This is a genomic window from Undibacterium sp. Jales W-56 (genome assembly GCF_025548535.1).
In the GTDB taxonomy this organism is placed as follows: domain Bacteria; phylum Pseudomonadota; class Gammaproteobacteria; order Burkholderiales; family Burkholderiaceae_D; genus Undibacterium.
The window spans coordinates 461,371-569,399 of the sequence record NZ_JAJLQW010000003.1 but is presented as its reverse complement, the minus strand read 5'-3'; the positions used below and the strand labels follow the sequence as shown (position 1 = coordinate 569,399).

99 protein-coding genes and 1 tRNA gene (1 of these 100 running past the window's edge) are annotated in these 108,029 nt (G+C 53.9%); 30 read left to right on the top strand and 70 right to left on the bottom strand.

Annotated features, from left to right (window positions below; genetic code table 11):
• The first annotated feature begins 201 nt into the window (after positions 1 to 201).
• Positions 202 to 1,122, top strand: a complete 921-nt coding sequence (locus tag LPB67_RS11740) for a cation diffusion facilitator family transporter (RefSeq protein WP_262837394.1) — start codon at positions 202 to 204, stop codon at positions 1,120 to 1,122.
• Between the two features lie 192 nt (positions 1,123 to 1,314).
• Here the strand turns inward: LPB67_RS11740 and LPB67_RS11735 are convergent, their stop codons facing one another.
• The 5 genes from LPB67_RS11735 to LPB67_RS11715 form a co-directional block, all read right to left on the bottom strand.
• Positions 1,315 to 4,011 carry a DUF1631 domain-containing protein gene (locus LPB67_RS11735; protein ID WP_262837392.1) on the bottom strand — a complete coding sequence of 899 codons (2,697 nt, stop codon included), beginning with the start codon at positions 4,009 to 4,011 and terminating at the stop codon, positions 1,315 to 1,317.
• A gap of 120 nt (positions 4,012 to 4,131) precedes the next feature.
• A complete protein-coding gene (locus LPB67_RS11730; RefSeq protein WP_262837391.1) occupies positions 4,132 to 6,723 on the bottom strand; it encodes a DNA topoisomerase III in 2,592 nt (863 codons plus the stop codon).
• Between the two features lie 226 nt (positions 6,724 to 6,949).
• Positions 6,950 to 7,426, bottom strand: a complete 477-nt coding sequence (locus LPB67_RS11725) for a DUF494 family protein (protein ID WP_262837390.1) — start codon at positions 7,424 to 7,426, stop codon at positions 6,950 to 6,952.
• A 208-nt stretch (positions 7,427 to 7,634) separates the two neighbouring features.
• A complete protein-coding gene (gene dprA, locus LPB67_RS11720; protein ID WP_262837389.1) occupies positions 7,635 to 8,765 on the bottom strand; it encodes a DNA-processing protein DprA in 1,131 nt (376 codons plus the stop codon).
• Positions 8,766 to 8,777: 12 nt separating this feature from the next.
• A complete protein-coding gene (locus tag LPB67_RS11715; RefSeq protein ID WP_262837388.1) occupies positions 8,778 to 9,872 on the bottom strand; it encodes a LysM peptidoglycan-binding domain-containing protein in 1,095 nt (364 codons plus the stop codon).
• A 144-nt stretch (positions 9,873 to 10,016) separates the two neighbouring features.
• Here LPB67_RS11715 and def point away from each other — a divergent pair, with 144 nt between their 5' ends.
• The 7 genes from def (at position 10,017) to LPB67_RS11680 (ending at position 16,858) form a co-directional block, all read left to right on the top strand.
• Complete coding sequence (gene def / locus LPB67_RS11710) at positions 10,017 to 10,544, top strand: peptide deformylase (protein ID WP_262837387.1); 528 nt, start codon at positions 10,017 to 10,019, stop codon at positions 10,542 to 10,544.
• Positions 10,544 to 11,500 carry a methionyl-tRNA formyltransferase gene (gene fmt / locus LPB67_RS11705; protein ID WP_262837386.1) on the top strand — a complete coding sequence of 319 codons (957 nt, stop codon included), beginning with the start codon at positions 10,544 to 10,546 and terminating at the stop codon, positions 11,498 to 11,500. Before def ends, fmt begins: the two co-directional genes overlap by 1 nt.
• A gap of 481 nt (positions 11,501 to 11,981) precedes the next feature.
• Positions 11,982 to 13,169 (top strand): substrate-binding domain-containing protein, encoded by a 1,188-nt coding sequence (locus tag LPB67_RS11700; RefSeq protein ID WP_262837385.1) that lies wholly within the window; start codon positions 11,982 to 11,984, stop codon positions 13,167 to 13,169.
• 143 nt (positions 13,170 to 13,312) lie between these two features.
• Complete coding sequence (locus tag LPB67_RS11695) at positions 13,313 to 14,098, top strand: ABC transporter ATP-binding protein (RefSeq protein ID WP_262837384.1); 786 nt, start codon at positions 13,313 to 13,315, stop codon at positions 14,096 to 14,098.
• The gene (locus LPB67_RS11690) at positions 14,095 to 14,820 is read left to right on the top strand and encodes an ABC transporter ATP-binding protein (protein ID WP_262837383.1); all 726 of its coding nucleotides are present in this window, start codon (positions 14,095 to 14,097) and stop codon (positions 14,818 to 14,820) included. Before LPB67_RS11695 ends, LPB67_RS11690 begins: the two co-directional genes overlap by 4 nt.
• Positions 14,817 to 15,797: a branched-chain amino acid ABC transporter permease gene (locus LPB67_RS11685; RefSeq protein WP_262837382.1), complete on the top strand. Its 981-nt coding sequence runs from the start codon at positions 14,817 to 14,819 to the stop codon at positions 15,795 to 15,797. The genes LPB67_RS11690 and LPB67_RS11685 overlap by 4 nt, the downstream gene beginning before the upstream one ends.
• Positions 15,794 to 16,858, top strand: coding sequence for a branched-chain amino acid ABC transporter permease (locus LPB67_RS11680; protein ID WP_262837381.1), 1,065 nt, complete (start codon positions 15,794 to 15,796; stop codon positions 16,856 to 16,858). Before LPB67_RS11685 ends, LPB67_RS11680 begins: the two co-directional genes overlap by 4 nt.
• Before the next feature lie 165 nt (positions 16,859 to 17,023).
• Here the strand turns inward: LPB67_RS11680 and nhaR are convergent, their stop codons facing one another.
• Positions 17,024 to 17,938: a transcriptional activator NhaR gene (nhaR, locus tag LPB67_RS11675; RefSeq protein WP_262837379.1), complete on the bottom strand. Its 915-nt coding sequence runs from the start codon at positions 17,936 to 17,938 to the stop codon at positions 17,024 to 17,026.
• 180 nt (positions 17,939 to 18,118) lie between these two features.
• Between nhaR and LPB67_RS11670 the strand changes: the two genes are divergently transcribed.
• From LPB67_RS11670 to LPB67_RS11640, 7 genes are all read left to right on the top strand, one after another.
• On the top strand, positions 18,119 to 18,805 hold the full coding sequence (locus tag LPB67_RS11670; RefSeq protein ID WP_262837378.1) for a Bax inhibitor-1/YccA family protein: 687 nt from the start codon (positions 18,119 to 18,121) through the stop codon (positions 18,803 to 18,805).
• An 82-nt stretch (positions 18,806 to 18,887) separates the two neighbouring features.
• Positions 18,888 to 19,841, top strand: a complete 954-nt coding sequence (locus tag LPB67_RS11665; protein ID WP_262837376.1) for a TerC family protein — start codon at positions 18,888 to 18,890, stop codon at positions 19,839 to 19,841.
• A 531-nt stretch (positions 19,842 to 20,372) separates the two neighbouring features.
• Positions 20,373 to 24,122, top strand: a complete 3,750-nt coding sequence (gene metH, locus LPB67_RS11660) for a methionine synthase (protein WP_262837374.1) — start codon at positions 20,373 to 20,375, stop codon at positions 24,120 to 24,122.
• A complete protein-coding gene (locus LPB67_RS11655; protein WP_262837372.1) occupies positions 24,101 to 24,832 on the top strand; it encodes a hypothetical protein in 732 nt (243 codons plus the stop codon). Before metH ends, LPB67_RS11655 begins: the two co-directional genes overlap by 22 nt.
• Before the next feature lie 364 nt (positions 24,833 to 25,196).
• Entirely contained in the window at positions 25,197 to 25,487 is a 291-nt protein-coding gene (locus tag LPB67_RS11650; RefSeq protein WP_262837370.1) for a hypothetical protein, read from the top strand.
• A gap of 324 nt (positions 25,488 to 25,811) precedes the next feature.
• Positions 25,812 to 27,098 (top strand): HD-GYP domain-containing protein, encoded by a 1,287-nt coding sequence (locus LPB67_RS11645; RefSeq protein WP_262837368.1) that lies wholly within the window; start codon positions 25,812 to 25,814, stop codon positions 27,096 to 27,098.
• Complete coding sequence (locus LPB67_RS11640; RefSeq protein ID WP_262837367.1) at positions 27,095 to 29,521, top strand: bifunctional diguanylate cyclase/phosphodiesterase; 2,427 nt, start codon at positions 27,095 to 27,097, stop codon at positions 29,519 to 29,521. Before LPB67_RS11645 ends, LPB67_RS11640 begins: the two co-directional genes overlap by 4 nt.
• A 136-nt stretch (positions 29,522 to 29,657) precedes the next feature.
• Here the strand turns inward: LPB67_RS11640 and LPB67_RS11635 are convergent, their stop codons facing one another.
• The 5 genes from LPB67_RS11635 to LPB67_RS11615 all read right to left on the bottom strand — a co-directional run bounded on the left by LPB67_RS11635 (position 29,658) and on the right by LPB67_RS11615 (position 36,013).
• Positions 29,658 to 30,713 carry an OmpA family protein gene (locus tag LPB67_RS11635; protein ID WP_262837365.1) on the bottom strand — a complete coding sequence of 352 codons (1,056 nt, stop codon included), beginning with the start codon at positions 30,711 to 30,713 and terminating at the stop codon, positions 29,658 to 29,660.
• A gap of 327 nt (positions 30,714 to 31,040) precedes the next feature.
• Positions 31,041 to 31,571, bottom strand: a complete 531-nt coding sequence (locus tag LPB67_RS11630) for a GNAT family N-acetyltransferase (RefSeq protein WP_262837364.1) — start codon at positions 31,569 to 31,571, stop codon at positions 31,041 to 31,043.
• Between the two features lie 286 nt (positions 31,572 to 31,857).
• Positions 31,858 to 32,289, bottom strand: a complete 432-nt coding sequence (locus LPB67_RS11625; protein ID WP_262837363.1) for an ANTAR domain-containing response regulator — start codon at positions 32,287 to 32,289, stop codon at positions 31,858 to 31,860.
• A 236-nt stretch (positions 32,290 to 32,525) separates the two neighbouring features.
• A complete protein-coding gene (locus LPB67_RS11620; protein ID WP_262837362.1) occupies positions 32,526 to 35,045 on the bottom strand; it encodes an alpha/beta hydrolase family protein in 2,520 nt (839 codons plus the stop codon).
• Between the two features lie 293 nt (positions 35,046 to 35,338).
• On the bottom strand, positions 35,339 to 36,013 hold the full coding sequence (locus LPB67_RS11615) for a hypothetical protein (protein WP_262837361.1): 675 nt from the start codon (positions 36,011 to 36,013) through the stop codon (positions 35,339 to 35,341).
• Between the two features lie 310 nt (positions 36,014 to 36,323).
• Here LPB67_RS11615 and LPB67_RS11610 point away from each other — a divergent pair, with 310 nt between their 5' ends.
• Positions 36,324 to 37,850, top strand: a complete 1,527-nt coding sequence (locus LPB67_RS11610; protein WP_262837359.1) for a peptide MFS transporter — start codon at positions 36,324 to 36,326, stop codon at positions 37,848 to 37,850.
• 95 nt (positions 37,851 to 37,945) lie between these two features.
• Here LPB67_RS11610 and LPB67_RS11605 read toward each other — a convergent pair whose 3' ends face one another.
• A complete protein-coding gene (locus LPB67_RS11605; RefSeq protein ID WP_262837357.1) occupies positions 37,946 to 39,121 on the bottom strand; it encodes an acetyl-CoA C-acetyltransferase in 1,176 nt (391 codons plus the stop codon).
• A gap of 209 nt (positions 39,122 to 39,330) precedes the next feature.
• On the bottom strand, positions 39,331 to 39,891 hold the full coding sequence (locus LPB67_RS11600) for a phasin family protein (RefSeq protein WP_262837355.1): 561 nt from the start codon (positions 39,889 to 39,891) through the stop codon (positions 39,331 to 39,333).
• Between the two features lie 198 nt (positions 39,892 to 40,089).
• Here LPB67_RS11600 and LPB67_RS11595 point away from each other — a divergent pair, with 198 nt between their 5' ends.
• On the top strand, positions 40,090 to 40,563 hold the full coding sequence (locus LPB67_RS11595) for a 2,4'-dihydroxyacetophenone dioxygenase family protein (protein WP_262837354.1): 474 nt from the start codon (positions 40,090 to 40,092) through the stop codon (positions 40,561 to 40,563).
• Between the two features lie 18 nt (positions 40,564 to 40,581).
• Here LPB67_RS11595 and LPB67_RS11590 read toward each other — a convergent pair whose 3' ends face one another.
• The gene (locus tag LPB67_RS11590; RefSeq protein WP_262837353.1) at positions 40,582 to 41,772 is read right to left on the bottom strand and encodes a serine hydrolase domain-containing protein; all 1,191 of its coding nucleotides are present in this window, start codon (positions 41,770 to 41,772) and stop codon (positions 40,582 to 40,584) included.
• Between the two features lie 67 nt (positions 41,773 to 41,839).
• On the opposite strand from LPB67_RS11590, the gene LPB67_RS11585 reads away from it, so the two are divergent.
• Positions 41,840 to 43,117, top strand: coding sequence for a glycerate kinase (locus LPB67_RS11585; RefSeq protein WP_262837352.1), 1,278 nt, complete (start codon positions 41,840 to 41,842; stop codon positions 43,115 to 43,117).
• 33 nt (positions 43,118 to 43,150) lie between these two features.
• Here the strand turns inward: LPB67_RS11585 and LPB67_RS11580 are convergent, their stop codons facing one another.
• The 3 genes from LPB67_RS11580 to LPB67_RS11570 form a co-directional block, all read right to left on the bottom strand.
• Positions 43,151 to 44,233: a calcium:proton antiporter gene (locus tag LPB67_RS11580; protein ID WP_262837350.1), complete on the bottom strand. Its 1,083-nt coding sequence runs from the start codon at positions 44,231 to 44,233 to the stop codon at positions 43,151 to 43,153.
• Between the two features lie 52 nt (positions 44,234 to 44,285).
• On the bottom strand, positions 44,286 to 44,672 hold the full coding sequence (locus LPB67_RS11575) for a VOC family protein (RefSeq protein WP_262837432.1): 387 nt from the start codon (positions 44,670 to 44,672) through the stop codon (positions 44,286 to 44,288).
• Between the two features lie 141 nt (positions 44,673 to 44,813).
• Positions 44,814 to 45,371, bottom strand: coding sequence for a c-type cytochrome (locus LPB67_RS11570; RefSeq protein ID WP_262837349.1), 558 nt, complete (start codon positions 45,369 to 45,371; stop codon positions 44,814 to 44,816).
• A gap of 263 nt (positions 45,372 to 45,634) precedes the next feature.
• Here LPB67_RS11570 and LPB67_RS11565 point away from each other — a divergent pair.
• Both LPB67_RS11565 and LPB67_RS11560 read left to right on the top strand, forming a co-directional pair.
• Positions 45,635 to 45,711 (top strand) — tRNA-Arg (locus tag LPB67_RS11565).
• Between the two features lie 162 nt (positions 45,712 to 45,873).
• Complete coding sequence (locus tag LPB67_RS11560) at positions 45,874 to 48,642, top strand: M16 family metallopeptidase (RefSeq protein ID WP_262837347.1); 2,769 nt, start codon at positions 45,874 to 45,876, stop codon at positions 48,640 to 48,642.
• Positions 48,643 to 48,776: 134 nt separating this feature from the next.
• Here the strand turns inward: LPB67_RS11560 and dinB are convergent, their stop codons facing one another.
• Positions 48,777 to 49,859: a DNA polymerase IV gene (gene dinB, locus LPB67_RS11555; protein WP_262837346.1), complete on the bottom strand. Its 1,083-nt coding sequence runs from the start codon at positions 49,857 to 49,859 to the stop codon at positions 48,777 to 48,779.
• Between the two features lie 112 nt (positions 49,860 to 49,971).
• Complete coding sequence (locus LPB67_RS11550; RefSeq protein ID WP_262837344.1) at positions 49,972 to 50,283, bottom strand: hypothetical protein; 312 nt, start codon at positions 50,281 to 50,283, stop codon at positions 49,972 to 49,974.
• Positions 50,284 to 50,705: 422 nt separating this feature from the next.
• Here LPB67_RS11550 and LPB67_RS11545 point away from each other — a divergent pair, with 422 nt between their 5' ends.
• Positions 50,706 to 51,161: a thioredoxin family protein gene (locus LPB67_RS11545; protein ID WP_262837342.1), complete on the top strand. Its 456-nt coding sequence runs from the start codon at positions 50,706 to 50,708 to the stop codon at positions 51,159 to 51,161.
• 395 nt (positions 51,162 to 51,556) lie between these two features.
• Positions 51,557 to 52,342, top strand: coding sequence for a PEP-CTERM sorting domain-containing protein (locus LPB67_RS11540; RefSeq protein WP_262837341.1), 786 nt, complete (start codon positions 51,557 to 51,559; stop codon positions 52,340 to 52,342).
• Between the two features lie 77 nt (positions 52,343 to 52,419).
• Here LPB67_RS11540 and LPB67_RS11535 read toward each other — a convergent pair whose 3' ends face one another.
• Complete coding sequence (locus LPB67_RS11535) at positions 52,420 to 53,439, bottom strand: helix-turn-helix transcriptional regulator (protein ID WP_262837340.1); 1,020 nt, start codon at positions 53,437 to 53,439, stop codon at positions 52,420 to 52,422.
• Positions 53,440 to 53,641: 202 nt separating this feature from the next.
• On the opposite strand from LPB67_RS11535, the gene LPB67_RS11530 reads away from it, so the two are divergent.
• Both LPB67_RS11530 and LPB67_RS11525 read left to right on the top strand, forming a co-directional pair.
• Positions 53,642 to 55,249, top strand: coding sequence for a GMC family oxidoreductase (locus LPB67_RS11530; protein WP_262837339.1), 1,608 nt, complete (start codon positions 53,642 to 53,644; stop codon positions 55,247 to 55,249).
• Between the two features lie 209 nt (positions 55,250 to 55,458).
• Positions 55,459 to 56,193, top strand: a complete 735-nt coding sequence (locus tag LPB67_RS11525; protein ID WP_262837337.1) for a substrate-binding periplasmic protein — start codon at positions 55,459 to 55,461, stop codon at positions 56,191 to 56,193.
• A 207-nt stretch (positions 56,194 to 56,400) separates the two neighbouring features.
• Here the strand turns inward: LPB67_RS11525 and LPB67_RS11520 are convergent, their stop codons facing one another.
• Positions 56,401 to 57,219: a D-hexose-6-phosphate mutarotase gene (locus tag LPB67_RS11520; protein ID WP_262837335.1), complete on the bottom strand. Its 819-nt coding sequence runs from the start codon at positions 57,217 to 57,219 to the stop codon at positions 56,401 to 56,403.
• 414 nt (positions 57,220 to 57,633) lie between these two features.
• Here LPB67_RS11520 and LPB67_RS11515 point away from each other — a divergent pair, with 414 nt between their 5' ends.
• Entirely contained in the window at positions 57,634 to 58,866 is a 1,233-nt protein-coding gene (locus LPB67_RS11515) for a DUF2807 domain-containing protein (protein WP_262837333.1), read from the top strand.
• A gap of 142 nt (positions 58,867 to 59,008) precedes the next feature.
• On the opposite strand, the gene LPB67_RS11510 is transcribed toward LPB67_RS11515, so the two are convergent.
• A complete protein-coding gene (locus LPB67_RS11510; protein ID WP_262837332.1) occupies positions 59,009 to 59,422 on the bottom strand; it encodes a hypothetical protein in 414 nt (137 codons plus the stop codon).
• A 14-nt stretch (positions 59,423 to 59,436) separates the two neighbouring features.
• Positions 59,437 to 61,467, bottom strand: a complete 2,031-nt coding sequence (locus LPB67_RS11505; protein ID WP_262837330.1) for a UvrD-helicase domain-containing protein — start codon at positions 61,465 to 61,467, stop codon at positions 59,437 to 59,439.
• 277 nt (positions 61,468 to 61,744) lie between these two features.
• Between LPB67_RS11505 and LPB67_RS11500 the strand changes: the two genes are divergently transcribed.
• The gene (locus tag LPB67_RS11500) at positions 61,745 to 62,227 is read left to right on the top strand and encodes an SRPBCC family protein (protein ID WP_262837329.1); all 483 of its coding nucleotides are present in this window, start codon (positions 61,745 to 61,747) and stop codon (positions 62,225 to 62,227) included.
• Positions 62,228 to 62,263: 36 nt separating this feature from the next.
• Here LPB67_RS11500 and LPB67_RS11495 read toward each other — a convergent pair whose 3' ends face one another.
• The 11 genes from LPB67_RS11495 to LPB67_RS11445 all read right to left on the bottom strand — a co-directional run bounded on the left by LPB67_RS11495 (position 62,264) and on the right by LPB67_RS11445 (position 73,345).
• On the bottom strand, positions 62,264 to 62,749 hold the full coding sequence (locus LPB67_RS11495) for a DUF4405 domain-containing protein (protein ID WP_262837328.1): 486 nt from the start codon (positions 62,747 to 62,749) through the stop codon (positions 62,264 to 62,266).
• A 32-nt stretch (positions 62,750 to 62,781) separates the two neighbouring features.
• The gene (locus LPB67_RS11490; RefSeq protein WP_262837327.1) at positions 62,782 to 63,681 is read right to left on the bottom strand and encodes an FAD:protein FMN transferase; all 900 of its coding nucleotides are present in this window, start codon (positions 63,679 to 63,681) and stop codon (positions 62,782 to 62,784) included.
• Entirely contained in the window at positions 63,678 to 64,229 is a 552-nt protein-coding gene (locus LPB67_RS11485) for an FMN-binding protein (RefSeq protein ID WP_262837325.1), read from the bottom strand. The genes LPB67_RS11490 and LPB67_RS11485 overlap by 4 nt, the downstream gene beginning before the upstream one ends.
• Positions 64,230 to 64,265: 36 nt before the next feature.
• Entirely contained in the window at positions 64,266 to 65,603 is a 1,338-nt protein-coding gene (locus tag LPB67_RS11480; RefSeq protein WP_262837324.1) for an OprO/OprP family phosphate-selective porin, read from the bottom strand.
• Positions 65,604 to 65,676: 73 nt separating this feature from the next.
• On the bottom strand, positions 65,677 to 66,963 hold the full coding sequence (locus tag LPB67_RS11475) for a cytochrome-c peroxidase (protein ID WP_262837322.1): 1,287 nt from the start codon (positions 66,961 to 66,963) through the stop codon (positions 65,677 to 65,679).
• 428 nt (positions 66,964 to 67,391) lie between these two features.
• Positions 67,392 to 69,581, bottom strand: a complete 2,190-nt coding sequence (locus LPB67_RS11470) for a S46 family peptidase (RefSeq protein WP_262837321.1) — start codon at positions 69,579 to 69,581, stop codon at positions 67,392 to 67,394.
• Positions 69,582 to 69,996: 415 nt separating this feature from the next.
• Complete coding sequence (locus LPB67_RS11465; RefSeq protein ID WP_316685191.1) at positions 69,997 to 70,737, bottom strand: LytTR family DNA-binding domain-containing protein; 741 nt, start codon at positions 70,735 to 70,737, stop codon at positions 69,997 to 69,999.
• Positions 70,738 to 70,751: 14 nt separating this feature from the next.
• On the bottom strand, positions 70,752 to 71,852 hold the full coding sequence (locus LPB67_RS11460; protein ID WP_262837320.1) for a sensor histidine kinase: 1,101 nt from the start codon (positions 71,850 to 71,852) through the stop codon (positions 70,752 to 70,754).
• A 117-nt stretch (positions 71,853 to 71,969) separates the two neighbouring features.
• Positions 71,970 to 72,674, bottom strand: a complete 705-nt coding sequence (locus LPB67_RS11455) for a cell wall-active antibiotics response protein (RefSeq protein ID WP_262837319.1) — start codon at positions 72,672 to 72,674, stop codon at positions 71,970 to 71,972.
• Positions 72,671 to 73,111, bottom strand: coding sequence for a LiaI-LiaF-like domain-containing protein (locus LPB67_RS11450; RefSeq protein WP_262837318.1), 441 nt, complete (start codon positions 73,109 to 73,111; stop codon positions 72,671 to 72,673). Before LPB67_RS11450 ends, LPB67_RS11455 begins: the two co-directional genes overlap by 4 nt.
• A 99-nt stretch (positions 73,112 to 73,210) precedes the next feature.
• Positions 73,211 to 73,345, bottom strand: a complete 135-nt coding sequence (locus tag LPB67_RS11445; RefSeq protein WP_262837317.1) for a hypothetical protein — start codon at positions 73,343 to 73,345, stop codon at positions 73,211 to 73,213.
• Between the two features lie 109 nt (positions 73,346 to 73,454).
• Here LPB67_RS11445 and LPB67_RS11440 point away from each other — a divergent pair, with 109 nt between their 5' ends.
• On the top strand, positions 73,455 to 73,919 hold the full coding sequence (locus LPB67_RS11440) for a hypothetical protein (RefSeq protein WP_262837316.1): 465 nt from the start codon (positions 73,455 to 73,457) through the stop codon (positions 73,917 to 73,919).
• Between the two features lie 16 nt (positions 73,920 to 73,935).
• On the opposite strand, the gene LPB67_RS11435 is transcribed toward LPB67_RS11440, so the two are convergent.
• Positions 73,936 to 74,997, bottom strand: coding sequence for a hypothetical protein (locus LPB67_RS11435; protein ID WP_262837315.1), 1,062 nt, complete (start codon positions 74,995 to 74,997; stop codon positions 73,936 to 73,938).
• Positions 74,998 to 75,206: 209 nt separating this feature from the next.
• Here LPB67_RS11435 and LPB67_RS11430 point away from each other — a divergent pair, with 209 nt between their 5' ends.
• A complete protein-coding gene (locus tag LPB67_RS11430) occupies positions 75,207 to 75,509 on the top strand; it encodes a hypothetical protein (RefSeq protein WP_262837314.1) in 303 nt (100 codons plus the stop codon).
• A 139-nt stretch (positions 75,510 to 75,648) separates the two neighbouring features.
• On the top strand, positions 75,649 to 76,704 hold the full coding sequence (locus LPB67_RS11425; protein ID WP_262837313.1) for a hypothetical protein: 1,056 nt from the start codon (positions 75,649 to 75,651) through the stop codon (positions 76,702 to 76,704).
• Between the two features lie 293 nt (positions 76,705 to 76,997).
• On the opposite strand, the gene LPB67_RS11420 is transcribed toward LPB67_RS11425, so the two are convergent.
• The 30 genes from LPB67_RS11420 to LPB67_RS11275 form a co-directional block, all read right to left on the bottom strand.
• Positions 76,998 to 77,417 (bottom strand): DUF1801 domain-containing protein, encoded by a 420-nt coding sequence (locus LPB67_RS11420; protein WP_262837312.1) that lies wholly within the window; start codon positions 77,415 to 77,417, stop codon positions 76,998 to 77,000.
• A gap of 353 nt (positions 77,418 to 77,770) precedes the next feature.
• On the bottom strand, positions 77,771 to 78,325 hold the full coding sequence (locus tag LPB67_RS11415) for a hypothetical protein (protein ID WP_262837310.1): 555 nt from the start codon (positions 78,323 to 78,325) through the stop codon (positions 77,771 to 77,773).
• A 278-nt stretch (positions 78,326 to 78,603) separates the two neighbouring features.
• Positions 78,604 to 79,134: an REP-associated tyrosine transposase gene (locus tag LPB67_RS11410; RefSeq protein ID WP_262837309.1), complete on the bottom strand. Its 531-nt coding sequence runs from the start codon at positions 79,132 to 79,134 to the stop codon at positions 78,604 to 78,606.
• 309 nt (positions 79,135 to 79,443) lie between these two features.
• Positions 79,444 to 79,911, bottom strand: a complete 468-nt coding sequence (locus tag LPB67_RS11405) for a helix-turn-helix domain-containing protein (protein ID WP_262837308.1) — start codon at positions 79,909 to 79,911, stop codon at positions 79,444 to 79,446.
• 800 nt (positions 79,912 to 80,711) lie between these two features.
• The gene (locus LPB67_RS11400; protein WP_262837306.1) at positions 80,712 to 81,116 is read right to left on the bottom strand and encodes a VOC family protein; all 405 of its coding nucleotides are present in this window, start codon (positions 81,114 to 81,116) and stop codon (positions 80,712 to 80,714) included.
• A 112-nt stretch (positions 81,117 to 81,228) separates the two neighbouring features.
• Positions 81,229 to 81,705, bottom strand: coding sequence for a VOC family protein (locus LPB67_RS11395; RefSeq protein ID WP_262837305.1), 477 nt, complete (start codon positions 81,703 to 81,705; stop codon positions 81,229 to 81,231).
• Between the two features lie 96 nt (positions 81,706 to 81,801).
• A complete protein-coding gene (locus tag LPB67_RS11390; protein WP_262837304.1) occupies positions 81,802 to 82,212 on the bottom strand; it encodes a cupin domain-containing protein in 411 nt (136 codons plus the stop codon).
• Positions 82,213 to 82,227: 15 nt separating this feature from the next.
• Positions 82,228 to 82,641 carry a hypothetical protein gene (locus LPB67_RS11385; RefSeq protein ID WP_262837303.1) on the bottom strand — a complete coding sequence of 138 codons (414 nt, stop codon included), beginning with the start codon at positions 82,639 to 82,641 and terminating at the stop codon, positions 82,228 to 82,230.
• Between the two features lie 31 nt (positions 82,642 to 82,672).
• Positions 82,673 to 82,921, bottom strand: coding sequence for a DUF167 domain-containing protein (locus LPB67_RS11380; protein WP_262837301.1), 249 nt, complete (start codon positions 82,919 to 82,921; stop codon positions 82,673 to 82,675).
• Between the two features lie 205 nt (positions 82,922 to 83,126).
• Positions 83,127 to 85,178 carry a primosomal protein N' gene (locus LPB67_RS11375; RefSeq protein ID WP_262837300.1) on the bottom strand — a complete coding sequence of 684 codons (2,052 nt, stop codon included), beginning with the start codon at positions 85,176 to 85,178 and terminating at the stop codon, positions 83,127 to 83,129.
• A gap of 449 nt (positions 85,179 to 85,627) precedes the next feature.
• Entirely contained in the window at positions 85,628 to 86,719 is a 1,092-nt protein-coding gene (hemE, locus tag LPB67_RS11370; protein WP_262837299.1) for a uroporphyrinogen decarboxylase, read from the bottom strand.
• Positions 86,720 to 87,105: 386 nt separating this feature from the next.
• Positions 87,106 to 87,894 carry an SGNH/GDSL hydrolase family protein gene (locus LPB67_RS11365; RefSeq protein WP_262837298.1) on the bottom strand — a complete coding sequence of 263 codons (789 nt, stop codon included), beginning with the start codon at positions 87,892 to 87,894 and terminating at the stop codon, positions 87,106 to 87,108.
• Between the two features lie 2 nt (positions 87,895 to 87,896).
• Positions 87,897 to 88,721: a PPK2 family polyphosphate kinase gene (locus tag LPB67_RS11360; RefSeq protein WP_262837297.1), complete on the bottom strand. Its 825-nt coding sequence runs from the start codon at positions 88,719 to 88,721 to the stop codon at positions 87,897 to 87,899.
• A gap of 28 nt (positions 88,722 to 88,749) precedes the next feature.
• A complete protein-coding gene (locus LPB67_RS11355) occupies positions 88,750 to 89,169 on the bottom strand; it encodes a CoA-binding protein (RefSeq protein ID WP_262837296.1) in 420 nt (139 codons plus the stop codon).
• Between the two features lie 134 nt (positions 89,170 to 89,303).
• Entirely contained in the window at positions 89,304 to 89,726 is a 423-nt protein-coding gene (locus LPB67_RS11350; protein ID WP_262837295.1) for a F0F1 ATP synthase subunit epsilon, read from the bottom strand.
• Positions 89,727 to 89,810: 84 nt separating this feature from the next.
• On the bottom strand, positions 89,811 to 91,214 hold the full coding sequence (atpD, locus tag LPB67_RS11345; protein ID WP_262837294.1) for a F0F1 ATP synthase subunit beta: 1,404 nt from the start codon (positions 91,212 to 91,214) through the stop codon (positions 89,811 to 89,813).
• Between the two features lie 30 nt (positions 91,215 to 91,244).
• Positions 91,245 to 92,114 carry a F0F1 ATP synthase subunit gamma gene (gene atpG, locus LPB67_RS11340; protein WP_262837293.1) on the bottom strand — a complete coding sequence of 290 codons (870 nt, stop codon included), beginning with the start codon at positions 92,112 to 92,114 and terminating at the stop codon, positions 91,245 to 91,247.
• An 18-nt stretch (positions 92,115 to 92,132) separates the two neighbouring features.
• A complete protein-coding gene (gene atpA / locus LPB67_RS11335) occupies positions 92,133 to 93,674 on the bottom strand; it encodes a F0F1 ATP synthase subunit alpha (protein WP_262837292.1) in 1,542 nt (513 codons plus the stop codon).
• A 64-nt stretch (positions 93,675 to 93,738) separates the two neighbouring features.
• Positions 93,739 to 94,272 carry a F0F1 ATP synthase subunit delta gene (locus tag LPB67_RS11330; protein WP_262837291.1) on the bottom strand — a complete coding sequence of 178 codons (534 nt, stop codon included), beginning with the start codon at positions 94,270 to 94,272 and terminating at the stop codon, positions 93,739 to 93,741.
• Between the two features lie 2 nt (positions 94,273 to 94,274).
• Entirely contained in the window at positions 94,275 to 94,745 is a 471-nt protein-coding gene (locus tag LPB67_RS11325; protein WP_262837290.1) for a F0F1 ATP synthase subunit B, read from the bottom strand.
• A 64-nt stretch (positions 94,746 to 94,809) separates the two neighbouring features.
• Positions 94,810 to 95,052, bottom strand: a complete 243-nt coding sequence (gene atpE, locus LPB67_RS11320; protein ID WP_110254369.1) for a F0F1 ATP synthase subunit C — start codon at positions 95,050 to 95,052, stop codon at positions 94,810 to 94,812.
• Between the two features lie 80 nt (positions 95,053 to 95,132).
• Positions 95,133 to 95,963 (bottom strand): F0F1 ATP synthase subunit A, encoded by an 831-nt coding sequence (atpB, locus tag LPB67_RS11315; protein ID WP_262837289.1) that lies wholly within the window; start codon positions 95,961 to 95,963, stop codon positions 95,133 to 95,135.
• A 2-nt stretch (positions 95,964 to 95,965) separates the two neighbouring features.
• Entirely contained in the window at positions 95,966 to 96,304 is a 339-nt protein-coding gene (locus tag LPB67_RS11310) for an ATP synthase subunit I (protein ID WP_262837288.1), read from the bottom strand.
• Between the two features lie 168 nt (positions 96,305 to 96,472).
• The gene (locus LPB67_RS11305; protein WP_262837287.1) at positions 96,473 to 97,015 is read right to left on the bottom strand and encodes an RBBP9/YdeN family alpha/beta hydrolase; all 543 of its coding nucleotides are present in this window, start codon (positions 97,013 to 97,015) and stop codon (positions 96,473 to 96,475) included.
• An 11-nt stretch (positions 97,016 to 97,026) separates the two neighbouring features.
• The gene (locus LPB67_RS11300) at positions 97,027 to 97,920 is read right to left on the bottom strand and encodes a ParB/RepB/Spo0J family partition protein (RefSeq protein WP_262837285.1); all 894 of its coding nucleotides are present in this window, start codon (positions 97,918 to 97,920) and stop codon (positions 97,027 to 97,029) included.
• Complete coding sequence (locus LPB67_RS11295) at positions 97,920 to 98,711, bottom strand: ParA family protein (protein WP_262837284.1); 792 nt, start codon at positions 98,709 to 98,711, stop codon at positions 97,920 to 97,922. The genes LPB67_RS11300 and LPB67_RS11295 overlap by 1 nt, the downstream gene beginning before the upstream one ends.
• Before the next feature lie 39 nt (positions 98,712 to 98,750).
• Positions 98,751 to 99,401, bottom strand: a complete 651-nt coding sequence (gene rsmG, locus LPB67_RS11290) for a 16S rRNA (guanine(527)-N(7))-methyltransferase RsmG (RefSeq protein ID WP_262837283.1) — start codon at positions 99,399 to 99,401, stop codon at positions 98,751 to 98,753.
• A complete protein-coding gene (mnmG, locus tag LPB67_RS11285) occupies positions 99,398 to 101,341 on the bottom strand; it encodes a tRNA uridine-5-carboxymethylaminomethyl(34) synthesis enzyme MnmG (protein ID WP_262837282.1) in 1,944 nt (647 codons plus the stop codon). The genes rsmG and mnmG overlap by 4 nt, the downstream gene beginning before the upstream one ends.
• A 153-nt stretch (positions 101,342 to 101,494) precedes the next feature.
• Complete coding sequence (locus LPB67_RS11280; protein ID WP_262837281.1) at positions 101,495 to 102,346, bottom strand: hypothetical protein; 852 nt, start codon at positions 102,344 to 102,346, stop codon at positions 101,495 to 101,497.
• Between the two features lie 39 nt (positions 102,347 to 102,385).
• Positions 102,386 to 103,147, bottom strand: a complete 762-nt coding sequence (locus tag LPB67_RS11275; RefSeq protein WP_262837279.1) for a sulfite exporter TauE/SafE family protein — start codon at positions 103,145 to 103,147, stop codon at positions 102,386 to 102,388.
• A 131-nt stretch (positions 103,148 to 103,278) separates the two neighbouring features.
• On the opposite strand from LPB67_RS11275, the gene LPB67_RS11270 reads away from it, so the two are divergent.
• Positions 103,279 to 104,436 (top strand): iron-containing alcohol dehydrogenase, encoded by a 1,158-nt coding sequence (locus tag LPB67_RS11270; RefSeq protein ID WP_262837278.1) that lies wholly within the window; start codon positions 103,279 to 103,281, stop codon positions 104,434 to 104,436.
• A 163-nt stretch (positions 104,437 to 104,599) separates the two neighbouring features.
• On the opposite strand, the gene LPB67_RS11265 is transcribed toward LPB67_RS11270, so the two are convergent.
• From LPB67_RS11265 to LPB67_RS11245, 5 genes are all read right to left on the bottom strand, one after another.
• Positions 104,600 to 104,920, bottom strand: coding sequence for an AzlD domain-containing protein (locus LPB67_RS11265; protein ID WP_262837277.1), 321 nt, complete (start codon positions 104,918 to 104,920; stop codon positions 104,600 to 104,602).
• On the bottom strand, positions 104,917 to 105,654 hold the full coding sequence (locus tag LPB67_RS11260) for an AzlC family ABC transporter permease (protein WP_262837276.1): 738 nt from the start codon (positions 105,652 to 105,654) through the stop codon (positions 104,917 to 104,919). The genes LPB67_RS11265 and LPB67_RS11260 overlap by 4 nt, the downstream gene beginning before the upstream one ends.
• 143 nt (positions 105,655 to 105,797) lie before the next feature.
• Positions 105,798 to 106,778, bottom strand: coding sequence for a branched-chain amino acid ABC transporter permease (locus LPB67_RS11255; RefSeq protein WP_262837275.1), 981 nt, complete (start codon positions 106,776 to 106,778; stop codon positions 105,798 to 105,800).
• 11 nt (positions 106,779 to 106,789) lie between these two features.
• Positions 106,790 to 107,674, bottom strand: coding sequence for a branched-chain amino acid ABC transporter permease (locus LPB67_RS11250; protein WP_262837274.1), 885 nt, complete (start codon positions 107,672 to 107,674; stop codon positions 106,790 to 106,792).
• Positions 107,675 to 108,006: 332 nt separating this feature from the next.
• Positions 108,007 to 108,029, bottom strand: the end of a protein-coding gene (locus LPB67_RS11245) for an ABC transporter substrate-binding protein (protein WP_262837273.1). 1,189 nt of this gene lie beyond the right edge of the window; 23 of the gene's 1,212 nt are visible here — the last part of the coding sequence; its start codon lies off the right edge, out of view — the gene reads right to left on this strand; it ends in the stop codon at positions 108,007 to 108,009.

Genomic DNA, 108,029 nt, shown 5'->3' with positions numbered 1-108,029 from the left:
CCTGCATTTCTCTTCCTGCCCCCGCCGCTTCTTGCGGCCCTCTCGGACCGCTTCCGCTGCGGGAGCCGAACTATAGCAAAGTCTCCCTCTTCATGACAAGCCTTTTCTCGCCCTGCATATCATTTAGTCTGTTTCGCTGGTTGCGACCTGCTTAAGAAGCCGGTATGTTGTCAGCTTGTTTATTACTCTCCAACTTACCTTATGTCCTCTCATTCCGATGGCTCTACCAAGGCTATTTTTTACGCGTTAGGTGCTAACGGCGGCATTGCAATTTCAAAATTTGCCGCTGCCGCCTTTACCGGGTCCGGCGCCATGCTGGCAGAGGCAATTCACTCTCTGGCGGATTGTGTAAATCAGATATTTCTTTTGCTTGGGCTAAAAGAAGCTCAACGCCCCGTCGATGCATCCCATCCCATGGGCTATGGTCGTGTCGTGTATTTCTGGGCCATGATGGTGGCTTTGCTGTTGTTTTTTATGGGGGGCGCATTTTCAGTTCTTGAAGGCATCAAGCATCTGGACCATCCCGAACCCATCAAGAATCCGCTGGTTGCGATCGCCGTATTAGGCATTTCTGTTTTGCTTGAGGGATTTTCCCTGTATGGCGCGATGAAAGAAATCCGCAAAATCTCCGGGGGAAAATCCTTCTTCACATGGTTCCGCGAAACGCGTCAATCTGAATTGATGGTCGTTGCGGGTGAAGACATCGCTGCACTTGCCGGCTTGGCGATCGCGTTCTTTGCAGTGTCATTAAGTGTTGTGACAGGCAATCCGTTTTGGGATGCGGCAGGCTCTATCTTGGTGGGGATTTTATTAATGATCATCGCCTTTTTTGTCATCAGAGAAGTCAAGGCCATGATCACCGGTGAATCGGCAGCGCCCGAAGTCAACGCCGCGATCAAAGCGCATATAGAAAATCATCCGCAGGTCGACCATGTCATCAACCTGATTACCCTGCAATGGGGTGATCAATTAATGATTGCGGTGCAGGCCAAAATGCAGGCTCAGGCATCCGACGTGGCATTGATCGCCGCCATTAACGAAGTCGAAGAAAGTCTGCAAGAACAGTGGCCGCACGCGAAGTGGTGTTTTTTTGAACCCGACATTGACTCAAGTAAAGAGTAAAAATTACTGGCGCAATGATTGAATAGGACTTACGCAAAGACCAAAATCTCTCACCACAGAGACGCAGAAAAAAGGCAAGAGAGGAAAGGCATCATGGTGTTTGACATTAAAACTAACCCGCAGGCTGGATGCGCCTGTTGGCACGAAATGCCTCTGAAAGCCGCCTCCGGCCTGCGGGTTCAATGTAGGGAATCAGGCGCTCAGGGATTTATCCATCTGGTCTGCAGATAACAGCAAGGATTGCACAGCCCGCTCAAATAAAGGCTCTTTTTCCATAAAACGGACATGGCCATGGTTCATCATGCGCTGGAACATGCGTACGCTCACCATCGATGGCTCGTCTTGCCCTTCCAGGCTCAAAACCAGATTGCTCAAATTCGGGTTGACCCAATTTAAGCGTCCCAAGCTCGGCTTGCCGCCCACATTAATTTCCAAAGCAATGCCGCTGCGCAAACGCTCTTGAATAAGCGCCGGGGTTAGTTCTATCTGGCTGTCGCGCAGCAAAATATCCTTGCTCTCGTGCGGTAATTCCTGATCGAATACCTGATCCAGCATCTGCACTTTGAGATCAAGTTCTTTAATTGCCTGATCCAGGTACTGCTGATTTTTTGCCAGATCCTTGTACTCGTTTACCTCTTCCTCGGTTGCCTCAGGATTACTGACAAAATTATCAAAATGCTGGTGAATTGCAGACAAAGTCGGGACTTGCGCAACAGTCTGTGAATGAGAAGCTCTCAAGGCGCTGGTATGCGCATCGACTAACCAGTTCAACAATGTTTGCTGGGCGGCAGGATCCCATTTGATCAAGGCCAAACCCTCTCGCAAGGTAGTGAGGATGACGGGCAACAGGGCGAACAACTGGGTTTTGTCATCCTCTTTAAGTTTAGGAATAATGCTCCACAGCAGATCGGGAACCAGCAGGCGATAGCGACGGGCGCGCTTGGCATCCTTACGTTCCGCTTGTTCTATCGCATGCACCCAAGTGTTTTCTAAAAACGCCTTGAGGTAGCCATCAATCGTCAAACCCAGCAGCGCTTCCGCTAATTGTGCCGCTGTATGTACAAATCTCAATGTCCGGTTTTGCACCTGTTCGACGGCATCGATCGTGCGCTCAATATTTTTATCGCTCGCCCTCAATTCTTGCGCGATAAAAACATCAAATTCATCCAGCATTTTTGCGAACAGAACCACGCTCTCGCTCTCATCGTGCAATAGGACTTCAACGATGCGGCAGATCTCGGCAGTAATATGCGCGCCGGTAGGATCGAGCTGCTTCAAACCCAAGGAAATGGATCCAATACGGTTCACCAGCATGCGTGCCGGGTGCCCCTTTTGCGTCAGCAGGGAAGTGTCGCGTAACGCCAGCTTCAGCACCAAAAACTGCAAGCGCCCCAATTGCGCGCGAATTTCAGCAGGAACCTGGCTGTCGCGAAGAATGAACTCAAACAACATCGCCACGATGTCGATCGTCATCTGCTCATCGACATCTTTAGTCATCTCATTTAATGCCGATCTTTGCTCCAAGATCAGGTTGCGAACTTCGCCCCGTCCGTCCAGCATCTCCGTTGTGGCGGGAGTTTGCGCTCTTTGCATGCCTTGCAAGGACCGGGTAAGAGCAGAGCTATTCGTGGCGTCTCCGCTATCAGGGATGGCTTGGCCATTGTGAAGAGCGCTTTGATCAGCGGCTTGATTAGCAGGATGCGCCGCGTGGCCGGTGGAAGAATAATGACCCGATTGCGCAAAGTGATTGGCGGAAACGGACGTATCAGGCGCATGGCCGCTGGCGCTAGTTGGCTGCGGCCCATGCGTACCGCTATGACGAAATCCCGCCGCTGCGGCACGCTCCTCCGGTGAAGCTGATCCATTGGAAAAGAATTTTCTCAATACGCTGCCGACCGCCTGACCGCCGGAGAGCCAGCCAAATTTACTCTGCGACGTCGGTTCGGATGCAGACTCATGGTCGTGAGCATATCCCGCAGATCGTGGAACTGAGGATCCCTGGGTTGCCGCTGCATTACCGCCTGACAAACCCGATGCCATGCCGCGCACCGAATCAAACAGCTGTTCCATTCTGCGTTTGGGCGTATCCACCGACAACGCCCTTGCATCGACATTGTATTGTTTCCCGCCGATGTCATAAGTAGCCGCATTCATTCTTGCGCGGCCATGTTGAAAAATTTGCTCTTCGCTTTCCTCGCCTGAAGTCTCTTCGGGCAAAGCGTCTCCGGCAACCGAGGTTGGGGATTTTTTTATTTTAAACTGCAATTGCGCAGCAACACCGTTTTGCGCCAGATGGGTATTCACATCCTTGTAAATCCCGGCAACAAAGCTCGCAAAATTTGCTGCCAGTTGCTCCAGCAAGACCGCAGATAACTCCGGGCTTAAACCAAAACTTTCAATCGACGTTGCCGTACAACGCGAGAACAGGTAGGGGCGAAATGGGTTTTCTCTCTCTTTGATGGTGTCCTGCTCAAACAATAACGCGACCCGGATATTCAAATCACGCAACTGCTCTTCAGCCTCGCTGCGGAAACGCTTGGTAATATCATTGATCCTCAACTCGTCCTCAAACGCGGATGAGTCAATTAAAGACAGGTTATCCGCGTTGCCGTCTAAAGCAGACGAGGGCCGGAATGTGTTGTAAGTAGTCTGGAAGCTGCGATTGAGCAGATGTTCCATGCTATTGCCCATTTGCTGCACAAAAACTTCACCTTTGTCCTGCAGCACACTACGGGCGTTCAGGTAGCGGCCTTGTTCAGATGAGGAATGACTAAGATCTGCCTTACCGAATAGCTCTTCTATGCTACGCGGCAAAGTCTTTTGAACTGCGGCAATAAAGGCGCGCATGAATTCTGCGCGCGTCGTCGCCAATAAATCATTTGGATCCATATTCTTCCTTGGGTCTCAGCCAGGCGGCTTGCATGGAGAACAGTCCAAACTATAAACCAGATACTTGTCTTATGTATATGGCAATACGATATGCGAACAATAATTTTTGTTAAATATGCGTTAAGCAGCTTTTTTCTTGCTCGCTGTCGTTTTTTTAACGGCCTTTGCAACCGTCTTTACAGGTTTCGCCGCGACCTCGTCAGAGGCGGTGGCCGTCTTTGCTTTTGCCGGCGCTTTTGCTTTGCGCTCTTCAAACTCAAAACTCACTTTGCCATCTTTGCCGCGGACTAAAAACGCCTTGAACGGACGACGGGTACGTTGTGAGATAAAGCCTGGCAACAAATCGGTTTTACCTTCATTGAGCAATTTGCTCATTTGTTCAGGCAAGATTTCTTGTTGCAGGATAATGCGGCCGCTACGGAAATCACATGCCTTAGGCCTGGCAACGGTTTTTTCGCAGACATAGGTCAAACCCATTTCGTAGACGCCGTTGCCGCATTTCGGACATGGCCCCAATGAAGTGTGTTCCGTAAAATCCACCGGCTCGGCATCTTCATCATCCTGGTTCTGACCGAAATCGAACTCCAGCTTGAAATTATTATGCTCTTCATCGCGCACGATTTTAAGGATCGCCGCAAAAGGGCGGCCCATTTTTGAACGGAAGCCTTGTAGCGGGCCGATCTCGCGCTTGCTCAACACCTCTTCGACTTCGGCCACCTCAAATTGACGGCTGCCTGGTGTTTTGCTCATCGAAAACTCGCACTTGGTGCAGGCAAAACGACGATAGTTCTCTTTCACGACACCGCCGCAATTCGGGCAAGGCGTATGCAAGGTCGCATAATCGCCTGGTATCGTATCGTTATCGTATTCTTTGGCGCGCTTGACGATGATTTGCGTCATTTGGGCGATTTCGCGCATGAACTCTTCGCGACTGATCTTGCCGCGTTCCATTTGCGACAGCTTGTATTCCCATTCGCCGGTTAATTCCGGCGAAGTCAGTTCATCCACGCCGAGGCCGCGCAACAGTGTCATCAGCTGAAACGCTTTCGCGGTCGGCAATAACTCGCGGCCTTCACGCAACAGGTATTTTTCGTTGAGCAAGCCCTCGATGATGGCGGCCCGGGTCGCTGGCGTACCGAGACCTTTGCCAGCCATGGCTTCGCGTAAATCCTCATCATCCACCAACTTGCCCGCCCCTTCCATCGCAGACAATAAGGTGGCTTCAGAATAGCGTGCCGGTGGCTTGGTGACTAAAGCATTGGCGATAATTTTTTCCGTCTTGACTTTCTCACCCTTGGCGACGGCGACCAGATTACCCTTGTTTTCCGGATCATTGTCGTCCAGGATTTCTTTGCCATAAATCGCCAGCCAACCGGGATTGGTCATGACCTTGCCTTCGGTCTTGAACTGATGGCCGGAGACTTCGGTGATGCGGGTCGTGACCTGAAATTCCGCCGCCGGGAAAAACACCGACATGAAGCGACGCGTCACCAGGTCATACAGTTTTTGCTCGGGCTCGGACAAATTCTTTGGTGCCTGACCGGTAGGAATGATCGCAAAGTGATCGCTGATCTTGGCGTTGTCAAAAATCCGTTTATTCGGCTTGACCCAGTTATTGTTTAAAATCTGGGCGGCGAACTGGTAGTAATTATTGTTTTCCGAGACCGTTTCCAAGGTCTGCTTGACCGTTGCCAGATAATCTTCCGGCAGGTGGCGCGAATCGGTACGCGGGTAAGTCAGCACCTTGTGTTTCTCATACAAAGCCTGCGCCAGACCCAGGGTATTTTTGGCAGAAAAGCCGAAACGGGAATTGGCCTCGCGCTGCAAGCTCGTTAAATCGAACAAAGCCGGCGCCATCTGCGTCGCCGGTTTGGATTCTTCGCTGACATTACCCTGCTTGCCGCGGCAGGCCGCCACGATAGACTCCGCCGCCGCTTTGCTCCACAGGCGCTCGGCTTTTCTCTCGGTATCGTGCTCGTCTTTTTTGAACTGATGGTCTAACCAGCGACCTTCGTAAATCCCGGCGGCGCAGACGAATTCGGCGCGTACTTCCCAGAAATCGCGGGACACGAATTTTTTAATCTTCTCTTCGCGCTCGACCACGATCGACAGTGTTGGCGTCTGCACCCGACCTACCGTGGTCAGGTAAAAACCGCCTTCTTTGGAGTTGAAGGCCGTCATGGCGCGGGTGCCATTGATGCCGATCAGCCAGTCGGCCTCGGAACGGCAACGGGCGGCATCCGCCAGCGGCAGCATCGATTCATCGCTGCGCAATTTAGTGAAGCCTTCGCGGATTGCGGCGGGCGTCATTGACTGCAACCACAGGCGACTGACCGGCTGCTTGGCTTTCGCATGCTGCGCAATCAGGCGAAAAATCAATTCCCCTTCGCGGCCCGCGTCACAGGCGTTGATCAGGGCGGTCACGTCTTTACGTTTGATCAGCTTGTTCAGCACCTTCAAGCGCGATTCTGTCTTGGCAATCGGATTCAGCGCGAAATGCGGCGGGATCATCGGCAAATGCGTGAAGCTCCATTTGCCGCGTTTGACGTCGTATTCTTCGGGGACGGTGATTTCCAGCAGATGACCCACTGCGGAGGACAGCACATACTCGTCAGATTCAAAATAATCATCATGTTTAGTGAAGCCGCCCAGCGTTTTCGCTATGTCGTTCGCGACGGAAGGCTTCTCGGCAATGATGAGGGTTTTGGTCATGGTGTTGTTTCTCAGTCGTTTCTGTGTTGACTCTATATGGGAGGCGGACTCGATCGGGGCGAATAAGGCCAAACCAAGCAAGACTTGCCTAAATCAGGACTGCAGCAGGCGCACCAAGCATGTGCGTCAGCAGGTATATTAAAGGCGAATGATAAACGTGAACTACAAAAAACTGCAATCAGATGTTTTTTTTGCCACAAAACAGCGAATGGCGATCATTTTGTCTCTAATGCAGCAAACGGGGCTCGCTTTCTTCGTCCGACAACAAGAGTTCGTCGAACATCAGCATGTCGGGTTCCTTGCCCTGGCTCCACAGCATCATCAGCACGATGACCTTGAGTTTATCCAAAGGAACCGGGGAATCATGGATCGCGACAGCACGTTCAATCACAATCTCGCGCTGTTGTGAATTAATCAGCCCGGCAGATTCAAGGAAATGCAAGAAACCCATCGCGGGCGTGCCCAGCGCAGCAATTTCACGGGCGGCATAGACACGGAAACCCTTGGAAGCAAGGGCGTCTGGTTCCGGCAACTTGTCTAATTCATTGGTGGTGTCGGCCAGCACCGTGAGCCAATCCAGCGCTTCGGAAATTTCATCATCCTCAAAGCCGACGGCGGAGAGTTTTTTAGCTAACACCGCCGTATCCGGACAGGCATCTGGACGGTAATAGGTTTCGTAGAGGTATACAAGAATATCGAACATGTCGTTACTGTAGCCTCAAGGAGAATTCTAAACAAGCCCCGTTTGAACGGATTTCAGACAGAACTTGCTTGTTTATCGATACTACATCCCAGTATTTTAACAGCCGCTTACAAACCGTGCGGCTCAAGCCATTTTTTACCTATACTCCTGAAATATCAAACTTAGATAGCAGAATTACATGGCTCTGGGAAGATCTGGCTCAGTTGGCCTAGCCAAGACGCTTTACCATTGCCCCCGGCAATTGCTCTATATGGCCATCGAGCTCCAGCGTCAATAATAAGGCACTCAAGCCGGCAACCTCGATTCCCAGGCGCTCGACCAGATGATCAACATGCACCGGGTCATATCCTATCGCGTCCAGCAAACTTTGATCGGCACCAGTGATTGCAGGAGATGCGGCCTCACTCGATGCCATATCAGGTGGCTGGATCGCGGCTGGACTCATTGGCGGCAAAAACCGCAATTCATCCAAAATATCCTGCGCCGTATCGACCAGCTTGGCACCTTGCTTAATCAACTGGTGACACCCTTTGGCAAGGGGCGAATGGATGGATCCGGGGATTGCAAACACGTCGCGCCCCTGTTCCGCTGCCATCCGTGCCGTAATCAGCGACCCCGACTGCGCTGCCGCCTCGATCACCAACACCCCTTTTGCCAGGCCGGAAATCAAGCGATTGCGACGCGGGAAGTTAGATGCGATGGCCGGCATGCCTAGCGGGTACTCACTGACAATGCAACCGCCGTCAGCAATCAGGTGTGCCAGCGTCCGATTGCGGGCCGGATACACGATATCGGCACCGGTACCGATCACCGCCACGGTCGAACCGGCACCGCGCAAGGCACCGTAATGGGCGGCCGCATCAATGCCCGCCGCCATCCCGGAACTGATCGTCAGGCCGGCCTTGCTTAAGGCTTCCGAAAATTGCTCGGCATTACGGATACCCTGCGCAGTCGCGTTCCTGCTGCCGACCACGGCGACGGTCGGTGCATCAAGCAAAGCCAGGCGACCTTTAACATACAGCAGGACGGGAGGATCGGGAATATCGAGCAAGGCGCGCGGATAGTGCGCATCCGCCAAGGTCAACAGCTGGTTGCCCGCCTGGCCGCTCCAGGCTTGGGTCAACTCGATTTGCTGCTGCAGTTGCCCGGATACAGGCTGTAACAGGGCTCTAGCGATTTTGGCAGAGACGACCTGGCTGATAGCAGTAAATTCGGCCGCAAAAATGCGGGAAGGCAGGCCAAACGCCGCCAGCAGCTGGCGCGCCGTTTCGGGTCCGACCCCGGGCGTCTGTTCCAGCCGGAGCCAGTCCACCCAGTCGCTGTGTGGAATCACAGACACGCTGATTTCAGACTATTTATCGGGAGAGGTCGCCAGATCGCCGACGGCAACCGTATCATTCACCGTCATAATCAGACCGTAAGAAATATTCTCGAAAACGCGGAAAACAAACAAGTTACCGTAATGCTCATCCGGCAAACGAATCGGTTTTTTCCCATCCGTCTTGTCCTGAACAATCTTTCCGTAGCGTGACAATTCAAGCACCGTCCCGATGTTCAGACCGGCATTCGTACCTTTGTTGATGCTGACGACCTGATTCTGTCCAGCCTGGCTGACGCCGCCGTAAATCGACACGATGCGCGCCCGCACCTCCTGCTCCGGAGCATGCGGCACATAGTTCTGGATGGGGGTCGGAGGAACAGGCATCAGGCGATCGCCGACTGCCATCTCCTCTTTGGCGCTGGCCACAACAAAACTATCCACGCCGTCGACCGTTTTAGCGGTGCGCTCTAGTTTCAAGGTACCTAGATATACCGCCTCATAGCCAATCACTGCATTGTTTTCAGGATCTTTGAGCGGCACGCCAGGGCGGAATACCTGGAACGAGGTCCCGCCTTTCAGGTCCCCGCGCACATAGGCTTTGTCGTTCTTAGCCAGAATCACCCTGCCCTCCTGAGTCGCGACAATCCGCGGCGCAGTCAGCAAGGTATCTTTTTCTATGACCAGGGGTTGCGATAAAAACGGCTCAATCAGGTTGGACGGTATCGCTGTTATCGCGTTTCTTCCGGTATTTTCGGTACGAATCTGCGGCTGCAATCGGCCCGAATCGGTAATTGAGCCATCCCCCACATTGTTACCCAAACGCAAGCGGCCATTGATGCGGTCAAAGTAAACGATCTGATTAGGATAAATCCAGTGCGGGTTACGGATTTCATCGCGGTTCATGCCCCACACTTCAGGCCAGCACCATGGATTGCTCAGGAATTTCCCGGAAATTCCCCATAAAGTGTCGCCCTTTACGACCACATGCTTATCCGGTGCATCCGGTAAAAACGTGCATTTGCCGGCCTTGGCTGCACGAGCTGCTTCTTGCGCGGACGCCTGCGAACTCGCCACTACCGGGAAGGCGACAGCGATAAGTAAGGCGATTGTGCTAAACTTTTTCATGAATGTTGTCCGATGCATGCTGCTGGATGATGAAGCGAATGGGCAGGCACTAACTTGCCAAAGTGAATCAAATTTTGCCCATAAATCATTGAACTAGCAAGAAAAACCGCATCGCAACACCCTTTCGTTGTTGTGAAAAGCCTTATGTCTATACTAAATATCCTGCGTTACCCCGATCCACGTTTGCATAAAGTGGCTAAACCCGTCGCCGCTTTTGATGAACGCATCAAGAAACTTGCCGCCGATATGGCCGAAACCATGTACGACGCGCCCGGCGTCGGCCTGGCCGCTTCGCAGGTCGATGTGCACGAGCAACTGGTGGTCATTGATACCTCAGAAACCAATACCGAATTACGCGTGTTCATCAACCCGGAAATCACCTGGGCCAGTGAAGAAAAGAAAATCTATGACGAGGGCTGCCTGTCCGTTCCCGGCGTGTACGACGGAGTAGAACGTCCTGCCGAAGTCAAAGTGCGCGCCTTTGATGTCGATGGCCAGCCGTTCGAACTCCACGCCGACGGCTTGCTGGCGGTCTGTATCCAGCATGAAATGGATCATCTGAAAGGCAAGGTCTTCGTCGAATACCTGTCGCCCCTGAAGCGCAACCGCATCAAAACCAAGATGCTCAAAGAAGAACGCGAAGAGCAGCGCAGCAAGATGAAGGTGCGCTGATGCGCGTGATCTTCGCCGGCACCCCTGAATTCGCCGCGGTCGCTTTGCACGCGATCCATGCCGCGGGTTTCGAGATTCCGCTGGTGCTGACGCAGCCGGACCGGCCGGCCGGCCGGGGGATGCAATTGCACGCTTCGGCAGTCAAGCAATTCGCCTTGCAACACGGCATTCCGGTTGCGCAACCCGTCTCTTTAAAGCTGGACGGAAAATATCCTGAGATCGCACAAGAAGCGCATGAGGTGCTGCGCAGCACGCCGCATGATGTGATGGTGGTCGCGGCTTACGGACTGATCTTGCCGCGCTCGGCACTCGATATTCCGCCACTCGGCTGCATCAATATTCACGGCTCTCTGCTGCCACGCTGGCGTGGCGCTGCGCCTATCCATCGGGCGATCGAAAATGGCGACCGGCAGACCGGCATCACCATCATGCAAATGGAAGAAGGTCTGGACACCGGCCCTATGCTGCAGATGCAAAGCATCGCGATTGCCGGTGACGACACCACCGGCAGTCTGCACGACAAGCTGGCGCAACTCGGCGGCGCCATGATCGTGCAGACTTTGCGCCAGATGCAGCAGGGTCCGGTACCTGCCACGGTACAGCCAGAGCAAGGCGTTAGCTATGCCGCCAAAATCAGCAAAGACGAGGCGGCTCTGGATTTCAATGCAAGCGCCGAACAGCTCGCCAGAAAAATCCGCGCCTTCAATCCTTTCCCCGGCGCGCATGCGAATGTCGGCGGCACTACCGTCAAAATCTGGCATGCCCAGGCCCTCGACCTCAGCTCTGGCAAAGCACCCGGCAGCGTACTCAGCGCCAATGCGCAGGATGGCATCATCGTCGCCTGCGGCACTCACAGCCTGCGCCTGACGGAACTGCAAAAGCCAGGCGGCAAGCGTTTAGCCGTCGCCGAATTCCTCAAAGGCTTTGCGATAGAAGCCGGCCAAAACTTTAGCTGACATTAACTGCTTTTTGATTCATCCACTTGCATGAAAAATATACTACCTGGCAGTATATTTATCATCCGCTTATAGAATCTGCGGATAAAGCATGGTTTTTAAGCATACTCCCCAAGATACTCTTACTGCCTAAAATTCATCGAGCGCTGCATCCTGGCCATTCGAGCAGGACTTACGCTGCGCCCTCGTCCCATTGGCAAAAAACCGGCGATACAGGTATTTCTACTGTATTGTTTTTGCCAGTTGCCAAATATAGTATCGAAAACTACAAAACAAGCTAAGGAAATTCTGCGGCGCCTTTAGTGATTGGCAGAGTCTTCTTACAGATAAGAGCAACAGGAGACCGGGGATAAGCATCATCCCCCGCAACACGCGCTCATGACTGAACTGCGTCCAACCGCTACCCAGTCATGAGCGCGGAGTCTCCAGGTCGCCGTCGATGGTGATAACCACAAAAATTACTAGCCAAACAGGAGACTCCATGAAACGTTTTGCCCTTAGCGCGCTCACCCTGCTCACCCTGAGCGCCTCCGGCCTCCATGCACACGCCAAAGATATCAAGATTGCCCATGTGTATGACAAAACCGGTCCGCTCGAAGCCTATGCCAAACAAACCCAGATCGGCTTGATGATGGGCCTGGATTACGCGACCAAGGGCAGCATGATGGTCAATGGCAATAAGATCGTCGTGATTGAAAAAGACAGCCAGGGCAAACCCGACATGGGTAAATCGTTGCTGGCGCAGGCCTATGGCGATGACAAGGTCGATCTGGCGATCGGCCCCACCTCATCGGGCGTCGCACTGGCGATGCTGCCGATCGCCGAAGAGTACAAAAAATTGCTGATCGTCGAACCCGCCGTGGCCGACTCGATCACCGGCGACAAGTGGAATCGCTACATCTTCCGCACCGGTCGCAATTCATCGCAGGATGCGATTTCGAATGCGGTCGCGCTGGACAAGCCGGGCGTGGTGATTGCCACCTTGGCGCAGGATTATGCGTTTGGCCGCGATGGCGTCAAAGCCTTCAAACAATCGCTGTCAGGCAAAGGCGCAAAACTGGTACATGAAGAATACCTGCCGACCACCACCACCGATTTCACTGCGGGTGCGCAACGCCTGATCGATAAACTCAAAGACCAGCCGGGTCGCAAAGTCATTTTTGTACTCTGGGCAGGCGCAGGCAATCCTTTCAAAATCGCCGATCTGGATCTGAAGCGTTACGGCATAGAGATCGCTACCGGCGGCAATATCCTGCCAGCCATGGCGGCCTATAAAAACTTCCCCGGCATGGAAGGCGCGACGTATTACTACTTCGGCATTCCGAAAAATCCGGTCAACGAATGGCTGGTGGCGAATCACTACAAGCAGTACAAAACACCGCCTGATTTTTTCACCGCGGGCGGCATGACGGCAGGAATTGCAGCGGTGGAAGCCTTGACCAGAGCGGGCAAAGACACCGGCACCGAGAATCTGATCAAGACCATGGAAGGCATGGAATTCCAGACGCCGAAAGGCAAAATGATCTTCCGCAAAGAAGATCATCAGGCGCTGCAATCGATGTATCACTTCAAGATCAAAGTCGATCCTGCGTTTGCCTGGGGCGTGCCGGAACTGGTGCGTGAACTGAAGATAGAAGAGATGGCTGTTCCGATCAAGAACAAGCGTTGATCCATCGGCGAGCTGAACACACCGCGCTGCGCAGAGACCATCCGACGGCAATCTGGCAGCGCGTCATGTGGTACATCTGCAGCAGCCAGGCTTTCGCCAAGACGGTCAATTCGAGCCGATGTTGAATCCATCAAAAGGTCTCCATGAGCATTTCGCTAGAAACGCGCGCGCTGACGGTCAATTTCGGCGGGCATATCGCGGTCAACCAGGTATCCTGTGCCTTCTCGCCCGGCACCCTGACAGCCATCGTCGGACCGAACGGCGCCGGCAAAACTACCTATTTCAATCTGATCTCGGGCCAGTTGCCGATCACCGGTGGCCAGGTGCTGCTGCACGGTCAGGATCTGAGCAGACAAAATGCCGCCAGCCGCGCCCAGCGCGGCCTGGGGCGCGCCTTCCAGCTGACCAATTTATTCCCCCGGTTAACGGTCATGGAAAATGTCCGGCTGGCGATACAGGCACGCGTGCAAAGCCGAGAAAAATACGGACTGCAATTGCTCTCGACCTGGTTCTCGCACGCCGGCTGGATCCGGGAAGCCGACGAGATTCTGACCCGCATCGCACTGATTCAACGACGCGATATGCGTGCCGCCGAATTGCCCCACGGCGATCAGCGCAAACTGGAAGTCGGCCTGCTGCTGGCAATGCAACCCAGCGTATTCATGTTCGATGAACCGACCGCAGGCATGAGCCATGACGAAGCACCCGTGATCCTCGATCTGATCGCCGCTATCCAGCAACAACGCGATAAAACCATACTCCTGGTAGAACACAAAATGGACGTGGTAGAACGCCTGGCAGATCGCATCATCGTGCTGAACCAGGGACAACTGGTCGCTGACGGCAAACCTGCCGAGGTCATGCAATCGAAAGTAGTACAGGAAGCCTATCTCGGGGTAGCCGCCGAATCTGCGGAGGTCGCAGCATGAGCGATATCCTGTTGCAATTGAGCGGCGTGCACACCCATATCGGCCCGTATCACATTCTGCAAGGGGTTGATCTATCGGTACCGCGCGCTCAACTGACCATGCTGCTCGGACGCAACGGCGCGGGCAAGAGTACGACTTTGCGCACCATCATGGGCTTGTGGCGTGCCAGCGCCGGCAGCATCACCCTGGAGCAGACTGCGCTCACGCAACTTGCTACCGCCGACATCGCGCTGCGCGGGATAGCCTATGTGCCCGAGAATATGGGCATCTTCAGCGACCTGAGCGTGCGCGAAAACATGCTGCTGGCCGCCCGCTCCGGCCCCATCAATCAGCAGCGTCTCGACTGGATCTTTTCCCTGTTCCCGGCACTCCAGCAATTCTGGCAAAAACCTGCCGGCAAACTCTCCGGCGGCCAAAAACAAATGGTCGCCATCAGCCGCGCCATCATCGAGAAGCGCAAGCTCTATATGTTCGACGAACCATCGAAAGGATTGGCACCCGTGATGGTCAACAGCATGATCAGCGCTTTGCGCGAACTCAAGAAAGAAGGCGCGACGATTTTGCTGGTGGAACAAAATCTGGCGGTAGCGCAAGCGCTCGGCGACCGCGTCGCCGTGATGGATTCCGGCAAGATTATTCATCAGGGCAGCATGCAGGAATTCAGCGGCAACGCAGCACTGCAGCAGCAATTGCTGGGCCTGAATGTGGGAGCGCATGCATGAATTCGATGAATCAGAATTTACCTAAACTCCTGATCCCGGCAGTCATGCTCGGCTCGCTGGCATTACTGCCGAGCCTGCCGACCTGGATCACCTTGACGGTTGCGGGTCTCGCCATGGGCATGATGATCTTCATCATGGCCAGCGGCCTGACCCTGGTATTCGGCCTGATGGATGTGATGAACTTCGGGCATGGCGTATTCATCGCGATCGGGGCCTTTGTCGCTAGCAGCGTGCTGTTGCCGCTGGCGGGATGGATGCAGGCCGATAACGTCGCGCTGAACCTGCTGGCGATCGGCATGGCAATGGCAGCGGCGGCGATCGTTGCGGGCTTGCTGGGCTGGGGTTTTGAGCGCGTCATCATCCGTCCGGTGTACGGCATGCACCTGACCCAGATCCTGATCACGACGGGCGGCCTGATCATTGCAGAGCAATTGATTCATGTGATCTGGGGACCCGAGCAAATCCCGCTGACGCGTCCGGCGAGTTTGCGCGGCTCATGGATTTTCGGCGATGTCGCGATTGAAAAATTCCGCGTGATCGCGGTGCTGCTCGGCCTGCTGATTTTTATCTCGATGTGGCTGATCCTGAATCGCACCAAGCTCGGCCTGTTAATCCGCGCCGGGGTGGAAAATCCCGACATGGTGGAGACGCTGGGCTACAAGATCCGCCGCCTGTTTGTCGGTGTCTTTGTCGCCGGTTCGGCCTTGGCCGGCATCGGCGGCGTGTTATGGGGCTTGTATCAGGAGACCGTCACCGCCACCATGGGCGCGCAACTGATGGTGCTGATCTTCATCGTGATCATCATCGGCGGCCTGGGCTCGGTTGGCGGCTGTTTCGCGGGCGCTTTGCTGGTCGGTTTGCTGGCGAACTATGTCGGCTTCCTGGCACCTAAAGTTGCGCTGGGTGCGAATATTTTGCTGATGGTCTTGATCTTGTTATGGCGGCCCCAGGGTCTTTTTCCGGTGGCATCGCGATGAAATTGAATACTGCTTCCCTGCTGTCCGGCGATACCCCGAGAAGCCGCATCCTGGCGATCCTGATGCTCCTGCTGTTGCTGGGACTGTTGCTGGCACCGGCGATTTTTTCCGGAACCAGGGCGCTGAATGTGGCCGCCAAAATCTGCGTGTTTATTGTGCTCGCGAGCAGCTACGATTTATTGCTGGGCTATACCGGCATCGTGTCCTTTGCGCATACGATGTTTTTTGGCATCGGCGTGTACGGTGTCGGGATTGCCATGTCGCGCTTTGAAGTCAGCTGGCTGGCGTTATTCGCAGGCGCAGCCTGCGCCTTATTGTTGACCCTGGTATTGGCGCTGCTGCTGGGCATGTTATCGCTGCGCGTGAGGACGATATTTTTCGCCATGATGTCGCTGGCGCTGGCAAATTTCTTCGCGATTCTGGCCTCGCAGTTTTCGGATTTTACCGGCGGCGAAGATGGCCTGAATTTTAAGTTGCCGGAGCTGTTATCGCCCGCTACCCAGTTCTTTGACAACCCCATTTTCGGCATAGACTGGAATGGCAAAACCCTAAGCTATTACCTGGTGTATTTTTGCGCGTTGCTGCTATTTTTGTTTTGCCTGCGCATTGTCAATTCGCCTTTTGGCCGTGTGTTGCAGGCCGTGCGCGAAAATGATTTTCGGGTTGCTGCGATAGGATTTAATCCGGTGACATACCGGACTGTCGGCAATTGCCTGTCGGCGATGCTGGCGTGCTGTGCCGGCATCTTGTATGCGATCTGGCTGCGCTATGTCGGTCCGGATACCGCGTTGAGTTTCGACATCATGATCGATATTTTATTAATGGTGGTCATCGGCGGTATGGGCTCGATGTATGGTGCTGCCTTGGGCGCGGCGATCCTGGTGATCTCGCAAAATTATCTGCAGGATGGGATGAAGCTGCTGCACGACAGCCTGGAAAGCGCGCCGTTCATTGCCAATTTTTTCCATCCCGACCGCTGGCTGCTGTGGCTGGGCGTGCTGTTTGTGCTCTCGGTGTATTACCTGCCGCTGGGGATAGTGGGCAAGCTCAGGCAATCCTGAATTTCCGCTTGATTGCATAGAGCCATGACGCCAAATTCACGTTACCTCAGCTGCTACAAGCGCGAACTCCACGTCATGGAATGGAGAAGCGCTGGCTCGGCACCGAATGTTGCTGGGCAAATCGAGATCGTGACGCATTTCTTGCGATGATTTTCGCTCGAAACATCACCCAAGCCTGGCGCTGCCAAACAAATCCTGCTGTGCCGCGCGGCTGATTGCCAGCACCGCAGGATGCGTGAGTTTTCTCTGCACCGAGATCGCGTAAAACTGTTCTTGAATCTCATCGGTCTGCCCGACCTGCACCAGCTCATACTGGCGCATCAGCATATCGGCGATCGCCGATGGTGCCGCAAAAAATCCCGCTCCCGCCTGAGCGAATGCACTCATCAAGGCGCTATCGTCAAATTCGCCGGCAATCCGTGGATGCAGTTGCTGCGCATCGAGCCAATGCATGAGCTTGGATCGCAACGCGGCATCTTCACCGGGCAAGAGCAAAGGCGCGCCTTCCAGGCAGGCCGGAAAAGCCGCCGGATATTGCTGCTGCAAGGCGGCGGTTGCAAAGAAGCTGATACCGCATTGGCCCAGCAAATGATTGAAGCCGCGCACATTCACCGTGGGCGGCATAGGACTGTCGGACATGACCACGTCAATCTTGTGCATGGCCAGATCTGCCAGCAAGGAGTCGAGTTTGCCTTCGCGGCAATTGATGCGTAAAGTCTGCGGCAGCTTTAAAGCCGGTTCCAGCAAGCGATAGGCCAGGGCTTTTGGCAAGGCATCGGACACGCCCACCCGCAATTGCACCGTCCGTTCAGTCGGCCGGTGATGCAGCACTTCTTCGAGCTCTTGTCCCAGCGAAAAAATTTCTTCGGCATAACCCAAGACCAGCCGGCCGGCTTCGGTCAGCTCCAGATTGCGGCCATGTTTTTTGAACAGCTGCTCACCCTGCACTTGTTCGAACAAACTGATCTGGCCGCTGATGGTTTGCGGCGTCAGATGCAATTGCTCGCTGGCCCGCGCAATGCTGCCGGCCTTGGCGACGCTCCAGAAATAGTGCAAATGCTTGTAATTGAGATTGCTCATCGGGAAGAAAACGCCTATTCATCAGCAGAAACGATCAATACATCGCATAAATCGATTAATTTATCAATTATATTCGACTTTTATTGTGCATTAATCGACACTACACTATTGCTACCTTCTGTTGAGAAGGTGAAGGTTTGATCGCTGTCTTTCAGATCATCAACATTTCAGGAGAAAAGTATGAAAATTCTAGATCGTTCCGCCTTGCGCAATGCGCAGACCGTCGATTACATCGATACCAGCGCCGGTGCTGGCAACAAAGTGTTGCGCAACACCTATATGTTGCTGGCGATGACGCTGTTATTCAGCGCACTGACCGCAGCCGCCAGTGTCGCCTTCGTCTTGCCTGGCCCGGGCATTCTGATCACTCTGGTCGGTTACTTTGGCTTGCTGTTCCTGACCACTAAATTCCGCAACAGCGGACTCGGCCTGTTGTTCGTGTTTGCCCTGACCGGCTTCATGGGCCTGACCATCGGTCCGGTGATCAGCCATTATCTGGGTATGCCAGGCGGCAGCGCCATCGTGATGGGCGCAATGGGTCTGACCGGCCTGATTTTCCTGGCGTTGTCGGCTTACGTGTTAGTCAGCAAACGGGATTTCAGCTTCATGGGCGGTTTCCTGATGGTCGGTATGCTGGTGGCCTTGGTGGCGAGCCTGGGTGCGATTTTCTTCCAGATCCCTGCGCTCTCGTTAACCATCTCCGCGGTCATGGTACTGCTGATGTCCGGCATGATTTTGTTCGAAACCAGCAACATCATCCGCGGCGGCGAGACCAACTACATCATGGCCACAGTCAGCTTGTACATCACCATTTTTAACTTGTTCATGAGCCTGTTGCAATTGCTGGGTTTTGTGAACGAAGAATAAGTCAGGCTGGCAAACCAGAGCCTGTGATTGAGGATTCAATGCGCAATCACAGGCTTCTCATAAAAAATAATAGGATTTATGTATGTTACACAGCATCGCCCAGCCCTGGATGTGGGCGGTCTTCATTGCGTTTGTCCTCGGCATGCTGGCACTCGATGTGTTCGCCCTGGGCGGTTCACGTTCGCATAAAGTCAGCATCAAAGAAGCCGCCATCTGGTCCGGCACCTGGGTCAGCCTTGCCCTGCTGTTCGATTTCGGTCTGTGGAAGTATCTGAGCGACACCGCAGGTCGCACGGTGGCGGATGCAAAAGCGATGGAATTCCTGGCCGGCTATGTGATAGAAAAATCGCTGTCTGTCGATAATGTATTCGTCTTTTTACTGATCTTTGGCCATTTCTCGGTACCTTTGCAGTACCAGCGTAAAGTATTGCTGTACGGCGTGCTGGGCGCGATTGTCATGCGGATTGCGATGATATTGGCAGGTACCTGGGTCGTAACGCAATTCGCCTGGGTCTTGTATCTGTTCGGCATCTTCTTGTTGATTACAGGTTTTCGTATGCTGGTCGCAGCCGAGAAAGAACCAGATCTCGACGCTAATCCGGTTTTACGCTTTGCAAAAAAATGGCTGCCGTTCAGCAAAGAATTTCATGGCGAAAAATTCAGCGTCATGGAGCACGGCAAGCGTATCTATACACCGCTGCTGCTGGTATTAATTTTGATCGAACTATCCGACGTGATTTTTGCGGTCGATTCGATTCCGGCAATCTTTGCCGTGACGACCGATCCCTTCATCGTGTTTACCTCGAATATCTTCGCCATCATGGGATTGCGTGCGCTGTACTTCTTGCTGGCAGATATGGCGAACCGCTTCCATTTGCTCAAATTCGGCCTGGCCCTGGTGCTGATGTTCGTCGGCATCAAAATGCTGATCGTCGAATGGATGCATATCCCGACCGCCGTATCGCTGGCAGTTATCGGCAGCATCCTGCTTAGCGCTGTCATCGCGAGTCTGATCGCAACGCGCCAGAAAAAATAAGTTTAGTTTTTCTTTAGCAGGACTTACGCAGAAATTAACACCTCTCACCAACGAGACACAGAGAAAACGCAAAAGGAACGGGTTCGATGGCGTGTGAATATCAAAACGAACCCGCAAGCTGGGTGCGCCTGTTGGCACACAATGCCTCTGAAAGCCGCAGCCAGCCTGCGGGTTCAATATACATGGTAGCAAGCGGCTCTCTGTTTTGCATAAATCCTATTTAGTTCCCTTTTGGGCATGTGATCGAGGTTGATAGCATGCCCTTTTTTATTGTTTTTTGACTACTCACTGAACGTATCCGTATAAACAAATATGCATTAAGCTTATCAAGCGAACATCAAGAGCAAACTTGACCTCCTGGTAACGCGCCCGGCACGGCAGAAACGGTGGGCAAACTGGTATAATCCCGCTTCGACAGCGCCGATTTGAGATTCAGATTGCGGGCGCGTAATAAGTGCTGCTAAAAGGACGTCGCCCGATCCGCCAGCATGCATGAGCCGATCGGGTTTTTCGTTTTTGCGAGTAATCATCATGACCACCACCCCTGCCGTTTCCGCCACCGAAACCCGCCTGCGCGAGCTGTTGCAACAACGCATCCTGATCCTCGATGGCGCGATGGGTACCATGATCCAGCGTTATAAACTCAGCGAAGAAGATTATCGCGGCGAACGCTTCAAGAATTTTACCGGTCCCGAAGGTGTGCGCGAACTGTTCGTCAAAGGCAATAACGAATTGCTGTCATTGACGCAGCCGCAGGTAATTCAAGAGATTCATGAGCAATATCTGGCCGCCGGTGCCGACCTGATCGAAACCAATACCTTCGGCGCCACCACCGTAGCGCAGGACGATTACCACATGGCGCATCTGGCGTATGAGATGAACCTCGCCTCGGCCAGAATTGCGCGCGCCGCCTGCGATAAATATTCGACCGCCGCCAAGCCGCGCTATGTGGCCGGCGCACTGGGACCGACACCGAAGACCGCCTCGATTTCGCCCGATGTCAACGATCCGGCGGCACGTAACGTCACTTTCGATCAACTGGTCGCGGCTTACCATGAGCAGACCCGTGGCCTGGTCGAGGGCGGTGCCGATGTGCTGCTGGTCGAAACGATTTTCGACACGCTCAATTGCAAAGCGGCGTTATTCGCGATCGATCAGTATTTTGAAGCAACCGGAACGCGCTTGCCGATCATGATTTCCGGCACGGTCACCGATGCGTCCGGTCGTATCCTGTCCGGCCAGACCGTGCCTGCCTTCTGGAATTCGGTGCGTCATGCCAAACCCCTGACCGTCGGCCTCAACTGCGCACTCGGTGCCGCCTTGATGCGTCCGTATGCCGAAGAATTGTCGAAGATCGCAGATACCTTCGTCTGCATCTATCCGAATGCCGGCTTGCCTAATCCCATGAGCGACACCGGCTTCGATGAATTGCCTGCCGATACCTCGGCCTTGCTCAAGGAATTTGCCGAGGCCGGCTTCATCAATATCGCCGGCGGCTGCTGCGGCACCACGCCGGCGCATATCAAGGCGATTGCCGATATCTTGCAAACCCAGACGCCACGCGTGGTGCCGACAGTGGCACCGGCGATGCGCCTGTCCGGCCTGGAGCCTTTCACGATTGACGACAGCTCCTTGTTCGTGAATGTCGGCGAACGCACCAACGTCACCGGCTCCAAAGCCTTTGCCCGCCTGATCCTGAACGAGCAATACGACGAGGCCCTGGCAGTCGCGCGTCAGCAAGTCGAAAACGGTGCGCAAGTCATCGACATCAATATGGATGAAGCGATGCTGGATTCATTGGCCGCGATGACGCGCTTCCTGAACCTGATCGCCTCGGAACCCGATATCGCCCGCGTGCCTATCATGATCGACTCTTCCAAATGGAGCGTGATCGAAGCGGGCTTGAAATGCGTGCAAGGCAAAGCCATCGTCAACTCGATTTCGATGAAAGAAGGCGAAGCACAGTTTATCCAACAGGCCAAACTCTGCAAGCGTTACGGCGCTGCGGTCATCGTCATGGCCTTCGATGAAAAAGGCCAGGCCGACACCTACGAACGCAAGATAGAAATCTGCCAGCGCGCCTATAATTTGCTGGTGCATGAATGCGCGTTCGATCCTTACGACATCATCTTCGACCCGAATATTTTTGCGGTCGCCACCGGCATCGAAGAACACAATAACTACGCGGTCGATTTCATCGAAGCGACGCGCTGGATCCATCAACATCTGCCCGGCGCAAAAATCAGCGGCGGCGTATCGAACGTCAGCTTCTCCTTCCGCGGCAACGATCCTGCGCGCGAAGCGATTCACACCGTCTTCCTGTACCACGCGATCCAGGCCGGCATGACCATGGGTATCGTCAACGCCGGCATGGTCGGCGTGTACAGCGAACTCGATGCCGAATTGCGCGAACGCGTGGAAGACGTGGTCTTGAACCGCCGAGAAGACGCCACCGAGCGCATGATCGAATTCGCCGCCACGCTCAAAGCCGGTGGCAAGCGCGAAGAAGCGACTTTGGAATGGCGCAATGAATCGGTAGAAAAACGCCTGTCGCATGCGATGGTGCACGGCATCACCAACTGGATCGTCGAAGACACCGAAGAAGCCCGCCTGCAGGTATTGCGCAGCGGCGGTCGTCCGATCCATGTGATCGAAGGTCCGCTGATGGCCGGCATGAATATCGTCGGCGACCTGTTCGGCCAAGGCAAAATGTTCTTGCCGCAAGTCGTCAAATCAGCGCGCGTCATGAAGCAGGCCGTTGCCCACCTGGTACCGTATATCGAAGAAGAAAAACGTCTCAGCGGCGACAATAAACCCAAAGGCAAGATCGTCATCGCCACCGTCAAAGGCGACGTGCACGACATCGGTAAAAACATCGTCACCGTGGTCCTGCAATGTAATAATTTTGAAGTCGTCAACATGGGCGTGATGGTGCCCTGCTCCGAAATTCTGGCGAAAGCCAAAGCCGAGAATGCCGACATCATCGGCCTGTCCGGCCTGATCACACCGTCGCTGGAAGAGATGGCCTACGTCGCCAAAGAAATGCAGCGCGACCCGCATTTCCGCATGCTGAAGATTCCGCTGCTGATCGGCGGCGCGACCACCAGCCGCGCCCATACCGCGGTCAAGATTGCGCCGAATTACGAAGGTCCGGTGGTCTACGTCGCCGACGCCTCGCGCTCGGTATCGGTCGCGCAATCGCTGCTGACCCCAGAGAGCCGCGAGCAATATATCGATGAGCTGGCGACCGACTACGACCGCATCCGAACCCAGCATGCGAATAAAAAAGCCGTGCCTATGGTGACGCTGGCGCAAGCACGCGCCAACAAAATGCGCGTCGATTTCAGCGGAAAAAATACGCCGGTCAAACCGAAATTCATCGGCCGCCGCGTCTTTAAAAACGTCGACCTGGCAACCATCGCGCACTACATCGACTGGAGCCCATTCTTCCAGACCTGGGATCTGGCCGGTCCCTTCCCCGCGATTTTGACTGATGAAGTGGTCGGCGAGGCCGCCAGCAAAGTATTTGAAGAAGGCCAGGCGATGCTGAAAAAAATCATCGAAGGCCGCTGGCTGACCGCGAACGGCGTGGTCTCGCTGTTACCGGCGAATACCGTCAACCATGACGACATCGAGATCTACACCGACGACAGCCGCAGCGAAGTCGCCTTCACCTACTACGGCACACGCCAGCAAACCGAGAAACCTGTCATCGACGGTGTGCAAAGACCGAACCAATGCCTGAGCGACTTCATCGCGCCGAAAGACAGCGGCATCGCTGATTACATCGGCATGTTCGCCGTGACCGCCGGTCTGGGCATAGAAAAGCACGAAAAACGCTTCGAAGATGCGCACGACGACTACAGCAGCATCATGCTCAAATCGCTGGCCGACCGGCTGGCCGAAGCCTTCGCCGAATACCTGCACGAACGCATCCGCAAAGACCTGTGGGGCTATGCCGCGGATGAAGCGCTCAGCAACGAAGAATTGATCAAGGAATCCTACAAAGGCATACGCCCCGCCCCCGGCTACCCGGCCTGCCCGGAACATACGGTCAAGACCGACATGTTCCGGCAAATGCAATGCGAAGAAATCGATATGTACATCACCGAATCATGGGCCATGATACCGGGCGCGGCAGTATCGGGTTTCTACTTCGCGCATCCTGAGTCCAAGTATTTTAGCGTCGGAAAAATTGCGGATGATCAGGTGGTGGATATGGCGGCACGGCGTGGGGTGGCCAAGGATGAAGTTGAGCGGTGGTTGGCGCCGAATTTGTGATTGCTATATTCATGAAGAATTGTTGGATTTGTGGCGATTTAGCTGATTCCGCCGAACATATGATCAAAGCATCCAACATAAAAGCTATGTTTGGTAAGATTGATAACGGTCATCCTTTATTTCGTCGTATCGATGATGAAAAACATGAACGAATTGCGGGTATCAAATCCGAGAAGCTTAAATTTGAGAAAAGCTTGTGTTCTGGTTGCAATAATGCCCGGACTCAAAAGCATGATAAAGCTTGGGAAAAATTATCCAATTATTTGTTAGTGCGTAGTCCCAAAATTGACGTTGGCGAAAGAATCAGATTACGCCCTGTTTTTAACGATGGATTGCGTAAAGGAATGCTCGGAGTTCATCTCTATTTTCTAAAGCTATTTGGATGCCTAATTATTGAGAATGAGATCCCGTTAGATAGCCAAGAATTTGCAAATTGCATTTTGAATGATTATGCGCATCCCAATGTTTATTTATCTTTTCTCGTCGTAAAAAATCAGAATATTAAAAAGCAAGCTGCCATTTCACAAGTGACTTACATTCAAAAGGGTGAATTCGTATCTGCTCAATGGATGTATATAGTTGGCTCAATCGCAGTAAACGTGACTCTTGCTAGCTCTGTTCGACCAAATAAGCGCGAGGTACACCTTTGGCACCCAACCAGTTTTGATAAGCATATCGTTTTGGATCAATTGGGGAAGAGAGCCTATTAGCATTCGTATCAAGCACAGCTTGAGCATTTTTACTTTCGTAAGGTAATGAAATAACAAGCGTAGCGTGCATATTTCATAGCTTTGTAGGGTGCGCCATGCGCACCGATTGCTGGCGTTCAATAAGTCCTCATTTCCCTACCATCAAAATGGTATGCGAGAGCGCTGGGGATCAAACAATGCTCTGGCTATATTCCTTAGACTTCGGATCATCGACCGCCCTCACCCTCGGTCCCTCTCCCGCACGCGGGAGAGGGAGGAAATCCCAAACAACGCCCGCACATTCTCCCTAACCTCAGCAACCCAAAGCGCTACAATCCGATAAAACCGCCCCAGCGCAACAAAAAAACTCAACATCGGAGATTCCATGAGCACTCACAGCACACTCTATCTCTGGCTAAGTCGCCACGCGCTGCTCACCTTCATCCTGATGACCGTCAGCTTTTTACTGTTTGGTATTTTGACGCTGGATCTGGCGCGCGTCGTTACGCTCAATGCCGACTATATCGTCAGCAATGGCTGGATGGGTCTGATCGACGGCGGATTACGGCAATTCATCGAGTTGTGTCTGAGTGCAGCGGCGGCGATGGTTTTTTATTTGCTGTTCAAATTGTGTGAACAGGTGCTCACCCACCGGCTGGCACAGTCGCGCAGCTGAACGAAAGTCAACAGCAGCGAGACGATGATGCTGCGTTCAGATACGCATTGAATTATTAAATGGCTTAGCCTGCCCGCAATCTCCACGCGCCTTACCGGCCAAAATCATCTGAAAACTCGCATAAACATTAGGCGACCGTTTTCAAAAAAAACTCAAATGACTTTTTCAATTCGGGCTACCAACCGCATTCGGGTGCAGCGTCGTTTGCTTTCTCATTATTTCCCGACTGAAACGTTGAAATAGATGGATTTTTCAGAAGTGCCGTGTTAATAGTACAACTTGTCCAAAACAGCTCTTGAATCAAGGCATTCAGCGGCGAGCTCCATGACTGACATCTACACACAATTTATCGATATTTCGCAGCTCCGGATAGGGATGTTTATTTATCTCGATATGGGTTGGATGGACCATCCTTTTCCGGTAAACAGCTTTGAAATTCGCAATCAGGATCAGATTGCGACCATACATTCTCTGGGTCTGGAACGCATACGCTATGCGCCGGACAAAAGCTCGCCAGATCCCGGCGCAGCAGCCAGTGCCGCGCCGGATAGCGCATCGACCGCTGCAACGGCACGCCTGGCCGAATCGCCGAAAACCGTCGAGGCGCGCAAGCATCGCGAAATGCTGGCGAACCAGCAAGCCAGTTTGCTGGCCTGCGAACGCCAATTCAGCCAGGCCTCACAAACCTTCAAACATGTGACCGAGATGGTGCATGCGCAACCGCAAGTCGCGCGCGAGCAAGCCGAGAATTTGATACGCGGCTTTTTGGCCGACATGCTGGGCGAAGACGAGGCGGCGATCCGCCTGCTGTCCGAAAAAGCCGGCGAACGTACCTCGCTGCACTCGATCAATGTGACCGTCATCTCGCTGCTGCTGGGCAAGGCGATGGAGCTGAGCAAGATCGATATGCTGGAACTCGGTATCGGGGCTTTACTGCACGATATCGGCAAGATGGAATTACCTGACCGCTTGCGCTGGCTGGAGGATCATTTCACGCATGCCGAGCGGCAGCTGTATCAAAGTCATGTGATGCATGGCGTGACGCTGGCGCGCAAACTCGGTTTGTCGCCGAATGCGACCCTGCTGATCGCGCAACATCATGAGCACATCGATGGTTCCGGTTACCCGACGCATATCTTCGCGGACAAAATATCGCCGCTCGCCAGAATTGTGTCGCTGGTCAATCAATACGATAATTTATGCAACCCCGGCAATCCGGCGCTGGCGATCACACCACATGAAGCTTTGTCCCAATTGTTCACCCACTATAAAACCCAATTCCATGCACCGACCATGACGGCGTTTATCCGCATGATGGGAATTTACCCGCCGGGATCGGTGGTGCAGCTCACCGACGAACGGTATGCGCTGGTAGTGTCGGTCAATTCTTCCCGCCCGATCAAACCTCGCGTCATGATCCACAATCCCGAGGTGCCGCGCGACGATGCGCTGGTCATCAACCTGGAACACGAACAAAGTCTGGGCATCCACCGCAGCCTGAAACCCTTGCAATTGCCCAAGGCAGCCTACGACTATTTGTCACCGCGCAAACGCTTATGCTACTTCTTCGAACGCGGCCGCGAGATTGAGACCATCGGCGGTGCCGCATGAAGGCCCCACAATGGCAGGCACTGATCGAGGGCATGCTGGAAGCGGTATTGCTGGTCGATCCGATTCAGCTGATGGTGCTCGCGGCGAACCGTTCTGCGCATCAGTTGCTGCAACTGCCCAACGGCGCGCTGATTGGCAAGCCGGTGATTGAACTGGCCGCGGCGCCTGAAGATGTGTTTTTCTGGGAAGATGCGGCGGCGGGCTTATCCGATCATATTTTTTCAGAAACCGTCTTGCAACTCGCCGATGGCAGCCGGATCCAGGTTGAACGACGCGTCACGCTGGTGCGCATCGGCATGGATAGCACGATGTATGTGGTAGCGATCCGCGACCATACCAATCAGCGGCATGTCGAGAATGAACTCGAAAAACTCATCGCTGAATTACGTGCGACACTAGAATCGACCGCCGACGGCATTCTGGTCACGGACCTGGAAGGCGGCATACGCAGCTACAATCATCTGTTCGCTAAATTGTGGACCTTGCCGGACGAATTGCTGACCCAAAGAGATGACCCGGCGATCTATGCCTGGATGGACAAGTGCATGGTGGATGCCAGTCATTACAGCGAACGGCTAGGCGCGATCAACCGTTCGCCTTTGATGGAAGCCACCGATGTGCTGGTGCTGCGTTCCGGCAAAATTCTGGAGCGCGTGACCTTGCCGCAATATGCGCGCGGCCGTGCCATCGGCCGAGTCTATTCGTATCGCGACATCACGCAGCGACTGGCGGACGAAGCGCGCCTGCAACTGGCCGCCAAGGTATTTGAATCGAGCACCGATGCGATCTTCATCACCGATGCCGAGCAAAAAATCATCACCACCAATCCCAGCTTTGAAAAACTGACCAGCTATACCGAGCAGGAAATGATCGGCAAGTCGCCCAGCGATTTTTTTTCTGAAGAAAGCAATACGCTCTTGGTGCAGCAACTGCTAGAGAATCTGGACATCAAAGGCTTTTGGGAAGGCGAACTCTGGAATCGCCGTAAAAATGGCCATGCCTATCTATGCATGATTTCGCTGGTCAGGGTCCAGGATGAAGCTGGCAAGACCATCCATTACATCGGCTTCTTCAAGGACAGAACCGAGACCCATGCCGCCAAACAAAAGATAGAAGAGCTGGCATTCTCCGACATATTGACGGGACTGCCGAATCGCTTGCTGCTGGCGGAACGGATCAAGCAATCGATCACGGTCGCCAGCCGCAACAACGGCGGCTTCGCGCTGTTATTCCTAGATCTCGATCACTTTAAGCAGATCAATGATTCGCTCGGCCATCCGTTCGGCGACCGGGTCCTGGTCGATGTGACCGAACGGCTGAAAAAATGCATACGCCAGGTCGATACCGCATCGCGCCTGGGCGGCGATGAATTTGTGCTGCTCTTGCATCAGGCAGATGCCAACGGCGCTGAAATTTGTGCGCGGCGGGTGTTGGAAGAACTCAGTGCGCCGTTCACGCTCGACGGCATGAGCTTCTCCGTCAGTTGCAGCATTGGTGTCGCGCTGTATCCGGCCGACGGCAACAATATGGACGACCTGATCAAAAACGCCGACAGCGCGATGTACCACGTCAAGGAAAGAGGCCGCTCGGATTTCCGTTTTTATCAACGCCAGATGAATGTCGGCCTGCTGTCTCGCATGAAGCTCGATCATGCGATGCGCCAGGCCCTTGAGCATGATGGCTTCCGTCTGCATTATCAGCCGCTGGTGAACATCGATAGCGGTGAGGTGTTCGGTGCCGAAGCCTTGATACGCTGGTATGACAAGGATCTGGGCGAAGTCAGTCCGGCCCAGTTTATTCCTATCGCGGAAGAAACCGGCGTGATTGTCGCGATCGGCAACTGGGTCATGAACACCGCCATCAGACAGGCGGCTTTGTGGAACCTGGATAGGAAATTACGCATCTCCGTGAATGTCTCGGCGCTGCAATTCCAGCAAAGCGATTTTGTGGAAAACGTCGCGAAAGCACTGGCCGCAGCCGATTTGCCGGCCGATTGCATAGAACTGGAACTGACCGAATCGATCCTGATCCGCGATGTCGATGAAGCGCTGCTGAAACTCGAATCACTAGCCGCACTCGGCGTCAAATTAGCGATTGACGATTTCGGCACGGGCTATTCCAGCCTCAGTTACCTGAAACGCTTCCCTATCGATAAACTGAAAATCGACCGTTCGTTTGTCATGCATCTGCCGGATGACGACAGCGATGTGGCGATCGTGACAGCCATCATCAGCCTGGCGCACGCGCTGAAACTCGGCGTGATTGCAGAAGGGGTAGAGACCGAGGCGCAGCGCGCCTTGCTGAAAACCCTGGGCTGCGATGAATTGCAGGGCTATCTGTATTCACCGGCCTTGTCGGTCCATGATTTTGAAGCGTGGTACCGTAACGCCACGCCCGCGCTGCCGGTACGGCAACAGCATTGATCTGGCAGTCTGACGCCGATCAAATTGCGTCAAACTGCATCAATCAAATAAGGGCCAAACAAAATAAAAATGGCGCTGTCTCGATATCGAAAGGCAGCGCCATTTTTTAATCATCGAAGTTCATTGGGATTTCAAATCAGGATTTGACCAATTCCACCCGGCGGTTCTTGGCGCGGCCGTTTTCTGTTGAATTATCTGTCAAAGGATGCTCTGCTCCCATTCCGGCAGCAGTCAGGCGGGATTCTTCTATTTTTTGTGCGGTGATTGCCTTGACCACAGATTGCGCTCGTGCCAGCGACAAAGTCTTGTTATGCGCTGCATCGCCCACGTTATCGGTGTGGCCTTGGACTTTCAGTTTCAATGTACTGTCTGCGCGTAGCAATTTCACGATTTCGTCAACAACCGGCGCACTGTCTGGGCGGATCACGTCGCTGTCCGTATCGAATGACAGATACAGGGCGATATGGCCTTGCTGTTGCAGGCTAGATGCCATCGTATCAGCCTTGATCAGACCGACATTTTGCTCCAGTGCTTTTTCTTCTATCACCAGCAGACTAGTGTTGATGCCATCGTCAAACGTCGCAACGGCAATCCAGATGCTGGTTTTATCTGTGCGTATCAGATAAACGTCATACGAGGTAACGCCACCGCCCTGGAAATTGGTACCGGCATAACCCAGCCGCAATTTTTTAAAGACAGCTTCGATATCACCCCCCTGCTGTTTCACAAACGCATCGTCAGACGGTTGGAATTTGTTCACCTTTACCCCACCGATCGATTTGATCATGTCTTCGTAGTTGCGTTGCGATGCCAAAGCAGACATGTTCAAGGTGTTGTGAGGAAATGTGCGGAGAGAAACCCTGCCTTCAACCGCACGCATTTCATTCCCCGCAATGATGTATGCCTTATCGAATTGCGTATCGGTAACGTTATGGTGATAACTTTCGTCAAGCTTGGCCGGGTAATCCACATAAGGAAAAGCCGGTAAAGCAGCGGTCGTGCGCGGAACGGATTGCAGATCAAAAGAATTATTGGCTGCGGTGGATACTGTTGAATTGGTATTTTTTTCCACCATGTCCTGGGTGGGAATGCTGGCTTTGGCGGGTGCTTCAGCATTTTTTGCTTTGCAAGCATTTAGTGCCAGCACAACACAAAAGAACGTTCCGTACAGCAATTTTTTAGAGGTAATCATAAATAAGCGTTAGTAATTAAAAACATGGGTAATAAGGCTTGTCTTATTAGACAAATCTGGAAGTCAAGGCAAGAAGATCAAAGTAGCTTCAGTTCAATTTTGTTGCATAACAGCAAAATATTAATGAATGAATTCAATAGTTTATAATTTTACAATGAATCAAATCCATTTAAGGGATAAAAATTTACCGGTAAAAAATCGGCTTTTGAGTTAACAGAACAATCAGTTCTAGAATAAAAAAATGAAAACGTCGCAAAACGTTTTCATTTTTTTATTTGTGCTTCTGCCTATAACACGAAAATTTACAACGTCAGCACTGCAAGGTCATCAAGCTGTTGAGCGGGCGCGCCAATCGACCTGCGTCATCTCATACACCGCAGTGTCCATGTCGTACCAGCGCTCGATGCCGCGATACTGCATGCCCAGCTTCTTCATCACATGGGCCGAGCCTTGATTGTCCTGATGACAGACGGCGCAGAGCAGCTCGCCTTGTAGGGTATCGAATGCAAAGCCCGCCATTGCCTGCGCCGCCTCCGAGGCAAAACCCTGGCCCCATTTGTCCCGGCGCAGGCGCCAGCCGATTTCCAGAGGATTGGCCGGATCTCTGCCCAGATGCTGAATGCAGCCGGCACCGATGATCTGGTTGGTCTCCGATTCAAAAAAACTCCACCACGAAAATCCGAATTCTATCCAGCGCGCCTTGACGCGTTCTATCATGGCGAACGTGTCATCGCGCGTATCTGCCTTGCCGGTGATATAGCGCATCACTTCGGGGTCGCTGTTCATCGCGTACAGTCCGTCGAAATGTGTATCCGTGATCGGTTCCAGCCGTAGTCTTGGGGTGGTGAGTATGCTCATGTCAAGTCGATTCTGTTGAATTATTGGGATTTACGGAAAAACCAAAACCTCTCACCGCAGAGACTCAGAGAAAAGGCGAGGGGCACCGGTTCTAAGGAATGCCAATATCAAAAATGAACCCGCAAGCTGGGCGCGCCTGTTGGCACGAAATGCCTCTGAAAGCCGCATCCAGTCTACGGGTTCAATGTACATTGTGGTAAGCAGCTTGTCATTTTGCGTAAGTCCTGATTATTTTAAGTCAGCGATAAGATGCCGCTGCGCAAAACATGGACGAACGCGGGGATATTTATTCTGCGGCAGGACTGTCGCCCGGGTTCAGCACCCCTTCGGCAGACTTGGCGCTTTGTTGCCTGGCAAGCCGGATGATGGTGTTGCGGATCGAGGCCAGCACCGCCACCGAATTGAACGGTTTCACGATGAATCCCTGCACGCCGCGCTGCTTGGCCGCTGCCAGCGTTTCAGCATCGATTTTTGCGGACACCAGGAAGATCAGGGCCTTGGGTATTTCTGCGCGGATCGTCTCGAGCACGCCCAGGCCGTCCTGATCGGTTTCGCCGATATCCACGCAAATCACCTGCGGCCTGAGTTTGACCATGCGCGCCAGCGAAGCCGGACTGACATTGCCGTCACCCACGACTTCATGGCCGCCATTGGTCAATACCGAACTCAGCAGATTACGCGCAACGGCTTGGTTATCGAGTATGACCGCTTTCAGCATGGCAGATAGAAGTTGGTGGTGTCAGAAACATCATAAAGGAAAAGCGCCTGCTTGTGCCAAGCGCGTGGCTTTTCCACATACTGGCGTAGTGTATCTGCAATAATATACCGGTTTCGCTTATCAATATTGCGGAAACGCTTGAAAAATCAGGATACTCCCCTAGTTCCCTGTTTGCAGCGGCGTTGCTTGGTGCGCTCAACCCGGCCTTGCGTATCTATTCCGTATCTATCCCGTATCTATTTTGCGCCCTCAGCTTGCGGTGCCGGGTTTTTCAGATGCTGTTCCAGCCACTGATCCTGCTCCCACAGCATCTGCAAAATCGATTCGCGGGCGCGATAGGCATGGCTCTCATTGGGCAGCATGACCAGCCTGGCCACCGCGCCCAAACCTTGCAAGGCCTGATACATGCGCTCGCTCTGGATGGGGAAAGTGCCGGGATTATTGTCCTGTTCGCCGTGGATAAACAAGATCGGATCCTTGATCTGATGCGCAAAATTGAATGGCGCCATGACTTGATACACGTCTTTGGCTTCCCAAAAATTGCGGTCCTCGGATTGGAAACCGAATGGCGTCAGGCTGCGGTTATAGGCCCCCGAGCGCGCAATCCCGGCGCGGAACAGCCGTGTATGCGCCAGCAGATTCGCGGTCATAAATGCGCCATAGCTATGGCCGCCGATTGCGATCCTGTTACGCTCCGCCACGCCCAGCCGCACCACCTCGTCGACGGCCGCTTCGGCATCCATTTTCAGCTGCGGCAGATAGCTGTCGTTCGGTTCCTGTTTGCCCTCGCCGACGATCGGCATGGCCGGATGGTCCAGCACCGTATACCCGCGCGCCAGCATGACCTGCGGCCCCCAATAACTGATGCGATTGAATTTGTACGGCGAATCCTTGACCTGGCCTGCTGCCTCAGCGGATTTGAATTCTTCAGGATAAGCCCACATCAGCATCGGTCTGGGACCATCGCGCCTGGGCTCGTAATCCGGCGGCAGGTATAAGGTTGCCGACAGCGCGACACCGTCAGCACGGTGGTAATTGATCTGCTGTTTTTGGACGCCCTTGAATTGCGGTGTCGGGTGCGGGAATTGCGTCAGGGCACGCGGCGCGGCCTGGCCGCTCAGATCGCGCAGGTAAAAATTAGGCCGTTCATCGCTGGCTTCGCGGCTGGTGATGACTTGCCGGCCGGCGTCATCCAAGAGCGCCACTACCTGTTCGTAGTACGGCGCAGCCGAGCGCCACAAACGCGTGCTTTGCCTGGACCTGGTATTGAAAGCATCGAAGAAAGGCCGATCGCCTTCGGCACTCGCGCCATCGCCGGTCAGGAACAAGGTGCTGCCGTCGGCAGCGGTCCGCAGCACCGCGCGGCCGAATTCATTGATGCGCTTGGACGGACTGCCCGGATTGGCATAGCGATCTTCGGATTTATACGAGAACAAAAGTTCAGGCGCAACCGGCGGTTTAGCTGACGGTCCTGGCGGCCCCGGCTGTATCAGCCAGGTGCGTACCTCGCGGGTCTTCCACCAGTATTCGGTCACGAGGGCAAGATCGTCGCGCCCCCATTCAACATCGGCAAAGCGCGTTGCCAGGTCTTGTAATTTTTGTGCAGCGGCATCGAACGGTGCGGCTTGCTGGAACAGGCTGTCGCGTACTTTGGCGTCGACATTCGGATCGCCGCCGTCCTGCGCCTCGACCCAATACAAGGTCGCCGGCTGATCGCTGCGCCAGCCGTAATTGCGCGGTCCGGTCTGCACCGCATCATTGCCCGGCGGCAGGCGATCGCGCAAGGGACGCTCGGTCATGGTCTTGAGTTTTTTGCCTTGCATATCCCACATCTCCACCAGCTGCGGAAAGCGCGCAATCGGCAACATGTTCGAATACGGACGGCGCAAATGCGTCGCCAGGATGTATTGGCCGTCCGGCGAAGCCTGCGCTGCCAATAGGGTCGCGGCCTGGCCTATGCGCTGCACCTCGCCCCTGGTCGTCACGACTGCCAGCTGGCTTTGCAATTGCCAGTCCAGCAGGTCGGCATCGGCCGGTGATTTCAGCATGTCGGGGTAGGTCCGGTTTTGCGTGACTTTACCGCCCAGGCTCTGCTGGATGTTTGGCCCTGCCGGTGCGGCCGGCGTCACCGGTGCCGCAGCCTGTCTGAGCGGCTTCAGACGCACCAGCAATTTTTTCGGCGCATCCTTTGCAGAACCGTCGCTCAAGCCGCTCAGCCAGTTAAAACCGGTACCGGCAACCGCATTCAAAGGCTCCTTGATGAGACGCCGGGCGCTGGCTTGCTCGACGTCCAGCAACCACAGTTCAACACCGGTAGCGCTCCAGCGGCTAAAGGCAATCCAGCGCTCGTCGGCCGACCAGGCGGTGTCGGCAATGCGCGGATTGGCGGGCAGGCCGGTGACCTTGCGGATCTGGCCCGACGCGATATCCAGCAAAGACATGCCGTCGCCGAACTCAAAACGGCTGGCGGCGCGTAATTTGCTATTAATACGCAAACCCGCCAGCTTCAACTCCGGTTGCGCCACATCGGCAATCGCCGGCAAACCGGGCAAATTCACCAGCAAAGCCTGCCTGCGTTGCGGGCCGATCTGGAAAATAGGGCCACGCGGCGCATCGACCACGGCTTGCAATTCGGCGGCGGGGATTTGATAACTTGTATTCACGGCAGGACTTTCGGCAAAGCTGAGCACCGCGGATAAAGCCAGGCTCACGCCGGTCAACAACGGTGTAAATATTTTGAGGGATGTGGGATACATGATGCCTTGAAAAGAAAAAATTTGTCACCGCAAAAACGCCAATGACGCAAAGAAAACCCTCGTTTATTTATTCATAAGACTGACGCATAACGGAAACTGTCTATCAATTCTCACATTGAACCCGCAGGCTGGCTGCGGCTTTCGGAGACATTTCCTGCCAGCAGGCCCGCCCAGCTTGCGGGTTCGTACCACATGTCATGGCGCTGGTCCTGTCGATTTTCTCCATGTCTCGGTGGCGAAGAGTTTTAGTTTTCACGGAAGTCTTAATTTTGTATCCGCTTCGTTGACGGACCCTAATCTTCGGTCATCCAAAAAAATACCGTCGTCAAGCGTTTGCTTTGTTCGTCGTGACCAAAATAGCGGGTCGCGCTGTGCACCAGATTGGCTTTGTAAACGATTAACCGGTTGTAAACATTCCTGACGCGCAAATCCTCTTTCCAGGCTTGCGGCGGCAGGAAACGCAGCTTGAGGGCGTCGACTAAATTCCGGTGCGGCGCCGGGCACAGATTGCCGCTCAGCGTGCCATCGGGATAGCGCAACCGGAAAATGCTGGTGCCGGCATCTGCCGGTGCATCGGGGTTGAGGTAGATGACCGCGGCATAGCGGCAAAAGACCCGGCTATCGGTATGCGGTCGCGCGACACTCTCGGTCTCGCCAACCATCTGGGCGACATTGTGATCGAGCTTGACGCCGTTCGGGGCGGTGGTAACCCACAGCTTCTGTTTACCGATCGCGGCTTTGACCCAGTCTTCCAGCGGTGCGATCTCGTCGGGAGTCAGTGCTTCATGCACGCGTTTTCCCGGCCAGGTCTCTTGCGCGTACGGCAAACCCAGTTGCCAGTCCGTGCGCCCCAGAATACGGGCCCTGACTGCATCGGGATCGGTCAGGGCATTGTCCAATATCCAGTAATCCGTCCCCTCTTGTAGCTGGACATAGGGTAAGGAGGGGCGTGGGGGCAAAGAACTCATGTGCAGCTGCCTTGCAGGTTAAAAGTGAAACGAGGTTAAGTCGACGATTATTTCAGAGCAGTAATTAAATGGCAATGCTTATCTTTATTCCCTTGGTGGCGGTTGAGCCACGTTACCTGCATTTTGGCAACAATTCGCCACTTTTATTCGCCATATTTGTTGCGACGCAACACATCTAGTTTCAGCGGCTTTTACCGGCATGTTAAGCTACGCGCCGAATTGACTCAATTCATATCATTTAACAGCTTTTATTGAAAATAATTTTGCGAACAACGCAATTTTTATCCAAAAATACATCACGGAGAGCACTTTGAACAAAATTCAAACGCCAGGTGCACATACTATCCTGGGGCATCCAGATAGTCTGTTTGTGCTGTTTTTCACAGAAATGTGGGAACGGTTTTCTTATTACGGTATGCGCGCTTTGCTCGTATTGTTTCTGATCACGGAAGCGGTAAAAGGCGGCTGGGGCTGGACACGCGCCGATGCCACGGCTTTATACGGCTGGTATACCGGTCTGGTCTATCTGACCCCGATCCTGGGCGGCTATATTGCCGATAGAATCCTCGGTAGCCGCAGGGCCGTGGTGTTGGGCGGCTTCGTGATCGCGGCCGGTCATGCGTGTTTATTGTTCGATACGCCGGCCATGTTTTATACGGGCCTGGGTCTGGTGGTGGCCGGCACCGGATTGTTTAAACCGAATATCTCGGCGATAGTCGGTCAGCTGTACACCAAGGACAACGAAGGCGGTCGTGACGGCGGCTACACCCTGTTCTACATGGGCGTGAACTCGGGTGCTTTCTTCGGCATCTTGTTGTGCGGCTACATTGGCGAAAAAATTTCCTGGCCGTTCGGCTTTGCCTTGGCCGGTGCTTTCATGTTGCTGGGCGCGGTGCAATTCTATTTTGCCCAAGGTATTTTTGGTCAGATCGGCTTAGCCAAATCCCAAAAAACGGTTGAAGTCGTGCATGAAGAAGCCGAACCGCATATCGTTGCGGATCGCCTGAAAGCCATTTGCGTGTTCTCTTTCTTCACGATTTTCTTCTGGTTTGCGTTTGAGCAATCCGGCGGTTCCATGACGATTTTCGCAGCGGACTATACCGACCGCGCCCTGGTCGGCACCAGCGGCATGAGCTTCAAAATCATCAATAGCCTGATCACCGTTATCCCGACCATGATCCTGTCCTGGTTGCTGGTGAAATTGTTCGGCGGTACGGCGAAGAAATATCTGATGTCGAATATGCTGCTGGTGGTCTGCATGGGCCTGATCTGGTCACTGGTGATCTGGATGCTGTCGCGCGAATTCTCACTCGATCAATCGAGCGTGCCGGCGACCTGGTTCGGCGTCCTGAACTCGTTCTTCATCGTGATTCTGGCACCGATGTTTTCCAAGATCTGGGAAAAATACTGGAGTCCTAGCGGCCCGGTGAAATTCGGTACCGGCCTGATTTTGCTGGGACTGGGTTTCGCGGCCTTGTCTTACGGCTCCGCCAGCATCCCGGCGGGTGCGAAAACCGCGTCTGTCAGCATGGTTTTCCTGATTGTTGCCTACCTGTTCCATACCATGGGCGAATTGTGCATCTCACCGGTCGGTCTGTCCTACATCAGCAAGCTGGCGCCGCCGCGCTTGCTCGGTCTGATGTTCGGCGTCTGGTATGTGAACACCGCGATTGCCAACAAACTCGCGGGCTTTACCGGTAGCTACATCGATCACATCTCTGAAACCTATTCCTTGTCGACGTTCTTCCTGATTTTTACCATCATCCCGATTACCGCGGGTCTGGTATTCATGATGTTGAATAAGTGGATGCAGAAAAAAATGCACGGCATCCATTAAACATTGCGCCAGTTTCAGCAAAAAAATCCCCGTCACAAAAACGGGGATTTTTTTTTGCTCAATTCAAACTAAACGACACTAAGCGACACCGAAGATCAACGTTCAATCGCCAGCGCCACGCCCATGCCGCCGCCGATACACAGGCTTGCCAGACCTTTTTTGGCATCGCGACGTATCATTTCGTGGATCAGGCTGACCAGAATACGGGCACCCGATGCGCCGATAGGATGACCGATTGCAATCGCGCCGCCGTTCACGTTGATCTTGCCGGTGTCCCAGCCCATTTCTTTATTCACACCGATCGCTTGTGCGGCAAAGGCTTCGTTGATTTCCATCAAGTCGAGGTCCTGATGGTTCCAGCCGGCTTTACGCAAACACAGTTGCGCCGCAGGCACCGGGCCCATGCCCATGATGGTCGGGTCCACACCGGCGGAGGAATACGCCTTGATGCGCGCCAATACCGGCAAACCTAATTCTTCGGCCTTGCGGGCGCTCATCATGATGACTGCCGCCGCACCATCGTTCAGGCCGGAGGCATTCCCCGCTGTAACTGTGCCGTCTTTAGTGAAAGCCGGACGCAGGCTGGCGAGCGAATCGAGTGTGGTGCCATGCTTGATGAACTCATCGCTGTCGAATACGGTCGTGCCTTTTTTGCCGGCGATTTCCAGCGGAATAATTTCATCGACAAACTTGCCGGCCTTTTGCGCGGCTTCGGCTTTATTTTGCGATGCCACGGCAAACAGATCTTGTTCTTCACGGGTGACGCCATATTTCTTGGCGACGTTCTCTGCCGTGATGCCCATGTGATATTGATTGTATACATCCCACAAGCCGTCGACGATCATGGTATCCACCAACTTGGCGTCGCCCATGCGGAAACCGTCGCGCGAGCCGTTCAGCACATGCGGTGATGCGCTCATGTTTTCCTGGCCGCCGGCGATGATGATGTCGGCGTCACCGACCTTGATCGACTGTGCCGCCAGATGGGTCGCTTTGAGGCCGCTGCCGCAGACTTTGTTGAGCGTGAATGCCGGCACCATGTTCGGCAGACCGGCTTTGATGACGGCCTGGCGGGCGGCATTTTGTCCTACGCCTGCGGTCAGAACCTGACCCAGGATCACTTCATTAATCAGATCAGCGCTCAAACCCGTCCTGGCCAGCAAGCCTTTGATGACGTGCGCGCCCAAATCGGACGCGGCGATTTTTGCCAGTGAACCACCAAATTTGCCTACTGCGGTGCGGCCTGCCGCAACGATGACGACGTCTTGCATTTGATTCTCCTAGTTGAAATGCTCTGTATAGAGCCTGATGTGTGACGGTATTTTAATACCAGCGCGTGTCAAGCGCCCATGACAGCGGAATTTTGGGCAAAAAAACAGGCCCGACGTTGCCGTGGGCCTGTTTTTTACGATGACGATGCAGGATGTCTAGACAGCTGCGCTGATGGACTCAGCGCGCGACATCCAGTATCTGCAGCGAATTACTTCTTGCTGCGAGTGGTTTTTTCAGCAGCCTGGGTAAATTGCTGAGTTGCTTTCGCCAGGTTGTCTTCCAGAGTCTGTACCGCTTGCTTGCTGGTTTTTGACAATTGCTCGTAGCCTGCATTGATGTTGCCTACGACGGCTTTCAATGCGGTGACTGCCTGCTCGGAACCGGCTGGTGCATTTTTAGTCACTTCATCGATCAACGCCACGACTTTGGTGTTGGTTTCAGCGATGTGCGCTTCCACTGCTTTGGTGAACTCAGCTTGGGTAGCCGATGTGATCGATGCCAGGTGACGGCCGTAAGCCAAGGCTTTTTCTGCACTTGGTTGGGCTTGCGCTGCGGTCAAAGAAAAGAATTCTTTTGGATCTTTCGCGTTGACCAGTTGCTTGGCAGCGGCAGTACCCTCTTCGATACTCGCTTTTGCGGCACTAACGTTCAAAGCAACGAGTTGCTCCAGACCTTCGAATGCTTTTTTGTTTAATGCGGTCAAAGAAGCGAATTGTGCTTCCAGGCTGGATTTAGTAGCCGCGATAAATTGTTCAGGTGTTGTAAACATGGTGTTCTCCTAGAGAGGAATGAAAAAAATGAGGATTTTGACAGCGCTTTCCATCTCATTTATCCAAATGGTGCACCGCAACAATTGTTATTCTACACGCTTATTTTTGACGGTCAAGTATTTTTTTGTGCGCTGCACCAAAATAATTGTAACAAGGTCTTTTTGGCATAAGATCCAGGGTCTATGAGAAAATATTGTATGAATACAAATACCTTAACTTACTCCGTTCACTCCGGGCAAAACACCTCCGCCCCAGCCAGCACCTTATTCTCCGCCCACTGTGCCGACTTGCCCTGGGTACGCTGGGCGATGCCCGGCGCGCAATTCAAATTACTCAGCGCCGACCCGCAGAGCGGTCGTTTTTCACTGATGATCAAAGTCGAAAAAGACAGCCTGGCACCGTTGCACCGCCATGTCGGCGCGGTCGAAGGCTATATTCTCGAAGGCGGTTTCCATTACCATGATGAGCCGGCAAGTCGCTTTGTCGCCGGTGATTATTTGCTGGAAAAAGACGGTGCGCTACATAGGCCGATCAGTCCTGAAGGCGCAGTCATGTTTGCGGTTTTTCATGGACCGGTAGAAGGCATCGACGAGGCGGGACAGGTCACCGGCAGAATTGATTGCCAGTGGCACATCCGCGCATGGCAAGCGGCTCTCGGCAAAATCAAATGAACTTGCCATGCCGTCGGTTCACCCCGCATCCAAGGCCTGATAAGCCAGACGTTTGAACTCGAATGAAAACGGATGCCAGAAACTCATCTGGCGCTGCGTCATCAGCAAACCGGCAATCTGATGACGCGGCGAGATCCACCAATGCGTGCCCGCGATGCCGCCCCACTCGAATTCTCCAACAGAGCCAGCCGGATCTATCGAAGACGATACCAGGGTCACTGCACCGCCAAGGCCGAAGCCCTTTCCCGGCACATTGCCGACGCCGGGAAAAGCGATGCCGCTGCCTTGCGGCAAATGATTCTGCATCATCAGGACGATCGTATCTTCCCGCAAAACGCGCTTGCCGCCGTTCAGCAAGCTGCGCATCAGGGCGACCATATCGTGCAGGCTGGAGACCAGCCCGCCGCCACCCGACAGACGCGGCACAGGCGTCACGAAGGCACCGGGATACGGGGATTTGTCGAGACGTTTTAAACCGCGCTGTAAAATGTTGCCGGGATCGCTGCCGGCGTAATACGCGGCCAGCCGGTCCAGCTTATCCGCGGGCACCACAAAGCCGGTATCCTGCATGCCCAGCGGATCGAAGATATGCGCTTGCAGATAGGCATCAAAGCGCATCCCGCTAACCACCTCGACCAGACGCGACAAGACATCGGTGGCAATCGAATATTCCCAACGGCTACCGGGATGGAAAGTCAGCGGCAATTCTTCCAGCACATCGATCATCGAAGACAGCGGTGTCATCGCGTTCATGACCTTGCGTTCGATATAGGCTTTATAGATCGTGCTGCCATGGTCGAGCAGGCCATAGCTCAGGCCGGACGTATGGCTTAACAGCTGATGTATCGTGATCGACGATCTGGCTGCTTCGGTATCGTCAATCCGGGTGGCGCCCGGACGCAAGACCTGGCGTTGAGCTAATTGCGGCAGGTAATGTTCGATAGCATCGTCGAGTTGCAGTTTTCCCGCTTCCATCAATTGCAGTACCGCTATCGATGTCACCAGTTTGCTGTTTGAAAATACCCTGAATAAATGATCGTCGCGCAGGGCAATCCGGTTTTCTTTATCGGCCCATCCTGCGCAGTGCACATCGACCAGCTCTTGCCCGGCCAATAGTGCGGTAGAAACGCCGGCCAGTATGTCTTTATCGACATAACGCTGCATCGCCTGGTGCACAGTACTAAAATCATGCTTAGTTTGGTTTATCATGTTTTGCCTTAATCTCACTCTTAAGTCCACTCTTAATCCCGCTATCCTACCCTGACCAAAGCCCGCGATGACCATTCCCGACCCAGAATCCTTTCTACGTTCTTTGTACAAAACCGCGGTAGATGCCGTCAGTGCAGAAAAATGCCTGCCGGCTTTTTTGCCTGCCGCCCCGAGCAAAGGACGCACACTGGTAATCGGCGCCGGCAAAGGCGCTGCCGCCATGGCGCAGGTAGTCGAGCAGCATTGGCAAGGCCCGCGATCGCATCTGTCGGGCCTGGTCGTCACGCGCTATGGACATGGCGCGGATTGCCAGTTGATCGAAGTCATCGAGGCAGCGCATCCGGTCCCGGACGCCGCAGGCCAGCAGGCGGCGGCGCGTATTTTACAACTGGTCCAGGGCTTGACGGCAGACGATCTGGTGCTGTGCCTGATCTCGGGCGGCGGCTCCGCCCTGCTGGCTCTGCCCGCCGCAGGGATCACCCTGGAGCAGAAGCAGCAGATCAACAAGGCCTTGCTGAAAAGCGGTGCCAGCATCGGTGAAATGAATTGTGTGCGCAAGCATCTGTCGGCCATCAAAGGCGGCAAGCTGGCACTGGCATGCGGCGCCGCCAGAGTCGTGACCTTGCTGATCTCCGATGTGCCGGGTGACGAGGCCGGTGTGATCGCGAGTGGCCCGACCCTGCCGGATGCGACGACTTGCGCGCAGGCGCTGGCGATCTTGCACAAATATGCGATCGCTATCCCCGCAGCGGTGGAGCAGCATTTGCGCTCCGGTGCAGGCGAAACGCCCAAGCCCGATCACCCGCTATTCGCACAACATCAGCACCACATCATCGCCACCGCACAGGACGCACTCGATGCGGCGGCATCGGCAGCGCGGGCTGCCGGGATCCAGGCGTATATATTGTCGGACGGGATCGAGGGCGAGGCGCGCGATGTCGGCATGCTACATGCTGCGCTGGCGAAACAAATTGCCGATAAAAACCAGCCCTTCAGCAAACCCTGCGTGGTCTTATCCGGCGGCGAAACGACGGTCACCGTGCGCGGCAAAGGGCGCGGCGGCCGCAATGCCGAATTTTTACTGAGCCTGGCAAAAACCCTGGGCGGTCATCCAGGTATTTATGCGCTGGCCTGCGACACGGATGGCATCGATGGTTCGGAAGACAATGCCGGCGCAATCTGCGCGCCGGATACGCTGGAGCGCGCAGCCAGCCTGGGTTTGCTACCTGCGGCCATGCTCGACAATAATGACGGCTACAGTTTTTTTGCCGCGCTTGACGATCTGATCGTCAGCGGGCCGACGCTGACCAATGTGAATGACTTCCGGGCGATGCTGATTGTTTGATCATGCCGGCTCGGATTGACCGTATTGACCGTCTCAGGGCACGATGGTGGTGAACAGATACACCGCAAAGATCACCAGGTGGATCGTACCCTGCATGATGGTCGTTCGGCCGGTCCCGAGTGAAATCGTGGTAATCATCAGCGACAACAACAACAGCACCGTCGATTTCGCATCGATCCCGAGAGACAGCGACCAGCCGGTCACCAGTGAAATCACCGCCACCACGGGTATCGTCAAACCGATACTGGCCAGGGCGGAACCCAGCGCCAGGTTAATACTGGTCTGCAAGCGATTGGCGCGCGCCGCCCGGAACGCCGCAACCGCTTCCGGCAGCAAAACCACCATGGCGATGATGATACCGACCAGTGCTTTCGGTGCGCCGGCGACGGCTACCGCATGCTCCAGCGTAGGCGCCAACGCCTTTGCCAATAAGACTACCGCACCGAGACACAATAACAAAAGAACCGTGCTCATCCACGCCATCTTGTCCGATGGCAAAGGCGCATGAACATCCTCATCGCTGACGGCAATTTCCGGTAAAAAATAATCGCGGTGGCGTACCGTTTGCACCAGCACAAACGTGCCGTACAAGACCAGCGAAATCACCGCAATAAAACCTAACTGGCTAGCGCTGTAATACGGACCGACCACCGTCGATGTAAAGTTCGGCAACACCAGCGTCAGGATAGCCAGCGCCGCCAACGTCGCCAGCGAGGTGCTGGCCCCTTGCAAACCGAAACTCTGCTCCTTGTGCAGACTGGCTCCCGCTAACAGGCACAGGCCGATAATGCCGTTCAATATCACCATGATCGCGGCGAATACCGTATCGCGCGCCAGACCCGCCGTCACCTCGCCGCCGGCCAGCATCAGCGAAACGATCAAGGCCACCTCGATCAGGGTCACCGCCAATGCCAGCAATAATGTGCCGAACGGTTCGCCGATTCTATGGGCGACAATCTCGGCATGATAGACCGCAGTCAGCACTCCGCCGAGCAAGGCCAGCGTTAAAAAGATCGCATAAAATGCGCCAGGATCCAGCAGGCTGCCCGCTAAAAATAACCAGGCAGCGATCGGTGTGGCGATCGACCAGAGCGGCAAATTGGGAGGAATTTTCATGCGTGATCCTTAAGTGATTTCATGGCATAGCGCTTGACAGGGCGGGGGGTAGTCAGGCAGAGGCATACAATTCCAGCGGCAAGCCATCGGGGTCGGCAAAAAATACAAACTGCCGCTGGGTATATTCATCGATCCTGATGGCTTCGACCGCGATCCCGAGATGTTCCAGTCTGGCCTTCCAGTCCTGCACGCTATCGACTTCAAAAGCCAGGTGCCGTAATCCCTGCGCCTCAGGATATGACGGTCGCGGCGGCGCCTCGGGGAAAGAAAACAATTCGAGTTGCGCGCCGTCCGGCAAGGCCAGATCGAGTTTATAAGAATCGCGTTCAATCCGGTAATGCTCGGCCAGCACGGTCAAGCCAAGAATCTCGGTATAAAAATACTTCGACCTTTGATAATCGGCGCAAATGATGGCGACGTGGTGTATGCGTTTCAGGATCATCGTATCAACCGGTTTCTCAGAACTTATGCAAATTTATTTTCAGACGCAAACACCTTCTTGATTTTAACTTAACCTCCCCGGAAACAAAAACGCCAGTCAAATCGACTGGCGTTCTATCAATTCAGCAAGGTACTTTAATTATTTAGCAGAAGCCTCGGCAGAAGCGGCTGCCGGAGCCGCCTTGACTTCCGGTTCTTTAAACTTGGCACCGCCGGCATTGGCCATATGCACTACCGCACGTGCGACTTCGATATCGTCGAGATCAGGGTTGCCGCCTTTAGCTGGCATGGCGCGCAAGCCGCCGATTGCATGCTCAACCACTTTGTCGTAACCTTGTGCGATCCGTGCCGACCAGGCACCCGCATCGCCGAATTTAGGAGCGCCAGCCGCGCCGGTATCATGGCAAGCGGCGCAAATCGCTTTGTACACGGCTTCGCCGGATTGCAATTGCTTAGGACCGCTAGCGTCTTTGAAGGTAAAGCCGTCGTCCGCTACCGGATGGATACGCGCGGCAATCGCTTCTGGTGTCAATGCATCAGAACCGGCACCGACTTTACTGTCACTGGAAACAAATTTCACCAGCAATACGATGATAATGATCGGTACGATAAAGCCGGCCGCAATCGCAAGGATGAGTTGTTTCGGCGTTTTAATCGGCGTATCGTGATCGTCGTGTGAATCGTGTGCGTTGCTCATGGAGTCCTCGTGTAGCAATTTATAGTAACTGGCTGCGGGCTGAAGCAGTGCTGGTCAGCCGATAAAGCTTGCAATTATAGTGGCAAAAGCTGCCGTTTGGAATGAAAAACCCGCGCTTTCACCACAAGAATGCCGTGACAATCGTCGAAATCCCGACAATTTTCATGCAATTGCAGAAAAGCCGGGCATCATTATGAGGTAAAATGCAGCCCTGCTTGCGGTGCCCTATCCCGGTCACTGCCAGACATCGCCATATATTCATGGCGCCAGTAGCTCAGATGGATAGAGTACAGCCCTCCGAAGGCTGGGGTCGCACGTTCGAATCGTGTCTGGCGCACCAAATTTTTCTGCAACACGTCCCCCCGTCCTGAAGTTATCCCGTCTTCCGCTGCTGTCACGTTCTGTGCACTGGATCGGCGTCGCCGCAACAAATTGTTTTTGTCTCTCTGCTAATATCTAGGCTTAATTCCTTACCGACCGTCCACATAGGCCAGATCATCATATGACACCGTCACGCTTGCAGTTATCCGCCCTGAGTTTTTCCATTGCTGTGGCATTCATGAGTGCCGGTCCGGCGGTCATGGCCGTTGAGTCTGCGGCTCCGGCAGTTGCCAAGTCCGCCAATGTGCCTGCGGGTCTGAGCCTGGTGCACGAGGTCGAAGGTATCAAGGAATACCTGATGCCTAACGGTCTGCGTGTATTGCTGGTACCGGACGCCAGCAAGCCGACCACCACGGTGAACATCACTTATCGGGTCGGCTCGCGGCATGAGAATTACGGCGAAACCGGCATGGCGCATCTGCTGGAGCATCTGATGTTCAAGGGCAGCAAGGCGCATCCGCGCTTGTGGGAGGAACTGGCGCAGCGCGGTGTGAATTTTAACGGCACGACCTGGCTGGACCGCACCAATTATTACGAAACTTTTGCCGCCAAACCCGAAACGCTGGCCTGGGCGATTGCGATGGAAGCCGACCGCATGGTGAATTCGCGGATCTCCGGTGCTGATCTGAAAACCGAATTCTCGGTGGTGCGCAATGAGATGGAAAAAAACGAAAACTCGCCGACCTCGGTACTGATGCAAAGAGTCCTGTCCGCTGCCCATCAATGGCATAACTACGGTAAAGATACGATAGGCGCACGCAGCGATGTCGAGAATGTCAGCATCCCGCATTTGCAAGCCTTCTGGCGCAAATACTATCAGCCGGACAATGCGGTCCTGATCGTCGCAGGCGCATTTGATCATCAGGCTACCCTCAAATTGATCAGCCAGCATTTTGGCAAAATCCCGAAACCTACGCGCGTGATCGAGCCGACCTACACGCTGGATCCGGCGCAAGACGGCGAACGCGACGTGGTGGTGCGCCGGACCGGCGAATCGCCGTCCGTGATCGCCTTGTATCACACCATGCCGGCAGCCCATCCCGATTATGCCGCGACCGAGGCGCTGGCCGTGATCCTGGGCGACTCGCCGAATGGCCGTCTGTATAAAACCCTGGTGGAGAGCAAAAAAGCCGCGGAAGTGTTCCCCTGGGCAGCCAATCTGGAAGAGCCCGGATTCATGCTGCTGGGTGCGAATTTACGCAGCGAACAAAATCTCGATGAAGCCAAGAAAATTTTGATCGAGACCATAGAAGGCGTCGCTCAAGATCCGGTGACGGCGGATGAATTAAAACGTGCCAAAGCGAATCTGGAAAACAATCTGGCGCAAGTCTTCAACGATCCCGAAAAATTCGCCGTGTCATTGTCGGACAGCATAGGCAATGGCGACTGGCGTCTATTCTTTTTGTACCGCGACCGCATGCGCGCGCTGACGCTGGACGATGTGCAGCGCGTTGCCACGACCTGGCTCAAGCCCAGCAACCGCACCACCGGCCGCTTCATCCCGGAAGCGCAAGCGGTGCGGGCACCGGCGCCGGCCAAGGTCGTATTGGCGGAGCAGATCAACACCTTCAAACCCGGCGTCGCCATGGCACAGGCAGAGAATTTTGTCAGCACGCCGGACAACATCGACAAACGCACCCAGAACGGTGCATTGAGCAACGGCTTGAAGTACGCATTGCTGCCAAAAACCACGCGCGGCAATACCGTGGTGCTGAATATGGAAATCAACCTGGGCGATGAAAGCAGCTTGCAAGGCAAGGCCAATGATGCCAGTCTGGCGTGTGCCATGCTGAGCCGCGGCACCGAGACTTTAAGCCACCGGCAATTCTCCGAGCAACTCGACCAGCTGAAAGCCAAGCTGCAAATTTCCGGCACGGTAAGCGCCGCGACCATCACTTTAGAAACCACCCGGGAGAACCTGGCACGGGCACTCGAACTGGTGCGCGATGCCCTGCGCAAACCCGCATTTGGCGAAGCGGAATTTACCCAATTGATCACGGCACAGTTAGCGCAGCTCGAAGAATCGCGCAAAGATCCGCAGGCGATTGCGATTGACATGGCGCGCAAAGCGACCAATACCTGGCCTGCCGGGGATGCCCGTTATTACCGTAGTATCGAAGAAAAAATCGCCCAGCTCAAGGCAGCGAAACTGGCCGATGCCAAAGCCTTCTGGCAGGCATTTTATGGCGCAAACCATGCGCAGCTCGCGATCGTCGGCGACTTCGATGCGACCGCGATCAAGGCGCAGTTGCAGCGTGATTTCGGCGACTGGCAAGCAAAGCAACCATTCACCCGGCTGACAAAACCGTTTGTCGCAGTGCAACCTGCGGCCCTGAGCCAGATTACGCCGGACAAGGCGAATGCGTTTTTCTTCGGTACCCTGAATCTGCCGGTCAGCGATCGGCATCCTGATTATGCGGCGCTGACTTTGGGCAATTATCTGCTCGGCGGCAGCGCGAACTCACGCATCCTCGAGCGCATCCGTCAAAAAGACGGGATCAGTTATGGCGGCGGTTCCTTCATCGATGTCTCGCCTATCGATGAAGCGGGCAGCTTCGCCGTCGGTGCCATCTTTGCGCCGCAAAACCGGGCCAAGCTCGAGACCGGCTTGCGCGAAGAAATCGCCCGTGTCCTGAAAGACGGATTCAGCACAGCGGAATTAGCAGAAGGTAAAAAGAGCCTGATCCAGCAAGCACAATTGAATCGCAGTCAGGATGCAGGATTGGCGCAGACACTGGCATACAACCTGTACCTGGGACGCACTATGCAATTCGACGCCACGCTGGAGAAAAAAATCATGGCGCTGACCAATGCCGACGTCAAAGCCGTGCTGAATAAGTATCTGGGGTACGACAAAATGCTGACCGTAGTTGCCGGTGATTTTAAGTAATCCGCTATACAGTAGAACCGTGACAACCGGCTAATCTGTATCGGGCCATAACAGATACTCCCCCGTACACCAATAAAAATCAGGCTTGATCCGCTTTATTTACTTGCGGATTAAAAATATACTAGATTGGAGTATCAATAATCGGTCGTTGCAAATAAAGACATCTGCTCAGCGCGGGGATCCGCAGAAACGGTCCCTAAACCGATTCCCAGACCGAGCAAACGTACCGGCAAATTGCGACGACAATATCCGGTTTCCATGAGCTGACAAAATAGCTTCTCATCGAGATGCGCGCTGCGGCATTCGACCGTCGTCTGCCGAAAATCGCTGAAGCGAATTTTGATGTTGAGTTTTTGTACTGCCTCTTCCGGCTGGACCCGCTGCACCCGGGCCACCAGCGCTGCGTACAGCGCCGGCAGCTCCGCCATACATGCCGCCAGATCGGGCAAATCGGTCGCATAGGTTTCTTCCACGCTGATCGATTTACGTTCGGAATGCGCCACCACGGCGCGCCGGTCTATGCCGCGACACAGCAGGTACAGGCTGTTGCCGAGTTTGCCGAATTGCTGCATCAACTCCGGCAAAGACCAGGCACGCAAATCGCGGCACTCCTGGATGCCGAGCGCATGCAATTTGGCCGCCGTGACTTTACCGACGCCGAACAGGCGCGCCACCGGCAAGGCGGCGACGAAATCCTCGACCTGCTCCGGCAGAATCACAAACAAGCCATCGGGCTTGTTCCAGTCGCTGGCGACTTTAGCGAGGAATTTATTATTCGCGACCCCCGCCGAGGCTGTGATGCCGACCGTTGCGGCAATGCGCGCCCGGATCTCTTGCGCGATCAGGGTGGCGCTGCCTTTGTGCTGGCGACAGTCGCTGACATCGAGATAAGCTTCGTCGAGCGACAAAGGTTCGACCAGATCGGTGTAATCACGATAAATCGACAAAATGGCTTTGGAGGCGACCCGGTATTTTTCCATGGTCGGCGGCATCACGACCAGATCGGGACAGCGGCGCAGTGCCAGCGAAGTCGGCATGGCAGAGCGCACGCCATAGCGTCTGGCTTCGTAATTGCAGGTCGCCACCACGCCGCGCTGGTCGGCGCGACCACCGACTGCCAGCGGCTTATCGCGCAAACGCGGATCGTCCCGCATCTCGATGGCTGCGTAAAAGCAATCACAATCGCAGTGAATAATTTTTCGGGAAACAAGAGGCACGGTATTGGCACGCTAAACGATGCGGGACAAATCGTATTTTACCTCATCAACTGTATATATAATCAGTTAATGCGCAAGCCAGGCATCCGGTCTCGCGTCTTCCCTCTATCTGTTAAAGCGGTGCCGCACTTGCCGGTTTCGGTTTGAAATGCTGCGGACTGATACGGAATTTGGTGCGCCGGTCGCCCATAAACGCGCGTAAATCTTTGATGCTGTATTCCGATATCTCATGCATACGGATCAGCAACGAGGCGCCAACCGATAAGCGACGATGACGGATTTTGCTGATCACCGGCGGCGCCACTTCTAATGCCCTGGATAGTGCCGCATCGTTCTTGAAATGCAAGTGATGAATTAAGGTATCCAGTAAATTATCCGGATCGTATTGAAATTCTCTGGTTTGAAGTTCTAGCAAATTTGCCATGATTTCCTCTGATTCAATTGTTTGCTTGCGCAAGTACATCGTTAAGCTGTGTCATGCCACAGGAGGTAGTGGTTCTGCCGGAGCATAGAGGTGACCGGCTTGGTCGCGTTATCTCAAGCCATTATTGCTAAAAAAATACTTGACCATAAGTCACTTTATAAACCGCAATTCAGTCACGCTCTGTGCGGTTAACCACATAAGGCATCGAAGCAAGATGAAATAGTCAGTTGCTCAAATCGATACCCGTCAGAAAGTCAGCAGGCCAGAGTACAGCGTGCTCTGCAGGTCACGACACCTCATGACAAATCAGTGCATTTGCGTCATCATGTAAAAACCGGAGAACGTCATCGCTCCGATATTTTTCCACCTATGCGGCTGCCGGATCAGACGGGCGGCCAGCCAATCACCCGAAGAGAACTTTCATGAAAAAATTAATCGCTATTTGCCTCAGTCTTTTTTTCAGCGCGGCACTCGCCAATCCGCCCCAGCCGTATGATGAAACTGCCGATGCCCAGGCAGAACTGAATAAAGCGCTGGCAGCAGCACAGGCTGCCAACAAAAAAGTCCTGGTGATCTTCGGTGCCAACTGGTGCAAAGATTGCCTGGAACTCGATAAATCGATCAAAGGCCAGAGCGCTGCGCTGATTGCCAGCAAATTCGTGGTGGTCAAAATCGATGTCGGCCAATTCGACCGCAATCTCGGTATCGCGAACCGCTATGAGAACCCGATCAAAAAGGGCATTCCGGCCGCCGTCGTATTGAAGCCGGACAACACCTTGCTGTATGCCACCAAGGCCGGTGAATTGTCGAATGCGCGCAAGATGAGCGATCAGGGTATTTATGATTTTTTCAGCCAGGTAGCTAGCCAGCATCCTTAAATTTTTTAACAGTACTCTCCAACGCCACGGCCTCGACGGCACCAACACCGCATTGGCCTCGGGTGCAGATTGCCGGAAACGATCGGAAACAGCCTGTGGCGCTGGACTTGGCGATGTTTGTCTCTCAGCTTCTTTCTTTTACTATGTCCTCTCGGTATGAGGGACATCCGCGTAAAAATGTCTTGCTCCCTGTCATTTCAGGTTTTTTACAATTGTCGATTCTATTTACAATAAGTTATCTATATTTTTATAAGTATATGATAAATAACAAAGTATTTTCTGGTATGGGATGTGCTTATGATAAGCATCGTTGATGATTGTCTGTATAAAACGACATCGAAATCAGCGAAGCTTTTTTGCCAATGGTGCATTGATTCACATCCAGGAGTGTCAATATGAATATCAAAAAATTAATTACTATCATGGCCGCCGCCGCAGTGATGCTGCCGGTAGCCTCCCATGCAGCGCCTGTTGTTTATGATTTGGCGCTGCCCAATATCAGTACTTTCGATAATACAATTACCGGCACCGGCTCGACAGTCCAAGTGGTGCAAGTGGTTGACGGCTCGGCTATTTATAATTATCTGGACAGCAATAACGTCATGCAAACATTGACCGTCACTCGTGCTAATGGCAGCCCAGCCATTGCATCTGGTGGTTACACGAGCGGCAGTCACTCTTTGAGCGGCTCTGTGTATAACATTAATCCAAGCAATAATGGTACTGACGCCATCCCCGGTCAAAGCAGCGGTTTGCACTTTGCGTTCTCCAGCGCCGTCAACGCGTTTGGTTTCGAAATTGGCGACTGGGCAACATGCTGCACTAGCAGCGGACCACGTCCTACACCGGGCGTGCCTTTATATGGTTCGGGTCTGTGGATTGCATTTAACGGCGGCGCTGCAACCTTGCCGGCAAATGCTTTATCTGCCAACGACAATCCTGGCTATGCACTGGATGGCAGCTTCACCAACTTCATCGGTGCAATTGACTCCTCCGGCACGTTTAATTCACTCGATTTCTGGGGCGACGGTTTTGGAGAGTTTTTGGTAGCAGGCGGTTCATTCCGTTTTGCATCAGTACCACTGGGTTCAGTTGGAGTTCCAGAACCAGGCAGCCTGGCATTACTGGGCCTGGGCATCGCTGGTCTGGCATCGTTGCGCAAACGCAAAAACGCTGCATAAACAAAACCGGATTACTCTCGACAGGAAGAACCCGGCATCGCAAGATGTCGGGTTTTTTCTTTGTGCCCCACCGATTGTTACCGGCTGAACCTGAACTCTGAGGGGGTAAGCGTAGTCCAGCGCTTGAAGGCCCGGCGGAAGCTGCGCGCATCCGAATAACCGAGCTCTTCCGCGATGTCCTCGACACTCAGCGCGGTACTGAGCAAGCGCTTTGCACGCTCGATCCTGACGCTCTCGGTAATGTGCTGATACGAAGTGCCCTCGCGCGCTAACAGGCGGTGTAAAGAGCGCGGACTCAGTTCCAGGGCCGCTGCCATATCCTGCACATTAAAAAATTCACACTGCATGGCAACCAGCTTGCGCACCAGGCTTTGCTTGCCCAGTACACCGATAGCCGCCAATTCCGTGTCGCACGCCGCGCGAGCTGTCTGCGCACTGGCGCCGGTACCGGATAAGGGCATCTCCAGCAGGGAATGCGCAAACAGCATGCGACTGGCATCGGCGCCCAGGATTACCGGGCAGGCGAAAAAATCCTCCAGCATAGAGCGGCTCGCCTGCAGATTGCCGCGCAATTCGATACGGGCTATGGGCAGCTCATTACAAGGCAATTGACGCGCGGCGTTGAGCGCTGTCGCCAGGTGATCGACATCCAGAAAATCCTGCAATTCCTGATCCTCAAACAAGGCATGCGATACCAAAGCCGCTTGCTGGCTATCCGTCTCCAGGCTGAGTTGCAACATGGAGCCGGCGATCAATTGGTATTCCAGGCCGAAAGCCAGTGCACGTCCCAGAGTCGGCTGAGCCAGCATGCCCGCGCTCATCCCGCCTAAATCAGCCAACGATTTACGACTGCCGGATAGCAGCGCGACATCCGCTCCGCCGCGCTGCCTTGCCTGCAACAAGCCTGCGCGTGCCTGTACATAACTGATTCTGGCAGCGGCTTGCAGCGGTCCGTCGCCATCGGCAAAAAACGCGGGAAACATGTCGTGCAAACGCCACTGTTGTTCGCGGCCAATCGCAAACAGGCCGGCAAAAGGATGCGCGGGGAAAATCGCATCCTGCACGGACAACAGCGGTGACGCAGTGAGCAAAGACAAACTGTCTCCCCCGGAATATCGATGAATATTGTAGAAATTGGCAGTAAATGTCCTTACTCCCAACAGCGCTAAAGGCTAAGATCAGTTGCAACGTACACGGGTTTGCCTGAATCATCAATACTGCGATGCAGCAAGCCCATTGCCGAAAAATGCGCCGTAGACGCCATCAATTTATAGACACCGATCCAGAGGACGAGACCATATGAGTACAGCAACAGCGGATTACATCGTAGTCGGTGGGGGCGCGGGCGGTTGCGCCGTCGCGGGCAGACTCACGGAAGATCCCGATACCTCGGTCACGGTGCTGGAGGCCGGCGGCGACGGCGATAGCTGGGTCGTGAAAACGCCATTCGCGGTAGTCGCCATGCTGCCGACCAAACTGAATAACTGGGCATTTGAAACCGTCCCTCAGCCCGGCCTGAATCATCGGCGCGGCTATCAACCACGTGGCAAAGCCCTCGGCGGCTCGTCCGCCATCAACGCCATGGTGTATATCCGCGGACATCGCTGGGACTACGATCACTGGGCATCGCTGGGCAATACCGGCTGGTCGTTCGATGAGGTGCTGCCTTACTTCAAGCGTTCCGAAAACAATGCGAGTTTAGGCGGCGCATTGCACGGTCAATCAGGCCCGCTGCACGTCAGCGATCTGCGTTCGGATAATCCGTTTCAACAACGCTATCTGGAAGCGGCAAGACAGGCCGGCTTCAACATCAATCACGATTTCAACGGAGAAGATCAGGAAGGCATCGGGATTTATCAGGTCACTCAACATCAGGGCGAACGCTGGAGCGCCGCCCGCGGCTATCTGCATCCGCACATCGGTAAACGTCCCAACCTGAGCGTGCAAACCGGCTGCCATGTAACGCGTATTCTGTTTGAAGGAAAACGTGCCGTCGGCGTCGAATTTATTCAACATGGCCAGCAGCGCAGCCTGCGCGCCAGGCGCGAGATTTTGCTGGCGGCAGGCGCTTTGCAAACCCCGCAAATCCTGCTGTTGTCCGGTATCGGCGACGGCCAGGCCTTGCAGGCGCTGGGGATTCCCGTGGTGCATCACCTGCCCGGAGTCGGACGCAACCTGCAGGACCATCCTGATTTTGTATTTAAGTATCGCTCCAAGAGCACGGACCTGGTCGGCATTTCACTCGGCGGTTCGGCGCATCTAGCCAAACAAGCCTGGCGCTATAAGAATGAACGGCGCGGCATGATTACCTCGAACGCGGCCGAAGGCGGCGGCTTTCTGAAAACAGATCCCGGCCTGCCCGCACCCGATGTGCAATTGCATTTTGTGATGGCGATGATTGATGACCATGCGCGCAAACTGCATCTGGGGCATGGCTATTCATGCCACGTCTGCCTGTTACGTCCCAAGAGCGTAGGGGAACTGACTCTTGCCAATGCCGATCCCTTGGCAGCGCCGTTGATCAACCCGCGCTTCCTGGAGCACCCGGACGATATCGAGACCTTGCTGAAGGGCTTTAAACTCACGCGCAAACTCATGGATGCACCGGCACTTGCCAGCATGCGCAGCAGCGACTATCAGACCGCCAATGTCAAAACCGATGACGACATCCGCGCCGCGTTGCGCCAATATAGCGACACCGTCTATCATCCGGTCGGCACCTGCAAAATGGGGATAGATGAGATGGCCGTGGTCGATCCCGAATTGCGGGTGCATGGACTGCTGGGCCTGCGCGTAGTCGATGCGTCCATCATGCCGACGCTGATTGGCGGGAATACCAATGCCCCGACCATGATGATAGGTGAAAAAGCCGCCGACTTTTTACGCAAGCAAGTTCAACAGGGCTGACGCAAAAACCGCAATCTCTCACCGCCGAAACTTGGAGACCCGCAGGCCAGGTGCGCCTGTTAGCACGAAATGTCTCTGGAAACCGCATCCAGCCTGCGGCTTCAATGTGATGCATTGATGTCATGAATTGCGTTTAGAGTTGCGTTCTTTCTATACGCGGACTAAAGTGTTTCTATCCATCCTCTCCCGACTATCGTCCCGGAGCAAGTATGTTGCGTCACCTCACGCTGGTCTGCCTGCTGTCAGTCGCGTCGATCTGCTTTGCTGCAGAGCCTGTGCGCAGTCCCACCTTAAACCTGACTACCGAAGACTACCCGCCCTTCAATATGATCGCCCCGAAGACAGGGGTAATCAGCGGCATCTCAACGGAAAAAGTCGTCGAATTAATGCGCCGTGCCGGGGAAACATATGTGATCGCCGGCTATCCCTGGGCGCGCGCGTTTCAGATGGGACTAAAGGAAGAAAATACCTGTGTTTTTTCGACCACCAGAACACCGGAAAGAGAAGCCAAATTCAAATGGGTCGGCCCCTTAGTCAAAAATAATTGGTTTATCTTTGCCAGGGCAAACGATCCGAGAGCACCCAAAACGCTGGAAGAATTGCGCCCTTATATTGTAGGCGGTTATCGTAATGATGCGGTGGCCGAATTCCTGGCGGCCCGTGGATTTAAAATCGAACTGGCGAATAAAGATAGCGATAATCCGCGCAAGCTATTGCATAACCGTTTCGACTTTTGGGCAACCGGTGAATTACTGGGGATCGCGATCTTAAAACAACAGGGTCTGTCAGAACAAATCGTTCCCTTATTTGAATTTCATCAAACGGAACTGTACCTTGCCTGCAATCTAGGCATGGAGCAAAGCCGTATCGATCGCTTCAGCCAGATCTTGCGTGAAATGGAAAAAGACGGCACCGCCGCAGCGATAGAGCATAAGTATAAGTAAACGGGATTGCTTAAAAGCGATCAAAGAAAGAAATTTACGAGACACGGAGAAATTACGCCGTCAATTTTTCGCCCAACGAGTCGATCAACATCAGTTTAAACAGATGTGGCTTCCAATACGAACAACTTCATACAAACAAAAAGAGGGTCGCAGACGATACCGGGACACTCTTTTTGATTAGCCATTACCTCACCGGTGCGGCTCGTTTTATGTACGCTTAACGGTCAGCGATTGATTTCCGGACCAGGATGCGCCGGGTGCCAGTACCACGGGCTGCATAATCGCCGCCGCCTCGATACACAGCATGCGCTCATAACCGCCAGGCTCCAGATCGGCCAGCGTGGCGGCCTTCTCAGGACCGGGATTCCAGACGACTGCATCGGCAAATCCGCTCTGCTGTATCAAGGTGGTTTGTCTGGGCTGGCACAACAGCAGGCGCGGGGCATTGGCATAGATGCGGTCGATTTCACCGCTAATCCGCAACATCGGATCATGATCTATGCAGCCGCTGACGCCGCTGACCGAGTCGCGATAAGGCAAACCCGCCAGGCCATGCACGGTCACATCAGCAATCTGCCCGACGGCAAAATACGTATGCAGTGCTGCGGTAAAACTCAATCCGGTGTCTCCGGTATTTTGTACCGACAGGCGAATATCCAGGCTGGAGCCGACCACGGTCACCGTCAGTTCGGCATGGAATACATAAGGCCAGACCTGCAGGCTGGCGATGTTCTCGTTTAATTCAAACTCGGCCCGTGCTGCACCGCTGGCGGTCTGGCCGGCGCGCAGCAGACGCCACATCGCAGTACGCGCGAAACCATGCTTGGGCAAAGCGCCCAGGCCAGCGAATTGCGGAAAGATCACCGGCACGCCGCCACGCATTGCCACGCCCTCGCGGATCTCCGAGGTCTTGCTGAAGAACAGCTGCTCGTCACCACCGGCCGGTATCCAGGAACAGATGTGCGCACCATACGCGGTGATGGCAGCTTGGGCGCCATCCTGGGCTTGCAAGATTATTGGGTTCATCGGACTCAACGCGACTCGGTTAACTAACTTACGAAAAAACGTCTAGCAGTATAGGGGATTGTGCAATAGCCGGTAAAAATTTCATACCAGGACTTACAAAAAACCAAAACCTCTCACCACCGAGACACCGAGAAAAACAAGAGGAAAGGCTCCATGAGGTGTGGATATCAAAACGCCTCCGCAGGCTGGATGCGGCTTTCAGCGACATTTCGTGCCAACTGGCGCACCTGGCTTGCGGGTTCAATGTGAACGGTAGTAAGCAGCTTGCTGTTTTGCGTAAGTCCTCACCATATATCGCGATGATCCGCGTTTTAGTCCCCGCGTTTTGCGGTCTGTCGCATCAGGGTTCCATTTGACAGAATGCTAACGTATGCTGGCGGCATGCTTCAAATTCGAATTTGAAAAAGGAAAATCATGTTAAAACACAGCAGCCTTATTCTGTTACTTGCTCTCGCTGCCTGCAACGTCGAATTCCATGACGGCGATGCCACAGCAAATTTCGGTCCGCTGATCCAGGAAAAACGCGAGGTCGCCGAATTTACTGAAATCGACATGACCGGTCCCTACGACGTGGTGGTGACCGGCGAAGGCGGCCCGGCGCTGGAGGTGGTCGGTAATGAAAAACTGGTCAAGGAAGTCGAGACCGTGGTCACCGGCAATACCCTGCATATACGTTCAAAAAGCAAGACGATTATCCATCTCTCCACCAATTTCAATGCGCGCCAGCTCACGGTCAAAGTCGCTGCCAGCATGCTCAATCGCATCAATATCAACGGTTCCGGCGATCTGGAACTGAATAAGTTCAAAGGCGACCGGCTCGAATTGTCGGTCAACGGTTCCGGCGATGTGCATGCGAATGGCGTGACCAAAGAACTGCAAACCAATGTCAATGGCAGCGGCGACATGGACCTGAGCCAATGGCAAACCGCCAAAGCCACGGTCCAGATTAACGGATCAGGCAATCTGAATCTGGGCAGTGTCAGCGACAGCCTGGATAGCGATATCAACGGCTCCGGCGATCTGAGCGTCAAAGAACTCAAAGCAGCGCAAGTCAAAACCACGATACGCGGCTCTGGCAATGTCAAACTGGCCGGCGAGATCAGACAGTTGACCGCACAACTCGATGCCTCCGGCGACATGCAGGTACGCGGCCTGAAAGCCAGCAGCACCAGCGTGCGCATGAACGGCAGCGGCGACCTGAGCCTGACCGGCGAGACCGCCGAACTCGATGTCCAGGTCAATGGTTCCGGCGACTTTGATGGCAAGAGCTTGCAAGCAGGCAAGGCGCAATTTAAAACACATGGCACGGGCGTGATCAACAGCCCCACGATCCGCGACAAACTCAGCATAGAGTTGCATGGCTCCGGCGACATGCAAGCGAACGATATCCAAAGCCCGCAAATCGATGTGCTGATCACCGGCACAGCCAATCTGGACCTGTCAGGCAAAGGTCAATTGCTGGTCGCCAAGCTCAGCGGCAGCGGCGACCTGAATGCCAGCGGACTGTTAGTGGAGCGCGCCAAAGTCAATGCGACCGGCACCGGAGTGGCAGAAGTCAATGTCAAACAAAATCCCGGTGCCGGCAGCAAGACCGCCGACGGCGGTTCGCGTATCGTCAAGATCGACAGGAATGGTTTACTCAATTAAACCGAGAATTCCCATGAAGATTTAAGATGATGACGGCTGCATTGGTCGAGGTAGTTTTGACCTGAACGAGGCTTCTGGAGAGCCATGAGCAACGAAGAACGTCAAAAATGACCGGCAATGCGCCGTCCGTACGCAACCATCACTACTTCATCCTGAAGCGATGTCCCAACACCAGCCAACTCGATGCGATCAGGCTATTCAAACCCAAAATCAATTGCGTCAGGACATGCGCAGGCAAGATCCAGACTTGCCCACGCGGCACATCAGCCTGCGTCACCGCGCTGATCACAGGAATCGCCCAGGCAGCCTCCGGCGTCACATCCAGCAAGACCTCGCCATCCGAATTGGTATGTATAAATAATTCGCCGCCCAAGGCCAGACGAAATGCGATGCCCTGCCCTAAGCTTTGTCCGTATTGCTGGCTATTGCCGGGCAATTTGGTGATGGCTTCCTGCAACTCACGGTTTTGCAAATCCATCCAGCCTTCGACATCTTGCGGGGTTTCCAGCGAAACCCAGGGATGGTCGGGGAAATCGGGGATTGAGTCGGTAGTCATTTTAGCTATTTTGATTATTCTTTAGGTCGGCTTAACAAGGCCTTCAAATTCGCCAGTCGATTCTGTGGCGTGATGGCTTCTTCTTCGGTCGGCAGCGCCGTCCCTTCATCGAGTTTCATCTCTTTGATAAAGCGCGAGACATCGCAATGCACCGGTGCGCCGGCGCGTTTGCGTTTTTTGCACCAGGTGATGTGCAGGCTGCGTTGGGCGCGGGTGATGCCGACGTACATCAGGCGGCGCTCTTCCTCAATCCGGGCAGCGATGGTCTCGACCGGGGCATCGGGATCGCCTTTGTGCGGCAGGATGCCCTCTTCCACCCCGACCAGAAATACGTGGGGAAATTCCAGTCCTTTGGACGCGTGCAAAGTCGACATGCGGACCGCATCGGGTTCTTCGTCCTTGCCCTCCATCATGGTCATCAGCGCGACCATCTGGGTCAGATCGAGCAGGCTGCGATGATCGTCGGTGCCTTCTTTACCGCCGCTGCCTTTTTCTTTCAGCCAGTTGGTAAAGTCCAGCACGTTTTGCCATTTGGCCTGTGCCGCACGATCGTCGAAACTGTCGTACAGATAACCTTCGTAATTGATCTCTTTCATCAGATCGTCGAGCAGGGAACTGGCATGACCTTCGCGGTGCGCATGCGCCTCGACCTGGTTGATGAAGTTGCAGAAACCGCGCAAAGGCGTGAGCTGGCGATCGGTGAGTTTGGCTTCGATGCCGCCTTTGAACACCGCTTCAAACAAGGAACACTGCCATTGTCCGGCGAAGGCGCCCAGCACTTCGAGCGTGGCCTGGCCGACCCCGCGCTTGGGCGTGGTGATCGCGCGGATGAACGCCGGGTCGTCGTCTTCATTGGCAATCAGGCGCAGATACGAAATGATGTCCTTGATCTCGGCCTTATCGAAAAAACTCTGGCCGCCGGAAATCGTATAAGGGATGCGTTCTTTGCGCAGCGCCTTTTCGATCACCCGGGCCTGATGGTTGCCGCGATACAGGATCGCGTAATCCGACCACTTGGCGCGGCGCTCGAAGCGATGCGCCGAGATCATGATCGCGACCTGATCGGCCTCTTGCTCATCGTCCTGCATGCCCAGCACCTTGACCGGATCGCCGAGTCCATGCTCTGACCACAGTAATTTTTCAAACAACTTGGGGTTGTTGCCGATCACCGCATTGGCGGCCTGCAGGATGCGGGTGCTGGAACGGTAATTCTGTTCCAGCTTGATCAGCTTTAAATCGGGAAAATCGATGCCGAGGGTTTTCAGGTTCTCGATGGTCGCGCCGCGCCAGGCGTAGATCGCCTGATCGTCGTCGCCCACCGCAGTAAACATCGGTTTCTTGCCGATCCCCGTGACCAGCAGCTTCACCAGTTCGTACTGGCAGGTATTGGTGTCCTGATATTCGTCGACCAGCAAATAGCGCAGACGGCGCTGCCACTTGTCGCGCACCGCTTCGTTGCTGCGAAACAGTTCGACCGGCAAGCGGATCAAGTCGTCGAAATCGACCGCCTGATAGGCCGACAAGGTCGCTACATAGCTGCGATAAATGCGCGCTGCCGTCGCCTCTTCTTCATCGCCGGCTTGCTGGATCGCAGTCTCTGGATCGATCAGGCCGTTCTTCCACAAGGACATGGCGGTCTGGATGCGCCGTATCAATTGCTTGTCGGTGGTGATCGCCAGATCCTGCACCAGCGAAAAACAATCGTCGCTGTCCATGATGGAAAAGCGATCCTTCAAGCCTAGCGCCTGCGCTTCCTGGCGCAGGATTTTGACGCCGAGCGAATGAAAGGTCGAGACCGTCAACTGCTTGGCTTTTTTAGGTTCTTGCAAGAGTTTGGCAATCCGCTCCTGCATCTCCAGCGCCGCCTTGTTGGTAAAAGTCAGCGCAGCGATATGCTTGGCGTCGTAGCCGTGCTTCTCGATCAGATTCGCAATCTTTTGGGTAATCACCCGCGTCTTGCCCGACCCCGCACCGGCCAGCACCAGACAAGGGCCGTCCATGTAATTCACTGCATCGCGTTGAGGTTGGTTCAGACCGTGGGACATGATTGAAGCGTAAGGGGATAAAAAGCGGAGGAGCAGAAGTATCAGCAGGCGCTATTGTAGCCGCAATCGGTCTGGCAACCGCTTTTGTCGCCGTTCTCTGCTAAGAATGGGGAAGACCGATGCCAGCGCGCACTATCCATGGGGCTTTTCAGACCATGGCCTGGAGAACCGCATCAATGCTGGCGTGCAGAGACGATGTTTTTTAAGTTCTCTGCCGCGGCTTGGTAATTGCGTCAGAAGCGGAGTAAACTAAGCGCCATCTGATAGGAATTAACGTATGAAATTTGAACACTTGATTGAAATCAACGACCTGACCAATCCATTGAATGACTTCATCACGCGCGAGCAACTCTGGCGCGGCTTGGTGATGCGGGCCGAATTGCCGAAACTCTTCGTGCCCTATCTGGATGAATGCAGCATCACTGAACGCACCGAGGCGAGCATGGCGCGCACTTTGCGTTATGGCGATCTGGTGATTAATGATCAGGTAAATTTTGTACACCTTCAACAAATTCATTACGATGTGGCGGCGCAAAAAGATATTCCGCAATCCTCATTGCGCATGACGATAGAAGAACCCGTGCCGGATGCATTTTTTGTGCGCTTTGTGTACGACGACGGTCATAGTGCGGCGGAAGATGCGGAAAACGAGATGTATAACGAATATCGCCGTTCGGCGTATCAGGAATCGGATATCGACACCATCCGCATCATCCGCGAGATGGCCGAAGCAGGCCGGCTGAATGCCTTGCCTTCGTAACAATACGCGTCGCTTTTTATCCCTATTGATTACAACTCAAGCCAAGGATTTGCGGCCCAGCACGATGTGCAATATCAGCAATAGCGGCAACGCCAGGCCAAGACTCCAGTGCGCGACGGACCAGATCATCCGGTTCTCGTCACTGGCCAGGTAGTACAAGGCATAACCGCTCAGCGTCAGCCAGGCGAGTGCGGCGATCATGCTCCAGCCGCTCCAGCGATTGCGCTGCGCCCGGTGCGCACGGCGTATATGCAAATGCAACAGCGTACCGATGGCAAAGCAGCTCAGCATGGCGAGCGCACCATGGACTTGCATGGCGGGATGCTCAAGCGGATGCACACTGTCGCCGAACTCGCTGCGGTGTTGCAATAGAAAATGCGCGATCAGCCAGACCAGGCCCGAAGCCGTCAACACGCTTCCCAGAACATACAGGGCAATGCGATGCCAGCGCTCCAGCCGAAAATACTGGTGGCGATTTTTTGGCAATGCGGGATGGTGCAGGCTGTGTTTGTGGGTGCGCATAGAAGAAGATCGTCGGATTTAATTGCGACGAATTAAATGTCAATTATAAAAGCATTCGCGGCAAATTCGGCTAAACACGGATGCTGCGCATTGCCGCTCGCGGCGACCACCTTGGTCAGACCGTCAGCCCAAAGGCATTCGGCAGCCCTAACCGATACGCTGCCCAGATCCGTTAAGGCGGCACCGCTGATGCCGTGGACTAAGGCGCTGACGGTCTGGTCGCGGGCGATACTTGCTGGCGCGCCAGTGTACTCAATCGCTTGTTCCCTTGTTGGCATCTTTAGCTGGCGTTGGGAAAAATAAGTCGCCGAAGTTGCCATCGCGGCATTCTGCAAACTCACGGTATGAGCGCTGCGCGTCGGGTCAGCAGGATGGCGCAGACCGATCGCCACAGGACGATCACCGATCACGCGCAAGTCGCCGCCGGCATTGACGCAGGCGTCACGAATTCCGCATTCTTGCAGCGCGGCGATGGCCTGATCCACCGCATAACCCTTGGCAACGCCGCCCAGGTCCAGCCAATCCTGGCGTAATTTTTTCAACCTGTGGTCTGGCAATAGCTCATACGCCACGGCTTGCGGCTGATAAGGCAACAGCGACCGTGCTGCCTCATCCATGCGCGGTAACAAATCCCATGCCATCAAGCGGCTGGCGATGCGGATATCAAACAAGCCTTTGCTGGCCTGCGTTAAACGCTGCGCCGCACTTAACACCGTATAGGTATGCGGATGGATGCTGAGCAGGCTGCCTGGCTCTGCGCGATTGATGCGTGTCAGTTCGCTGTCCGGCGCATGAAAGCTCATCAACTGGTGGATCAGGGCGATACGCTGAAAAGCGGCGCCAAAAGCGGCCTGCAAACGCATCTCGTCCAGAGTATCCGCGATGCCGATATCGACCAGCGTCCCCAACCAGGGTTGGGCGCGGCGTTTCATTTTTTTGCGGGAAGAATGGCGACTTGCGCGATCGCTGCGATGCGCCGCACACCGTCGGTGACGTGACTGCAAGACAAGGTGGCGCCGCTGATATTGGCAATCCCGTCGCCCGGGGCAAGATTGCTGCTAGCGGTCTTGCCGACGAATTGCTTGCGCCAATTGGCGTTCTTGATTTCCATGCCATGGCTTTCGCGGTAAGTCATGATCTCGACCTGGCGGATGCTGGCATCAAGGTGCAAGCCCACCGCATACGAGATCAGCTCAAACTTGCCGATCACCTCATCGAAAACGATATGGCCCAGCAATTTATCGTCCTTATACGCAGCGACCACCCGCCATGCGACAGAACGTGCCGGCAAACCGGATAGCTTCTCGACCTGGCGCATTTGCTCCAGGCTGAGTTGCAGATTGACCGGCTTAAAACTATTCGCTTCGGGGAAGATCGTTTGTTGCGCCTGCTCGGCTGTCAGGTATTGTGTGGCGAATGCCGTGCTGCTGACGCCGGCAAGCGCGCTCAGGATGAGTGGGGCAAAGGTGTTCTGGTTCATAGCGTGATTTTATCCTAGCCCCTTCCTGCTTTCTTATCAGAACGAATAACCGACGCCGAGGTTCAGGCGGTCGCGATTGTTATCGAGCTTGAATTTCTGGTAATCCGCCTTCAATACTACGCCTTCACCGATCTTGAAGCTGGTACCCAGGGTCGTGACTTTCTCGGTACCTGCGGCGGCGACGCCCAGACCTTGCGGTATCGGTGCATAGCTATTTGCTGTATTGAATTGCTCGTAGCGCAGGAAAGGCGTGAGGCTGTAGTCATTCGATTTCCACAATTGATAGGCGGCCTGGGTATACCAGCCGAAGAACGAAGACGGTACCGGTGTCGGCTGGCCGACAAAGGTCAGGTTAAGCGCTTCGGTATTGCTGATGGTGCCGCGGCTGTACAGCGCGGATAGATCCCAGCGACCAGGCGTGAAGCGGGTATGCACGTCCCACAACGTGACACGCGCATCATTGCCGGCGAAATTAGTCGTGCCATGACCGGCCTTGCCAGTGAAGACCGAACCGCCCACCAGCAGACCCGGGATGCCGCGCCAGTTCAGGGCGGCATGCAAACTCAGGTCACGCGACTTGGCGAGCTGGCCTTCCTGATGGATGCTGCGTAAAGGTGAGTCGCTACCGTCGCTGCTGGTCGCACTCCATTTGCTCAGATCAAAACCGGTGGTCAGGCCTGCATCCCAGCTCACGCCATTGTCATAGGAACCGGACAAGCCGGCACCGACTTCGCGCCAGGTAGTCGGAATGATCGCCGTCTCGACAAAATTGCGCTGTACACCGTAGTAGGCGGTCGGTTCATGCGTGGTGTTCAGCAAACCCACCGGCATCAGGAACAAACCTGCCTTGGCGCGCAGGTTATTGTTCAACTCGTGCTCGACATACAATTGCTCGACTTCGGTCTCGCCCTTGTCGCCGGAAGAAGCAATCGCATGCTCCCATTCAAACTCAGCCACCATTTTGGTTTTTTCATCGAAGCGATGGGTGATGCCGATCACCGCACGGCCGACATCCGTCTGCGCCTGGTTGGTGGCCTTGGTCGGACGTGAATAGCTGATTTCTCCGTAGCTGCTGATCACGGTCTTTTGCATCATGTTGCTGGCTGCGGACGCCATGCTGGCATTGCCTGCACTGACGGTTGTTGCATTGTTGGCGACCGTGGTGTTGACGGTATTTGCCAGCACCTCCTGTTTTTTCTCGACGATCGCTGCCTGCTTACGCGTAGCGACCAGTTCCGCTTTGATGGCGTCGAGTTCGGCCGCCAGTTTTTCTATCTTTTGCAATAATTCAGCTTCGCTTGCATGTACAGGCAGCGCAACCGCACTGCTGACAAATGCGATGCACAGCGCTTGGGCTAACAGGGTCTTTTTCATCTTGGTCTTTCGTTTTAATTAATGTTGGTATTCTTTAAAATCGGCTGGGTCATAGGCAGTAATCTGATGCTGATCAGGGTTTGTAGCCATCGTTCAAGGTGCCGAGGAATTTGACCACGTCGTCGATTTCGGCAGAGGTCAGTGCGGCAGGCATGCCGCGCTTGCGGTTGTAAGGAACTTCGGTGATATTCACATTGCCGACATACGCCGCAGGTAAATCGTCAAATTTCAACACGCTGCCATCGGCTGCCGTTGGGTACCATTCTTCCGGATTGGTATCGCGACGCACATAGAAGCCGAGCGCATCGCGTAAATTTTTAAAACGGCCGTTGTGGAAAAATACCTTGCGGGTGGCGACATTGCGTAATGTCGGAACCTTGAAGGCACCGCACAGATTGCTGCGTTCGGTTAAGTCGCTGCGATCCGGTCCGCACAGGCCGAGGTCAAAATAGCTTGCGTCGGCGCTGGCCGGAATCGCGTAATTGCGCGGCACACCGATATTGTCGTAACTAAAATCCGTGAACAAAGGCGAAGCGCCGTTCGACCCTTTGCTGCTGATATGGCAGGCCGCACAATTGCCCTTGGTCGGATTGTTGAACAAGGCCAATCCGCGCAACTCGGCAGCGTCGAGTTTTACACGGCCCGCCAGAAACTGATCGTATTTGGAATCATACGGATGAAACTCCTCATCTTCCTTTTGATACTGTTGCAAGGCGAACTGGATGCGGTCAAACGCCAGGTCGGCATTATCGAAAATGCCAGCGCCAAAAGCCTGTTTAAATTCGGAAGCGTACGCGGCACGTTGCAGCTTGGCGACGACATCGGCCTTGCTGGCATTGGCCATTTCATGCGGCGCCAGGAAAGGGCGCTCCGCCTGGGCAGACAAGCTTGCAGCGCGGCCATCGCGGTCAAAACCACCGCTTGGCTTACCATCCGCACCAAAGGAAAAAGCCGGTGTCAGGTTCAGGTAACGCAAGGAAGGCACGGCCCGAAAACCCGGCACATCCATATTCGGGCCGCCCAATTGCACGCTGAGATCATTGCTCTGTGCATGGGCGTTATCTGGATTATGGCAAGTCGCGCAAGACTGTTTGCCAGATGCCGACAGGCTGACGTCCTTAAAAATCTTTTCCCCCATAGTGGCAGGCGCACTCATGCCTGCACCGGCAGCTGGTGCAGACGAAGATGGATTGCCAGCAGAACCGCCACCGCAAGCGCTCAAACTCAATACCGTGCCGACCACGATGCTGAACAGACTCGTCTTGATGAAAAAATGGGAAGATGGATGTACTGCACTGAGCGCCGTTTGTTGTGCAATATCTTGCCGGCCTGTCGCAAACTTGCTGGAATTGAACTGCATTATTGTTTCCGTTGGATCGATACGGTAAGGCTACACTCGAAATCGATAATGTAAATGAGAATGATTCCAATTATAACTATATCGATGCCCAAGCACAAGGATGCGAGATCAGAAGTTCTCTGCCTCTGTAGTTTTATTAAGAAAAATCCATCCTTAAAAATCCATCCAGCCATAAGAATGGCATGTCGCCCCGTCAGAAGCAGGTCGCCAAGACTGTGTTTTCCGCACCACTCTCCCTGGTGCAGACCGAACTTACCGGTTGGTCTCGCACGGCATAGTTGTCAAGCATCGGGGCGTACCTGAGCGGCACGGCGATCCCTGTTCGAGGCCGATTTGATTGTAGGAGGATAAGAATGGAGGTGGAATTCGACCAGGCTGAAACAAAAATGGACACCTCGGTGTCCATTTTTGAGCATCAGGAAACGGGTTTATTCGACATGCATTTCTTTCAGCAAGTTGTTTGCTTTGTCGACATTCGTCATTTCCCACAAGATGTAACGCAGATCAACCTGGATGTCGCGCGTATTTGCATCATTGAAATCCCAATCGGAGATGATGGAATCGAGCGTGCCGTCAAATGCCAGCCCCACCAGTTCGCCTTTGGCGTTCAATGCTGCAGAACCTGAATTACCGCCCGTGATATCCAAGGTCGCCAGGAAATTCACCGGTACCGATTTCAGCTTGGCATCGTAGTACTTGCTGTCAGCACCGAAGTTGCTGATTTTGATCGCATCGAGTTGGTTTTGCGGTGCATTGAACTCACCGCTACCGGTGGCTTTCTTGGCGATGCCATGCAAGGAGGTGAAGGCAGTCCAGCTGGTACCGTCAGCACCGTTTGGACGACCGGCAATTTTGCCGAAAGTCACGCGCAGCGTGCTGTTCGCATCGGGGTATACCGCCTGGCCTTTACTATTCATGAAGGCGATTTTTGCTTTCATGTAGTTGGCATAGGCTTGCTGGATTTTACCGCCCATCTCTTCGTCACGCGCTTCGCGCTTCAGGCTCTCGTCATACATTGCCACTGCGGCTTTGATGAAACTGTCGTTGCTGGCTTTGAAGTCCTCAGGCTTGCGTTCCAGCCAGGGTGCGCGCTCTTCTTTGTTACCGAGCTTGCTGCCTGCATACAGCGTATCGAGCAGTGCTTTGATATCGGCTTCTTTCATACCGTCCTTGATACCCATCGCCGCATCGAAATTCGCATTGCGTTCTTTACTTGCCTGCGCCGCATACTTGGTCATGAAGTTCAGCACCAGAGCCTTATCGACGGCTTCGTCATAGCTACGCTCAACCGCAGCAATGCCGGCTTTAAAGCGCGGCAAGTCACGTGTCTGGTAACCGGATTTGCGCTCGGCGTCCGGCTTGGTCGATTCGTTCGCCAGACGATACAAGCTACGCGCTGAATTCAGCAAACGCGGCGAAGAGTAAGTCAGCAAGAAATCGCGGCGATTTTCTGCATCGCGCTCGGCGATCAGTTTTTCGATCGCGTCGATGTCGGCCGCATACATCTGTTTACGGCCTGCATCGGCATTCACCCAGGATTTCAGCTCAGCGTGTTCTTTTTGCTTACGCGCCAGGAAGTCGCTGCCGGCATAGCTGTCCAGCATGCCTTGACGGTTTTTGTAGTAGTTGTTGACGCCCGCGACCATGCCTGCGTACTTGAGTTTTTTGTCTTCATTGCCTTTGGTCTCACGCTCGATGATCGCAAGTTGTTCGCCTGCGGCTTTGACATACGCCGGATAATTCCAGTCGAAGGTATTTGATACTTCGGACGGCAAACGGTGACGGTTGGTGCGGCCTGGATAACCGGTCACCATCACGAAATCACCTTCTTTGACGCCGTCTTTCGCCAGACGCAGGTAATGCTTTGGCTTATAAGGCACATTGTCCTTGCTGAAGTCGGCGGACTTGCCATCCTTGCTGACATAGGCGCGCAAGAAGCTGTAGTCGCCGGTGTGGCGCGGCCACATCCAGTTATCGGTGTCGCCGCCAAATTTGCCTACGCCTTCAGCAGGCGCATGTACCAGGCGCACGTCCTTGATCTCCAATTGCTTGATCAGGTAATACTCCAGACCGCCGTAGTAAGGATAGACATTACAGCGGTGGCCGGCGTCTTTTTCGCATTCGGCGACCAGCGTTTTTTCATTTTTTTCGATGGCATCGACGCGCGCTTTGCCTGCCAGTTTGGCGACATCGGCTGTGATGATCTGGCCGCTGACATTATTCACATCGGTGGTGACAAACACACGGCTGCCTGGTGAGGCGGGCAATTCTTCTGCCATCGTCTTGGCGAGGAAGCCATTGGCCAGGTAATTTTTTTCCGGCGTTGAATTATGCGCAATGCTGCCATACGCGCAATGATGATTGGTGATGACCAGACCCTGATCCGACACGAAGGACGCGGAGCAACCGCCCAGACTGACAATTGCGCCCATAGGGAATTCAGTCAATTTCGTCAGCGTTTTTGGATCAAGCTTCAAGCCGGCGGCTTTCAATTGCGCAGCGACTGCCGGCAACTGTTGCGGCATCCACATGCCTTCGTTCGCGTAAGCGACGCTCATGGCGCTGCTTAATGCGGTCAGCGTAGTAACCGCGGTCATTAATACGAGTGATTTTTTCATCGGGGTCTCGAAATCTTTATGGGATTTATTGTTAAACAGGAGATGTGAAAATGAAGGTCTCAAATTCATAACATCGCAGTATCAGTTCGCCAAACCATGAAGTCAATACAATTGCTGACATATGATTTACCCGATTTTCCATGCCGAAGCGGGACAAAAAGCGGGACAAGCAGGGGACTGCTTTGGAATAGTCGGCGGCGTCGCGAAAAAATCGGTTTTTTTCGGGTTTTTCAACAAACTTTTTGAACTATTTAAAAAATACCTGCTCTCAGGCGCTCGCCGCATATCGGGGTCAAAGCGAGCAGATCGCGCTCAGTGGCATCCCGGCGTTTTTTGTCGACTCACCGCGGATCATGCGCAACTGGCGTTTGATTTACGCAACAGTCGCTGGCCGGTTTTTAGCTGCCGGCATCGTTTACATGATGTCTTTCATCCGCTCATAGCCGGTCCGGCTGATCGGAATCTGCTTGCCGGAACGCATCAGCGCGACATGGCTGTCCTTGCTGTAGCGTTCTACGCTTTGTAGGCGTTCGATATTGATCAGGTACGAGCGATGCACGCGCACGAATTTTTTGGGGTCGAGCTGCGCTTCGAGTTCGGATAAGGACTGGGTTTTCAGGTAAGACTTGCCCTCACTGACGATGCTGATGTAATCGTCCTGTGCTTCGACATAATCCAGCTTGTCGACCGGGATCACATGGACCTGGCCGCGGTCGCGGATCAAGATGCGCTCCAGTTGCTTGCTGGTATCCGTCAGCAATTGCTGGATCGCGATGCTTTGCGGAGTCGCGGTCTGGCCGAGCGACTTGCGCGCCTGTGCCAGCGCTTCGTCAAAGCGGCTTTGCGAAAATGGTTTCAGCAAATAATCAATCGCATGCAGATCGAATGCCTTCAACGCATATTGATCGTAGGCCGTGGTGAAAATCACGCCCGACCGGCGACCCGTCAGCTCCAGCACCTCTAGTCCTGTCAGCTTGGGCATCTGGATATCTAAAAACACCAGATCCGGATTCAACGCATTGATCTGTTTTACCGCATCGAGGCCATGCTCCGCCTCGCCAACAATCACGAGGTCCGTGTGCGTGCCCAGGTACTCGCGCACAAGGCGGCGCGCCAGCTCTTCGTCATCGACAATCATTACTTGTATAGGCTGCATATTTTTTGTCTCGATCAGATCGCAGAATCTTGCGGTATTGCGATCTCTACCAGGAAAGTGTCGCTGCTGCGGGTCCAGCTAATGCGGGCTTTGTCGCCGTACATCGACTGTAAACGCAGGCGGCTGTTTTTTAGTCCATGCCCATTGCCGACGGTATCGCCGGGCGCGGGATCGATGGGATTTTGTATCGTGATATGCAACCAGTCGCCCCTGCTCAGAGCGCGTACCACGATGGTGCCGCCTTCGGTCAAATCGCGGATCCCATGCTTGATCGCGTTCTCTATGCAAGGCTGCAATAGCATCGGCGGAAGCAAGGCGGTTTGCGCCGTATCGGCAATCTGGATATCGCTTTGCAGCTTGTGGCCGAAGCGGATTTTTTCTATGGCTAAAAAATGTTCGCACAAACGTATTTCTTCGGCGAGGGGAATCCGCTCTTTCTCGGAGGAAGCCAGGGTCTGGCGAAAGAACTGCGCCAGCTCCAGCGTCATACTGCGTGCCGCTGCCGGATCGATCGAGGTCAAGGCGCTAATGGAATTGAGGCTATTGAATAAAAAATGCGGATTGATCTGGGTGCGCAAGACCTGCAACTCAGCGTCTCTGGCCTGGACCCGCGATTCTGCAGCGCGACGATCTGCCAGACGCACATTCTCAAACGCGATCAACACATCATGCGCAAATATCGACAACAAATATAAACAGCTGCCGGCAGCAAACAACATCACCGACATCTGTGGCGTGATCGCAATCAAACTACCCGGCAGCGTGGTACCGCCTACCGTACCGCCAACGGCGCCAAAGCCGATGAGCTGACGTAAGGTGTAGGCCAGATAATTCCAGGCATAGCACAGCGCTAGCCACATCAGGCCGGAGATCAGGGATGCGCCGCCGAAGATCGCCAGCGTCAAAAAAAACTGCCGCTTCGCCATCGGCAATGAGCGGCAGACATAGTAAGCAGAAGCAGCCACAAAGCCGTAAATCAAACTCACCGGTATCGCAAACCCGAGGCCGGCTTGCCAACTGGTGCCGGCAGTCGTCACCAACAGCGCTGCGATCACCACACCCGCCAATAGCCATGCCATCAGATACCACATCAGCTTACGCATATTGGAAGTCATCGGTTTCATCGCTTGAGTGCTCTAAGAGTTACGTCATCAACACCGGGGCGTAGATAGCACAATGTATCCTTTGCGCTATCTACGCCTCTGCGGCTAATTTTTTGTGTGCATCCCAAATTAATTCTTGATTTCAACCCCGCCCATAATCACGTAACCTTCGATCACCAAGCGTTTGACCGGTGCCATCGGCGGTACGGTTTTATCGTCAATCCCGCCCATGATAGGGATGCCATTGCTGACCACGGTCCAATCCGCTGGGACTTTTAGCACGATCCCGCCCCACATCGCAAACACCTGCAATACCGCTTCGGATTGTATCGATGCCTGGCGCAAGTCGATCTCGATGCCACCCATCACTGCAGTCGCTTCGCCGCCGCGAAAATCTTGCGATACCACGCTCATGTTGTTGCCGCTCATGAAGGCCACTGCATCGATGGTGGTATCGGCCATTGCGCTCATGCCGGACAAACCGGGGCTCTTGCTGGCATTTTCCTTCTCCCTACGCACCCCTTTGAAGACGACCGCCAGTCCCGCCATGATGATGAACATCGGCCACCAGTCCCGCATGCGGAAATACACGATGCCCATGTTCGATAAAGTCATCAGCACGCCTGCCGCAACCAATGCGCCGCCGATGATGTAGCCAGAACCATGGCGGGTTTGCGCCATTTTTAAACCGCCGAAAGCGATGAATACCATGGGCCAGAACTGGAGGTAGTCGCGGGCATTAAACCAGTGCAGATTATCGACCAGCGCCAGTACCCCGAAGATCACGACGATGGCGCCGAACAGGACGCGACGCTGATTATGTGAGTGATTCATGATTGAGACTCCTTGTCAGAATTTTTATTCGATTTGCTGGTCAGGTTATAGGCACCTCTGATCAAGGTGGCGGCACCAAAAGCGATCAGGATGACCGGCCAACTGGTTCTGAATGTCCAGCCCCATAATTCGGTCAGGCATACATACAGCCACAAACCGATGATCACTTGCATCGTCCCTTTGATCATTTGCTCAAAGACGGTGGCGCTCAAGGCCTTGACCAGGCCGATCAGGGCGATGAGCAAAGGCCAGCAATACCACCAGCGAATTTTTTCGCCGATGTAGGGGCGTAAATCGACAAAGCCCCATTGTTCCAAAAGAAATATGCAGCCGACCGCGATCAGCACAATCCCCCAGAGCACCGACTCGCGTTGCCGCTCTTTTCTGGCGTCGCTTACCGCTTGTTGCAGCTTGTCTTGCGTTATATCAGAACACATCATGATTCCTTCCTTTATTCATTTGCGGATCGCGGTTGGCAACTGTCCGCAGAATTTAGCCGATTACCGGGCTGACGTCCGTCATTAATTTTGAGTCACTCATTGCGTCGACAGGCTCAAGATAATCGCTCCGTCATCCAATGTCTCGCGGATTTCGGCGAACGCCGGCCTGGCTTCGGTAAGCGGCGAAAAACCGGTGAATGACGCGCCGCGACAGGCCAATACCCGGCGCATCACGCTTCTGCTCCATTGACAGTAATGGACAGCAATGGATAGCAACGGATAGACAAGCAAATCATCTTTACGTAAGCTATGGACACTCCGGCTTCCACCCTCACGCCCCATGATAGAAAACATCCTGCCATTTTTAAATGTGATCTCGACCGCGGCGAAAGCCATGCAATGGTTTCGCGACGTCAGCGCCAAGAACAAAGGCGACGTGCGCGCCTTGATCGAAGAGATCAAAGAAAACTCGCGCTTATGTTTTCGCGTGGTGCAGGACAAGGTAGCGCCTGCCGATGTGATCCCGGCATTTTCTACGGCGGTATTTGATCGCCTGAATGCGAGCGGCTTTGATTTTGATTCAGTCCGGCGCGACACCATTCCCGGCTACGAAGGAATAGAAAAAAGCGATCTGGCGAGCTGGGCGGGCAAACCCACCGGCAAACTGATTGAAAACATCTACGACAAGATCAAGGACCTGCGTTCCCTGCATGCGTTTAAAACGCCGGAAAATTATTTATGGAACCGCCGCATCGAGAATATCCATAAACGGATTTTGCTCTTGCTGCGTCATGTCCGTACCTGATGCCGTACTGACTGCATTAAGTGATCCAGGCCCCGTCGCGATAGACCACTTCATCGTCGAGCAATACCGCCTCGGTCACGGCAAATACATCGACATGGAAACGGCAATCCTTGCGCTTGAGCTGCGGCTTGGTATACACGCCATGCTTGGCGCCCAGCGAGAGATGGATGCCGCACATGCGCTCATAAGTTCCGATGTCGCACACGGTGCGCTGCGCCGAGAAGGCGCGGTTCAGACCGAATCCTAATTCACGCAACCAGACTTCGCCTTCCACGGCACGGATATTGGTCAGCACCTGATCGAATTCCGGCGTGGAATCGACGACGCCGCTGACGCGGCCTTTTTCCACGATCAGGGTAATCGGCCTGGCAGGTTGATTGACTAAGAAGCTGGTATCGCCGAACACAAAAATCCGCACACGTCCGCTGACCGCTTCCAGATCCTGCGCCTCGGTGAACACTTCGCCAATCGGGAACTGGCCGCCGACATTCGTCATGCCGGTGTAATCGCCGATGTTCAGCTTGGCGGATTCCAGGGGTGAAGCAAACACCAGGCGCGCGCCCTCGCCGCTCTCCACTACGGCGCTCTGCGCGCGATCGATCTTGTGCTTGAGGGCGCGACCGACGCCGCGATAATACGCAGGATCGTAAGCCAGGCTATCGATATAAATCAGCGCCTCTGTCTGGGTCAGGCGCGACAGGTGCAAATGCTCAATCACTTTCAGGCCGCGCTTGAACAGCTCTACCCTTACCCGGTAGGCATCGAGGCGGAAACTGGTGGTCTGCACCAGCACCACCAGGTCGGATGCTGCCATGACGTCAAAAATCGCATGGATTTCATCCGGGCTGACCTGATCGAAATCGACATATTGCGCGTCCGGCAGGCAGCGGCGATAGGCTGCGCTCAATGCCAGCGTCAGACCGCAGCCGGTATCCGCCACGATCAGCGCCTTATGGGAGGGCCCATGCTCGATCGCCAATGCCAGAATGTCGGCAATATGGCGGGTCGCGGTCGCAATTGCCTGTTCTGGCAAGCTGCCGTGGATATCGGCGGGAAGGTCTGGAAGGTGCATGGTCATGATGAAATTCGTTACAAAATTCGCTAGCGCATTGTAATCGACAATCGGAACTGCAGCGCTCCGGCCTGCTGACTAACTCTAGCAAAATCGCCGGTTTTTGTTAGAAAAACCAGCTAATTTCGGGCTTATTTGGGTATTTCTACTAAAAGCCAATTCAAGTTACGGCTAAATCTGCCGTTACCGATTGATGCATCTTTAAGCAAACCAGCATGAAACTTTTTCCCTTCACCCGTGTTACCCAGGTTCTGCCAGCGGATCAGCGCACCGCCGGCGGTGCAGCTGCGTCGCCGCAATCAGGCGAAGCACAGAGCAAAACTGCCGAGGCCAATGAAGTCGTGCGCAGCTTACGCAGCGGCGACGATCGGCGTCAGGGCGGGGACCGCCGTCGCAACGACAGAGCGCCGTCATCGGTGGCGGTGATGTTCGACACCCGCGCAAAAACCGCCCGGCGCAGAGCCGCAAGGCGCAGCGAAGATGACGAGCAGCTGCGCCATTTTTCGATCAAGATTTAATCGCTCACGCTAAAACACCCGCCGCATTACTGCGCTACGGCCCATTTAGCCGTAGCATCGATCCCGAACCATCACGAAACTTCCCAAGTTCTGCACGCTGCGGGGATAATAGCGACTTCATTGCCTTTCGAAAGCCGCTATGTCCAAGCTGATCGCCCCTATCCCTTTCCAATCCAAACGCCTGAAGCGCAAGCAATTCGCCAGCACCGGCGACGTGCACATCCAGGGCGACCTGACGATCGCTACCCAATTGCTGGTCGGCGGCGACTTGCTGGTCGATGGCGATCTGGCAGCAGAAGAAGTCTTTTGCCTCGGCAAACTCACCGTCACTGGCGACATCCGCGTGCAATCGCTGTACGTCGGTCAGGCGCTCGATTGCGGCGGCGATATCGAAGTCGAGTTTTTATTGAAAACCGGCTGCAGCGCCGAGTGGATGGCACGCATGCTGGAACTCGATCAGGCCAAAACCGCTAAAGACGGCAGCAGCTACCTGGATCAATTTGTGCATCCGGCGATCCTGCAACGCGACGCGCATCAAGAGATGTTTGGCGGCTTCGGCGACATCCAGGCGCTCGGCTACCTGGCCTGCGATGTGCTCGACTGTCACGGCAGCGTGCAGCTCGACGACGTGTTCGATGTGATCGAAGTCCAATACATCGGCGGTCATCTGAGTGCCAGCGAAATCCTGATTGCCGGCGACGGCAATTGCAAAGGCGAAGTCTTTAGCGAAACCGATATCACCGTCACCGGCAGCCTGTTCGCCGGCAGCCTGACCTGCCAGGGCAATCTGGAAACCGGCGCGCTGATCAGCCAGAGCGACATCAGCACCTGGGGCAGCTTGCGCGCCACCGGCGAGATCAGCAGCCTGAATGGCGAAATCCACGTCGGTCGCTGGATCGCCACCAAAGCAACGATCTACGCAGCACGCTACATCAAGGCCGGCGAATCGGTGGTCGCGGAACAAGGCGTCAGCAGCGGCGACGATTTCGGCATTCTGGCAGGCACGACACTGCGCCGCTCGCTATGGGCAAGCAACGGCTTCGTCTCGGCACCAAGCAAGCCGCGTCATATTTTGTCCGGCAAATTTATCGAAGACAAAAAACTCAAGCACATCGACGCTTTAGAAAAAAAACGCGAGGTCGAACTGGATTGGGAAGTGGTACGCCGGCTCAAGCGCGAATCCGAACTCGCGTGATCGATCCTCGCTATCCAGCCGCCTACTGTGCGGCGGGTCGGTATCGCTGACCGCGATTGATATTTTCGGGGGGTGCTTTCGCAGGCTATGCCGCCAGTCGCCTGATCAAAGATGACAAGGCCAGGCGACATCGGCAAAACCATATACTCCCCACAATGCACCAATAAATATGCCTTAATCCGCATTGTTTTAAGCGCATTTAAAAAAATACATGGTAGGAGTATATGTTTACCTTGCGCTAATCATACCTGCGCAGGCTGATCCGATGTCGACCCTGTTCAAGGTCGGAATCCCTAGGACTTCGCTTTCTTCGCAGGCTTGGCCTTGCCGGCACTGTTGAGGGCAACCGCTGCGCGAATCAGCGCCTTGAAGGCGGACTCGTCCACTTCTTCTCCTTCATGGATGTCGATCGCGCGGCGTGCGTTGCCGTCGAGGCTGGCGTTGAACAACCCCGCCGGATCTTTCAGGGACGCCCCCTTGAGGAAGGTCAGCTTGATCTTGTCTTTGTAGGATTCGCCGGTACAAATAATGCCGTGGTGCGACCAGACCGGCGTGCCCATCCACTTCCACTCCTCGACCACATCAGGGTCCGCTGCCTGGATCAGCTGACGCATTTTGCTGAGGGTTTCCCCGCGCCAGCCCCCGAGTTCGGCGATTCTGTTCGAGATCAGCTCCGATGCCGGCTGACCCTGGTTCGCTTCTGATTTTTTCATGTTTGCATCCTGGAAGTTTCAGATGGTTTTTATTTACAAGACGGTCAAGTTATATCGGGCTTTGGAATGGCGCCGCCTAACGTTTGACATGAGGGGCGGCCGACAGCAGGCGAAGCCTGATGTTGGACGTCCCCTCGATGGAAGGGTTAGGTTTCTCGCTCAATCCCACAGAACCTCGTATACGTTCTGACTTCTGGTGAGATTCGGAATCTTGCACCTAGTAGCTTCTTCTGCTTCGACTACTCCATCAGCGCCCATGCGTTCGGCGAATGGAGCAAATGCCTCTGTGCCGGCACTGGATACGATGACAACAGACGCAACGGCAAGCTCCTCGTCTTCAGTTCCGGAGCGGACTAGCAGGACGTGTGTGACATGGGGCATGGCGCGCAACGCAAATAGTTCCCGGCTAATTCTGTGAGAGTTATGCGTACTTCGAGGTTCGGCGCAAATGCACCCTCGGCGTCGGGGTGGGCAAGAAACTCCTCAATGGTCATTGGTGGCGTACCTAGCGTTCCTGGCGTACCCCACCGGTCAATCATGCCGTGAATGAGCTGCGAAATTCGACCCGACCAACCTTTAGCGAGGTCGGTCATGTCGAGGACGAAAGACTCACCTTGAACTGTTGAGATCTTGGATTTCCTGTTGCCGTCTCCGTGCTTGGTTGAACAAGCAGAGACTTCACTCCACACGATGCGAAAGTGACCTGTGGGGCTGGAAACGTACAGGGCGTCTTTGGTGAAGTAGTACTTGAACTTGTAGATGGCATACACCAACTCGCCAGACCCCAAATTGAAGGGGACGGACGAGGTTCCCTCTGGGAAGATCTGACAATGCGCACCTCGCCCTTCGTTCACCTCCATTTGAAACATCCGGGCGATGAAGGCCTTGGGATCGTCAACGAGCGCCATAGAGAAACCTAACGTGATTTAATTTTCACTTTGCAAAATTAACCGGGTAAGAAAATCGCTCAAAACCCAGTATTGATGCGGCTTGGCAGCCATTAAGCAAAACCTGAAATGAGGCAGAATTTCAACCATGCCAGCTTACGGAAAAATGGCATTCTTGTCCACCCGGCAAATGTGCAAACCGGTTATGTGCAGCGAACTGGATTCCCGTCTGCAAAAAACCGCAGGCAGAGGCTGGGCCATTACGTAGGTGCGATTAGCGCAGCGTAATCGCACGCATGTCAATCGTCACCAGGCGCCCCGGTCGATTCATCTCCACACCAATCCACAGGATAAATCCCCGCCGCTACCGCCCGATGAAAAGTCGAATACGGCCAGTCCGCAACACGCTGCACCAGGCCATGTTTCAGCGGATTGACATGCACGTAATCCACATGGCGCTGATAATCCTCTTCGTCGCGAATCAGGTGTTCCCAATAATGCCGTTGCCACATACCCCGCTCACCCGCCGCCTGTCGCACGGCGGACAAGGATTCGGTTTTGGGTAAGGCGCGCGAAAAGCCGCTCTTGATTAAACGCCAGCGTAAGCTGAAGTCGCTGTCGCCGGGCGGTAGGGTGAAAACGCAATGCATATGCTCAGGCAATACCACCCAGGCATCAATGTGAAACGGGTAGCGCTGACGGACACGCTTTACCACCTGCCGCAACAATGCGATCTCGCGTACCAGTAAATCATTGCGGTGTCGCTCAAGTAAATTCACAGTAAAGAACCAGGTGCCTCCGGGTAGGAATGCGCGGCGATAATTGGACATGGGTCAGGTGGTCGTTTAAGTGATTCGGACTTTCAACCTACGTACGATTACGCTGCGCTAATCGTACCTACGCGGGCTGAGACTCTATCTCTGCAGAATCCATATTAATCATCTGACATCCAATTGCGACAAATACACATGCAATCACGATTGGCAGTAGGACTTTGATCTTGCTTAGTTCAATTATTTTTTCTTCAGTGACGATCATTCATCTCCCCTTATGCCTAACGTAGAGGTCTCGGGATCGCCGCCACCAGAAAGTTAAAAAAAAGAGGAATCGTCATTGGCGATTCCCCGACGACCGTCTTGTTATGTGTTTTTTGCTTCTGGCGATTCATACCAAATACCATATTTATCCCCTTGCCAAACCAGAAGATAAAATAAATAGGCGTTTGTAAGCATAATTAAACCACCAGCCAACGCGACCTGATTTACTAGGCCTAGAGCACAAAATAAAAACCCACTAATATGCGACAAAATTTCCACCCTTTTAGCAATGCTTCTGGTGGGTTGAGCAATTAGAAGGTTCATGGAAAAGCAACATTTAAGCCAAAATGGAAGGTTTTGCCAATTAGCTGTGTTTTTGTCAATCATAAATATCTCCTGGTTTAAGGTTGAAACATCAACTTCAAGCACAGACGCAAGACATTTAAGAGACTCTAAACTAGGTTTTTGACCGCTTTCTATTCTCTGAATAGTTCTAACATTTAAACCAGACATCAAAGCTAATTGCTCTTGAGAGAGTTGGCGGCTGATACGTAACTGTTTAAGAATCATTTAAATACTCCAACGTAAGTGAACCATGAGTATTCATAGATTCTTACTTTGTCGGTTACGAATTTCGCCCGACAATTAGCCGACAGAGCCATTTTTCGAGCTATATTCACATAACGCCGCGCTAACAGGCGAGCAACATGGGCCGCGAAGCGGCAAGCTCTCTGTTGCTTGTCCTGGTTCAGCAACGAGTTATACGACATATGTCCCCAGCTCCTTCCGCGAAATTTGAATCACGTACTCAAGTAACTCCAGAGGCAAATCTGAAACGAACTGAGTCACAAGATACTGCTGCAGAGCATCGCTGCGAAAAACCTCTAATACCAATTATTTATTGCCATCACTGTGGCGATAACACTCCAAGCCAAGACCATCTCTTTGGACGTCGCTAGCAGCTAAAAAACTGTAGTCAATGCCTGCAATGTTCATGAGGTATAACGTGATTTAATTTTCATTTTGCAAAATTAACCGGGTAAGAAAATCGCTCAAAACCCAGTATTGATGCGGCTTGGCAGTCATTAAGCAAAACATGGAATGAGGCAAAATTTCAACCATGCCAGCTTACGGAAAAATGGCATTCTTGTCCATCCGGCAAATGTGCAAACCGGTTATGTGCAGCGAACTGGATTCCCGTCTGCAAAAAACCGCAGGCAGAGGCTGGGCCATTACGTAGGTGCGATTAGCGCAGCGTAATCGCACGCATGTCAATCGTCGCCAGACACCTCCGGGTAGGAATGCGCGGCGATAATTGGACATGGGTCAGGTGGTCGTTTAAGTGATTCGGACTTTCAACCTACGTACGATTACGCTGCGCTAATCGTACCTACGCGGATTAAGGCCTCGGGTTCGTGGCAAACCGCTTCGATGTTGTGCCCGTCCGGTCCTATGACGAAAGCGGCATAGTAGTTCGCGTGGTAGCGCGGGCGCAGACCAGGCGCACCATTGTCTTCGCCACCCGCCTCCAGCGCCGCGCGATAGAAAGCGTCGACTTGCCGGCGATTCTCAGCCACGAATGCGAGGTGAAGGTGGGCCGGCTTCTCCTCGGTTTGGTGCAGGCACAATGAGACCTTGCCCTGTGGCTGGCTAAGCTCGACGCCGTTCGGCGGCCACTCCGTGACAACCGTTACGCCGAGCGGTTCGAGTGCCTTGAGGAAAAACGTTTTGCTCGCTGCATAGTCGCTGACGCCGAATTTGACGTGATCAAACATGAATTCTCCTAAAGTGTGTGGTCTGTGCGAGACCTAACGTAGAAGTGAGCGGCCTGCGCGGCTTTTCGCGCAGGCCGCTCGATTGCCGGATTAGACGCCACTTCTTTAGTTCTCAACGGTTACGTCCTATGGGATTCTCTCGGGAAGTCTGCTGCCCGAGCTGTTCGGCGAGCCCGATGAGAATTCCTTCGGGACCACGGATATAGCAGAGCCGATACATGTTTTCATACTGGACCACTTCCCCGACGAGCTTCGCGCCGCGTTTGCCGAGCCGGACGAGCGTATCGTCGATGTCCTCCACGGTGAACATGACGCGTAGGTAACCAAGAGCGTTCACTGGGGCGACGCGGTGATCGGCGACAACGGGCGGCACGAGGAAGCGGGACAACTCGAGCCGGCTGTGGCCGTCCGGAGTACGCATCATGGCAATCTCGACGCGCATGCCGTGCAATCCGGTGACGCCATCTGCCCAGTCTCCTTCAACTGGGGCACGCCCCTCGAGATCGAGACCAAGTTCGGTGAAGAACTCAATGGCGGCATTAATGTCTTCCACCACGATGCCGACGTTGTCCATACGCTTAACTGTCATGATGTCTCCTTGGCGTCTAACGTGATTTAATTTTCATTTTGCAAAATTAACCGGGGTTGAAAATCGCTCAAAACCCAGTAACGAGGATTAGTTCCCTCACTCCAGCGGGTCGAGAAACGGCGTGCCCGGCTCACTGACGTAGAAAATCACCAGGCGCAATGCCTCCGTGGCGCTCTTGTTGTATCCGGTCATTCTGACATTGGCCGGTTCTACAAACGCTTGCCCGGCCTTCACCACAACCGGTGCGCGACCTTCAAGCTCCAGAGTGAATGTGCCTTCCAGGATATACACGGTCACCGGCGAGCGGTGCGTGTGAAAGACCGTCTTGTCGCCCGGTTTGAAGCTTGCCGTGAAGACCCGCACCGCCTGGTTCTCTCCACGCGGCATGCCTGCGACAAGCTCGCTAAAAACGAGATCCGGCTTGGCGGTGCCGTGCGCTTGGACTGCCAGCGGCGAGCCTAGCAACAGAGCCGTCAGGCCGTGGGCGATCAGCTTCAGTGTTTTCAAGGCGTTCTCCCTAAATTATTGTTTCATCGCTGCGCCGCATTTTGAGCAAAACTTAGGTAAAGAAAAGGGACTTTGACTGCGCTCTGTCCGGCCGCAAGCGTCGCAAAAGCGGATGGTGCGTATATTAAGAAAGGTGATGAGGGTGACCATGGGAACTGCGAGGTATAGAGACTCCGTTGACGCGTCTGTATAGAATATGAAGCCAAGAAAGAGTAGCCCGGCCAGCACCACGAAAAATGGAAGCACCTTCCGTTTCAATGCGGCGTTTCGGTTGAAGAAAAAAAATGCCGCACCGCTGCCGCCAAGAAGCGCCCAAATTACAAGGAACACGGGAAATACTTGCTGTACGCTATTTTGGTTCATCATTTTAAGGCTAAGGCTTTTTAATTTGCGAAATCCGAAGTTAACAGAAAAATGCAATTTCAGCAACGCATTCTGTTAACCCGAAAGCGATGCGGACTCAGTTGTTGTCGATACGGACCAGCTTCATGCGGCCCGAAGCGCCGCTCTTGATGGACACCGCAGACTTGCGGCAGGCGAAGCGTCTGGCGACCAGTGCAATGAGTTCTTCGTTGGCCTTGCCATCTACCGGCGGCGACTTGAGTTGGGCCAGCCACACGCCCGTGCCGGTTTCTTCCAGGGTGCTGACGCGGGCGTTCGGCTTGACTTTGACCTGGATGACGGTGACTGCGTTCGCCGCTGTGTTCAATATATCCTCTGCTGAAAAATGGGTAATACAGCGATTTTATGCACCCTGATTAGACAGATCCGTCGCCGTGACGGCGTAAACGGATTGTGACATGTTTCTATTCACGCCATTGCTAGCCGGATCCGCCCTATCCATGCGCTTCTTCAGGCACATGCCGCAAGACCCGCATGGATAGGGCGGGTCCGGCTAGGTGTTTTTGATCGCCTTAAATATCAACGGGATCAATCTCGACCGACCACTTGACCCGCGACTTCAGGGCGCGCAGATCGCTGATCCAGTTTTTGACGAAGTATTGCAAGGCTGGCCGGGAGGTGGATTCGACCAATAGCTGGGCGCGGTCGACGTTGGCGACGCGGGTCATGGTCATGGGAATCGGGTCGTTGACCGTGATGCCGGGATCGGTGGCGAGGGCGGCGGCCTGGTGCAGGAAGTCGAGCGCGATTTGCAGCTGTTTGGCTTCGGCACGCAACAGGGCCTGGTAGATAAAGGGCGGCATGCCGGCCTGTTCGCGCTCTTCCAGTAGGTCGTTGGCGAAGCTGTCGTAGTCGTGCGCCATCAGGGCGTGGTACAGCGGGTGGTCGGGGTAGCGGGTCTGGATCAGGACTTCGCTGAGGTTGCCGTCTTCTTTGCGGGCGGCCCGGCCGGCGCGGCCGGCGACTTGCATCAGCTGGGCGAACAGGCGTTCGCTGGCGCGGTAGTCTTGCGAGAACAGGGCAGAGTCGGGATTGAGCGCGGCGACCAGCGTGAGGTTTTTAAAGTCGTGGCCTTTGGCGACCATCTGGGTGCCGATCAGGATGTCGACTTCGCCGCGATGCACGGTATCGAAGGCGGCTTCGGCACTGCCTTTAAGCCGCGTCGAATCGGCATCGATGCGGAATACCCTTGCCCCGGGGAAAATCTGGGCCAGGCTTTCTTCGATTCTTTGGGTGCCGCGGCCTAGCGGTTGTAGGTCGATATTGCCGCAAGTCGGGCACGATCTTGGGATACGCTGCTCTAAGCCGCAGTGATGGCAGCGCAGTTTGCGGTCGAGTTTGTGCATGACCAGATGGGCGGTGCAGCGGGTGCAGTTGCTGATCCAGCCGCAGGCGTCGCAGGCGATCACGGGCGAATAGCCACGCCGGTTGAGGAACAGTAGTGATTGCTCACCTTTCTCTAAACGTAGGCGGATGGCGGTGACTAATCGCTGGGTCAAGCCTTCGCTGGGTTTTTCATGCTCGGTATTGATGATCTTGACGACCGGTAACACGGCGTCTTTGACTGCCCGCTCAGCCAGGCTGAGCTTGCGATAGCGCAATGTTTTGGCGTGCAGCCAGCTTTCTAAAGACGGGGTGGCGGAGCCGAGCACGACCGGAATATCGAGCTGGCGCGCCCGCCAGACGGCCAGGTCGCGCGCCGAATAACGCAAGCCTTCTTGTTGCTTGTAGGAAGGATCGTGTTCTTCGTCGATCACGATCATTTTTAAATTCGGCAGCGACGCCAGGATCGCCAGACGCGTCCCGAGGACGATGCGGGCCTGCCCCAGATGCGCGGACAACCAGTGGCGCACCCGTTCGCCTTCGGCCATGCCGCTGTGCAAGGTGGCGATCTGGATACCGGAGAAGCGCTGACGCAGATGCTTCTCTAGTTGCGGCGTGAGGTTGATCTCGGGCACCAGAATCAGAACCTGCGCATCGGGACTTTGCGCCAGCACTTTGGCAGCGGCCTGCAAATACACTTCGGTCTTGCCGCTGCCGGTAACGCCGTACAGCAAATGCGGCGAAAATTTTTGCGCACTGGCGATGGCATCAACCGCTTGTTGCTGCCCGGCATTCAGCGCCGGTTCGGGATTGGGGTTGCTGTCTTGCGCTACGGCGTCTTTGGCGACTTTCTTGAGATTGCGTTCCAGCGAGCTGACTTTGGCAGTACGCAGATTCTTCGGCAATGCCGGTAAGGCGACCTCGCCCAAGGGACGCTGGTAATAGTCGGCGGCGAAACGGCAGAGCTCCAGCCAGGCTTCGGGCAACGCGGTCAGCTGGCTGCGCACTTCTAGGGCATCTTTGAGCTTGTCCGCGGGAACCTCGGTGCGATCGCTGATGCCGACGATCAGTCCCATGACCTGTTGACGGCCAAATGGCACCAAGGCGAGCTGTCCAATCTGGGGCAGGCCGGGTGCGGCGGGGGCGCCCGCCTCCGCCCCGGTTTCGCGCAACGGCCATCGATAATCGAAGCTGCTGTCCAGGGGCGTGTCAAGCACGATTTGGAGGATGCAATGTTCCACGAACTTAATGTAACTCGTGAGGATATGCGCTAACTAACGGTTTCATAAGTGCTTTTTGACATATCCACAGTTTCTGTGGATAACTTTGTGGACAAAGGTGTATTGACATGGCTTTGCGCTAGGTTTTATGCGGGTTTCCATAAACTGCCCATTCTAAAAGCAAAAATAAATTCTTTTAAAATCAATGACTTGCAAAATTGAATAAAGTCTTGAAAATAAATTTTCGCGATTTTTTTATTCTCCTCATATTTGTGCATAACTAACAGAAAGTGTGCATGTAAATGAGGATTTTGTTGCGCCTATTTCATTGATTCTGCCAATCATTCTGGCTTGGCAGGCGCATGGATAGTCAGTGTTGCACAGCACCATGACGAAATATCAAGCGCTGCCAAGACTTATCATTTTGTGATGGCGAATTCACCATCACCTAGACAAGTCTTAAATAGGGTTTATGCCATATTTTGGCGCTGCTGGCGGCTAAATTCATGCACCGTATCCACCAGCACGCTGACCGCATCCGGCGGGGTAAATTGCGAGATGCCATGTCCCAGATTAAACACGTGACCGTGACCCGCGCCAGGGGTGCCGTAGGCTTGCAGGGTATTGATGACTTGCTGGCGGATCTGCTCATGGCCGGCGAACAGGACTGCCGGATCGAGATTGCCTTGCAAGGCGACTTTGTCACCGACGCGGGCCCGTGCTTGCCCCAGGTTCACCGTCCAGTCGAGACCGACCGCATCCGCACCGATGCCGGCGATCTGTTCCAGCCATAAGCCGCCGCCTTTGGTGAAGACGATGGCGGGAATGCGCTGACCGTCTTTTTCGCGCTGTAGCTGATTAACGACGTCTTGCATATACTTGAGCGAGAAACGCTGATAGGCGCCATCGGCGAGCGCGCCTCCCCAACTGTCGAAAATCATGACGGCTTGCGCACCGGCATCGATCTGCGCATTCAGGTAGCTGGCAACGGCGCTCGCATTGGTTCTGAGTATGTGATCCATCAAGTCGGGACGCTTGTACATCATGCTCTTGACGGTATGAAACTCGCGTGAGCCCTGCCCTTCCACCATGTAGCAAGCCAGTGTCCACGGGCTGCCAGAAAAGCCGATCAGCGGCACGCGGCCGTCCAGGGTGCGGCGGATCTGGGTCACGGCATCGAACACGTATTGCAGGCTGCCGGGCTCTGGGACTTTCAGCGCGAGGACATCTTTTTCGTCTTTCAGCGGGCGCTCGAATTTCGGTCCCTCGCCTTCTTCAAAATACAGCCCCAGGCCCATCGCGTCAGGCACGGTCAGGATATCGGAGAACAAAATCGCCGCATCGAGCGCAAAACGATCGAGCGGTTGTATAGTGACTTCGGTCGCAAAATCCGGGTTCTTGGCCAGACTCATGAACGACCCGGCGTCTTTGCGCGTGGCGCGATACTCGGGCAGGTAGCGACCGGCCTGGCGCATCAGCCATAAAGGGGTGTAATCGGTCGGCTGGCGTAATAGGGCTTTCAGAAAAGTGTCGTTCTTGAGTGCGGCAAAAGGTGAGGACATAAATACTTTCGATAAAACGGATACGGGAATGCTGGCCGGAACTGAGAAAAACCGCTACTGAGCGTCGAATGCTGGTAGTCGGTTGGCAGTTTTTTTGCAATAAGCCGACATTATCGCCTATGCACAGGATGTAGGCATCTGATCTGAGTCAATCTAAACAAATCCACAGAATTTTTTAGCAAAATTTCCGTGGAAAAACTGTGGATAACTTTGTGGATAGAATTACTGACGACGACTTGCAAATACCACTAATAAAGTAAGCACTGAATATTGGCTTTTAACTCTATGTTTTTATTCACTATTTCTTTTCAGCTATGGTGATAGTTTCTGTTTATGTAAATAAATTACTTATTCAGATTGTGTATAAGTTTCTTCAGATAAGGATTTCAGAGAGTAATTAATTGCGCTTGCAGGCAAGCGCCGGTCAATTGCGCAGCCCAGGCTTGGGCGCCTTTGGCGGACGGATGATAGCCGTCATGCGCCATCAGGGCCGCATCCTGAATATCGAACCCGGTAGCGACATACAGCAGCCTGGGACGCGCACTGGCAAGTTGGCGGGCCACGTTGTCCAGCGACCTGGCTTTGATGCCCAGCACCATCCTCAAAGGTTGCGGCAAAGCCGGAAAAGCATGCAAAGGCGGTACACCCGAAATGACGATCAGTTTGGGCGAAAAATGCTGTTCTACTGCATCGATGAGCTGGGTCAAATCGGCGCGATAACGCCGGTTCGATTTGAATGCAGTGGTGTCGTTGACGCCAAATGCGATCAACAGGATATCGGCTCTCGGGCTGGCCTCAGGTAGCAGGGGTAACAAGGTTGCGATCGCTTCGGCAATATCTGCACCGTTTTTGCCCAAGGCCTGCCAGGCGACATCGGCTTGCAATTGACCCGATAAGGCAAGGGCAAATTGTGCGGTGATGGACTGTTCGTAGCGGTCCACTCCGACACCGGCAATCGTTGATTCACCCAGGCCGATCAGTCTCAGCGTTTTGCCGCCGGGATTATCGGCAACCGGCGACGTGGTTGAATAAGTGGCTGAATACGCACAAACACCGGATGGCAAGCCACTGGCTTCCGGCAAGCGTGGCGTGTTTGCCCTGACTCGTTTGCCTTGCCAGCTTAATAGCGGCAACAGGGGTAGTGCGACTAATTCAGCCCAATATGCGCACAACATGTTCAGCTCACTTTGATTTTGCTTAACTCCGGGTTGCCGGGCGGGTAGCTCAATTTCAGGCTGATTAGTTTTTCCTGCACGATGCTTGCGATGGCCAGATTGCGCTGGGTTTTGGAGTCGGACGGGATCACGTACCAAGGCGCATGATCGGCATCGGTTGCCATGATGACTTTTTCGTACTGGCGCTGGTAGCTGTTCCAGAATTCGCGTTCAACCAGATCCTGCGGATCGAATTTCCAATTTTTGGCAGGATCTGCCAGACGTTCTTCTAGTCTTTCCTTTTGCTCTTTGGCTGAAATATGCAGAAAAAACTTCAGCATCACGGTACCGGTTTCTGCCAGCATCTTTTCGAAATCGCGGATGTGTCCGAGCCGTCTTTTGCACTCGGCCTCATCGATCCAGTCATGCACCCGGGTAATCAGGACGTCTTCGTAATGGCTGCGATTGAAAATCACGATTTCCCCGCTAGCTGGAAGCTGCTGGTGAATGCGCCATAAATAGTCGTGTTCCTTTTCAATCGCGGTCGGCGCTTTGAAGGCGACGGCGCGCGCGCCCAGCGGATTGATGGCGCCGAACACGCCGCGCGCTGTGCCGTCTTTGCCCGAAGTATCCATGCCTTGTAAAACGATCAGCAGCTTATGCTTTTTCTCGGCGTAGAGTATCTCTTGCATTACAGCGAGCTCTTCTGCAATCCGTAGCGTGCTGAGCTTATCGGCGGCTTTGCTGTCGGCCTTCGAGTCTTTGCTTGCAGGAATCAGTTTGAGCGAGGCGTTTTCGTCTTGCAGGACTAATTTTTCTTTGCTGCGAAATAGCTGGCTAATACTCATAGAGACTCCAGGGGTTTGACCTGCCGATTTACGATAACTGTAGGTGATCGATTTTAATGCAACGATTCATGATGACCGCAAGACCGGCATCACGCGCAATTTTGGCGGCGTCATGGTTGATCACACCCTGCTGCATCCAGACGGCTCCGGCATGCAGCGCAATGGCTTCCGCAACGACCTCAGGAATGGCTTCCGAGCGGCGGAAACAATCGACGATATCAATCCGCTTGCCGGTTTTTTCCGCGGCCTCTGTCAGGCTGGCATAACATGGCAAACCTAAGATAGTGTGACCTGCCTCAAGCGGATTGACCAACAATAAAATGTAGGCATGTCTTTGCAAATAAGCCGCCACTTCATGACTGGGGCGGGACGGATTCGCCGAGATACCGACGACCGCGATCACTTTGCTGCTGTGTAAAAGTTCTTTGGCGCGGATTTGCTCTGACATATTTTAGGCAGTACAAAATTGACGGTATCGGTGCGATGAAAAGATGAAAAACAAAAAGGCAGCCTGAGCTGCCTTTCCATTGTACTGCGTGCTGATTGATTACGACGACGGTGTCATGCATCAATCATGTTGCCTTAACGCTTGGAACGCAATTTTTGAATTGCGGCCAACTGCGCTATTGCGACTGCCAGTTCTGCCTGTGCCTGCGCATAGTCAATCTTGGATTCTTTATTGACCAGGGCTTCTTCTGCCAGTTTTTTCGCTTCGTTCGCTTTTGCTTCGTCCAGATCTTTACCGCGAATCGCCGTATCGGCCAAAACGGTAACCGCATCCGGTTGCACCTCAAGCAAGCCGCCGGCGACGAAGACGAACTCATCTTCTGCCTGGCCTGTAATCTTGATGCGCACCGCACCTGGCTTGATGCGGGTGATCAATGGCGTGTGCTTTGGATAGATACCCAATTCACCCGCCTCACCCGGCAACGCGACGAACTCGGCCTCACCGGAGAAGATCAACTCTTCTGCGGAAACCACGTCAACGTGAATAGTGTGTGCCATATCGGACCTTTTCATTCGATCAAAAAACGAAGGGTGTAACTCGTGCTTATGTAACTCCCAGCCTGCTACACCCTAAGGCTTATATTACGCAGCCATTTTCTTCGCTTTTTCGATGGCTTCGTCGATAGTGCCTACCATGTAGAACGCTTGTTCCGGCAGGTGATCGAGTTCACCGGAAGCGATCATTTTGAAGCCCTTGATCGTGTCTTTCAGTGACACGTATTTACCTGGAGAACCGGTAAATACTTCAGCAACGTGGAAAGGTTGAGACAGGAAACGTTGCATCTTACGTGCACGTGCCACCAGCAACTTATCTTCCGGCGCCAACTCGTCCATACCCAGAATCGCAATAATGTCGCGCAATTCTTTGTAGCGTTGCAGAGTACCCTGCACAGCGCGCGCTGTTTCATAGTGCTCTTGACCCACCACTTGCGGGTCCAGCTGACGCGATGTCGAATCCAGTGGATCAACCGCAGGGTAAATACCCAGGGAAGCGATGTCACGCGACAGAACAACGGTGGAATCCAAGTGAGCAAACGTGGTTGCAGGAGATGGATCGGTCAAGTCATCCGCTGGCACATACACGGCCTGGATGGACGTAATGGAACCAGTTTTGGTCGAGGTAATACGTTCTTGCAGACGGCCCATTTCTTCAGCCAGAGTCGGCTGGTAACCCACGGCGGAAGGCATACGGCCCAGCAAAGCGGAAACTTCGGTACCGGCCAGTGTGTAACGATAGATGTTATCGACGAAGAACAACACGTCTTTACCTTCGTCACGGAAACCTTCAGCAATCGTCAAACCAGTCAGCGCAACGCGCAGACGGTTACCTGGCGGTTCATTCATCTGACCGTACACCATCGCCACTTTGGAGTTTTCCGGGTTTTCCAGATCAACTACTTTTGCGTCCGCCATTTCGTGGTAGAAGTCATTACCCTCACGAGTACGCTCACCAACGCCGGCAAACACCGACAAGCCGCTATGCGCTTTAGCGATGTTATTGATCAGTTCCATCATGTTGACGGTCTTGCCCACACCCGCACCGCCGAACAGACCAACTTTACCGCCTTTGGCAAACGGGCAAACCAGATCAATCACCTTGATACCGGTTTCCAGCAATTCTTGCGAAGGGGACAGTTCGTCGTAAGCAGGTGCTTTACGGTGGATCGATGCAGTAGTTTCACGGCTGACCGGACCACATTCATCAATTGGATTACCCAATACGTCCATAATACGACCCAGCGTTGCTTTGCCGGTTGGTACCATGATAGGTTTGCCCGTATTCGAAATCATCATGCCGCGACGCAGACCGTCGGAAGTACCCAGCGCAATCGTACGGACAATGCCGTCACCCAATTGCTGCTGAACTTCCAGAGTCAGTTCGGAGCCTTCCATTTTCAAGGCATCGTAAATCTTAGGCATCGCGTCACGTGGAAATTCAACGTCCACAACAGCGCCGATACACTGAACGATTTTGCCATTAGCCATGTTCGTTCCTTCAATAATATTAAAATTCGTTTAGACCGCTGCCGCGCCGGCGACGATCTCGGAAAGCTCTTTGGTAATCGCAGCTTGACGGGTTTTGTTGTAAACCAGTTTCAGTTCACCAATCACATTACCTGCATTATCACTGGCTGATTTCATCGCTACCATACGAGCCGATTGTTCAGACGCCATGTTTTCTGCCACTGCTTGAAAAATCAGCGCTTCTACATAACGCACCAGCAACTCATCAATCACCGTGTTGGCATCCGGTTCGTAGATATAATCCCAGGTATGGGTATGTTTATCTGCCGCCAGTTTGTCGGCCGTCAGGGGCAATAACTGCTCCAGTACCGGCTCTTGCTTCATGGTGTTAATGAACTTGGTGTAAGACAGGTAGACTGCATCCAACTTACCGTCCTGATAGGCATCCAGCAACAACTTTACCGGGCCTATCAGTTTATCCAGATGCGGTGTATCGCCGAGTTGCACTGCGTGCGACACGACCTTTGCACCGATCCGGTTCAGGAAGCCGAGACCTTTATTACCAATTGCGACCGCTTCAATTTTTGAACCCTTCGCTTCGAGTTCACGCAACTTGCTGGTGACCAAACGCAATACGTTCGTATTCAGGCCACCGCATAAACCTTTATCGGTCGTCACAACGATCAGTCCGACTTTTTTGGACTGATCTTGCACGACCATGAAAGGATGCGTGTACTCAGGATTCGCCTGCGACAAGTTCGAAGTGATATTACGAATCTTCTCACTGTATGGACGGGCTGCACGCATCCGGTCTTGCGCTTTACGCATTTTGGATGCGGCGACCATTTCCATCGCCTTAGTGATCTTCTTCGTGTTTTCTACACTTTTGATCTTGCCGCGTATCTCTTTGCCTGAGGCCATCTTTAGCTCCAGTTAAGATCAGTACGCGCCGGATTTTTTGAAATCAGCAACAGCAGCGGCTAAAACGGCTTCGCCATCTTTGTCGAGTTGCTTGGTTTCTTCAATCTTGGCGAGCAATGCTGCGTGGCTAGTTTTCAGGTAGTTATGCAGGCCAGCTTCGAAAGCCAATACTTTCTTCACTTCGACGTTATCCAGGTAACCTTTATTCACTGCGAACAGCGAAGCGGCCATCAGGGAAATCGACAAAGGAGCGTATTGCGCTTGTTTCAGCAATTCCGTCACGCGTGCACCGCGATCCAGCTGCTTACGTGTGGACTCGTCCAGATCGGAAGCGAACTGCGCAAACGCCGCCAATTCACGGTACTGCGCCAAGTCGGTACGGATACCACCGGACAGGTTTTTGATGACCTTAGTCTGAGCGGCACCACCAACGCGCGATACCGAAATACCGGCGTTGATCGCAGGACGGATACCGGCGTTGAACAAGGAAGTTTCCAGGAAGATCTGACCATCGGTAATCGAAATTACGTTGGTTGGAACGAAAGCGGAAACGTCACCCGCTTGGGTTTCAATGATAGGCAATGCCGTCAATGAACCTGTTTTACCTTTGACTTCACCTTTAGTAAAGGCTTCCACGTAGTCAGGGTTCACGCGAGCGGCGCGTTCCAACAGACGTGAGTGCAGGTAGAACACGTCACCTGGATATGCTTCACGGCCTGGCGGGCGGCGCAGCAGCAGGGACACTTGACGGTAAGCCACCGCTTGCTTGGACAGATCATCATAAATGATCAGTGCATCTTCGCCGCGGTCACGGAAATATTCGCCCATCGCGCAACCGGAGTAAGCGGAGACGAATTGCATCGCGGCCGATTCCGCTGCTGTCGCAGCCACCACGATGGTGTATTCCATCGCGCCGTGCGCTTCGAGAGCACGCACCACGTTTTTCACGGAAGACGCTTTTTGACCAATCGCTACATAGATACAAGTAACGTTCTGACCTTTTTGGTTGATCACGGCATCAATCGCTACCGCTGTCTTACCAGTCTGGCGATCGCCAATGATCAATTCGCGCTGACCACGACCGACCGGCACCATCGCATCAATCGATTTGATACCCGTTTGCATAGGCTCGGAAACCGATTGACGGGCAATAACGCCAGGCGCGATCTTTTCGATCGGTGCTGTCATTTTTGCGTTGATCGGACCTTTGCCGTCGATAGGCTGACCCAGTGCGTTGACTACGCGACCGCGCAGTTCCGGACCGATAGGCACTTCCAGAATACGACCGGTACATTTGACGGTATCGCCTTCGGAAATATGCTCGTAGTCACCGAGAATAACGGCGCCGACGGAATCACGTTCCAGGTTCAATGCCAGACCGAATGTATTGCCTGGGAATTCCAGCATCTCGCCTTGCATCGCGTCAGACAGACCGTGGATGCGGCAGATACCGTCGGTAACGGAAATAACCGTACCTTGATTACGAATTTCAGCGTTGGTGCCAAGGCCTTGAATCCGGCTCTTGATCAGCTCGCTGATTTCTGATGGGTTGAGTTGCATACTAACTCCTAAAATTGTTTCAGTACTTACGCCGCAATTTACGCGGTGAATGTCACGCAGCGCTTTACGCTGTTAATGCGACTTGCATCTGTTGCAGCTTGGCACGAACCGAGGTATCCAGCACTTGATCACCGACCACGATACGCACGCCACCGATCAGGGAGTTATCCACTGTCACGGTCGGGTGCAATTTGCGGCCGAATTTCTTTTCCAGCGTGGTCGCCAGATCGCTTACCTGGGCTGCCGATAATTCAAATGCGCTGATAATTTGCGCATCTGCTGCGCCTTCTTGCGCATTTTTCAGCGCTTGAAATTGTGCAGCGATTTCAGGCAACAAGGTTAAACGATCGTATTCAGTGAGCGCACCGACGAAATTTTTCGCCTCGTCGTTCACCGGGGATTTCAACACGGACAAGAAAGCCTCAGCTGTTTGACTAGCGGAGACTTTTGGGTTGTGAGCAAGAGCCACTACATCGGGATGTGCTGCAGCTTGCGCCATCTCGGCAACCAGTTCCGACCAGGCGGACAGGTTGCCGGACTGGGCAACACGGAACAATGCTTCTGCGTAAGGACGAGCGATCGTTGCGAGTTCGGCCATGATTACAGCTCGATTTTCAGTTGAGTCAACAGATCAGCGTGAGCTGATGCATTGACTTCACGCTTCAGAATTTGCTCTGCGCCTTTGACTGCCAATGTGGCAACCTGGTCGCGCAACTCTTCACGTGCTTTAGTCACTTGATTATCGGCTTCTGCTTTGGCTGCAGCAAGGATGCGTGCGGCTTCTGCGGAGGCTGTATTTTTAGCTTCGTCGATGATCAGTTGAGCGCGTTTTTCTGCGTCAACGATACGCTTTTGACCTTCATCACGGGCACCGGCCAATTCGGCTTGCACACGTTTTTCGGCTGCTTGCATCTCGGCACGACCGCGATCGGCTGCTGCTAATCCGTCCGCGATTTTTTTCATGCGCTCATCGATGGCGCCGATCACTGGCGGCCAGATGAATTTTGCAGTCACCAGAGCAAGGATGAAAAACACCCCGGCCTGGTACCACATTGATAGATTAAGATTCATAGTTGTTTCCTTATCAGATCGATCGTTCCGCAGACAAAGTCTGCGGTAGGAAAAGGAAAATCAATTAGCCTTTGAACGGATTTGCAGTCGCGAAGAACATAGCAATACCAACACCGATAATGAACGCAGCGTCGATCAGACCAGCCAACAACAACATTTTACCTTGCAGTTTTTCCATCAATTCTGGTTGACGGGCAGATGCTTCCAGATATTTACCACCCATCATAGCGATACCGATACATGCACCCAAAGCGCCCAAACCGATAATCAAGCCACAAGCCAAAGCAACGAAAGCGACGTTAGTCATGAGAAAACTCCTTAAAAGTTAAAAATTAAAATACCAAACCAAATAACAAAACCAAAAACGATAGAAACCTGAAACTGTAATTAATGCGCTTCGTGAGCCTGACCCATGTACACCAAAGTCAGCATCATGAAAATAAAGGCTTGCAAAGGTACGATCAAGATATGGAAGACCGACCAGGCAGTACCAAGAACCAGATGACCAATACCACCAGCGATAGAATCCGAAGCGCCAAGTAAAGCTGCAATCAACAAAAACAACAATTCACCCGCGAACATATTGCCGAACAGCCGCATGCCGAGCGAGAAAGTCTTCGCCGCGTATTCAACCAGGTTCAGTGCCAGGTTAAAAGGGAAGAGCATGGGACCGAACGGTGCGCTGAACAATTCTTTGATGAAACCGCCGGCACCTTTAATCTTGAAGCTGTAAAACATCATCAAAGCAAATACGCCGATCGAGATCCCCAAGGTACCGTTCAGATCGGCGGTTGGAACAACGCGGTGATGTGTTTCCGCACTGATGCCAAGCGCTGGGAACAGCCATTGAGAGAACAAATCCACAGGCAAGAAGTCCAGTGAGTTCATCAACACTACCCAGACAAATACCGACAGGGCCATAGGCGCGATGAAACTGGTGTTGCCGTGAACGATGCTTTTTGCGTTGTTATCGACCATTTCGAATAACATTTCAACCGCGCACTGGAAGCGGCCAGGTACGCCGGATGTGGCTTTGCGCGCTGCCATGTACATGATCAGCGTGCCGATCAAGCCGCAAACCACGGACCAGATCACAGTGTCGATATTGATGTAGGACATGTCCCACAAAGATTCTTGAGGAATATGCGAATTGGATAAATGTCCCAAATGATGGGATATATATTCTGACGCGGTTGGGGCGTTCTCAGTTGCGCTCATGATCAATGCCTAAAGAGTAAGATGAAATAACTTTTCAAGACCAGGATGAAGGCAGCGACGAACGCCAGCCAGTTCACATCGTGGTACAAGTAAACAGTTGCCGCCATAAGCGCAACTGTCGACGCAATTTTGACAAATTCACCGATGAAGAATGTCATCGGATTCGCGCCTCCGGGCTTTTTGGCACTGGCATAAAGCCGTGCAGCAAACAAAGCATTGGGAACTGCGCAACACAAGCCGCCTAATAATGCGGATATTCCGGAGGAAGTGCCAGCGATTAACGCTGCCAACACAGCAACCACAATCGTTGCCAGTAGTTGCAGCAAGACGATACGCGCCATGCTATTTCCTCTTTATTTTGCCGATGGTTACTTGGTCATAATTAAAAAACCATCATCTGTTCCGGCTGACGCAAATGCGCGCCAACCAAAACCACGGAATTATACGTGGTAGTGCGTCTCATCGTCAAACGTTTGATGCGACGCATCAAAATGAGACATGCCGGCTTTTCAGGGCTTGCCAAGCAACCCGGCAAGCCAATGCTGGCCTTGCTCCCAGCCGCCCAGACCGGAGTCGCCGTTGATATGTCCTTTTGCACCAATACAGTGAAATTCAGCACCCCATGACGATGCCCATTCCCTGCTAACTGCCAGATCGCACCAGGGATCGTTGTCGGATGCGACCACTAAGGTATTGATGCCTAAACGCGTTTTTGGCATTGGCGCAAAGCTTTTTGCCGGAAATTCCGCACGCTCCACATCCGGCGGTGCAACTAACAGCGCCGCCTTAATTTTGTCTTTGTGTTCAACGCCCGGCATTCCCAGACTGAGCCACCAGGCAGCCAGAGCGCAGCCCAGGCTATGGGCCACCAGCACCGCCGAGCCATCGACCTGATTCACCGCCTCGCTCAAAGCGGCCAGCCAGGCATGCCGCTCCGGCTGATCCCAGTCTTGCTGCTGGACTCGTAAAGCCTGCGGATATTTTTTCTCCCATAGACTTTGCCAATGAGACGGACCTGAATTGTTCAAGCCCGGAAGCAACAGAATATTCATCGTTAAAAACCTTATTGACCGCGAATTTTTAAAATAATACCGTCCAGACTATCCAGATCCGCAAAATCGATGCTCATTTGCCCCCGGCCTTTGCTGCCCATTTTCAGGGTCACCTGGGTAGCAAGCAAGTCTGACAACTCTTCTTCCAGACGCGTGATATCGCGCGACTTCTCTGCCTTGTCGCGTGTTTTAGCCGGTGCGCTCAGCTCCGCCGTGCTGCGGGTGACCAGTTTTTCGGCCTCTCTCACCGACATACGCTTGGCAACCACCTGATTCGCGAGTTGTATCTGTGTGGCCGCATCCGTTGCCAGCAAGGCCCGCGCATGTCCCATATCGATGTCGCCGGCCATCAACATCGTTTGTACCGGCTTGGCCAAATTCAACAGGCGCAGCAAATTAGAGACGGCGCTGCGCGAGCGCCCTACTGCATTGGCAGCCTGCTCATGGGTAAAACTGAAATCGGTAATCAGGCGGTGTATGCCCTGTGCCTCTTCCAGCGGATTCAGGTCTTCGCGTTGAATGTTCTCAATCAAGGCCATTGCGGCAGCGGTCTGGTCATCCACATCTTTGACCAGCACCGGCACCTGCTCCAGGCCCGCCATTTGCGAGGCCCGGTAACGGCGCTCACCGGCAATGATTTCATAGCGGGTAATGCCGTTAGTCTGGCCGATTGGCCGTACCAGAATCGGCTGCATCAAGCCTTGCGCCTTGATCGAACTGGCCAGCTCGGCCAGGGCGCCCTCGTCCATGCGCGTTCTCGGCTGGTACTTGCCGGCCTGCATCTGATTGACAGGCAGACTGCTGGGCGCTCCGGCTATCGTGGGAGCCGCCTCGCTAAAATCGCCCGCGCCATCGAACAGAGCGTCCAGCCCGCGTCCCAAACCTTTTTGCTTTTTCGTTGCCATTACTTTGTATCCGACTTGGTTTCTAACAATTTAATTCTTTCGACCATCTCTGCGCCAAAGGCGATATAGGCTTGAGCGCCTTTCGAGGATGGGTCAAATACGACACCCGGGATGCCATACGACGGCGCCTCGGCCAGCCTGACATTGCGCGGGATCACGGTCTTGAATACCTTGTCGCCAAAATGTTGCTCGAGCTGATCAGAAACCTGCTGCGACAAGGTCATGCGCGGATCAAACATCACGCGCAACAGACCGACGATTTTCAGGTCGGGATTCAAATTCACCGAGACCTTTTTGATCGTGTTCGCCAGATCGGACAGTCCCTCCAATGCGTAGTATTCGCACTGCATAGGAATAATCACGCCATGCGCAGCGCACAATCCATTCAAAGTCAGCATCGATAAAGCCGGTGGACAATCGATCAAAATGAAATCGTAGTCAGTGCTTACTTTTGCCAATGCATCGCGCAGGCGCTTGTCTCTATTTTCCAGCTCGACCATTTCAACTTCCGCACCGGCTAACTCACGGTTCGCGGGCAGTACATCGAATTGACCGGCTTCCGAGCGCTGGCGTGCGCTGGCGACGTCCGACATGCCCAGCAGCACTTCGTAAATCGATGCGGTCAGTTTCGCCTTATTGATCCCGGCACCCATGGTGGCATTGCCCTGCGGATCCAGGTCCACCAGCAAGACGCGCTGATCGAGTTTGGCGAGTCCTGCAGCAAGATTCACGGTCGTGGTGGTTTTACCCACACCGCCTTTTTGATTTGCGACACAAAAAATTTTGGCCATAGTTACTTTAAGTAAGCTTCCGGGAGAAAAAATCAAAACTCAGACATGCGTTCTTTGAATAAAAACCAGGTGCCGCTCCGCCGCCATGCCAGGAACGGATAAAGGCTGCAATGCTTGTACCTGCCAGCCTTGCGGCAGCCGTTCAATCTCTTGATCGGGCGAGACGCCTTTCATGGCGATGTAGATACCGCCATCCGCCAGCAGATGCTCAGACCAGTTAATAAAATTATGTAATTCTGAAAAAGCACGCGAGGTAATCACGTCGAACTTGTCGACGACTTGCAAGGATTCAACGTGATTGGTATAGACTGTGACATTTCTCAGGCCCAATTCGGTTTTGGCCTGATTCAGAAAAGCGGTCTTTTTGCTGACCGTATCGATCATGGAGATACGGATATCCGGATACGCTATGGCCAGGATCATACCCGGCAAACCGCCGCCGGCACCAACGTCGAGGACGTTACGGGCATTTTTAAAAGCCGGGGCAGCGGACAAAGAATCCAGCACATGCTGCCTGACCATTTCCCTGGGATCACGAATAGATGTCAGATTATAAACACTATTCCACTTGGACAACAATGCCAGATAAGCAATCATCTGGTCAAGCTGTGCATCACGTAGTGTGAGGGGTAATGCCTGAACACCTTCTGCTAATAAAGCTCTCAATGCAACTGCATCAAATCCGCTCATACGTCCTCGCCTGCAACCGTCAGTTCTGGGGCAGACGCGAATCCTTTAAAGCCGCGTTTTTTCAAATGTACCAAGAGCAGTGAAATTGCAGCCGGCGTCACACCGGAAATACGGCCACACTGGCCCAAGGTTTCCGGCTGGTGCTGATTGAGTTTTTGCTTGACCTCGATAGAGAGGCCGCTGACTTCAAGATAATCAAACCCGGCCGGCATCTTTAAATTTTCGAAATGCGCATGACGCTCGACTTCTTTTGCCTGCCTGTCGATATAGCCGGAATATTTGACCTGGATTTCGACCTGTTCTTTGACCGCCTCATCCGTCACGCCCGGACCAGCCAAAGCCTGCCCTTCACTGCCTTGCATACTCATGAGATTTTCGTAAGTCACGTGCGGACGACGCAACAAGTCAGCCAAGGAGTATTCACGCTCCAGCGCTTTACCGACAATCCGCTCCGCCTCGGCATCGGCCAGGATGCGTGGATTGACCCAGGTCGAACGTAGTCTTTCCATTTCACGTGAAACAGCCTCGCGTTTTTTCTCGAACATCTGCCACTGCGCATCGCTGACACAACCAAGCTGGCGACCGATTTCAGTCAAGCGCATATCGGCATTGTCCTCACGCAAACTCAGACGGAATTCGGCACGGCTGGTGAACATACGATACGGCTCTTGCACGCCTTTGGTAATCAAGTCATCAACCAATACACCGAGATAAGCTTCATCGCGACGCGGCACCCATGCATCACGGCCTTGCGTCATCAAGGCGGCATTCAGTCCGGCCAGCATGCCCTGCGCTGCGGCTTCTTCGTAACCGGTAGTGCCGTTGATTTGCCCGGCGAAAAACAAGCCCTGAATTTGCCGCGTCTCTAATGAGGTCTTTAAACCGCGCGGATCAAAATAGTCGTATTCAATGGCATAACCCGGGCGCAAAATATAAGCGTTTTCCATGCCGCGCATAGACCGCACCAGATCCAGCTGGACATCGAATGGCAAGCTGGTTGAAATTCCGTTGGGATAAAATTCGTTGGTCGTCAGGCCTTCCGGCTCCAGGAATATCTGGTGCGATTCTTTGCTGGCGAAGCGATGAATCTTGTCTTCGATCGAAGGACAATAACGTGGTCCCACACCCTCAATCACCCCGGTGTACATAGGACTACGATCGAGACCGCCGCGAATAATGTCGTGGGTACGTTCATTGGTATGCGTAATCCAGCATGGCAACTGACGCGGATGCATCGCCACATTGCCCATGACCGAGAACACAGGAATCGGATCCAGATCGCCCGGCTGTTCCTGCATCACTGAAAAATCGATGCTACGCCCATCAATACGGGGTGGCGTACCGGTCTTCAAACGGCCTTGCGGCAAGGCTAATTCTTTTAATCTTGTGGATAATGAGACAGCCGGCGGGTCGCCAGCACGGCCAGCCGCATAGTTATTCAAGCCAACGTGAATTTTTCCATCCAGGAAAGTCCCCGCAGTCAGCACCACCGAGCGGCTACGGAAGCGAATCCCCACCTGCGTCACAGCCCCGACCACCCGGTCACCTTCCACCAGCAAGTCATCCACCGCCTGCTGGAATAGCCAGAGATTGGGCTGATTCTCCAGGCGACTGCGTATCGCCTGCTTATACAAAATCCGGTCGGCCTGTGCGCGGGTGGCGCGCACCGCCGGACCTTTGGATGAATTCAAAATACGAAACTGGATACCGGCCTCGTCCGTGGCAATTGCCATCGCACCGCCCATGGCATCCACTTCTTTTACCAGATGCCCTTTTCCTATGCCGCCGATCGATGGATTGCAGGACATTTGACCCAAGGTCTCGATGTTATGGGTCAACAATAGGGTTTTTTGCCCCATGCGGGCGGAGGCCAAAGCCGCCTCGGTCCCAGCATGACCGCCGCCAACCACAATGACATCGAATTCTTTTGGATAATACATAGGAAATATCTGCTTTTTTGGATTTCTCAGGGAGGCACGATTATAGAGGTTTTTTGCTTAAATTCTTCGCCGATCAACAATTTCAATCAAATCGGGCATTGAATGTTCCACGTGAAACATGTAATTTAATTCCGGCGATTGCATCAATCCATTTTATTTCAGTAGTCTCACCAAAGTCGGCATTAAGGCAAGACATACGCCAAGCAGCATTAGTAGCAAAGAATAACGGTGATCCAGATAATCGCTCAGAGACACCCTCTTCTTTTCTTGCATTTGCTCCGGCGGCTTGGGTTCGGGGAATTTCTGTATGACTCGCGGCGCTTCTTTTGCCGGCGACGCCGGCAATTTCGCCTCCTCCGCTACTTTGCCTGGCGACCCGGCAATAGATTTGACAGCTTCTTCTGGTGCTACAACGGGCCCTTCGGGCGCAGACAAAGGCAGATAATAGTCTACCTCAGTGTATCGAGTCGCCGGCTCAGGTTCAGGCTCAAGCGCAGCTTCGTCTCTTGCTGATATTTTTTCCTGAGCGGCAATTACCGGCTCGCCTAAGCCGTCAAGCGCACTTTCTGCCAGATCGGGGGATGATGGGTCAGGCTCACCGGACTTCAGCTCCGCTGCCTGATCCACCGACAACACCCCCTCGGCTGGCAAGTCAATATCGCCAAATTCTTCTTCAGGCTGAAAAGAGATGACCGACACGGGATCGGAATCTTCCTGGCGCAGGAAGCGATCCATCGCCTCGGCCTCGACAATATCAGGCACCTGATTATCCAAGGGGAACATCACCTCATACAGCAGACCTTTCTCGGACAAGCTGCGCAAGGTCCGGTCAAATCGTTCCTTTACCAGACTTTTTAATTTAACTCTCAGCTCTGCATAGGAACTGACGCCGTCAGCAATAATCAGTACCAGGCGCTCGCTTTGGGTCAAGCCATGCTGTTTATTTTGAATTTCTGCCTTGCCCAAATCCGTACGCTGAAATATGACTGCATCTGAATATGCCACGTCCGTCCCTTTTCTCATTGTTTCACGTGAAACAATTCCTTATCGAATAAAGCCATCGTAAGTTGTTTTACAAATCAGCGCCAGCACGACCAGTAAGAACATCTTTCTGACAAATCCGCTGCCATATTGAATGGCCATCCGACTGCCAGACAACGATCCTAACACTCCGCAAACCGCCATGGCTAAACCTGTTTGCCAAATAATATGTCCGCTGTAACCAAACCACAACAAAGCCGCAGCATTGCAAGCAACATTGATTATTTTGGCCACCGCCGACGCGCTGAGGAAGTCATAGCCAAACAAGCGCACAAACAAAAACATCAAAAAACTACCCGTGCCAGGACCAAAAAATCCGTCATAAAAACCGATGCCGCCACCCACCAGCATCGCCATCCAGCGCTCTTTGTCGGCAGTAAAAAGCGGCGTGTGGGAAGTCCCGAAATCCTTTTTCTTGAAGGTATACAGCGCTACCGCAACCAGGATAAACGGCAAGGCTTTACGTAAGTAAGTAGGCGGCAGATGGGTTACCGTGAATGCGCCGGCAAACGACAGGATGAACGCCACCAATGCCGCAGGCAAGACCATGGCCCATCGCACCCTGACGATTTTCACATAATTACGTGCCGCAACCGTGGTGCCCCAGATGCCTGCGAGCTTGCTGGTTCCCAATAAAGTCGCCGGGGCCACATTCGGCAATGCCACAAACAAGGCGGGGAGTTGTATCAAGCCGCCGCCACCGACCACTGCATCAACTAATCCGGCGAAAAAAGCTGCACAAGCAAGCAATAAGATATCTGTCATTTTTATTGGTAATTACACAAAGCGTTGCGCCTGGCAGCAAATAGGTGACTAGTGCATACGCAACCATGTTCCGGCAAAGCCACAGCATAACAAGTCTTGCTACAATAAGATTCAAGAGGAGAAGCCTGACCATGAATAATTTTGATTTCCGTACCGTCCCCCATCTGATCAGCCAGATTGGCGCCGCCAAGCAATTGGGCGATATCGTCACCCAGCATTATCCCGGGGTAAAGCGGGTATTGATAGTCACAGATGGCGGCTTTTTAAAGACCGGTCTGATTGCCCCGGCGATTGCCAATCTTGAACGGTGCGGTCTGCATGTCAGCGTATTCTCCGAGGTCATCGCGGATCCGCCGGAAGCGGTCGTGCATCAAGCCGTCGGCAATGCCGAAAAACTGCAGGTTGAATTGGTGATCGGCTTTGGCGGCGGCAGCTCTATGGATGTGGCCAAGCTGATTGCCGTACTCACGGGCAGCACTCAGGCGCTCAGCAGCATGTACGGCATCGGCAATGTCAAAGGTCAGCGCCTGCCATTGATCCAGATCCCGACCACGGCCGGCACCGGCTCTGAAGTCACGCCGATATCCATCGTGACCACCGGCGCCACCACAAAGATGGGCGTGGTCGCGCCACAACTGTATGCCGACATCGCGATTCTGGATGCCGAACTCACCATCGGCCTGCCTGCCAAAGTCACTGCCGCGACCGGCATCGATGCGATGGTGCATGCGATTGAAGCCTATACCACCAAACACAAGAAGAATCCCCTATCCGATATGCTGGCGCGCCAGGCCTTGACTTTGCTTTGGGGCAATATCGATGAAGCCTGCAGCAACGGCGCCAATCTTGCCGCACGACAAGCCATGTTGCTCGGAGCCATGCTGGCCGGGCAATGCTTTGCGAATGCGCCTTGCGCCGCCGTGCATGCGCTGGCTTACCCGATCGGCGGCATCTTCCATGTACCGCATGGTTTATCCAACTCATTGGTCTTGCCGCATGTCTTGCGCTTCAACGCACCCAGCGCCGCCGGGCAATATGCTGAGTTGGCCAGCATCATCGCACCGAGCGCCCAAGGCAGCGCCGAAGCCCGCAGCACGGCCTTGATCACCGCGATGGAAGCACTGGCGCAGCGGGTTGGTATCGAAACCCAACTCAGGCAAGTCGGCATCGCTGAAAAGGATTTAGACCAATTGGCAAGCGACGCCATGCTGCAGACCCGGCTGCTGGGGAATAACCCGAGAGAAGTAACGCGGGACGATGCCAGAGCGATTTACGCGGCGGCTTTATAGATATTCAAACGAGTTATAGCTGGCAGGATTTATCCGGAAATAAGTGCGGAGACGCTAAGTAAGCTCAGTAAAAGTAGGCTTTCTTTGCACTCTGTTCCTCCGGGATCGGCACTTTTCCCGATGTCAGCGCTGTAATTGCGACAGGCGCTGATTGATAGTCACATTACGTCAACCACAACTGCCAGCTAAAAAATACCAGTAAGCCGATGAAAATCGTCGGTAGCTGGCGACGGGTCGCCACGCACACCGCTACGGCAGCAAGCGCGCCGATCAGTTGTGGATTACGCCAATGCATCTCCAGGCCCTGCCCGTGCGGCGACAGCACCATCGGTACGATAATCGCCGTGAGTACCGTGACCGGGACAAAACTCAGGGCTTTTTTCAGTATGGGGGGAAACACCAGCCTGTCTCCCATCACAAAAATGATCGCTTTGATGAGGCAGGTAATCACCGCCATACCGATGATGGTCAAGGTGATATTCATAGCTTCTCCGTGCCGGTATTTTTATCGCTGATTTTGCTAGCGTACAGATGGGCTGACAACAAACCGATGACAACGCCAATGGCAATCGCGACCAGCAAACCCAGTTTATACGGCAAATCTTGCAGCAGGTAGGCAACCGTACCCGCAGCAAGCGCCGCTATGAGATGCGGTAGCAGTACCAGTTGCGGAACAATGATCGCAATAAACGTCGCCACCATCGCAAAGTCCAGGCCCAGCGTTTGCAATTGCGGAAAAATCGCACCGAACAGCAAACCGACCAAGGTCCAGCATTGCCAATTGCCGTACATCGCCAGGCCCGAACCCAGAAAATACCAATGACCCAATTGCGTATCCGGATGTTCGCGGTAATAACGATCCACCACCGCAAAAGTTTCATCCGTCAGCAAGCAACCCAACAACCAGCGCCAGCGCTGCGGCAGATGACGCACATGCGGCAACAGCGTTGCGGCATACAACATGTGCCGCAAGTTGACGATAAAGGTCGCCAGCCAGATCACCAGCAAGCCGGTATGACTGGCGATCAAACCAACGGCAATGAACTGACTGGATCCGGCAAACACGCTGAGCGACATCAATTGCCCTTGCCAGGCATGCATCTGCGCGGTCGCCACCAGCGCACCGAAAATAATGCCGAACGGTGCCGCGCCAAGCAGCATCGGCAAGGTATCGCGTATGCCAGCAATAAAACTGGTGAAAGGGGTGGGATGTGGCATGAGAAATTTCTTTTTTGGTGGGATCAGAATCTTAAACTTTTAGCGCCTGCCACGCTGGCCAGTTGACTGTGGAGCACATCAGCGCCAGACAAAAAAGCCCCGAACGGTGCCGGGGCTTTTGAACGCATTGCATCGCAATCAGTTTAACTGGTTTTAGCCTTACCGGAACGCGCCAGCCAGGCCCCCAGCTCGCCGACGATCCCCTTACGAAACGCCAGTACGCAGACGATAAAAATCAGGCCGGTCACGATGGTCACGGAATCGCCCAGAGTACGGAACCAGTCAACCGAAGTCAGATCCGCCAGCAGATTGCCGAGGTCGCCGAGCTTGTTTTCTAGAGCGATGATGATGATAGCGCCAACGATAGGGCCCGCCAGGGTGCCTAAACCGCCCACCAGTGTCATCAGGACGACCAGGCCGGACATCGTCCAGTGCACGTCGGTCAGCGTCTCAAAACCGAGCACCAAGGTCTTGGTCGCGCCGGCCAGGCCTGCCAGTGCGGCCGACAGCACGAAGGCCAGCAATTTGTATTTATCGACGTCGTAACCGAGCGAGATCGCGCGCGGTTCGTTTTCTTTGACCGCTTTCAAGACCTGGCCGAACGGCGAATGAATCGTGCGCACCACCAGTGCGAAACCGGCAATCGCAATCGCCAGCACCACATAATACAAAGTCAGGTCGGAACTCAGATCCAGGCTGCCGAGCAGCTTACCGCGCGGCACCCCTTGCAAGCCGTCTTCGCCCCCCGTGAACTTCGCTTGCAGGAACACGAAATACAGCATCTGCGCCAACGCCAGCGTGATCATGGTGAAGTAAATCCCCTGCCGGCGGATCGCCAGCAGGCCCATCACCAGGCCGATCAAGGCCGCCGCCGCTACGCCTGACAAAATACCCAGCTCCATCGGCAGGCCCGCATCGCGGATGAGCCAGCCGGCGACATAACCGGCACCGCCGAAAAAAGCCGCATGACCAAACGACAGCAAACCGGTAAAACCAATCAGCAAGTTAAACGCGCAGGCAAACAGGGCGAAGCACAGCAGCTTCATCAGGAACACCGGGTAGATCAATAACGGCGCTGCCAGCAGAACGGCCAACGCGATGCCGTAGCCAATTTTTTTATTCATAGGAGCTCCGATTATTTTTCTTTGCCGAACAGACCGGCAGGCCGGATCATCAAGACGATCGCCATCACGATGAACACCACCGTGGCCGACAGTTCAGGATAAAACACGCGGGTCAGGCCTTCGATAATCCCCAGACCCAGACCGGTCAGGATGGAACCCAGGATCGAGCCCATGCCGCCGATCACCACCACCGCAAATACCGTGATAATCAGGTTCGATCCCATCAGGGGCGACACTTGTATCACCGGTGCCGCCAGCACCCCTGCAAAGGCCGCTAACGCCACGCCAAAGCCATAAGTCAGGGTCACCATCAGCGGCACATTGACGCCGAAGGCTTCGACCAATTTGGGGTTCTCGGTACCGGCCCGCAGATACGCGCCGAGCTTGGTTTTTTCGATCACGAACCAGGTCGCGAAACAGACTATCAGCGATGCGGCCACCACCCAGGCACGATAGTTAGGCAGGATCATAAAACCCAGGTTGGTCGCGCCCGTCAAGGCATCCGGTACCGAGTAGGGTTGACCCGAGACGCCGTAGAAAGAACGGAACACACCTTCCAGCAATAAGGTCAGACCAAAGGTCAGCAACAGACCATACAGATGATCGAGTTTATACAACCAGCGCAACATGGTTTTTTCGATGACGATGCCGAAGATTCCGACCAGCAGCGGCGCCGCGACCAGCATGACCCAGTAATTGATACCGAAGTAATTCATGCCCATCCATGCCAGGAAAGCGCCCATCATGTACAGCGCACCATGCGCAAAGTTGATCACATTCAGCAGGCCGAAAATGACCGCCAGTCCGAGTGACAACATGGCATAAAAAGAGCCATTAACCAATCCCAGCAGTAACTGGCTGAGCATCGCTTGAAGCGGGATACCAAATATTTCCATGGCACTCTAAAGAAAAATACCTCGGGCAACCGGGATAGATAGCTGAATCAAAGACCTGATCTGAGCAAGTCGTCCTGACGCAGATGTATACGCGACTTACAACATGATCACCATTATTGCTGCGACGTTCTCGACTTCCGATATCAGACGTTTTGCCAAATGTTGCGCTGATAAAAAGCAGCTTCGTTTCAGCGTCGCCGTTTGCCTGTGCCCTCACCCCAACCCTCTCCCGCTTGCGGGAGAGGGAGCGTGATCCTGAACAAATATCGGAGAACGATACCGCCTGCGAACAGGCAGGGGGAAAGAAGCATCTAGCGCCCGTTTATATCCAATTACTTCCAGGCAGCGCACTTAC

Bases quoted from the DNA above. Each gene is read 5' to 3' on its own strand.
- LPB67_RS11740 (WP_262837394.1), top strand. From the start codon at position 202: ATGTCCTCTCATTCCGATGGCTCTACCAAGGCTATTTTTTACGCGTTA.
- LPB67_RS11735 (WP_262837392.1), bottom strand. From the start codon at position 4,011: ATGGATCCAAATGATTTATTGGCGACGACGCGCGCAGAATTCATGCGC.
- LPB67_RS11730 (WP_262837391.1), bottom strand. From the start codon at position 6,723: ATGACCAAAACCCTCATCATTGCCGAGAAGCCTTCCGTCGCGAACGAC.
- LPB67_RS11725 (WP_262837390.1), bottom strand. From the start codon at position 7,426: ATGTTCGATATTCTTGTATACCTCTACGAAACCTATTACCGTCCAGAT.
- LPB67_RS11715 (WP_262837388.1), bottom strand. From the start codon at position 9,872: ATGAAAAAGTTTAGCACAATCGCCTTACTTATCGCTGTCGCCTTCCCG.
- def (WP_262837387.1), top strand. From the start codon at position 10,017: ATGTCTATACTAAATATCCTGCGTTACCCCGATCCACGTTTGCATAAA.
- fmt (WP_262837386.1), top strand. From the start codon at position 10,544: ATGCGCGTGATCTTCGCCGGCACCCCTGAATTCGCCGCGGTCGCTTTG.
- LPB67_RS11700 (WP_262837385.1), top strand. From the start codon at position 11,982: ATGAAACGTTTTGCCCTTAGCGCGCTCACCCTGCTCACCCTGAGCGCC.
- LPB67_RS11695 (WP_262837384.1), top strand. From the start codon at position 13,313: ATGAGCATTTCGCTAGAAACGCGCGCGCTGACGGTCAATTTCGGCGGG.
- LPB67_RS11690 (WP_262837383.1), top strand. From the start codon at position 14,095: ATGAGCGATATCCTGTTGCAATTGAGCGGCGTGCACACCCATATCGGC.
- LPB67_RS11685 (WP_262837382.1), top strand. From the start codon at position 14,817: ATGAATTCGATGAATCAGAATTTACCTAAACTCCTGATCCCGGCAGTC.
- LPB67_RS11680 (WP_262837381.1), top strand. From the start codon at position 15,794: ATGAAATTGAATACTGCTTCCCTGCTGTCCGGCGATACCCCGAGAAGC.
- nhaR (WP_262837379.1), bottom strand. From the start codon at position 17,938: ATGAGCAATCTCAATTACAAGCATTTGCACTATTTCTGGAGCGTCGCC.
- LPB67_RS11670 (WP_262837378.1), top strand. From the start codon at position 18,119: ATGAAAATTCTAGATCGTTCCGCCTTGCGCAATGCGCAGACCGTCGAT.
- LPB67_RS11665 (WP_262837376.1), top strand. From the start codon at position 18,888: ATGTTACACAGCATCGCCCAGCCCTGGATGTGGGCGGTCTTCATTGCG.
- metH (WP_262837374.1), top strand. From the start codon at position 20,373: ATGACCACCACCCCTGCCGTTTCCGCCACCGAAACCCGCCTGCGCGAG.
- LPB67_RS11650 (WP_262837370.1), top strand. From the start codon at position 25,197: ATGAGCACTCACAGCACACTCTATCTCTGGCTAAGTCGCCACGCGCTG.
- LPB67_RS11645 (WP_262837368.1), top strand. From the start codon at position 25,812: ATGACTGACATCTACACACAATTTATCGATATTTCGCAGCTCCGGATA.
- LPB67_RS11640 (WP_262837367.1), top strand. From the start codon at position 27,095: ATGAAGGCCCCACAATGGCAGGCACTGATCGAGGGCATGCTGGAAGCG.
- LPB67_RS11635 (WP_262837365.1), bottom strand. From the start codon at position 30,713: ATGATTACCTCTAAAAAATTGCTGTACGGAACGTTCTTTTGTGTTGTG.
- LPB67_RS11630 (WP_262837364.1), bottom strand. From the start codon at position 31,571: ATGAGCATACTCACCACCCCAAGACTACGGCTGGAACCGATCACGGAT.
- LPB67_RS11625 (WP_262837363.1), bottom strand. From the start codon at position 32,289: ATGCTGAAAGCGGTCATACTCGATAACCAAGCCGTTGCGCGTAATCTG.
- LPB67_RS11620 (WP_262837362.1), bottom strand. From the start codon at position 35,045: ATGTATCCCACATCCCTCAAAATATTTACACCGTTGTTGACCGGCGTG.
- LPB67_RS11615 (WP_262837361.1), bottom strand. From the start codon at position 36,013: ATGAGTTCTTTGCCCCCACGCCCCTCCTTACCCTATGTCCAGCTACAA.
- LPB67_RS11605 (WP_262837357.1), bottom strand. From the start codon at position 39,121: ATGCAAGACGTCGTCATCGTTGCGGCAGGCCGCACCGCAGTAGGCAAA.
- LPB67_RS11600 (WP_262837355.1), bottom strand. From the start codon at position 39,891: ATGTTTACAACACCTGAACAATTTATCGCGGCTACTAAATCCAGCCTG.
- LPB67_RS11595 (WP_262837354.1), top strand. From the start codon at position 40,090: ATGAATACAAATACCTTAACTTACTCCGTTCACTCCGGGCAAAACACC.
- LPB67_RS11590 (WP_262837353.1), bottom strand. From the start codon at position 41,772: ATGATAAACCAAACTAAGCATGATTTTAGTACTGTGCACCAGGCGATG.
- LPB67_RS11585 (WP_262837352.1), top strand. From the start codon at position 41,840: ATGACCATTCCCGACCCAGAATCCTTTCTACGTTCTTTGTACAAAACC.
- LPB67_RS11580 (WP_262837350.1), bottom strand. From the start codon at position 44,233: ATGAAAATTCCTCCCAATTTGCCGCTCTGGTCGATCGCCACACCGATC.
- LPB67_RS11570 (WP_262837349.1), bottom strand. From the start codon at position 45,371: ATGAGCAACGCACACGATTCACACGACGATCACGATACGCCGATTAAA.
- LPB67_RS11560 (WP_262837347.1), top strand. From the start codon at position 45,874: ATGACACCGTCACGCTTGCAGTTATCCGCCCTGAGTTTTTCCATTGCT.
- LPB67_RS11550 (WP_262837344.1), bottom strand. From the start codon at position 50,283: ATGGCAAATTTGCTAGAACTTCAAACCAGAGAATTTCAATACGATCCG.
- LPB67_RS11545 (WP_262837342.1), top strand. From the start codon at position 50,706: ATGAAAAAATTAATCGCTATTTGCCTCAGTCTTTTTTTCAGCGCGGCA.
- LPB67_RS11540 (WP_262837341.1), top strand. From the start codon at position 51,557: ATGAATATCAAAAAATTAATTACTATCATGGCCGCCGCCGCAGTGATG.
- LPB67_RS11530 (WP_262837339.1), top strand. From the start codon at position 53,642: ATGAGTACAGCAACAGCGGATTACATCGTAGTCGGTGGGGGCGCGGGC.
- LPB67_RS11525 (WP_262837337.1), top strand. From the start codon at position 55,459: ATGTTGCGTCACCTCACGCTGGTCTGCCTGCTGTCAGTCGCGTCGATC.
- LPB67_RS11520 (WP_262837335.1), bottom strand. From the start codon at position 57,219: ATGAACCCAATAATCTTGCAAGCCCAGGATGGCGCCCAAGCTGCCATC.
- LPB67_RS11515 (WP_262837333.1), top strand. From the start codon at position 57,634: ATGTTAAAACACAGCAGCCTTATTCTGTTACTTGCTCTCGCTGCCTGC.
- LPB67_RS11510 (WP_262837332.1), bottom strand. From the start codon at position 59,422: ATGACTACCGACTCAATCCCCGATTTCCCCGACCATCCCTGGGTTTCG.
- LPB67_RS11505 (WP_262837330.1), bottom strand. From the start codon at position 61,467: ATGTCCCACGGTCTGAACCAACCTCAACGCGATGCAGTGAATTACATG.
- LPB67_RS11500 (WP_262837329.1), top strand. From the start codon at position 61,745: ATGAAATTTGAACACTTGATTGAAATCAACGACCTGACCAATCCATTG.
- LPB67_RS11495 (WP_262837328.1), bottom strand. From the start codon at position 62,749: ATGCGCACCCACAAACACAGCCTGCACCATCCCGCATTGCCAAAAAAT.
- LPB67_RS11490 (WP_262837327.1), bottom strand. From the start codon at position 63,681: ATGAAACGCCGCGCCCAACCCTGGTTGGGGACGCTGGTCGATATCGGC.
- LPB67_RS11485 (WP_262837325.1), bottom strand. From the start codon at position 64,229: ATGAACCAGAACACCTTTGCCCCACTCATCCTGAGCGCGCTTGCCGGC.
- LPB67_RS11480 (WP_262837324.1), bottom strand. From the start codon at position 65,603: ATGAAAAAGACCCTGTTAGCCCAAGCGCTGTGCATCGCATTTGTCAGC.
- LPB67_RS11475 (WP_262837322.1), bottom strand. From the start codon at position 66,963: ATGCAGTTCAATTCCAGCAAGTTTGCGACAGGCCGGCAAGATATTGCA.
- LPB67_RS11470 (WP_262837321.1), bottom strand. From the start codon at position 69,581: ATGAAAAAATCACTCGTATTAATGACCGCGGTTACTACGCTGACCGCA.
- LPB67_RS11465 (WP_316685191.1), bottom strand. From the start codon at position 70,737: ATGCAGCCTATACAAGTAATGATTGTCGATGACGAAGAGCTGGCGCGC.
- LPB67_RS11460 (WP_262837320.1), bottom strand. From the start codon at position 71,852: ATGACTTCCAATATGCGTAAGCTGATGTGGTATCTGATGGCATGGCTA.
- LPB67_RS11455 (WP_262837319.1), bottom strand. From the start codon at position 72,674: ATGAATCACTCACATAATCAGCGTCGCGTCCTGTTCGGCGCCATCGTC.
- LPB67_RS11450 (WP_262837318.1), bottom strand. From the start codon at position 73,111: ATGTGTTCTGATATAACGCAAGACAAGCTGCAACAAGCGGTAAGCGAC.
- LPB67_RS11445 (WP_262837317.1), bottom strand. From the start codon at position 73,345: ATGCGCCGGGTATTGGCCTGTCGCGGCGCGTCATTCACCGGTTTTTCG.
- LPB67_RS11440 (WP_262837316.1), top strand. From the start codon at position 73,455: ATGATAGAAAACATCCTGCCATTTTTAAATGTGATCTCGACCGCGGCG.
- LPB67_RS11435 (WP_262837315.1), bottom strand. From the start codon at position 74,997: ATGACCATGCACCTTCCAGACCTTCCCGCCGATATCCACGGCAGCTTG.
- LPB67_RS11430 (WP_262837314.1), top strand. From the start codon at position 75,207: ATGAAACTTTTTCCCTTCACCCGTGTTACCCAGGTTCTGCCAGCGGAT.
- LPB67_RS11425 (WP_262837313.1), top strand. From the start codon at position 75,649: ATGTCCAAGCTGATCGCCCCTATCCCTTTCCAATCCAAACGCCTGAAG.
- LPB67_RS11420 (WP_262837312.1), bottom strand. From the start codon at position 77,417: ATGAAAAAATCAGAAGCGAACCAGGGTCAGCCGGCATCGGAGCTGATC.
- LPB67_RS11415 (WP_262837310.1), bottom strand. From the start codon at position 78,325: ATGGCGCTCGTTGACGATCCCAAGGCCTTCATCGCCCGGATGTTTCAA.
- LPB67_RS11410 (WP_262837309.1), bottom strand. From the start codon at position 79,134: ATGTCCAATTATCGCCGCGCATTCCTACCCGGAGGCACCTGGTTCTTT.
- LPB67_RS11405 (WP_262837308.1), bottom strand. From the start codon at position 79,911: ATGATTCTTAAACAGTTACGTATCAGCCGCCAACTCTCTCAAGAGCAA.
- LPB67_RS11400 (WP_262837306.1), bottom strand. From the start codon at position 81,116: ATGTTTGATCACGTCAAATTCGGCGTCAGCGACTATGCAGCGAGCAAA.
- LPB67_RS11395 (WP_262837305.1), bottom strand. From the start codon at position 81,705: ATGACAGTTAAGCGTATGGACAACGTCGGCATCGTGGTGGAAGACATT.
- hemE (WP_262837299.1), bottom strand. From the start codon at position 86,719: ATGTCCTCACCTTTTGCCGCACTCAAGAACGACACTTTTCTGAAAGCC.
- LPB67_RS11365 (WP_262837298.1), bottom strand. From the start codon at position 87,894: ATGTTGTGCGCATATTGGGCTGAATTAGTCGCACTACCCCTGTTGCCG.
- LPB67_RS11360 (WP_262837297.1), bottom strand. From the start codon at position 88,721: ATGAGTATTAGCCAGCTATTTCGCAGCAAAGAAAAATTAGTCCTGCAA.
- LPB67_RS11355 (WP_262837296.1), bottom strand. From the start codon at position 89,169: ATGTCAGAGCAAATCCGCGCCAAAGAACTTTTACACAGCAGCAAAGTG.
- LPB67_RS11350 (WP_262837295.1), bottom strand. From the start codon at position 89,726: ATGGCACACACTATTCACGTTGACGTGGTTTCCGCAGAAGAGTTGATC.
- atpD (WP_262837294.1), bottom strand. From the start codon at position 91,214: ATGGCTAATGGCAAAATCGTTCAGTGTATCGGCGCTGTTGTGGACGTT.
- atpG (WP_262837293.1), bottom strand. From the start codon at position 92,114: ATGGCCTCAGGCAAAGAGATACGCGGCAAGATCAAAAGTGTAGAAAAC.
- atpA (WP_262837292.1), bottom strand. From the start codon at position 93,674: ATGCAACTCAACCCATCAGAAATCAGCGAGCTGATCAAGAGCCGGATT.
- LPB67_RS11330 (WP_262837291.1), bottom strand. From the start codon at position 94,272: ATGGCCGAACTCGCAACGATCGCTCGTCCTTACGCAGAAGCATTGTTC.
- LPB67_RS11325 (WP_262837290.1), bottom strand. From the start codon at position 94,745: ATGAATCTTAATCTATCAATGTGGTACCAGGCCGGGGTGTTTTTCATC.
- atpE (WP_110254369.1), bottom strand. From the start codon at position 95,052: ATGACTAACGTCGCTTTCGTTGCTTTGGCTTGTGGCTTGATTATCGGT.
- atpB (WP_262837289.1), bottom strand. From the start codon at position 95,963: ATGAGCGCAACTGAGAACGCCCCAACCGCGTCAGAATATATATCCCAT.
- LPB67_RS11310 (WP_262837288.1), bottom strand. From the start codon at position 96,304: ATGGCGCGTATCGTCTTGCTGCAACTACTGGCAACGATTGTGGTTGCT.
- LPB67_RS11305 (WP_262837287.1), bottom strand. From the start codon at position 97,015: ATGAATATTCTGTTGCTTCCGGGCTTGAACAATTCAGGTCCGTCTCAT.
- LPB67_RS11300 (WP_262837285.1), bottom strand. From the start codon at position 97,920: ATGGCAACGAAAAAGCAAAAAGGTTTGGGACGCGGGCTGGACGCTCTG.
- LPB67_RS11295 (WP_262837284.1), bottom strand. From the start codon at position 98,711: ATGGCCAAAATTTTTTGTGTCGCAAATCAAAAAGGCGGTGTGGGTAAA.
- rsmG (WP_262837283.1), bottom strand. From the start codon at position 99,401: ATGAGCGGATTTGATGCAGTTGCATTGAGAGCTTTATTAGCAGAAGGT.
- mnmG (WP_262837282.1), bottom strand. From the start codon at position 101,341: ATGTATTATCCAAAAGAATTCGATGTCATTGTGGTTGGCGGCGGTCAT.
- LPB67_RS11275 (WP_262837279.1), bottom strand. From the start codon at position 103,147: ATGACAGATATCTTATTGCTTGCTTGTGCAGCTTTTTTCGCCGGATTA.
- LPB67_RS11270 (WP_262837278.1), top strand. From the start codon at position 103,279: ATGAATAATTTTGATTTCCGTACCGTCCCCCATCTGATCAGCCAGATT.
- LPB67_RS11265 (WP_262837277.1), bottom strand. From the start codon at position 104,920: ATGAATATCACCTTGACCATCATCGGTATGGCGGTGATTACCTGCCTC.
- LPB67_RS11260 (WP_262837276.1), bottom strand. From the start codon at position 105,654: ATGCCACATCCCACCCCTTTCACCAGTTTTATTGCTGGCATACGCGAT.
- LPB67_RS11255 (WP_262837275.1), bottom strand. From the start codon at position 106,778: ATGAATAAAAAAATTGGCTACGGCATCGCGTTGGCCGTTCTGCTGGCA.
- LPB67_RS11250 (WP_262837274.1), bottom strand. From the start codon at position 107,674: ATGGAAATATTTGGTATCCCGCTTCAAGCGATGCTCAGCCAGTTACTG.